At 68.4% G+C, this 110237-nt stretch carries 117 protein-coding genes, 1 tRNA gene, 1 pseudogene and 1 riboswitch (1 of these 120 running past the window's edge); of the genes and pseudogenes, 48 read left to right on the top strand and 71 right to left on the bottom strand.

Features of this window, described 5'->3' with window-relative positions; genetic code table 11:
• Together SPHME3_RS0106860 and SPHME3_RS0106855 are read left to right on the top strand one after the other, a co-directional pair.
• Positions 1–506, top strand: the 3' end of a protein-coding gene (locus SPHME3_RS0106860; protein WP_018250638.1) for an aldose epimerase family protein. 643 nt of this gene lie to the left of the window's left edge; only the last 506 of its 1149 coding nucleotides appear in the window; the start codon falls outside the window, past its left edge; the stop codon is at positions 504–506.
• An 11-nt stretch (positions 507–517) separates the two neighbouring features.
• Positions 518–2323, top strand: a complete 1806-nt coding sequence (locus tag SPHME3_RS0106855; protein WP_017979962.1) for an IlvD/Edd family dehydratase — start codon at positions 518–520, stop codon at positions 2321–2323.
• A gap of 525 nt (positions 2324–2848) precedes the next feature.
• Here SPHME3_RS0106855 and SPHME3_RS0106850 read toward each other — a convergent pair.
• The gene (locus tag SPHME3_RS0106850; protein WP_017979963.1) at positions 2849–3556 is read right to left on the bottom strand and encodes a FadR/GntR family transcriptional regulator; all 708 of its coding nucleotides are present in this window, start codon (positions 3554–3556) and stop codon (positions 2849–2851) included.
• A 67-nt stretch (positions 3557–3623) separates the two neighbouring features.
• Entirely contained in the window at positions 3624–4244 is a 621-nt protein-coding gene (locus tag SPHME3_RS0106845) for a flavin reductase family protein (RefSeq protein WP_017979964.1), read from the bottom strand.
• 26 nt (positions 4245–4270) lie between these two features.
• On the opposite strand from SPHME3_RS0106845, the gene SPHME3_RS0106840 reads away from it, so the two are divergent.
• From SPHME3_RS0106840 to SPHME3_RS0106830, 3 genes are read left to right on the top strand one after another with little or no spacing between them, the layout of a single operon-like run.
• Positions 4271–4972 (top strand): cytochrome b/b6 domain-containing protein, encoded by a 702-nt coding sequence (locus tag SPHME3_RS0106840; RefSeq protein WP_017979965.1) that lies wholly within the window; start codon positions 4271–4273, stop codon positions 4970–4972.
• A complete protein-coding gene (locus tag SPHME3_RS0106835; RefSeq protein ID WP_017979966.1) occupies positions 4969–5727 on the top strand; it encodes a molybdopterin-dependent oxidoreductase in 759 nt (252 codons plus the stop codon). The genes SPHME3_RS0106840 and SPHME3_RS0106835 overlap by 4 nt, the downstream gene beginning before the upstream one ends.
• A 17-nt stretch (positions 5728–5744) precedes the next feature.
• Complete coding sequence (locus SPHME3_RS0106830) at positions 5745–6974, top strand: SAM-dependent methyltransferase (RefSeq protein WP_017979967.1); 1230 nt, start codon at positions 5745–5747, stop codon at positions 6972–6974.
• Positions 6975–7219: 245 nt separating this feature from the next.
• Here SPHME3_RS0106830 and SPHME3_RS0106825 read toward each other — a convergent pair whose 3' ends face one another.
• Positions 7220–7645 (bottom strand): EF-hand domain-containing protein, encoded by a 426-nt coding sequence (locus SPHME3_RS0106825; RefSeq protein ID WP_017979968.1) that lies wholly within the window; start codon positions 7643–7645, stop codon positions 7220–7222.
• 137 nt (positions 7646–7782) lie between these two features.
• On the opposite strand from SPHME3_RS0106825, the gene SPHME3_RS0106820 reads away from it, so the two are divergent.
• Positions 7783–9000: an argininosuccinate synthase gene (locus SPHME3_RS0106820; protein WP_017979969.1), complete on the top strand. Its 1218-nt coding sequence runs from the start codon at positions 7783–7785 to the stop codon at positions 8998–9000.
• A 420-nt stretch (positions 9001–9420) separates the two neighbouring features.
• Positions 9421–11040 carry a hypothetical protein gene (locus tag SPHME3_RS0106815; RefSeq protein WP_024310362.1) on the top strand — a complete coding sequence of 540 codons (1620 nt, stop codon included), beginning with the start codon at positions 9421–9423 and terminating at the stop codon, positions 11038–11040.
• On the opposite strand, the gene SPHME3_RS0106810 is transcribed toward SPHME3_RS0106815, so the two are convergent.
• A complete protein-coding gene (locus tag SPHME3_RS0106810; RefSeq protein ID WP_018250636.1) occupies positions 11021–12157 on the bottom strand; it encodes a GNAT family N-acetyltransferase in 1137 nt (378 codons plus the stop codon). The genes SPHME3_RS0106815 and SPHME3_RS0106810 overlap by 20 nt on opposite strands.
• Before the next feature lie 325 nt (positions 12158–12482).
• Between SPHME3_RS0106810 and SPHME3_RS0106805 the strand changes: the two genes are divergently transcribed.
• Positions 12483–14126: a glycosyltransferase family protein gene (locus tag SPHME3_RS0106805; RefSeq protein ID WP_017979972.1), complete on the top strand. Its 1644-nt coding sequence runs from the start codon at positions 12483–12485 to the stop codon at positions 14124–14126.
• A gap of 33 nt (positions 14127–14159) precedes the next feature.
• On the opposite strand, the gene SPHME3_RS0106800 is transcribed toward SPHME3_RS0106805, so the two are convergent.
• Positions 14160–15152, bottom strand: a complete 993-nt coding sequence (locus tag SPHME3_RS0106800) for an NADP-dependent oxidoreductase (protein WP_017979973.1) — start codon at positions 15150–15152, stop codon at positions 14160–14162.
• Between the two features lie 107 nt (positions 15153–15259).
• The gene (locus tag SPHME3_RS0106795; protein ID WP_231292052.1) at positions 15260–16441 is read right to left on the bottom strand and encodes a DUF2171 domain-containing protein; all 1182 of its coding nucleotides are present in this window, start codon (positions 16439–16441) and stop codon (positions 15260–15262) included.
• A 259-nt stretch (positions 16442–16700) separates the two neighbouring features.
• Between SPHME3_RS0106795 and SPHME3_RS0106790 the strand changes: the two genes are divergently transcribed.
• The 3 genes from SPHME3_RS0106790 to SPHME3_RS0106780 all read left to right on the top strand — a co-directional run bounded on the left by SPHME3_RS0106790 (position 16701) and on the right by SPHME3_RS0106780 (position 18327).
• Positions 16701–16776, top strand: a tRNA-Ala gene (locus SPHME3_RS0106790).
• Positions 16777–16843: 67 nt separating this feature from the next.
• Positions 16844–17590, top strand: coding sequence for an NUDIX hydrolase (locus tag SPHME3_RS0106785; RefSeq protein WP_017979975.1), 747 nt, complete (start codon positions 16844–16846; stop codon positions 17588–17590).
• Entirely contained in the window at positions 17587–18327 is a 741-nt protein-coding gene (locus SPHME3_RS0106780; protein WP_018250635.1) for an extensin-like domain-containing protein, read from the top strand. Before SPHME3_RS0106785 ends, SPHME3_RS0106780 begins: the two co-directional genes overlap by 4 nt.
• 15 nt (positions 18328–18342) lie before the next feature.
• Here SPHME3_RS0106780 and SPHME3_RS0106775 read toward each other — a convergent pair whose 3' ends face one another.
• From SPHME3_RS0106775 to SPHME3_RS0106760, 4 genes are all read right to left on the bottom strand, one after another.
• On the bottom strand, positions 18343–18894 hold the full coding sequence (locus SPHME3_RS0106775; RefSeq protein WP_017979977.1) for a hypothetical protein: 552 nt from the start codon (positions 18892–18894) through the stop codon (positions 18343–18345).
• A 400-nt stretch (positions 18895–19294) separates the two neighbouring features.
• On the bottom strand, positions 19295–19582 hold the full coding sequence (locus SPHME3_RS0106770) for a hypothetical protein (protein ID WP_017979978.1): 288 nt from the start codon (positions 19580–19582) through the stop codon (positions 19295–19297).
• Positions 19583–19649: 67 nt separating this feature from the next.
• Positions 19650–20429, bottom strand: a complete 780-nt coding sequence (locus SPHME3_RS0106765) for a transglutaminase-like domain-containing protein (RefSeq protein ID WP_017979979.1) — start codon at positions 20427–20429, stop codon at positions 19650–19652.
• 77 nt (positions 20430–20506) lie between these two features.
• Positions 20507–21259: a Bax inhibitor-1/YccA family protein gene (locus SPHME3_RS0106760; protein ID WP_017979980.1), complete on the bottom strand. Its 753-nt coding sequence runs from the start codon at positions 21257–21259 to the stop codon at positions 20507–20509.
• Positions 21260–21393: 134 nt separating this feature from the next.
• Between SPHME3_RS0106760 and thpR the strand changes: the two genes are divergently transcribed.
• Together thpR and SPHME3_RS0106750 are read left to right on the top strand one after the other, a co-directional pair.
• Positions 21394–21978, top strand: coding sequence for an RNA 2',3'-cyclic phosphodiesterase (gene thpR / locus SPHME3_RS0106755; protein WP_017979981.1), 585 nt, complete (start codon positions 21394–21396; stop codon positions 21976–21978).
• Between the two features lie 29 nt (positions 21979–22007).
• Positions 22008–22541, top strand: coding sequence for a superoxide dismutase family protein (locus tag SPHME3_RS0106750; protein ID WP_017979982.1), 534 nt, complete (start codon positions 22008–22010; stop codon positions 22539–22541).
• Between the two features lie 130 nt (positions 22542–22671).
• Here the strand turns inward: SPHME3_RS0106750 and SPHME3_RS0106745 are convergent, their stop codons facing one another.
• Complete coding sequence (locus SPHME3_RS0106745) at positions 22672–23430, bottom strand: hypothetical protein (protein WP_017979983.1); 759 nt, start codon at positions 23428–23430, stop codon at positions 22672–22674.
• Positions 23427–24398 carry a hypothetical protein gene (locus tag SPHME3_RS0106740; RefSeq protein WP_231372481.1) on the bottom strand — a complete coding sequence of 324 codons (972 nt, stop codon included), beginning with the start codon at positions 24396–24398 and terminating at the stop codon, positions 23427–23429. The genes SPHME3_RS0106745 and SPHME3_RS0106740 overlap by 4 nt, the downstream gene beginning before the upstream one ends.
• Here SPHME3_RS0106740 and lipB point away from each other — a divergent pair.
• The 3 genes from lipB to SPHME3_RS0106725 all read left to right on the top strand — a co-directional run bounded on the left by lipB (position 24376) and on the right by SPHME3_RS0106725 (position 26398).
• Positions 24376–25086 carry a lipoyl(octanoyl) transferase LipB gene (gene lipB / locus SPHME3_RS0106735; protein WP_172436180.1) on the top strand — a complete coding sequence of 237 codons (711 nt, stop codon included), beginning with the start codon at positions 24376–24378 and terminating at the stop codon, positions 25084–25086. The genes SPHME3_RS0106740 and lipB overlap by 23 nt on opposite strands.
• Positions 25087–25174: 88 nt before the next feature.
• Positions 25175–25441 (top strand): hypothetical protein, encoded by a 267-nt coding sequence (locus SPHME3_RS0106730; RefSeq protein ID WP_017979986.1) that lies wholly within the window; start codon positions 25175–25177, stop codon positions 25439–25441.
• A 228-nt stretch (positions 25442–25669) separates the two neighbouring features.
• A complete protein-coding gene (locus tag SPHME3_RS0106725; protein WP_024310360.1) occupies positions 25670–26398 on the top strand; it encodes a hypothetical protein in 729 nt (242 codons plus the stop codon).
• Positions 26399–26436: 38 nt separating this feature from the next.
• Here SPHME3_RS0106725 and SPHME3_RS0106720 read toward each other — a convergent pair whose 3' ends face one another.
• The 18 genes from SPHME3_RS0106720 to SPHME3_RS0106635 form a co-directional block, all read right to left on the bottom strand.
• Positions 26437–26922 carry a hypothetical protein gene (locus SPHME3_RS0106720; protein WP_017979988.1) on the bottom strand — a complete coding sequence of 162 codons (486 nt, stop codon included), beginning with the start codon at positions 26920–26922 and terminating at the stop codon, positions 26437–26439.
• Between the two features lie 59 nt (positions 26923–26981).
• Positions 26982–27614: a 7-carboxy-7-deazaguanine synthase gene (gene queE / locus SPHME3_RS0106715; RefSeq protein WP_017979989.1), complete on the bottom strand. Its 633-nt coding sequence runs from the start codon at positions 27612–27614 to the stop codon at positions 26982–26984.
• 4 nt (positions 27615–27618) lie between these two features.
• Positions 27619–28329 (bottom strand): 7-cyano-7-deazaguanine synthase QueC, encoded by a 711-nt coding sequence (gene queC / locus SPHME3_RS0106710; RefSeq protein ID WP_017979990.1) that lies wholly within the window; start codon positions 28327–28329, stop codon positions 27619–27621.
• Between the two features lie 176 nt (positions 28330–28505).
• Positions 28506–29417 carry an Hsp33 family molecular chaperone HslO gene (gene hslO / locus SPHME3_RS0106705; protein WP_018250633.1) on the bottom strand — a complete coding sequence of 304 codons (912 nt, stop codon included), beginning with the start codon at positions 29415–29417 and terminating at the stop codon, positions 28506–28508.
• A gap of 158 nt (positions 29418–29575) precedes the next feature.
• Positions 29576–30457 (bottom strand): GNAT family N-acetyltransferase, encoded by an 882-nt coding sequence (locus SPHME3_RS0106700; RefSeq protein WP_024310359.1) that lies wholly within the window; start codon positions 30455–30457, stop codon positions 29576–29578.
• Positions 30454–31404 carry a polysaccharide deacetylase family protein gene (locus SPHME3_RS0106695; RefSeq protein ID WP_017979993.1) on the bottom strand — a complete coding sequence of 317 codons (951 nt, stop codon included), beginning with the start codon at positions 31402–31404 and terminating at the stop codon, positions 30454–30456. Before SPHME3_RS0106695 ends, SPHME3_RS0106700 begins: the two co-directional genes overlap by 4 nt.
• Before the next feature lie 210 nt (positions 31405–31614).
• A complete protein-coding gene (locus SPHME3_RS0106690; protein ID WP_018250632.1) occupies positions 31615–34431 on the bottom strand; it encodes a DUF3857 domain-containing protein in 2817 nt (938 codons plus the stop codon).
• 370 nt (positions 34432–34801) lie between these two features.
• Positions 34802–36724 (bottom strand): excinuclease ABC subunit UvrC, encoded by a 1923-nt coding sequence (gene uvrC / locus SPHME3_RS0106685; RefSeq protein WP_020486601.1) that lies wholly within the window; start codon positions 36722–36724, stop codon positions 34802–34804.
• Between the two features lie 39 nt (positions 36725–36763).
• On the bottom strand, positions 36764–37270 hold the full coding sequence (locus SPHME3_RS0106680; RefSeq protein ID WP_017979996.1) for a hypothetical protein: 507 nt from the start codon (positions 37268–37270) through the stop codon (positions 36764–36766).
• Between the two features lie 189 nt (positions 37271–37459).
• Complete coding sequence (locus tag SPHME3_RS0106675) at positions 37460–37780, bottom strand: DMT family transporter (RefSeq protein WP_017979997.1); 321 nt, start codon at positions 37778–37780, stop codon at positions 37460–37462.
• Between the two features lie 289 nt (positions 37781–38069).
• On the bottom strand, positions 38070–38726 hold the full coding sequence (locus tag SPHME3_RS0106670) for a F0F1 ATP synthase subunit B family protein (protein ID WP_017979998.1): 657 nt from the start codon (positions 38724–38726) through the stop codon (positions 38070–38072).
• A complete protein-coding gene (locus SPHME3_RS0106665) occupies positions 38719–39213 on the bottom strand; it encodes a F0F1 ATP synthase subunit B family protein (protein WP_017979999.1) in 495 nt (164 codons plus the stop codon). Before SPHME3_RS0106665 ends, SPHME3_RS0106670 begins: the two co-directional genes overlap by 8 nt.
• Before the next feature lie 55 nt (positions 39214–39268).
• A complete protein-coding gene (locus tag SPHME3_RS0106660; RefSeq protein WP_017980000.1) occupies positions 39269–39499 on the bottom strand; it encodes a F0F1 ATP synthase subunit C in 231 nt (76 codons plus the stop codon).
• Between the two features lie 47 nt (positions 39500–39546).
• Positions 39547–40338, bottom strand: coding sequence for a F0F1 ATP synthase subunit A (locus SPHME3_RS0106655; protein ID WP_017980001.1), 792 nt, complete (start codon positions 40336–40338; stop codon positions 39547–39549).
• Between the two features lie 38 nt (positions 40339–40376).
• Positions 40377–40703, bottom strand: a complete 327-nt coding sequence (locus tag SPHME3_RS0106650; protein WP_017980002.1) for an AtpZ/AtpI family protein — start codon at positions 40701–40703, stop codon at positions 40377–40379.
• A gap of 395 nt (positions 40704–41098) precedes the next feature.
• Positions 41099–41473, bottom strand: a complete 375-nt coding sequence (locus SPHME3_RS0106645; protein WP_017980003.1) for a YdbL family protein — start codon at positions 41471–41473, stop codon at positions 41099–41101.
• Positions 41473–41676, bottom strand: coding sequence for a YnbE family lipoprotein (locus SPHME3_RS19990; RefSeq protein ID WP_017980004.1), 204 nt, complete (start codon positions 41674–41676; stop codon positions 41473–41475). Before SPHME3_RS19990 ends, SPHME3_RS0106645 begins: the two co-directional genes overlap by 1 nt.
• Positions 41677–41678: 2 nt before the next feature.
• A complete protein-coding gene (locus tag SPHME3_RS0106635) occupies positions 41679–44837 on the bottom strand; it encodes a YdbH domain-containing protein (RefSeq protein ID WP_231376745.1) in 3159 nt (1052 codons plus the stop codon).
• A 77-nt stretch (positions 44838–44914) separates the two neighbouring features.
• Between SPHME3_RS0106635 and radC the strand changes: the two genes are divergently transcribed.
• Positions 44915–45604, top strand: a complete 690-nt coding sequence (gene radC, locus SPHME3_RS0106630) for a RadC family protein (protein ID WP_017980006.1) — start codon at positions 44915–44917, stop codon at positions 45602–45604.
• Between the two features lie 137 nt (positions 45605–45741).
• Here radC and SPHME3_RS0106625 read toward each other — a convergent pair whose 3' ends face one another.
• The gene (locus SPHME3_RS0106625) at positions 45742–46203 is read right to left on the bottom strand and encodes a copper chaperone PCu(A)C (RefSeq protein ID WP_231292054.1); all 462 of its coding nucleotides are present in this window, start codon (positions 46201–46203) and stop codon (positions 45742–45744) included.
• Positions 46204–46386: 183 nt separating this feature from the next.
• On the opposite strand from SPHME3_RS0106625, the gene dnaK reads away from it, so the two are divergent.
• From dnaK to SPHME3_RS0106600, 5 genes are all read left to right on the top strand, one after another.
• Positions 46387–48291: a molecular chaperone DnaK gene (gene dnaK / locus SPHME3_RS0106620; RefSeq protein WP_020486602.1), complete on the top strand. Its 1905-nt coding sequence runs from the start codon at positions 46387–46389 to the stop codon at positions 48289–48291.
• Between the two features lie 290 nt (positions 48292–48581).
• On the top strand, positions 48582–49706 hold the full coding sequence (dnaJ, locus tag SPHME3_RS0106615; protein WP_017980009.1) for a molecular chaperone DnaJ: 1125 nt from the start codon (positions 48582–48584) through the stop codon (positions 49704–49706).
• 554 nt (positions 49707–50260) lie between these two features.
• A complete protein-coding gene (locus SPHME3_RS0106610) occupies positions 50261–50713 on the top strand; it encodes a hypothetical protein (protein ID WP_017980010.1) in 453 nt (150 codons plus the stop codon).
• Complete coding sequence (locus SPHME3_RS0106605; protein WP_017980011.1) at positions 50710–51012, top strand: transcriptional regulator; 303 nt, start codon at positions 50710–50712, stop codon at positions 51010–51012. Before SPHME3_RS0106610 ends, SPHME3_RS0106605 begins: the two co-directional genes overlap by 4 nt.
• A gap of 59 nt (positions 51013–51071) precedes the next feature.
• Positions 51072–51530: a TM2 domain-containing protein gene (locus SPHME3_RS0106600; RefSeq protein ID WP_018250630.1), complete on the top strand. Its 459-nt coding sequence runs from the start codon at positions 51072–51074 to the stop codon at positions 51528–51530.
• Here the strand turns inward: SPHME3_RS0106600 and SPHME3_RS0106595 are convergent.
• Complete coding sequence (locus SPHME3_RS0106595) at positions 51527–51721, bottom strand: hypothetical protein (protein ID WP_017980013.1); 195 nt, start codon at positions 51719–51721, stop codon at positions 51527–51529. The genes SPHME3_RS0106600 and SPHME3_RS0106595 overlap by 4 nt on opposite strands.
• 112 nt (positions 51722–51833) lie before the next feature.
• Positions 51834–52169, bottom strand: a complete 336-nt coding sequence (locus tag SPHME3_RS21010) for a hypothetical protein (RefSeq protein ID WP_145957880.1) — start codon at positions 52167–52169, stop codon at positions 51834–51836.
• On the opposite strand from SPHME3_RS21010, the gene SPHME3_RS0106585 reads away from it, so the two are divergent.
• Positions 52153–52665 (top strand): thioredoxin family protein, encoded by a 513-nt coding sequence (locus SPHME3_RS0106585; protein ID WP_024310356.1) that lies wholly within the window; start codon positions 52153–52155, stop codon positions 52663–52665. The two genes, SPHME3_RS21010 and SPHME3_RS0106585, sit on opposite strands and share 17 nt — an antisense overlap.
• A 159-nt stretch (positions 52666–52824) precedes the next feature.
• On the opposite strand, the gene purB is transcribed toward SPHME3_RS0106585, so the two are convergent.
• A complete protein-coding gene (purB, locus tag SPHME3_RS0106580; RefSeq protein WP_020486604.1) occupies positions 52825–54135 on the bottom strand; it encodes an adenylosuccinate lyase in 1311 nt (436 codons plus the stop codon).
• A 206-nt stretch (positions 54136–54341) separates the two neighbouring features.
• On the opposite strand from purB, the gene SPHME3_RS0106575 reads away from it, so the two are divergent.
• Both SPHME3_RS0106575 and SPHME3_RS0106570 read left to right on the top strand, forming a co-directional pair.
• A complete protein-coding gene (locus tag SPHME3_RS0106575; RefSeq protein WP_018250629.1) occupies positions 54342–54845 on the top strand; it encodes a hypothetical protein in 504 nt (167 codons plus the stop codon).
• A 437-nt stretch (positions 54846–55282) separates the two neighbouring features.
• Positions 55283–55741 (top strand): hypothetical protein, encoded by a 459-nt coding sequence (locus SPHME3_RS0106570; RefSeq protein ID WP_017980017.1) that lies wholly within the window; start codon positions 55283–55285, stop codon positions 55739–55741.
• Positions 55742–55832: 91 nt separating this feature from the next.
• Here SPHME3_RS0106570 and SPHME3_RS0106565 read toward each other — a convergent pair whose 3' ends face one another.
• The 4 genes from SPHME3_RS0106565 to hrcA are packed head-to-tail and all read right to left on the bottom strand — an operon-like array spanning position 55833 to position 58900.
• Positions 55833–57059, bottom strand: coding sequence for a threonine synthase (locus tag SPHME3_RS0106565; RefSeq protein WP_018250628.1), 1227 nt, complete (start codon positions 57057–57059; stop codon positions 55833–55835).
• Positions 57060–57078: 19 nt separating this feature from the next.
• The gene (locus SPHME3_RS0106560) at positions 57079–57291 is read right to left on the bottom strand and encodes a hypothetical protein (RefSeq protein ID WP_017980019.1); all 213 of its coding nucleotides are present in this window, start codon (positions 57289–57291) and stop codon (positions 57079–57081) included.
• A gap of 4 nt (positions 57292–57295) precedes the next feature.
• The gene (grpE, locus tag SPHME3_RS0106555) at positions 57296–57844 is read right to left on the bottom strand and encodes a nucleotide exchange factor GrpE (RefSeq protein WP_017980020.1); all 549 of its coding nucleotides are present in this window, start codon (positions 57842–57844) and stop codon (positions 57296–57298) included.
• A 15-nt stretch (positions 57845–57859) separates the two neighbouring features.
• Positions 57860–58900, bottom strand: a complete 1041-nt coding sequence (gene hrcA / locus SPHME3_RS0106550) for a heat-inducible transcriptional repressor HrcA (protein ID WP_017980021.1) — start codon at positions 58898–58900, stop codon at positions 57860–57862.
• 219 nt (positions 58901–59119) lie between these two features.
• Here hrcA and rph point away from each other — a divergent pair, with 219 nt between their 5' ends.
• The 3 genes from rph (at position 59120) to SPHME3_RS0106535 (ending at position 61299) form a co-directional block, all read left to right on the top strand.
• Positions 59120–59833 (top strand): ribonuclease PH, encoded by a 714-nt coding sequence (gene rph / locus SPHME3_RS0106545; protein ID WP_017980022.1) that lies wholly within the window; start codon positions 59120–59122, stop codon positions 59831–59833.
• Positions 59830–60456: an RdgB/HAM1 family non-canonical purine NTP pyrophosphatase gene (gene rdgB, locus SPHME3_RS0106540; protein WP_017980023.1), complete on the top strand. Its 627-nt coding sequence runs from the start codon at positions 59830–59832 to the stop codon at positions 60454–60456. Before rph ends, rdgB begins: the two co-directional genes overlap by 4 nt.
• A 210-nt stretch (positions 60457–60666) precedes the next feature.
• Positions 60667–61299, top strand: a complete 633-nt coding sequence (locus tag SPHME3_RS0106535) for a GNAT family N-acetyltransferase (protein ID WP_017980024.1) — start codon at positions 60667–60669, stop codon at positions 61297–61299.
• Between the two features lie 136 nt (positions 61300–61435).
• On the opposite strand, the gene SPHME3_RS0106530 is transcribed toward SPHME3_RS0106535, so the two are convergent.
• Positions 61436–62011 carry a CAP domain-containing protein gene (locus SPHME3_RS0106530; RefSeq protein ID WP_017980025.1) on the bottom strand — a complete coding sequence of 192 codons (576 nt, stop codon included), beginning with the start codon at positions 62009–62011 and terminating at the stop codon, positions 61436–61438.
• 12 nt (positions 62012–62023) lie between these two features.
• On the opposite strand from SPHME3_RS0106530, the gene hemW reads away from it, so the two are divergent.
• Positions 62024–63184 carry a radical SAM family heme chaperone HemW gene (hemW, locus tag SPHME3_RS0106525; protein ID WP_018250626.1) on the top strand — a complete coding sequence of 387 codons (1161 nt, stop codon included), beginning with the start codon at positions 62024–62026 and terminating at the stop codon, positions 63182–63184.
• 319 nt (positions 63185–63503) lie between these two features.
• Here the strand turns inward: hemW and SPHME3_RS0106520 are convergent, their stop codons facing one another.
• Positions 63504–64709, bottom strand: a complete 1206-nt coding sequence (locus SPHME3_RS0106520; RefSeq protein WP_017980027.1) for a penicillin-binding protein activator — start codon at positions 64707–64709, stop codon at positions 63504–63506.
• Between SPHME3_RS0106520 and rsmI the strand changes: the two genes are divergently transcribed.
• Entirely contained in the window at positions 64708–65568 is an 861-nt protein-coding gene (gene rsmI / locus SPHME3_RS0106515; RefSeq protein ID WP_017980028.1) for a 16S rRNA (cytidine(1402)-2'-O)-methyltransferase, read from the top strand. The genes SPHME3_RS0106520 and rsmI overlap by 2 nt on opposite strands.
• Positions 65569–65878: 310 nt before the next feature.
• On the opposite strand, the gene SPHME3_RS0106510 is transcribed toward rsmI, so the two are convergent.
• Entirely contained in the window at positions 65879–66118 is a 240-nt protein-coding gene (locus tag SPHME3_RS0106510; RefSeq protein ID WP_017980029.1) for a hypothetical protein, read from the bottom strand.
• 121 nt (positions 66119–66239) lie between these two features.
• Between SPHME3_RS0106510 and SPHME3_RS20670 the strand changes: the two are divergent.
• The 5 genes and pseudogenes from SPHME3_RS20670 to SPHME3_RS0106485 form a co-directional block, all read left to right on the top strand.
• Positions 66240–66431: pseudogene (locus tag SPHME3_RS20670) on the top strand (YraN family protein); the annotation flags it as partial.
• A gap of 65 nt (positions 66432–66496) precedes the next feature.
• A complete protein-coding gene (locus SPHME3_RS0106500; protein ID WP_017980031.1) occupies positions 66497–66940 on the top strand; it encodes a hypothetical protein in 444 nt (147 codons plus the stop codon).
• 3 nt (positions 66941–66943) lie between these two features.
• Positions 66944–67321 (top strand): YraN family protein, encoded by a 378-nt coding sequence (locus tag SPHME3_RS20665; RefSeq protein WP_026151849.1) that lies wholly within the window; start codon positions 66944–66946, stop codon positions 67319–67321.
• A 572-nt stretch (positions 67322–67893) separates the two neighbouring features.
• Positions 67894–68889 carry a glutathione synthase gene (gene gshB, locus SPHME3_RS0106490; RefSeq protein ID WP_017980033.1) on the top strand — a complete coding sequence of 332 codons (996 nt, stop codon included), beginning with the start codon at positions 67894–67896 and terminating at the stop codon, positions 68887–68889.
• A 22-nt stretch (positions 68890–68911) separates the two neighbouring features.
• The gene (locus SPHME3_RS0106485; RefSeq protein WP_017980034.1) at positions 68912–69514 is read left to right on the top strand and encodes a DedA family protein; all 603 of its coding nucleotides are present in this window, start codon (positions 68912–68914) and stop codon (positions 69512–69514) included.
• 200 nt (positions 69515–69714) lie between these two features.
• Here SPHME3_RS0106485 and SPHME3_RS0106480 read toward each other — a convergent pair whose 3' ends face one another.
• Entirely contained in the window at positions 69715–70584 is an 870-nt protein-coding gene (locus SPHME3_RS0106480; RefSeq protein WP_018250624.1) for a tyrosine recombinase XerC, read from the bottom strand.
• Positions 70585–70697: 113 nt separating this feature from the next.
• On the opposite strand from SPHME3_RS0106480, the gene SPHME3_RS0106475 reads away from it, so the two are divergent.
• Positions 70698–72155: a sensor domain-containing diguanylate cyclase gene (locus SPHME3_RS0106475; protein ID WP_017980036.1), complete on the top strand. Its 1458-nt coding sequence runs from the start codon at positions 70698–70700 to the stop codon at positions 72153–72155.
• Here the strand turns inward: SPHME3_RS0106475 and SPHME3_RS0106470 are convergent.
• The 6 genes from SPHME3_RS0106470 to SPHME3_RS0106445 all read right to left on the bottom strand — a co-directional run bounded on the left by SPHME3_RS0106470 (position 72152) and on the right by SPHME3_RS0106445 (position 78491).
• The gene (locus tag SPHME3_RS0106470; protein WP_017980037.1) at positions 72152–72655 is read right to left on the bottom strand and encodes a CcdC protein domain-containing protein; all 504 of its coding nucleotides are present in this window, start codon (positions 72653–72655) and stop codon (positions 72152–72154) included. The genes SPHME3_RS0106475 and SPHME3_RS0106470 overlap by 4 nt on opposite strands.
• A 67-nt stretch (positions 72656–72722) precedes the next feature.
• Positions 72723–74294, bottom strand: a complete 1572-nt coding sequence (gcvPB, locus tag SPHME3_RS0106465; RefSeq protein WP_017980038.1) for an aminomethyl-transferring glycine dehydrogenase subunit GcvPB — start codon at positions 74292–74294, stop codon at positions 72723–72725.
• Positions 74291–75649 carry an aminomethyl-transferring glycine dehydrogenase subunit GcvPA gene (gene gcvPA / locus SPHME3_RS0106460; protein ID WP_024310355.1) on the bottom strand — a complete coding sequence of 453 codons (1359 nt, stop codon included), beginning with the start codon at positions 75647–75649 and terminating at the stop codon, positions 74291–74293. Before gcvPA ends, gcvPB begins: the two co-directional genes overlap by 4 nt.
• A gap of 143 nt (positions 75650–75792) precedes the next feature.
• Positions 75793–76164 (bottom strand): glycine cleavage system protein GcvH, encoded by a 372-nt coding sequence (gene gcvH, locus SPHME3_RS0106455; protein WP_017980040.1) that lies wholly within the window; start codon positions 76162–76164, stop codon positions 75793–75795.
• Between the two features lie 20 nt (positions 76165–76184).
• On the bottom strand, positions 76185–77387 hold the full coding sequence (gcvT, locus tag SPHME3_RS0106450) for a glycine cleavage system aminomethyltransferase GcvT (protein WP_017980041.1): 1203 nt from the start codon (positions 77385–77387) through the stop codon (positions 76185–76187).
• A gap of 162 nt (positions 77388–77549) precedes the next feature.
• A riboswitch (glycine riboswitch) is annotated at positions 77550–77641 on the bottom strand.
• 250 nt (positions 77642–77891) lie between these two features.
• A complete protein-coding gene (locus SPHME3_RS0106445) occupies positions 77892–78491 on the bottom strand; it encodes a hypothetical protein (RefSeq protein ID WP_017980042.1) in 600 nt (199 codons plus the stop codon).
• A 152-nt stretch (positions 78492–78643) separates the two neighbouring features.
• On the opposite strand from SPHME3_RS0106445, the gene ispH reads away from it, so the two are divergent.
• The 3 genes from ispH to rnhA all read left to right on the top strand — a co-directional run bounded on the left by ispH (position 78644) and on the right by rnhA (position 81173).
• Entirely contained in the window at positions 78644–79621 is a 978-nt protein-coding gene (gene ispH / locus SPHME3_RS0106440) for a 4-hydroxy-3-methylbut-2-enyl diphosphate reductase (RefSeq protein WP_029720656.1), read from the top strand.
• Between the two features lie 146 nt (positions 79622–79767).
• A complete protein-coding gene (thrB, locus tag SPHME3_RS0106435; RefSeq protein ID WP_017980044.1) occupies positions 79768–80721 on the top strand; it encodes a homoserine kinase in 954 nt (317 codons plus the stop codon).
• The gene (gene rnhA / locus SPHME3_RS0106430) at positions 80718–81173 is read left to right on the top strand and encodes a ribonuclease HI (protein WP_017980045.1); all 456 of its coding nucleotides are present in this window, start codon (positions 80718–80720) and stop codon (positions 81171–81173) included. Before thrB ends, rnhA begins: the two co-directional genes overlap by 4 nt.
• 56 nt (positions 81174–81229) lie before the next feature.
• On the opposite strand, the gene SPHME3_RS20660 is transcribed toward rnhA, so the two are convergent.
• Genes SPHME3_RS20660 through SPHME3_RS0106415 form a run of 3 tightly spaced genes read right to left on the bottom strand, consistent with a single transcriptional unit; the run spans position 81230 to position 83492 of the window.
• Positions 81230–81403, bottom strand: coding sequence for a YegP family protein (locus SPHME3_RS20660; protein WP_017980046.1), 174 nt, complete (start codon positions 81401–81403; stop codon positions 81230–81232).
• Between the two features lie 53 nt (positions 81404–81456).
• A complete protein-coding gene (locus tag SPHME3_RS0106420; protein ID WP_017980047.1) occupies positions 81457–82536 on the bottom strand; it encodes an NAD(P)/FAD-dependent oxidoreductase in 1080 nt (359 codons plus the stop codon).
• Positions 82533–83492 carry an alpha/beta fold hydrolase gene (locus SPHME3_RS0106415; RefSeq protein WP_017980048.1) on the bottom strand — a complete coding sequence of 320 codons (960 nt, stop codon included), beginning with the start codon at positions 83490–83492 and terminating at the stop codon, positions 82533–82535. Before SPHME3_RS0106415 ends, SPHME3_RS0106420 begins: the two co-directional genes overlap by 4 nt.
• Positions 83493–83573: 81 nt before the next feature.
• On the opposite strand from SPHME3_RS0106415, the gene SPHME3_RS0106410 reads away from it, so the two are divergent.
• From SPHME3_RS0106410 to SPHME3_RS0106380, 7 genes are all read left to right on the top strand, one after another.
• Positions 83574–84083 (top strand): A24 family peptidase, encoded by a 510-nt coding sequence (locus SPHME3_RS0106410; protein ID WP_017980049.1) that lies wholly within the window; start codon positions 83574–83576, stop codon positions 84081–84083.
• 62 nt (positions 84084–84145) lie between these two features.
• Positions 84146–85192 carry a Flp pilus assembly protein CpaB gene (cpaB, locus tag SPHME3_RS0106405; RefSeq protein WP_017980050.1) on the top strand — a complete coding sequence of 349 codons (1047 nt, stop codon included), beginning with the start codon at positions 84146–84148 and terminating at the stop codon, positions 85190–85192.
• Position 85193: 1 nt separating this feature from the next.
• Positions 85194–86804, top strand: a complete 1611-nt coding sequence (locus SPHME3_RS0106400) for a type II and III secretion system protein family protein (RefSeq protein ID WP_017980051.1) — start codon at positions 85194–85196, stop codon at positions 86802–86804.
• Positions 86805–86821: 17 nt separating this feature from the next.
• A complete protein-coding gene (locus SPHME3_RS0106395) occupies positions 86822–87481 on the top strand; it encodes a CpaD family pilus assembly protein (protein WP_017980052.1) in 660 nt (219 codons plus the stop codon).
• A 1-nt stretch (position 87482) separates the two neighbouring features.
• Positions 87483–88760, top strand: coding sequence for a P-loop NTPase family protein (locus SPHME3_RS0106390; RefSeq protein ID WP_017980053.1), 1278 nt, complete (start codon positions 87483–87485; stop codon positions 88758–88760).
• A 20-nt stretch (positions 88761–88780) separates the two neighbouring features.
• Entirely contained in the window at positions 88781–89755 is a 975-nt protein-coding gene (locus SPHME3_RS0106385; protein ID WP_018250623.1) for a type II secretion system F family protein, read from the top strand.
• Positions 89756–89775: 20 nt separating this feature from the next.
• Positions 89776–90756 carry a type II secretion system F family protein gene (locus tag SPHME3_RS0106380; RefSeq protein ID WP_024310354.1) on the top strand — a complete coding sequence of 327 codons (981 nt, stop codon included), beginning with the start codon at positions 89776–89778 and terminating at the stop codon, positions 90754–90756.
• Positions 90757–90778: 22 nt separating this feature from the next.
• Here the strand turns inward: SPHME3_RS0106380 and pyrC are convergent, their stop codons facing one another.
• Positions 90779–91816, bottom strand: coding sequence for a dihydroorotase (gene pyrC, locus SPHME3_RS0106375; RefSeq protein WP_017980056.1), 1038 nt, complete (start codon positions 91814–91816; stop codon positions 90779–90781).
• A gap of 71 nt (positions 91817–91887) precedes the next feature.
• Between pyrC and ygfZ the strand changes: the two genes are divergently transcribed.
• Entirely contained in the window at positions 91888–92592 is a 705-nt protein-coding gene (gene ygfZ / locus SPHME3_RS0106370; RefSeq protein ID WP_017980057.1) for a CAF17-like 4Fe-4S cluster assembly/insertion protein YgfZ, read from the top strand.
• A 3-nt stretch (positions 92593–92595) separates the two neighbouring features.
• Here the strand turns inward: ygfZ and SPHME3_RS0106365 are convergent, their stop codons facing one another.
• From SPHME3_RS0106365 to SPHME3_RS0106280, 18 genes are all read right to left on the bottom strand, one after another.
• Entirely contained in the window at positions 92596–93897 is a 1302-nt protein-coding gene (locus tag SPHME3_RS0106365; RefSeq protein WP_017980058.1) for a UDP-glucose dehydrogenase family protein, read from the bottom strand.
• A 249-nt stretch (positions 93898–94146) separates the two neighbouring features.
• Complete coding sequence (locus SPHME3_RS0106360) at positions 94147–95268, bottom strand: OmpA family protein (RefSeq protein ID WP_017980059.1); 1122 nt, start codon at positions 95266–95268, stop codon at positions 94147–94149.
• Positions 95269–95377: 109 nt separating this feature from the next.
• Complete coding sequence (locus SPHME3_RS0106355; protein ID WP_017980060.1) at positions 95378–95884, bottom strand: DUF2793 domain-containing protein; 507 nt, start codon at positions 95882–95884, stop codon at positions 95378–95380.
• 3 nt (positions 95885–95887) lie between these two features.
• Complete coding sequence (locus tag SPHME3_RS0106350) at positions 95888–98020, bottom strand: phage tail protein (protein WP_017980061.1); 2133 nt, start codon at positions 98018–98020, stop codon at positions 95888–95890.
• 401 nt (positions 98021–98421) lie between these two features.
• The gene (locus SPHME3_RS0106345) at positions 98422–99219 is read right to left on the bottom strand and encodes a DUF2163 domain-containing protein (RefSeq protein WP_017980062.1); all 798 of its coding nucleotides are present in this window, start codon (positions 99217–99219) and stop codon (positions 98422–98424) included.
• The gene (locus tag SPHME3_RS0106340) at positions 99216–101480 is read right to left on the bottom strand and encodes a DUF2460 domain-containing protein (RefSeq protein WP_017980063.1); all 2265 of its coding nucleotides are present in this window, start codon (positions 101478–101480) and stop codon (positions 99216–99218) included. The genes SPHME3_RS0106345 and SPHME3_RS0106340 overlap by 4 nt, the downstream gene beginning before the upstream one ends.
• Before the next feature lie 183 nt (positions 101481–101663).
• Positions 101664–102206 (bottom strand): hypothetical protein, encoded by a 543-nt coding sequence (locus SPHME3_RS0106335; RefSeq protein WP_017980064.1) that lies wholly within the window; start codon positions 102204–102206, stop codon positions 101664–101666.
• Positions 102199–102387 carry a phage tail assembly chaperone gene (locus SPHME3_RS0106330; protein WP_017980065.1) on the bottom strand — a complete coding sequence of 63 codons (189 nt, stop codon included), beginning with the start codon at positions 102385–102387 and terminating at the stop codon, positions 102199–102201. The genes SPHME3_RS0106335 and SPHME3_RS0106330 overlap by 8 nt, the downstream gene beginning before the upstream one ends.
• 11 nt (positions 102388–102398) lie before the next feature.
• The gene (locus SPHME3_RS19980; RefSeq protein WP_026151854.1) at positions 102399–102728 is read right to left on the bottom strand and encodes a gene transfer agent family protein; all 330 of its coding nucleotides are present in this window, start codon (positions 102726–102728) and stop codon (positions 102399–102401) included.
• Complete coding sequence (locus tag SPHME3_RS0106320; RefSeq protein WP_017980067.1) at positions 102725–103132, bottom strand: phage major tail protein, TP901-1 family; 408 nt, start codon at positions 103130–103132, stop codon at positions 102725–102727. The genes SPHME3_RS19980 and SPHME3_RS0106320 overlap by 4 nt, the downstream gene beginning before the upstream one ends.
• A 13-nt stretch (positions 103133–103145) precedes the next feature.
• On the bottom strand, positions 103146–103526 hold the full coding sequence (gene gp17 / locus SPHME3_RS0106315) for a tail completion protein gp17 (protein ID WP_017980068.1): 381 nt from the start codon (positions 103524–103526) through the stop codon (positions 103146–103148).
• Entirely contained in the window at positions 103523–104002 is a 480-nt protein-coding gene (locus tag SPHME3_RS0106310) for a head-tail connector protein (protein ID WP_018250622.1), read from the bottom strand. Before SPHME3_RS0106310 ends, gp17 begins: the two co-directional genes overlap by 4 nt.
• A gap of 73 nt (positions 104003–104075) precedes the next feature.
• Positions 104076–105077: a phage major capsid protein gene (locus SPHME3_RS0106305; protein WP_017980070.1), complete on the bottom strand. Its 1002-nt coding sequence runs from the start codon at positions 105075–105077 to the stop codon at positions 104076–104078.
• 54 nt (positions 105078–105131) lie between these two features.
• A complete protein-coding gene (locus SPHME3_RS0106300; protein ID WP_017980071.1) occupies positions 105132–105494 on the bottom strand; it encodes an HK97 family phage prohead protease in 363 nt (120 codons plus the stop codon).
• The gene (locus tag SPHME3_RS0106295; RefSeq protein ID WP_017980072.1) at positions 105491–105811 is read right to left on the bottom strand and encodes a DUF6127 family protein; all 321 of its coding nucleotides are present in this window, start codon (positions 105809–105811) and stop codon (positions 105491–105493) included. The genes SPHME3_RS0106300 and SPHME3_RS0106295 overlap by 4 nt, the downstream gene beginning before the upstream one ends.
• Positions 105808–106923 (bottom strand): phage portal protein, encoded by a 1116-nt coding sequence (locus tag SPHME3_RS0106290; RefSeq protein WP_017980073.1) that lies wholly within the window; start codon positions 106921–106923, stop codon positions 105808–105810. Before SPHME3_RS0106290 ends, SPHME3_RS0106295 begins: the two co-directional genes overlap by 4 nt.
• 168 nt (positions 106924–107091) lie before the next feature.
• A complete protein-coding gene (locus SPHME3_RS0106285) occupies positions 107092–108417 on the bottom strand; it encodes a DNA-packaging protein (protein WP_018250621.1) in 1326 nt (441 codons plus the stop codon).
• Positions 108414–108905: a hypothetical protein gene (locus SPHME3_RS0106280; RefSeq protein ID WP_017980075.1), complete on the bottom strand. Its 492-nt coding sequence runs from the start codon at positions 108903–108905 to the stop codon at positions 108414–108416. The genes SPHME3_RS0106285 and SPHME3_RS0106280 overlap by 4 nt, the downstream gene beginning before the upstream one ends.
• Positions 108906–109176: 271 nt before the next feature.
• On the opposite strand from SPHME3_RS0106280, the gene SPHME3_RS0106275 reads away from it, so the two are divergent.
• Positions 109177–109884, top strand: coding sequence for a PAS domain-containing protein (locus tag SPHME3_RS0106275; protein ID WP_017980076.1), 708 nt, complete (start codon positions 109177–109179; stop codon positions 109882–109884).
• A gap of 9 nt (positions 109885–109893) precedes the next feature.
• On the opposite strand, the gene SPHME3_RS0106270 is transcribed toward SPHME3_RS0106275, so the two are convergent.
• The gene (locus SPHME3_RS0106270; protein ID WP_017980077.1) at positions 109894–110211 is read right to left on the bottom strand and encodes a hypothetical protein; all 318 of its coding nucleotides are present in this window, start codon (positions 110209–110211) and stop codon (positions 109894–109896) included.
• Between the last annotated feature and the right edge of the window lie 26 nt (positions 110212–110237).

Raw genomic sequence — 110237 nt, 5'->3', positions numbered from 1 at the left:
GATCGGCGGGCGGCATCTACGCCCAGCGGATGACGATCCCCGCCGCGCGCTACACACCGGTCAACGCGGCGCTGATCCCGACCGGCGAATTGAAACCGGTGGCGGGCAGCGTGTTCGACTTCACCAGGCCGCGCGCCATCGGCCAGAGCATCCGCGACGGCCGCGATCCGCAGATCGTGATCGGCCGCGGCTACGACCATAATTTCGTGCTCGATGCCGGCCGCACCGCGCAGCCCAAGCTCGCCGCGCGGGTCGAGGATCCGGTATCGGGCCGCGTGCTCGAAGTGCTGTCGACCGAGCCGGGCGTGCAATTCTATTCGGGCAACTTCCTCGACGGGACGTTCGTGGGGAAGCAGGGCCACGTCTATCGCATGGGCGATGGCTTCGCGCTGGAGCCGCAGAACTTCCCGGACACGCCCAACCAGCCCGCGTTCGGATCGGCGCGCGTCGATCCGGGCAAGCCGTACCACCATCAGATGATCTATCGCGTCTCCGTGGCGCGCTGACCGGAGCTTTTATGACCACCGACACGCCCAAACGCCCCAGCGCCCTGCGGTCCCGCGCCTGGTTCGACAATCCGGACAATATCGACATGACGGCGCTGTATCTGGAGCGCTATCTGAACTTCGGCCTCAGCCTGGACGAGCTGCGCTCGGGCAAGCCGATCATCGGCATCGCGCAGACGGGCAGCGACCTGTCCCCTTGCAACCGCCACCATCTGGTGCTGGCGGAGCGGGTGCGCGAGGGCGTGCGCGAGGCGGGCGGCATCGTGCTGGAATTCCCGGTCCATCCGATCCAGGAAACCGGCAAGCGCCCGACCGCGGGGCTGGACCGCAACCTCGCCTATCTCGGCCTGGTCGAAACGCTGTACGGCTATCCGCTCGACGGCGTGGTGCTGACGATCGGCTGCGACAAGACGACGCCCGCCATGCTGATGGGCGCGGCGACGGTGAACATCCCGGCGATCGCCTTGTCCGTGGGGCCGATGCTGAACGGCTGGCACAAGGGCGAGCGCACCGGATCGGGAACGATCGTGTGGAAGGCGCGGCAGATGCTGGCGGCGGGCGAGATCGACGATGCCGAGTTCATCCGCCTGGTCGCCAGCTCGGCGCCGTCGACCGGCTATTGCAACACGATGGGCACGGCGACGACGATGAATTCGCTGTGCGAGGCGCTGGGCATGAGCCTGCCCGGATCGGCGGCGATTCCCGCGCCGTATCGCGACCGGCAGGAGGTCGCGTACCTCACCGGCAAGCGTATCGTCGCAATGGTGGCGGAGGACCTCAAGCCGTCCGATATCCTGACGAAAGAGGCATTCCACAACGCGATCCGCGTCAATTCGGCGATCGGCGGATCGACCAACGCGCCGATCCACCTCGCGGCGATCGCGCGCCATATCGGCGTCGATTTGCCGATCAAGGATTGGGAGACGGAGGGCCACAAGGTGCCGCTGCTCGTCAACCTGCAGCCCGCGGGCGAATATCTGGGCGAGGATTATTACCGCGCCGGCGGCGTGCCCGCGGTGGTCAACCAATTGATCGGCCAGGGCCTGATCCATGAGGGCGCGCTGACCGTCAACGGCCGGACGATGGGCGACAATTGCCGCGGGGTCGCGATCGAGGACGAGAAGGTCATCCGCCCGTTCGACCAGCCGCTGGTGACGGATGCGGGCTTCATCGTGCTGTCGGGCAATTTGTTCGACGCGGCGGTGATGAAGACCAGCGTGATCTCGAAGGAATTCCGCGACCGCTATCTCTCCAACCCCGACGATCCCAATGCCTTCGAAGGGCCGGCGGTCGTCTTCGACGGGCCGGAGGATTACCACCACCGGATCGACGATCCCGCCACCGGCATCACGCCGGAGACACTGCTGTTCATGCGCGGCGCCGGGCCGATCGGCTATCCCGGCGCGGCCGAGGTCGTGAACATGCGCCCGCCGGCGTATCTGATCACCGAAGGCGTGCATGCGCTGCCGTGCATCGGCGACGGCCGCCAATCGGGGACGAGCGGATCGCCGTCGATCCTCAACGCCTCGCCCGAAGCGGCGGCGATGGGCGGCCTTGCGCTGCTCAAGACGGGCGACCGGGTGCGGATCGACCTCAACACCGGCAGCGCCAACGCGCTGATTTCGGACGCGGAACTGATGGAGCGTCGCGCCGCGCTGGAGGCGGCGGGGGGCTATGCCTATCCCGCGTCGCAAACGCCGTGGCAGGAGATCCAGCGCGCCGTCGTCGGTCAGATGAACACCGGTGCGATTCTGGAGGGCGCGGAGAAGTACCAACGCATCGCGCAAACGATGGGCCTGCCGCGCGACAACCATTGATGCGGGTGGGGGGCCCCTTTTTGATGCACGCGCTCCCACCCCGTCGTCATTCCCGCGAAGGCGGGAATCCATAACCGCTACCGCTGCTGATGGAGCCGAAACGGCAGCGCGTCTAGATTCCCGCCTCCGCGGGAATGACGATTGGGGGGGGTACAGACCGTGCGCCCTCTCCTCCAGTCATCCCGGCGGACGCCGGGATCCATGGACCCGCTCGGCTGATGGTTGTGCGCCTACGATAGCCCACCGCGTCCATGGATCCCGACGTTCGTCGGGATGACGAATGGGGTAGCGACCTCTCTTTCTCAGCGGCTGCGGGTCCGGCGTTAATGGTGCGGCGGCAGACCCGCACCCCGTCATTCCCGCGAAGGCGGGAATCCATAATCGCTACCGCTGGTGATGAAATCGAAACGGCAGCGCGTCTGGATTCCCGCCTGCGCGGGAATGACGGTTGAGGAAGGGTGCCCCGCTCCTCGTTCGTCATCCGACGTTCGTCATCCCGACGAACGAGGGGGAGGATAGCCCCCCCTATTCCAGCAGCGAGCGTTCCGTGTCTTCGTGCGCCTGTTCCAGCAGCACGAGCGTCGCGGCGCGGGCCGATACGGTGTCGCGGGCGCGGATCGCTTCGTACAGGCGGTGGTGCTGCGGCATCGAATCGCGCGGCTTGGTGCGGCGGCGGAACTTGAAGATCGTCGTCCAGCGCACCGCGGCGCCGATGCTGCCCGACAGGCTGACGAGCAGTTCGTTGTCGGTCGCCTCCAGGATCGTATTGTGGAAGCTCTGGTCGGCCGCCTGCCCCTCGGCGGTGCCCAGACCATGACGCCGCATCCCGTCGAGCGCCGCCGCCATCCGCGCGAGCTGTTCGTCGGTCCGGAAGGTCGCGGCCATTTCGGCGGCGGCGGGTTCGACGATCATGCGCAGCTGGAACAGGCTGCGCACGAAGCTGGCGGGCGGTTCGCCTTCGAACATCCAGGCGAGCAGGTCGGGATCGAGCAGGTTCCACTGCGCACGTTCGCGCACCCGCGTGCCGGCCTTGGGCCGGCTTTCGACGAGGCCCTTGGCCGACAGCATGCGCAGCGCCTCGCGCACGACGCTGCGCGAAATGCCGCGCTGCGCGGCGAGATCGACCTCGCCGGGGATGATGCCGCCGGGCGGATAGCGGCCGGTGACGATCGCGATGCCGAGGTCGCGGGCGATCAGCGTATGGGATGGCTCGCGCCGTTCGGTCTTGGTCAACTCGCGGCTCTCCCCTCTCGTCGTGCGTGCGTAAGCGGTGGCGGTGCGCTTGGGAAGAGCGTCGCTCCTAGCCCGGCCGGCGCATGGCGAAGCGATTGGCCTCGGTGATCTCGAAATAGTCCGCCGGGCCGCCGCCGCGCAGGATCGGACGCGCGCGGGCGGTCTGGTAGACGCCATCGTCGAGCAGCGCGGTATCGATGTGGATGCCGACCGCTTCACCGATCACCAGATACTGGTCGAGTTCGCGCCCCTCCTTGGTCTGCAGGCGGACGATCTGGGTGAGCTTGCATTCGAACGCGACCGGGCTGGCCACGACGCGCGGCGGGGCGACGAGGCGCGAAGGGGCGGTTTCCAGCCCGGCGAGGGCGTGTTCGTCGACGTCCGGTCCGACGCCGGCCGAGGTCGCATTCATCGCCTCGGCCAGGTCACGCGTCGCGAGGTTCCAGACGAACTCGCCCGTCGCGTCGATATTGGCGACGCTGTCCTTCCACCCCATCGACGAAAAGCCGATCAGCGGCGGCCGATAATTGAGCAGATTGAAGAAGCTGTACGGCGCGAGGTTGGGCACCCCGTCCGCCGACACGCTGCCGATCCAGCCGATCGGGCGTGGCGCGACGATCGCGTTGAGGGGGTCGTGGGCCAAGCCATGGCCGTTCGCGGGTTCGTAGAAATGCCAGCTAGTCGTCATGGTGCTGCCCCTGCTACACGGATGATATGGCTGCGCAAACGCCCGGAACGACGATCCTGCGCCACGCGCTCACGACGCGGATATGGCATTGGGTGAATGCGGTGTCCGTCTTCATCCTGCTGGGCAGCGGGCTCGGCATCTCCAACGCCCATCCGCGGCTGTATTGGGGACGCTACGGTGCCAACTTCGACCATGCCTGGGCGCAGCTGCCGCGCTTTCCGGCGTGGATCACGATTCCCGCGAATTACAATCTGGCGATCTCGCGGCGCTGGCACCTGTTCTTCGCCCTGGTGTTCGCCTTCGGCCTGCTGGCGTTCATGATCGTGAGCCTGCTCAACCGGCATTTCGCGCGGTTGAAGCTGACCCGCAAGGACGTGAGCGCCGCGCATCTGGCGGCGGACGTACGCGATCACTGGAACTTCCGCTTCCACGATGCGGACGATCCCAAGGCGTACAACAGCTTGCAGAAATGGAGCTACATCCTCGTCCTGTTCGTCGCGTTGCCGGTGATGATCTTTACCGGTCTCGCGCTGTCGCCGGGGATGGATGCGGCGTGGCCGTGGCTGCTCGATGTGTTCGGCGGGCGGCAGTCCGCGCGCTCGATCCACTTCATCGCGGCGAGCCTGATCGGCGGGTTCATCGTCGTCCATCTGGTGCTCGTCATCCTGGCGGGCGCGTGGAACGAGGTGCGATCGATGCTGACCGGCAAATGGCGGGTGCCCGAATGATCCCGAAACTGGATCTCGCACGGCGCAATCTGATCGTTGGATCGGCGGGGCTGCTGCTCGCCGGGTGCGACAAGGTCGTGGCGAACCCGCAGGCGCGCAAAATCCTGTTCGCGGGCGAGGACATGCACAAGGGGCTGCAGCGTGCGCTGATGAACCGGGGCGCGCTGGCGCCCGAGTTCACGCGCGAGCAGATGTCGCCGGTGTTCCGCGCCAACGGCACGCGCGATCCGGGGACGCCGGCCTATGCGGCAATGGTCGCGGACGGGTTCGCGAGTTATCGGTTGCAGGTCGGCGGATTGGTCGACCGGCCGCTGTCTTTGAGCCTCGCGCAACTCGCGTCGATGCCGTCACGCTCGCAGATCACGCGCCACGATTGCGTCGAGGGGTGGAGCGCGATCGGCCAGTGGCAGGGGCCGATGCTCGGCACGGTGCTGAAGGCGGCGGGGATGCGCCAGAGCGCGCGCTACGTCGTGTTCACCTGCGCCGATCTGTACAATGGCGAGCCTTATTACGAATCGATCGACACGATCGACGCCTTCCACCCCCAAACGATCCTGGCGCTGAAGATGAACGGCGCGCGGCTGACCGTGCCGCATGGCGCGCCGGTGCGGCTGCGCGTCGAGCGGCAGCTGGGCTATAAGCACGCCAAATACGTCACCGGAATCACCGCGGTCAGCGATCTCAAGAGCATAGGCAAAGGCAAAGGCGGCTATTGGGAGGACAATGTCGATTACGATTGGTATGCCGGCATCTAGGGCATAGTAGCTTCCTTATGGCGCTGATCGACATGTTCCTCAGCCGCGCCGTCAAGCGTGGCCAACTCACCCTCCATCGGCCCGGAAAGGCCCCCGCAACCTTCGGAACGCCCGACCCGGCGTTCGGGCACATCACCATCCGCTTCGCCGATTCGGGCGTCGCCGGCCGCATCATCCGCAACCCCGCGCTCGCCGCCGGCGAGATGTACATGGACGGGCGGCTGACCGTCGACGGCGACGACATCATGGGGCTGGTCAAGCTGATGACCGGCAATTCGCCCTGGGAGCGCGGGCAGAACGCCTTACAGCCCTCCGCCTTCGTGCGGGGTCTCGGCGCGGTGAAGCACCGGCTCGACCGGATCAACATGGAGCGCCGATCGAAGCAGAATGTCGCGCACCATTACGACCTGTCGGCGCGGCTGTACGACCTGTTCCTCGACGCCGACAAACAATATAGCTGCGCCTATTACACCGACCCTGACAACAGCCTGGAGCAGGCGCAGAGCGACAAATTGGCGCATATCGCCGCCAAGCTGGCGCTGCGGCCGGGCATGCGCGTGCTCGACATCGGCTGCGGCTGGGGCGGGATGGCGCTATACCTCAACCGGCATTTCGGCGTGGAGGTGCTGGGCGTCACCTTGTCCGAGGAACAGCTGAAGATCGCGCGGGAGCGGGCCGCAGCGGCCGGCGTCGCCGACAAGGTGAAGTTTGAGCTGATCGATTACCGCCGCGTCGAGGGGCGGTTCGACCGGATCGTGTCGGTCGGCATGTTCGAACATGTCGGGCCGCCGCAGTACAAGACGTACTTCCGCAAGTGCCGCGATCTGCTGACCGACGACGGCGTTGCGTTGGTCCACACGATCGGCCGGTTCGGGCCGCCGAGCATCACCGACGACTGGACGACCAAGTACATCTTCCCCGGCGGTTACAACCCGGCGCTGTCGGAAACGATCGCGGCGTTCGAGGGATTGTCGATGTTCCTCACCGACGTCGAGGTGCTGCGGCTGCACTACGCCTATACGCTGCACGAGTGGTATGCGCGGACGCTGAAGGCGCGCGATGCGATCGTCGCGCTGTACGACGAGCGTTTCTACCGGATGTGGACCTTCTACCTCGCCGGCGCCGCGATGGCGTTCGAGAATGGCGGGCTGTGCAATTTCCAGATCCAGTTCAGCCGCAGCCGGACGGAGCTACCGATCGTGCGGGACTATATGGTCGAGGGCGAGCGGGCGTTGCGCGGGCGGTAACGCCCTCCACGTTCGTCATTCCCGCGCAGGCGGGAATCCAGACGCGCTACCGTAGCGCCTCTTGCCGAGACGTCAGAGGTTATGGATTCCCGCCTTCGCGGGAATGACGGGTGTGGTGGTCATGCCCCCTTCCCGTCACCCCGGCCTTTGAGTCGGGGTCCCGTTTGATCCGGCGGCGAAGAAGAAGCGGGACCCCGACTCAAGGCCGGGGTGACGGATGGGATTTGGGCGACCGGAGCGCGCCCTCACCGCCCCTGCGGCAGCGCCTTGGCGGGGCCGCCCATCACCGCGGCGCGGGCGGCGGCGCGTTCGTCGAGGCTGATGACGCCGTCGTGGTTGAGGTCGTAGCGCGAGGCGATCGCGCGGAAGAGGCCCTGCATCTCGGCAGGCGAGACCTTGCCGTCATGGTTGGCATCGGCGGTGTTGAACCAGGCATCGGCCATCGCCTTCGCCTTGGCAGCGGGCATCTGCGTCTTGCCGACATCCATGCGCGCGACGCGGGCGTCGACCTCTGCGCGGCTGATGAAGCCATCATGGTTGGTATCGGTCTTGTCGAAATCCGCCTTGATGCGCGGATCGATCTTCGCCGCCGCCTTGGGATCGGCCTTGCCCGCGGCGAGCGCCGGCGTGGCGATGAGCAGCGGCAGGATGACGAGTGCGGTGCGGATCATGGGAACTCCGGAATACATGTTCGAAACGGGCCTGTAGGCCGCCGCGCCTAAACCCGCGGTGAACGCAGACGTTGCACCGCAGCGCTGTGGGCCGTAGGGGCGCGGCCATCCATTCCATGGTCCAAGGAACCCGTGCCGTGACCGATCAGATCAACCGCGTCGTCCTCGCCTATTCGGGCGGTCTGGATACGAGCGTGATCCTGAAATGGCTGCAGCAGACGTATAACTGCGAAGTCGTCACCTTCACCGCCGATCTGGGCCAGGGCGAGGAGCTGGAGCCGGCGCGCCAGAAGGCGCAGATGGCGGGCGTCAAGCCGGAACACATCTTCATCGACGATCTGCGCGAGGAATTCGTCCGCGATTACGTGTTCCCGATGATGCGCTCGAACGCACTGTACGAGGGGCTGTATCTGCTCGGCACGTCGATCGCACGCCCGCTGATCGCCAAGCGCCAGATCGAGATCGCGAAGATGGTCGGCGCCGACGCGGTCAGCCACGGCGCGACCGGCAAGGGGAACGACCAGGTCCGCTTCGAGCTGGGCTATTACGCGCTGAACCCCGACATCAAGGTGATCGCACCGTGGCGCGAATGGGACCTGACCAGCCGCACCAAGCTGATCGAGTTCGCCGAACAGCACCAGATCCCGGTCGCCAAGGACAAGCGCGGCGAATCGCCCTTCTCGACCGACGCGAACCTGCTGCACACCTCGTCCGAAGGGAAGGTGCTCGAGGATCCGTGGCAGGAGGTGCCCGATTACGTCTATTCGCGCACGGTGAACCCCGAGGACGCGCCCGACGCGCCTGAGTATATCACGATCGACTTCGAGCGCGGCGACGGCGTGGCGCTGAACGGCGAGGGCGTCAGCCCGGCGACGCTGCTGACCAAGCTCAACGAGCTGGGCCGTCGCCACGGCATCGGCCGGCTCGACCTGGTCGAAAACCGCTTCGTCGGCATGAAGAGCCGCGGCATGTACGAAACGCCGGGCGGCACCATCTATCACCTTGCCCACCGCGGCATCGAGCAGATCACGCTGGACCGCGGCGCCGCGCACCTGAAGGACGAACTGGCGCCGCGCTATGCCGAGCTGATCTACAACGGCTTCTGGTTCTCGCCGGAGCGCGAGATGCTGCAGGCGGCGATCGACCACAGCCAGGCGAAGGTCAGCGGCACCGTGCGGCTGAAGCTGTACAAGGGCGGCGTCTATATCGTCGGCCGCAAATCGCCCAATTCGCTCTATTCGGAAAAGGTCGTGACGTTCGAGGACGATCAGGGCGCTTACGACCAGCGCGATGCGGCCGGCTTCATCAAGCTGAACGCGTTGCGCCTGCGGCTGCTGGGGCGGCGGGACGCGTAAACCGTCGCTCGTCGTCATTCCCGCGCAGGCGGGAATGACGGTTGTTTGGGGGTGAGGCCTTCGCCACGCACCCCGCGTCACCCCGGACTCGTTCCGGGGTCCACCGCGCCGCGAGGGCGCGGCTGGAGCCTCTGCCCCCCCCACGCCGCGAAGTGGACCCCGGACCAAGTCCGGGGTGACGGTGTAACTGGGGCGAGGCGCATGCCCTCCCCCTCCCGTCACCCCGGGCTTGACCCGGGGTCCCGCTTTTTGGAGTTCGCCGGCGGAAAGAAGCGGGACCCCGGCTCGAGACCGGGGTGACGGAGGAAGGCCCGCGTCCCCCCAACGCAGATCAACAAAATCCTCGCTTCATCGCACGCGTGCGGGAACTTTTTGCGACAATGCTTGTCGTGGCCACCCCGTAGCCCCTAAGGCGGCGCGATGCAGGGGCCTAGGCTGCACTGGTGGCAAACGCGAACGTTCGTCGTGGCGGTGGTGATCGCGACGATGATCCCGCTCGTGTGGCCGACGATCCCGCCGCTGGTCGACCTGCCCGGCCATATGGGCCGCTATCGCGTGCAGCTGGACGATGGCGCGCATCGCTGGTTGTACGACTGGTACAACTTCCAGTGGTCGATGATCGGCAATCTGGGCGTCGATCTGCTCATCGAGCCGCTCGCGCCGATCTTCGGCCTCGAACTGGCGGTCAAGCTGATCGTGATGGCGATCCCGGCGCTCACCGTGTCGGGCCTGCTGTGGATCGCGCGCGAGGTGCATGGGCGCATCCCGGCGACCGCGCTGTTCGCCCTCCCCCTCGCCTATTGCTACCCCTTCCAGTTCGGCTTCGTGAATTTCGCGCTGTCGATGGCGCTGGCGCTCAACCTGTTCGCATTGTGGCTGCGCATGGGGCGGCTGGGCAAGGTGCGGCTGCGCGCGGTGCTGTTCGTGCCGCTGTCGTGCGCCTTGTGGATCTGCCACACCTTCGGCTGGGGCGTGCTCGGCATCCTCGCCTTCTCGGCCGAGATGATCCGCCAGCACGACCGGCGCAAGGACAGCCAGAGCGGCCATTGGCTGGAAAGCTGGGTGCGTGCGGGCATCGGCTGCCTGCCGCTCGCGCTGCCCTTCCTGATGATGGTGCTGTGGCGCTCGGGCGATCACGTCACCGGCAAGACGATGGACTGGTTCAACTGGCGCGCGAAGGTGGGCTGGGTGATCATGGCCCTGCGCGACCGCTGGATGGCGTTCGACCTCGCCTCCGTCACCGTGCTGTTCGTCATCCTGCTGAAGGGCGTGCGCGACGAGCGGATCGAATATTCGCGCAACCTGCTGCTGTCGGCGCTGTTCCTGTCCGTGATCTACGTCCTGCTGCCGCGGATCGTGTTCGGATCGGCCTATGCCGACATGCGGCTCGCGCCGTTCGTCCTCGCCATCCTGCTGATCGCGCTGCGGCCGAAGCGCGGCCTGTCGTTCCGCGGCGCCGCAACGCTGGCGGCGCTGGGCCTCGCCTTTTTCGGCGTGCGGCTGGCGGCGACGACGATCAGCTATTGGCAGTTCAGCAAGGAATACGACCGCACGCTGACCGCGCTGGACCATGTGCCCCAGGGCGCGCGGCTGCTGACCATGGTCGGGCGCACCTGCCACGACGAATGGCTCTATTCGCGCGAAGAGCATATCGCCGGCATCGCCCTGGAGCGGAAGCTCGCCTACGCCAACGACCAATGGTCGATGGCCGGCGGGCAGCTGCTGACCGTGCGCTACACGCCGGCCGGCGCCTTCGCGCACGATCCCTCGCAGCTCGTCACCGACCGGCGCTGCCGCGGCGAATGGTGGCGGCCGTTGAAGGTGTCGCTCGCCTTCCTGCCGCGACAGGCGTTCGATTACGTCTGGCTGGTCAACCCGCCGCCCGTCGGGCCCGAGTTCCTGACCGGCCTGACGCCGATCTGGCGCAGCGGCAAGGACGTGCTCTATCGGATCGACGATCGCACGCCGCCGGCCGTGACGCTGGACCCGGCGCTGCTGCCGCCGCGCCGCCGGGTGATGCTTACGCCCCGCCCTTCCTGAACGGGGCGAGCTCCACCAGATACGCCTGCTCTTCGGTGACAGCGGCCCGCTCGCGCACCAGGAAGCCGGCGACCGCACGGCGGAACCCCGCATCGGGCAGATAATGCGCCGACCAGGTCGGCACCGGCACATAGCCGCGCGCGAGCTTGTGCTCGCCCTGCGCCCCCGCCTCGACCGTCTTCAGCCCGCGTGCGATCGCGGCGTCGATCGCCTGATAATAGCAGAGTTCGAAATGGAGGAAGGGCACGTCCTCGGTGCACCCCCAATACCGGCCGTACAGCGTGTCGGCGCCGATCAGGTTGAGCGCGCCCGCGATGGGCTCGCCGTCGCGCATCGCGAGGATCAGCAGGACGCGGTCCCCCATCGCTTCGCCCAGCAAGGGGAAGAAGCTGCGCGTCAGATAGGGCCGACCCCATTTGCGGCTGCCGGTGTCCTGGTAGAAGGTCCAGAAGGCATCCCATTCCGCCTTGCCGATCTCCGCCCCGGTCAGGTGGCGGATGGTGAGGCCCTCGACCGCCGCCGCGCGCTCCTTGCGGATCGCCTTGCGCTTGCGGCTGGCGAGTTGCCCGAGGAAATCGTCGAAGCTGGCGTAGCCCTGATTCGCCCAGTGAAATTGCGTGCCTTCGCGGATCAGCCAGCCCGCCGCCTCGAACGCCGCCACCTGATCGGGCGCGACGAAGGTGGCGTGCGCGGAGGACAGGCCGTTCTGCTCGGTCACCGCCTCCAGCGCGCCGATCAGCGCGGGCGCGGCGGCGGGATCGCGCAGCAGCAGGCGCGGCCCCGGCACCGGGCTGAACGGCGCGGCGACTTGCAATTTGGGGTAATAGGCCCCGCCCGCCCGCTCCCATGCATCCGCCCAGGCATGGTCGAAGACATATTCGCCCTGGCTGTGGCTCTTGGCATAGGCCGGCGCGATCGCGACCGGCGCGCCGTCCGCCCCATCGACCACGATCGGCACAGGCTGCCAGCCGGAGCGCCCGCCGACGCTGCCCGATTCCTCCAGCGCGGCGAGGAACGCGTGGGACACGAAGGGATTGGCGATGCCGGCGCACGCATCCCATTGCGCGGCCGGGATGGCGCGCACGCCCTCCACCATGCGGGCGGTGAGCGCGGTCATGCGGCGACGGGACAGACAATCATCGCCGCCAATATAGGGCGCGACGGACGCTTGCCGAGGGGGTGGTGCGTGTCGCGGGACGATCGGATCCTCTGACAGACGCGAAAAATTGCACGTCGCACCGCGATCGATCGCTCGGCCATCGTCTTGCATTTCCTGTCGGTTAGCCGCCCGTGCGAGGCGCGACGTCCGGAACGATGCCCGATCGGCCCGTGGCAGGGGATGGACGCCGCGCGATAATCCGGCGACGGGGCGTCCGATGCTTTCCCGTTTGCTTGTACGCGCGGCATGGCCGGCGGCTGTCATAGCCGGCTACGCCCTGGCCATGACGCTGGTCTGTCGCACGATCCTGGCCAGCGGATTCGACCTGGGGTTCGGCGAGCGCGGCGATGCGATCATCGAGATCAGCATCCTCGAGCACTGGCGCAACGTGCTGACCGGCGTGTCGGCCTGGGACAGCACGCTGTATTTCCACCCTTATGGCGGCACGCTGGGCTATAACGACGGCTATCTGCTGTTCGGGATCGTCTATGCGTTCTGGCGGCTGTTCGCCGACCCCTTCGCCGCCGACACGCTGAACATCCTGACCTTCAAGACGATCGGATTTGCCGGGGCCTACCTGTTGGTCGCGCGGACGCTGCGATGGGGCCGCGCGCCCGCGCTGATCGTCGCGCTGTTGTGGACGGTATCGAGCAACATCTGGCTGCAGGCGGTGCATGCGCAGTTGCAGAGCGTGGGGCTGCTGCCGCTGGCGATGATCCTCGCGATCGGCGCGGCGCGTGCCGAGCGGGACGCCCGCCACGGCGGCGCACGTGTCCGCGCGATCCTGCTGGCGCTGCTGATGGCGGCGTGGTTGCTGACGTCCTATTACATGGCGTGGTTCACGCTGTTTTCCGCGTGTCTCTACGTTGCCTGCTGGGCCGGGCTCAGCGGCCATTGGCGGCCGGGCGCCATGCTGGGCCTGATGCGGCGACATGCGGGTACGCTGCTGATCGGCGGCGGCACCTTTGTTGTGGCCGTCATGCCGTTCCTGCTGCTCTACCTTCCCAAGATGCGCGAGACGGGTGGCGAGCCCTATGACGAGATGCTCGGCTATCTGGTGACGCCCCTGATCGACATGATCAACGTCGGCGCCGGCAACTATCTGTGGGGCTGGATCTTCGTGCCGCTGCTGGCGCTGGTCCATGCCGTCCTGCCCGACGATCCCGCATTGCCGGGCCGGGTGCTGGGCGGCGAGCATTCGGCGGGATTTCCGCTGCTCCTGTTCGGGCTGGTCGTGACCGCCTTATGGACGATGTGCGTCCGCCGCCGATCACCCGATGGCCGCGCTCCCACGATCGCGATACGGGCCTTCGCATTGGCGATGGCGATCGCGTGGCTGCTGACGCTGCAATTCTGGATCGCCTCGCCCTGGGGGGTCATCTTCCACCTCGTGCCGGGCGCAAAAGGCATGCGGGTCGTCTCGCGCTACCAATTGTGGCTGACGCTGCCGTTCCTGCTGATCGTCGTGGCCGCATGGCGAACCCATGCCGTACGGATGGCGCAGCGGCGGCCGTGGCTCGCCGCCGGTCTGATGACGCTGCTGGTTGCCGAAAATCTCAGCGCCGAAACGCCGACGCGCCTCAGCCGTACCGATCAACGCCGCGCGCTGCTATCGATCCCACGCCCGCCGGCGGGCTGCGCCAGCTTCTACGCCGTCGCCACGCGGCGCACCGAACCGCTGTACATCAACGACGAATTGCACGCGCTCTATCCGCATAACGTCGATGCGATGCTGCTCGCCGAACTGTGGCGCGTGCCGACGGTCAACGGCTTTTCGACCTTCAATCCGCCCGACTGGAACTTCTCGAGCCCGCTGACTCCCGATTATGACGCGCGCGTGCTGCGCTATGCCCGGGCGCACGGGCTGCGCGGCCTGTGCCGGCTCGACGTCCGCCACAGGAAGCCCTGGTCGCGACTGACCGGTTAGACCGGGCGGCTATACCGCCCGGTCCGCCCGTTCTTACACCCGCACCAGCATCTTGCCGGTGTTGCCGCCCGAGAACAGGCCGAGGAAGGCGTCGGGGGTCGACTCCAGACCGTCGAACACCGTCTCGTTGCGCTTGAGCTTGCCGTCCTTCAGCCAGCCGCCCATGTCGCGGTAGAATTCGCCCGCGCGGTCCATGTAATCGCTGACGATGAAGCCCTGGATGCGCATCCGCATGCCGATGAGGCGCGCAAGATAGCGCAGCTCGGTCGGCTTGGCGCTGTTGTACACGTCGATCATGCCGCAGATCGCGAAGCGGGCGTGCAGGTTGCCATGCGCCAAAGCGGCGTCGAGATGGTCGCCGCCGACATTGTCGAAATAGACGTCGATGCCGTTGCGCGCGACCTCGCCCAGCGCCTTCACCACCGGCGTGCCGCTCTTATAGTCGATCACCGCATCGGCGCCGAGCGACTGGACCCAGGCGCACTTGTCCGCGCCACCGGCCGACCCGATGACGTGGCAGCCCTTGGCCTTGGCGATCTGCACCACGGTGGACCCGACCGCGCCCGCCGCCGCCGAGACGAAGACGGTGTCGCCTTCTTTCGCGCCCGCGACCTCGAGCAGGCCGAAATAGGCGGTCATCCCGGGCATGCCGAGCTGGCCCAGGAACGCCTGCGGATCGACGTCGAGCTGGGGCAGCGCCTGCACCTGATCGGCGGGCAGGATCGCTTCGTCGCGCCAGCCGGCGAAATGCTGGACGGTGTCGCCCTGCTTGAACCGGTCGGACCGGCTTTCGACGACGGTGCCGATCGCGCCGCCCTGCATCGGCTGGTCGAGTTCGAACGGCGGCGTGTAGCTCTTCACGTCGTTCATCCGGCCGCGCATGTACGGGTCGACCGACAGCCACGTGTTGGCGATGCGTACCTCGCCATCATTCAGGTCGCGCGCGGGCAGATCCACCAGCGCGAAATTGTCCATCGTCGGCAGCCCCTGGGGGCGTGAGGTCAGCGTCCAGGCACGGGCCATCATGTCTCTCCTGCAAGAATCTCAGCATGATCTGGCGCAACAGGTTGCAATATGCAACGCAAAAAGGCCCGGGATCGCTCCCGGGCCTTTCCTGTCGTTACCGCTCGGGATCAATAGGTGCCCGAGAAGCTCCGGTTGAGCGTCTTGCCATCGGCATCGGCGGAACCGCTCGTTCCCGTCGTGCCGGTGGTCGTTGCGCTGGACGTCGTGGTGCTGGTCGAGCCGGTCGACTGGCCGCCGTACTGATTGGTCGTACGATTCTGGTCGCGGTCACGATCGTCACCGAACATGGCGCCGTTGCGCTCTTCATCGCGCCACGCGGCCTTCGCCTCGCTGGCGGTCTTGCGCAGCGTCACCTTGCCGTCGACCGAGTCGAGCCAGCTCGACGGGATCGAATGGTGGTGGCCGCCGGCGGCGGGATCATTCTTGGTCAGGATGATGCGATCGCCGCGCACCTTGTCGACCGTACCGACATGCTCACCATCCGAGCCGACGACGTCCATATGCTCGTCGACCTTGTTCAGCAGGTCGCGCTGGCCCTGACGGCTGGTGCGCCACGCGCTGAATTCATTGCTGAACTTCGTGCGGTTTTCCTGGCGATATTCGTGATAGTCGCGATCAAGGGCGTCGATCTGGCCACGGCGCCAGCTGTGGTAATCGTCGTCCTGCGCGCCATAGGAACGCTCGTCCAAGCGCGAATCATATTCGCGGCGACGCTCCGCCTCCTCGTCACCGAACCACGAGCGGACCTCGTCCCCGGCGCGCGCGAAGAAGCCGCGCTCTTCATAGTCATAGCCCTGCGGCTGACGGCCATAGCCCTGCTGCTGCGAGCGGCCATAGGCCTGCTGACCGCGATCGCCGCGGTCGCCACGATAGTCCCGGCTATAGCGGTCGCGATAATTGTCGTCGTCGGCATGCTTGGAGGCACCGAAATCCTCGAACCGGCGGCCACCCGAACCGTAGCTGCCGTGATATTCGCTGGAATAGCCGCGGTTCGCATCCGCGCCGTAGCGGCCACGCTCGCCGTAGCGATCGGTCTGCATGCCATAGCCGCCACCGCTGCGGCCGGTTTCGTAGCGCGACTGCTGATCGCGCTGGCCATAGCGCTGGTTGCCATAGTCGCGGCCGCCATAGGGACGATCATCGCTGGATTGGCGATCGCGGTTGCCCATCATGCCTGCGGATTCGTAATCGCGTGCGCTCGAATAGGTGTAGTCGCGGCCTGAGCCATAGTCCCGGGTGTAATCGTCACCACCGGAAAAACTGGCGCCGGGATAGCGGTCGTAGCCCATGATCGTCTCCTTGAAAGCAAACATCCTGCGGGGTGGGCACATCGTGTCGCGTGCGCCTGCTCCGGACCTAACAAGCATCAAGAGAGGGCTTCGTTCCTGTCATTAAACCTGCGGAACGACTTTGCGTCACGCCGGACGAACGGGCTGCCGCAGGCGGGATCGACCGCATTTTTTGTGGGGACACGTATCGCCGTTGTTGCATCGCCCGAATGGGGCGGCTAAGGGCAGCGCTCCCGGGCGCGACCCGGGCCCGGGGTGCGGGGCTGTAGCTCAGATGGGAGAGCGCTGCAATCGCACTGCAGAGGTCAGGGGTTCGATTCCCCTCAGCTCCACCACCACCCCGTATATTGCTTTCCCACGATCGCCGGCTCCCATCGCACGCATGACGCGTTAGGATGCGCGATGGCCGACACTCCCATTCCCGCCGCTACCCTGGTCCTGTTCCGCGAACGGGCGGAGGCGCCGCCTGAGGTGCTGATGACCGAACGCGCGCGGGCGATGGCCTTTGCCGGCGGCGCGATGGTGTTTCCGGGCGGGCGGATCGATCCGGGCGACCATGCGCTCGCGACGCTGATCGGCGGGGGCGCGGATGCCGCCGCGCGAATCGCCGCGATCCGCGAGACGATCGAGGAGGCGGGCGTCGCGGTGGGCGTCACGCCGGCGCCATCGGCCGAACGGCTCGCGGCGATGCGCGCGGGGCTTCACGCGGGCGAGGCGTTTGCCGACATATTGCATGCGGCCGGCCTGACGCTGGATCTCGAGGCGCTGGTGCCGTTCGCGCGCTGGCTGCCCGACCATCCCGGCATCCGCATTTTCGACACGCTCTTCTTCCTCGCCCGCGCGCCGGACGATGCCGCGCCGACGGTGGACGCCACCGAAACGGTGCGGCTGCTCTGGACGACCGCGGCGGACATGCTGGCAGCAGCAGACAGAGGGGAGGCCGCGATCATCTTCCCGACGCGTCGCAACCTCGAACGCCTGGCGCAATTCGACAGCTTCGATGCGGCCGTAGCGAATGCCCGCGCCTATCCGGTGCGGACGATCACGCCGCATATGGAAGTGCGCGACGGCGTGCCGCACCTCTGCCTGCCCGAGGATAGCGGCTATCCCGTCACCGCCGAACCGATCCAGGCGGTGCGGCGCGGGTGAGCGCCCAGCGCGCCCTTCGCCGCACGGTCGGCTGGATCGCCGCGGTTGCGGTGATCGGCACGGTGGCGCTGCTGCTTTGGGGCATGGCGCGCGGCCGACCGCAGGATCTGCCGTGGACGCCGCTCGACCTTGGGGCGCCGATCGGGATGTTCACGGGGGCGAAGCTCGCCGCGCTGGGGCGCGACTTCCCGCAGTGCCGCGCCAAGCTGGACGCAGCGGGCGTCCGCTACACCGCCCTGCCGCCGCGGCGCGACGGCGCGCAATGCGGTTATGACGATGGCGTGCGCTTTACCGCGGGCGGCGCGCGGCAGATCGGGTTTCGCCCGTCGGGCCTGGGCATCGCCTGCCCGGTCGCGGCGGCACTGTCGGTGTGGGAATGGCAGGTGGTGCAGCCCGCGGCACAACGGCATTTCGGCAGCCGGGTCACCGCCATCGACCATTTCGGCAGCTATTCCTGCCGCCGCATCTATGGGCGTGACGCGGGCACGTGGAGCGAACATGCCACTGCCGATGCGGTCGATATCGCGGGCTTCCGCCTCGCCGATGGCCGGCGGATCACCGTCGTCGGCGACTGGACAGGGTCCGGGGACAAGGCCGCCTTCCTGCGAGAGGTGCGCGACGGGGCGTGCCGGCTGTTCGCGACGACGCTATCCCCCGACTATAACGCCGCGCACCGCGATCACCTGCACCTGGACCAGGCGGACCGCGGCGCGATGGGCTGGCGTGCCTGCCGCTGAGGCCGTTACCGGCCCTCAGTGCGGCAGCGCGGCGGAGCCGTTGTCGACCTTTTCCACCCAATGCGGGAAGAACGCCGGTTGCCGGTTCGACCAGCCCGATGCGGTCGCCGCCGCCTCGCTGATCGACTGGAGCAGCTTGCGCCGCAATTCCGGATGGAGGTGCGGCAGCGCCGCCGCCGCGCAGAAGGCGCTGGGCAGCCACGGCCGCGCTTCGGCGCCGATCAGCCGCTCGTAGAGGAACCGAAACGCCGAGAAGCTGGTCAGCCGCCCCTGCCCCAGGTCGAACCCGGCCAGCGTGACCAGCGGCGCGAGGAACGGTTCGACGAGGGCAAGATCGGCATCGTCGGGCACCATCTGGCGCAGCGCCGGCAGGCCGCGGTACAACCGCGCCTGCGCGCGGATGCTCGCCGCCTCCACCACGTCGCGCGACCAGCGCGCCATGGCGTCGTCGCGATCCAGCCCGATGTCGAGACTGCGCCGGATGTAGCGCTGCGTCGCGGCCGGAAAGCTCGCGAATTCCTTCATTTCAGCCAGCGTCATCGCGCCTTCGGCTCTCTTGGCACCCATGATCCGTCTACCCCGCCCCATGCCTTACCAATCGCCCGACCTTGCCACAGGTTGGTTAACAACCCGATGAATGGCGGGGGTCGAAGCAGTCATAAAAGCATCATGAAACGCGCTGCATCGCAACATGCTTTGCGATGGGTGGAGTGCGGCTCGTCGCAAAAGCAGATTTGTGTCGCCGTGGCGTAATTATCGTGCGCGGCACTACCTTCCGTCACCCCGGACTCGTTCCGGGTTCCACCGGGCCACAGGGGGGAGGCAGGAGGCTCCAACCACCCCCCTCGCCGCAGAGTGGACCCCGGAACAAGTCCGGGGTGACGGAGTGGGTGGGGCTAGGGTTCGGCCCAAACAAGAACGGCGGCCCCTTCCGGGACCGCCGCTCCTTACACCAAAGCAAACCGCGTCACTTCTGCCGCGCGCGCTCCGCGTCTTCGTCATAGCCCGACGAGGGCGCCGGCTCCTGGCTGTGGACCGGCTGCGTCGACGACAGCGGATCGCTCGCGTCCATCGACTGGTCCAGCCCGGCGTCGAGCCGTGCGTCCTGGTCTTCCGGATTCTCTTCCAGACGCGCGTTGATGGCTTCGTCCTGCCCGGCATCCTGCCGCGGATTGCGTTCCTGGTTGCTTGCCTGTTCGCCGTCCGGCGCCACCGACAGGCTGTCGAGCGCGCGCTCATCGATCCCGTTCGTCATCCCATCCTCCTGTGAATACGGGGGAAGAACGATTGCCCGATCGTTTCCGTTCCTAGCCGGCGGACCGTCAGCCCTGCGTCACGCGCACGGCCTGCGCGACGAACTGCGCGGTGCCGAACACGGTCATGAAGGCGATATCGGTGGCGTCGCGCCCCGCGCACACGCGCGCGATCGTATCGGCCGTCGCCATGCCGGTCGCATCGACCAGCCGCCACGCGCCGTCCAGCCACAGCTCGGCGACCGCATGGAAATCGGGCGGATCGACCCCCGGCGCATAGGCGGCAACGCAGCGCGCCGGAATCTCCCCCGCCCGCGCCAATGCGACGAGCAGATGCGCATAATCGCGGCACACGCCCGACCGGCTGGCGAAGGTATCGAGCGCGGTCGTTTCGCCGCTGCTGGTGTTGCTGCGATACTCCAGTTCCGCCTGCACCCAGGCGGCGAGCGCGGCGGCGAGCGCCCCGCCCTCCAGCCCGGCGAAGCGGCGACGGACGAAGCCCTCCAACCGATCTGACTGGCAATAGCGGCTGGGCAGCAGATAGGGGACGAGCGCACCGGCGAGTTCGCGCACCGGAGTCGCGCGCAGCGGTGCGAGGTCGACCGGCGCCCGCTTCACGTCCACGGTCGCGCGATATTCCGCCTTCAGCCATTGCTCGGCGCGGATCCAGCAGCGCTGGCCGACGCCATCCTCGCCCGCCACCGCGGCGATGGGATGGTCGCTCCAGATCGTCAGCCGTTCGGCGACGATGCGCTGGTCGGGCGTTGCCGCCGCCTCGATCTGCAACAGCACGTCGGTCGGCGGGCCGATGATCGCATAATCGAGATCGACGGCGATAGTGAGCCGCATCGCTTGGCGTCCTTCACCCAAAAGAAAAGCCCGGCGGCAGCGCCACCGGGCTTGTATCCGTTACGCCGGACCGTCGATCAGTTGCGCTGCGAACCGAACAGGCGGAGGACGAAGAGGAACATGTTGATGAAGTCGAGGTACAGCGACAGCGCCGACATGATCACGGCCTTGCCGACCATGTCCGTACCGGCGACCTGGAAGTACAGGCTCTTCGTACGCTGCGTGTCGTAGGCGGTGAGGCCAGCGAAGATCAGCACGCCGACCGCGCTGATGACCAGGCTCATGACGCCCGACTGCAGGAACAGGTTGATCAGGCTGGCGACGATCAGGCCGACGAGGCCGACGATCAGGAACGTGCCGAACGCCGACAGGTCGCGCTTCGTGGTATAGCCGTAGAGGCTGAGGCCGGCGAAGCCCGCCGCGGTCGCGAAGAACGCACCGGCGATCGAGGTGCCACTGTAGACGAGGAAGATCGTCGAGAGCGACATGCCCATCAGCACCGCAAACGCCCAGAACAGCAGTTGCAGCGTCTGCGTCTTCATCCGGCCCTGGCCGAAGCTCATCGCGAACACGATGGCGAGCGGCGAGAAGGCGACGATGAAGCCCAGACCGTTGGTACGGCCGGTCGGGCCGATCAGCGCGTTCACCGCGCCGCTAGTGGCGAACAGCAGGGCGACGATGCCGGTCAGCAGCACGCCCGAAGCCATGTAGTTGTACACCGACAGCATGTACGAGCGCAGACCCGCGTCATATGCGCCGCTGCGCGCGGCATCGGCGCGTGAAGCCCCGAACGGCGCGGCGCTCTGCCGGGGGTCGGACCAGTTGGCCATGGTATCCAAAACTCCTTTGCCGGCGACACTGCCGGCTATCCGAAATATCGGCCCCGACCCGTCCCATTTCAAGCGAAACCGGCTAGGATCGATCGATACGGCAACAGAACATTACAAAGGGCTTTTCGTTCATCATGTTGCGTCTCTTCGTCGCGCTCCGCCCGCCCCGCGCCATCCGTGAATCGCTGATCGCCGCGATGGGCGGCGTGCCGCATGCGCGCTGGCAGGACGACGAGCAGTTGCATTGCACCCTGCGCTTCCTCGGCGAGGTCGACCGACCGCAGGCAGAAGACGTCGCGGCGGCGCTCGGCGGCATCCACGCGCCCGCGCCCGTGGCGCGGATCGCGGGCGTCGGGCGGTTCGAGCACAAGGGGCGGACGGACACCTTATGGGCCGGCCTCGCCCCGCACGAAGCGCTGCGCCATCTGGCGCGCAAGGTCGATCAGGCGTGCGTACGCGCCGGGCTGGCACCGGAACGCCGCGCCTATCTGCCGCACATCACGCTCGCCCGGCTGCCGCGTAGTGCGGGCATGGCGCCCGAGATCGAGGGCTGGCTGGCGGTGCATGCAGGCCTTACCAGCGCCGACTTCGCCTGCCCGCATATCGTGCTGTACCAGAGCCACCTGGGCCATGGCGGCGCAAGTTACGAACCCGTCGCCCGCTGGCCGCTGGTGACGGCGGCGGAACCGGCACTGTCGCTGCCGGGTTCGGCCGGGTAAGAACCGGACAACTTTCAGGGAGAATTTCGATGCGCGCGATGCTGATCCTCGGCCTGTCCACGGCGGCGCTGGCCGCCTGTGCCCCCAAGGACGAGGTGGCGGTGGGCAGCCCCGTAGTCGGCGGCGCGCGCGCCGTCGCGATGCTGAAGACTGCGACCGGCGCCGATGCCGGCCGCGCGACCGCGACCGAAGTGGCCGGCGGCATCCGCTATACGCTCGACGTGAAGGGCCTGCCCGCCGGCACGCATGGCGCGCATATCCACACGGTTGGCCGCTGCGACGCACCAGACTTCACCACGGCAGGCGGCCACTGGAATCCGACCGCGATGAAGCACGGCAGCATGAATCCGCAGGGGCCCCACGAAGGCGACCTGCCCAATCTGATCGTCGACAGCGCCGGCCGCGGCACGATCGGCATGACCGTGCCCGGCGCGACCATGGCGCAGATGCTGGATGCCGACGGCGCCGCGATCGTCGTCCACGCCGGCCCGGACGACCTGATGACCGATCCGTCGGGCAACAGCGGCGGCCGCATCGCGTGCGGCGTGTTTACCGCGGCATAAAACGCAAGCCCAGGGCCCCAGCCCTCACCCTTCCGCGGCTGCGCCGCCCCTTCCCTCTCCCGCCGGGAGAGGGAAGGGGCCCGCGACCGAGGGTCGTGGGAAGGGTGAGGGCGTGGCCGGTCAGGGCCAGTTAGTCAGCCACCGACACCCGCCGATACGCCGCGACCGCGATCAACACGCCCGCGATCTGCGCCAACGTCGCCACGCCCGCCGCGAACGCATGGACGATCGCGACGGCCAACGGATTGGCCCCGCCGCCCTCCGCCGCGGTGCCGCCCAGCCAGCGCGCGACCAGCATGAACGGCTGGCCTGCCAGGACCGCGCCCAGATAGACGGTGACGATCGCGCCGAGCAGCGAGAATTGCGCCTTGCGCGTCAGCCGCCACGATCGGCCGACCGCCGCCATCGCCCCCACCGGCGCTTCGGCGAACAGGATCGGGCCGGCCAGCATGAAGCGGCTCATCAGCCACAGACCGGGCAGCAGCAGCAGATACATGCCCGCCCCCGACGGGATCGACACGACCACCATCGCCAGCAGGTAGCGCGGAAACATCACCGCGGTCCGCTTCAGCGCCTCGCCCACCGTCGGCCGGTTTCGGTCGAGCAGCAGGCAATAGAGCAGCGCCGTACCGAAATAGGTGATCGCATAGGCGATGACCGACCCGAGACCGTAATCGCCGACCCATACGTCCAATTTGTCCATCCACGCCTGCGCGCGCGCCTGCGTGTCGGCGATGTCGGGATCGGGGAATGGCAGCGGCCCGACCAGCAGCAACAGCGCATAGGTCGGCACGAACAGGAACAGGCCGGCGGCGCGCACCAGCAGGTCGGCCTCCCGCCGGAACAGCGCCCAGGCATCGCTCAGCAAGGCGGCAAGCGTGATCCTCACGCCGCGGCCCGCGCCCGCAGCATCGCGTCGCGCGCAACGAACGCGACATAGGCCTGCGCCGAGAAGACGATCGCCACCAGCGTCAGCGCGGTCGATGCCGCCTGTGCCGCCACGGTGCCGACGAACCGCACCGTCGCCACGGCATCGCCGCCCAGCACCAGCGCGGTGACGAGGCCTGCGACCGCCTGCGCCGCCCAGCTCGCGATCATCACGACGATCATGAACAGCAGCACCGCGCCGACCAGCCGCCACGTATGCCGCCGCGTCAACCGCCACGCGCGGCCAATCGCGCCCAGCCCCAGCCGCTCGCGCAGCACCACCGCGTACAGCGGCAACAGGCGCGCGCCCACGAACAGCAGCACGACAAAGGCGACCAGCATATACAGGCCGGCGAGCAGCAGCGGCCCGGACGCCTCGGGGCTGGCCGGCGGCGTACCGTTCGCCATGGCGGCAAAATCCAAGTGCGACATCACCAGCAACACGATCGCCGGCAGGAAGGCGAAGGTGGCGACAATGCCGAGCACCAGCATCACACCCAGTGCGGGCAGCAGCCGTTCAGTCGCCTGCCGCTGCGCCGCGGGGCGCGTCGTCGCCGGATCGGTGGCGGCGGCGATGATCGCCAGCTGCCCCCAGATCGACGCGATCGTCACCGCGATCAGCAGCAACACGACGATCGCCGATCGCAGGGCGCCGGCCGGCGCATAGGACGTATAGGCCGCATTGATCACGCCCGGCACGAACACGGTCAGGATCGCGATGCCGGCCAGCACGCCGCCACGCCCACCCAGCACCTCGCTGGTCCGGTCCCACACGTCACCCATCTTGACCATCGGCTCGCCCCCTTCGCGGTTCGCGCGCCGGACTAGCCCAACGTCCGCGGCTTGGCCACTCGCAACCGGTCCCGCACGACTTGCCAGCGTGCCGCCGCTGCCACACATGGCGACGATGAGCGAGATCGACGTCGGCACGATGAATTCCAACGCTATAGACGGGGGCCGCATCGAATGGCGCGTGTCGCCCGGCCTCACCCCCTATGACGTGGCGCTGGCCGAAATGGAGGCGCGCGCCGCCGCCGTCCTGGCGGGCGAAGCGCGCGAGCTGATCTGGCTGCTCGAACACCCGCCGGTCTACACCGCCGGCACCAGCGCCGCGCCCGGCGACCTGATCGACGCACGCTTTCCCGTCGTCGCGACGGGCCGTGGCGGCAAATACACCTATCACGGGCCGGGTCAGCGCATCGTCTATATGGTGCTCGATCTCGGCCAGCGGGGGAAGGACGTGCGCTGCTTCGTCCATGGCGTCGAAGGCTGGGTGATTGCGGCGCTCGCGGAACTGGGCGTCTCTGCGTTCCGCGCGGAGGGGCGCGTCGGCATATGGACGACGGACGGCGGCCCCGAGGCGAAGATCGGCGCGATCGGCGTGCGCGTGCGCCGCTGGATCACGCTGCACGGCCTGGCAGTGAATGTTGCGCCCGACCTGTCCCATTTTGGGGGCATCGTTCCCTGCGGCCTGCCGGAATTCCCCGTCACCAGCCTTAAGGCCCTGGAACGCAACGCCGATCTCGCAACCTTTGACGCCGCCCTCGCGTTGACCGCCCCGGCCTTCCTGTCCTCCCTCGCCTGCCCCGCATCCCCCCGGGGAGAAAACGAGGCTTGAGGGCGGGCCGTTATGCGATTAATGTCTACCGTGATTTGGGAATTAAAGGGCCAGCAAGCCGTCCAAATCCTATTCTAGGGAGCTTCCAATGCGTGCAACCATCTCCAAGATCCTGACCGGCTCGCTGATCGCCGGCGCCGCTCTCGCCGTGTCGGCCTGCGGCCCGAAGACCGAGACGACCACCGAGAACACCATGGTCACCGACATGAACTCGACCGACGACATGGGCACCATGAGCGACAACATGACCGCCGTCGACGGCGCGTCGAACGGTGGCATGATGGCCAACGACACCATGATGGCGAACGACACCATGATGACGTCGAACACCACCACGACCACGAACGCGATGTAAATTCCCGCTTCGGGTTATTTCATTTGCGAAACGGCCGTCCGGGCAACCGGGCGGCCGTTTTCGTATCGGCGCGCCTGGCGGCAGCTTTGGCACAGACCCATGGCCGAACAGGGCAACGCTTTGGCGCATTCGCGACGAAATTTGGCGGAACATGCTTAATCAGGGATTGGGTCGCCCGCCAAAACCATCTAGAATTGCCCGATATTGCTTCGGCGAGGATGGGTTCAGATGAGTAAGTTGCGGATGGGGCTCGCGCTGGGATGCGCGGCGACCAGCCTGGTGGCGGCGGCGCCCGCGTCGGCGCAGTTCTTCCTGCGATCGCACGATTATCACGGCGAGGAAGTGACGGGGACGGAAGCCAATCTGGGCCAGGTTCTGCCCGGCGCCACACCCGTGGAGCTGCGCGCCGCGATGGCGTGGAACCTGCGTGCGGCGCTCAACGTCGCGGCGCTGCAATGCCAGTTCGAACCGACGCTGCTGACGCGCGAAAACTACAATGCGGTGCTCCTCGACCATAAGGATGAGCTCGCCGGCGTCTGGCAGACGCTGACGAAATATTTCACCCGCACGTCGAAGACCCCGCGCGACGGGCAGAACGCGCTCGACCAGTTCGGCACGCGCACCTATTCGAATTTCGCCACCGTCTCCGCCCAGCTCAACTTCTGCCAGACCGCCAGCGAGATCGGCCGCGATGCCGTCTTCGCGCCGCGTGGCGGCTTCGGCCCGCTGGCGCTGTCGCGCATCCGCGAATTGCGCAACAGCCTGACCCCCTACGGCGAACAGCATTTCCAGCGCTACCTGGGCCGCGATTACGCCTCCAAGCCGCGGTTCGACCCGATCTGCTGGAACAAGAAGGGCGAATGGGTCACCAAGAAGTGCGGCGCCTTCGCCTGGCCGCCCGCCGCCCCGACCACGGTCGCGGCCACCGCAAAGGGCACCGAGACGGCGCAGCGATGAATTGACCACCGGCGTCGATGTTGAGGGCGGCGCTGGTGTTATTCGCGCGCGATGACCGGCGCGCCGGCTTGGCATGCCGCCAGCGCCTGGCGGGCAAGGTCATCAAGATAGGCGTTGTCCGATGGCTCGGTCCACGGGCGGAGCAGGTCCACCAACGACGGAGCGGCGATCGTCGCCGCCGCTTCGAACACCGGTGCCGGGACACAATCACCCGACAATGCTTCAATAACAAAGGGTAGCGCGACCGACGGATCGCGCAGCGCCAAGCCGGCCAGCGCTTCGGCGCGCACGGCCGCATCCGGATCGGCAACAGCAGCCAGCAGCGCCTGCCGGACCTCCCACGTATCGGCATCGTCCTGCGCCAAAAGCATCGTCGCCCAGTCGCGGTTCGACAGATCGTCATCCTGCGTGAGCGCGATAAGCCGACGCATGTTGGCGTCCGCAAAAGGCGAACCGGACAGCGGAATGTCGTCGGCAATGACGGCTTTTAGAAAATCGGACGTGGGCTCATAACGCGTGGTCATGACTGCCTTCTAGCAGAGGCTGGGTCATGTCCGATATGCGGTGCCCCAGCCCCCCGCCCCTATCGCAACCCCAGCAGCTTGTGCGTCTGGAGCGACAGCCGCCAGTGCGGGCGCTCCATCACCAGCGCGATCGCAGCGTCGACGTTCGCCTGGCCGGCGGCATCGTCCATCGGCTGGAGCAAACGGTGCGCAAAGTCCCAGGTTTCGATCGCGTCGATGTCCGTGCCCGGCTGCGGCCAGACGAGCTTCAATTCGTCGCCCGATCGCTGCACCACCTCGCTCCCCGCCTTGGGGCTAATGCACACCCAGTCGATACCGGGGTGGACGGGCAGCGTGCCGTTGCTCTCGATCGCGATGCGAAAGCCCGCATCGTGCAACGCATCGACCAGCGCATCGTCGACCTGCAACATCGGCTCGCCGCCGGTCAGCACGACGAAGCGATGCGCCTGCCCCGCGCCCCAGAAGCCCGCGACCGCCGCGACCAGCGCGCCTGCGTCCGCGAACTTGCCGCCGCCGAGGCCATCGGTGCCGACGAAATCGGTGTCGCAGAAGCGGCAGATCGCGGAGGCGCGATCCTGCTCGCGCCCGCTCCACAAATTGCAGCCGGCAAAGCGCACGAACACCGCGCGCCGGCCGGCGTTGACGCCCTCGCCCTGGAGGGTGAGGAACATCTCCTTGACCGCATAGCTCATCGCATCACACCCGGACGGCGTAGACCGTGGGATCGGGAATCCCTGCGTCCTCGAACCCCTTGGACCGCAGGCGGCAGCTGTCGCAGGTTCCGCAATGCACGCCGCCCGGCGCGGGATCGTAGCACGACCAGCTCAGCCCCATGTCGACGCCCAGCCGCTGGCCCTCGCGCACGATATCGGCCTTGGTCATATGCTGGAGCGGCGCGTGGATCGCGAAGCGCTGGCCCTCGACGCCCGCCTTGGTGGCGATCTCCGCCAGCCCTTCGAACGCCGCGATGAACTCCGGCCGGCAATCGGGATAGCCCGAATAATCGAGCGCGTTGACGCCGATGAACAGGTCGCGCGCGCCCGCCGCCTCCGCCCAGCCGAGCGCGAGGCTGAGGAAGATCGTATTGCGCGCAGGGACATAGGTGACGGGAATGCCGCCGCCCTCCTCGGTGCCGACGCCGTCCTTGGGCACGGCGATATCGTCGGTCAGCGCCGATCCGCCGAAGGCCGACAGGTCGAGCGGCAGGATGATATGGCGTTCGGCGCCGAGCACATTGGCGACGCGGCGCGCGGCCGCCAGCTCGACACGGTGGCGCTGGTTATAATCCACCGACAGCGCGAGCACGCGATACCCCTGCTCGCGCGCGCTGGCGGCGGAGATCATCGAGTCGAGCCCGCCGGAGACGAGCACGACGGCCAACGGTGCGGCCTGGTTCTGGTTCATCATGATCCGCCGCCCGCTAGGCGAATCGCGGCCAAAAGAAAAGGCCCGCACGGGGGGCGCGGGCCTCAAAGGGAAGGGCGCAAGCGCCCTTTTAGGGAGAAAAGCGTGCCACGCTGAAGCATCCACACGCCTGTATTAGCGGGAAATCCTTACCATCCGGTGCAGATTCGCCCCATGGCTCACGCCACCGCGGCGGCATCCGCCGGAATGGGGAATTTGGTCGCGCAGAACGCGCAATCGACCTGGATCAGCCCATTCTCGTCCGCCATCTCGCGCCGTTCCTCGGGCGTGAATTTGGCGAGCACGCTGGCGATATAGTCGCCGGTGCAGCGGCAGCCGCGCGACAGCGGCGTCGAGGCGAGTGCGCGCACCTCTTCCTCCTCGTTGAACAGGCGCCAGACCAATGTTTCGAGCGGCAGCGCCGGATCGGCGAGTTCGTCGACGCCCATCGTCCGGCCCAGCGCCTCGACGTGCTCCCATTCGGGATGGTCGAGCCGCGTGTGCAACCGCTCGCGCCCCACCTCGCCCTCGGGCAGGTGTTGCAGGAACAGGCCGCCGGCGATCGTATGCCCATCGCCGTCGCGCGCGATGCCGACGCTGACCAGGCTCGGGATCTGCTCGGACTGGACGAAATAGCTTTCGGCCGCCTGCGCCAGCGTGTCGCCGTCCAGCGGCACGATGCCCTGATAGCGCTCGCCGGTGGTGGCAAGATCGAAGGTGATGGCGAGATAGCCCTGGCCGAACAGCGCGAACAGCGTCGGCTTTTCCGGCATTTCAGCGAACTTGTCCGCGTCGTAATCGATATAGCCGCGCACCTCGCCACCGCGATAGTCGCACACCAGCAGGCGGACGACGCCGTTTTCGGTGCGCGTCTGCATCGTCAGCTGGCCGCTCGGGTCCTTCAGCGTCGAGCCGATCAGCGCGGCAAGCGTCAGCGCCTCGGCGAGCAGCGCCTCGATCGCGGGGGGATAGGCGTGGGCGGCAAGCACGCTGTCGAGCGCCGGCCCAAGCCGCAAAACACGGCCGCGCGCCGAGCGGCTGGGGATCGCGAAGCCGAGCGCGCGATCGAGATCGGTAGTGGATTGTTGCATGCTCGCGAGATGGGGCGTGGCACGGCGAGGGTCAACCGGGGGGCCGTACCGACCCTCAACCTTCCGCGGCTTCGCCGCTCCCTCCCTCTCCCACCGGGAGAGGGAAGAGGCGCGCAGCGCCGAAGGGTGAGGGCGGGTGCGGAGCGGTGGTTACAGCCTTACCGCCGCACGGCCTTCGCCAGCGCCCGCAGCCGCGGATGCCCCATCGCCCGCTTCGCCACCGCCACCGCACCATCGAACCCCGCCAGCGCCGCCAGAGTCGCGCGATTGGCCAGCGTCGGCGTCAGCACCAGCAGATCAACGCATTCCACCCCGCCGGTCGCGAACAGCCGCTTGTGCTGCCCCTCCCCTTCGGTGAAATCGAATCGCGCGAACCGATCGTGGAACAGGTCCTCGAACGCCGCCGCCTGCAGCACCGTGCCCGGCGACAGATCGCCGAACGCCGGATCGTGGCCGACATAATCGTAGCGCAGCGCGTGCCCCTCGGCCGTGCAGCATAGATAGGCCGCCGGCGCTCCGCCGATCAGCAGCAGCCAGGCGCGCAGGCCATCCGCCGCCGCCAGCGCGCGCAGCCGTGCGACCGCCTCGGGCGCGGCGGGCAGGCCCGAATCGAGCAACCGCTCCTGATAGGTTCGTGCCGAAATACCGCGCGCGATCGGGTGAAAGGCATCGAAGTCCGCCGCGTCGCGATAGGCACGCACCGCCATCCCCGCCGCCGCCACCTTCTTGGCCTTGCGCCGCAGCGTCGCGCGCGCCGATCCCGACAGGCTCGCCAGCCACGCCGCATGCCCGATCGACAGGTCCGTGTAATAGCGCGTGTAGCGCTGGCGCACCCGCACGATCCGCCCGCTCGCGGGAAGCGTATCGGCGAGTGCCGCGGGCAGCGAGGTCACCAGATAGCCATCGCCCTGCGCCGGCGGCAACGTCGGCAGCGCTCCGGCCAGCACGTCATCCAGCGCCAGCGCCACGCGCACCAGATCGCGCCGCACAGTGGCGAGCGTCCGCGCACCCACCTGAAACCGTAAGGCAATCGCGCTCACCGGCGCCGTTCCGACACCCAGTTCGACCAGGCCTGCTCCGCCTGCCGCGCCCGGCGGCGCCACAAGGCCGGGCCCAGCGGCCGGTCGTCCGCATCCAGCGCCAATACGGGCCGGTCCGCGAAATGCCGCGTCGGCAGCTCCGCCGCGCGCTCGGCCAGCCGCCGGCACAGCGCATCGAAGCGCCGGACATGCACCGCATTGGCATGCGTGCCGGCGCGATTGGCGAGTTCGAAGCCATGGCTGACGATCGTCACCGCCTGATGCGCCTCGGCCATTGCATGATCCAGCGCCGCCGCCGCCTCATGCCGCGACAGCGCGCACAGCTGGAACGTGCGCAGCCGCCCGGGCAGTTCCTCGATCACCGTCACCGGCACCTCGACCAGCTGCCGCATCACCGGCGCGATCTGCGTCGGTGCCAGCCGGATGCGGCTGACCTGCGCCTCGCCGCCATTGTGGCTGCTGTCATAGACGAAGCCCAAGTCGGCAAGCGCACGCAGCGTGTCGTCGTTCGCGGAATAGCTGCCCGCGCGAAACGCGATCGGCGGCGGTGCGCCAGCCGCGACCAGCAGCTCGGTCGCAGTGACGAGCAAGTCGCGCTGCTCGTCGGCTCCATATTCGTGCAGCTGGAACCGGCCGTAACGGGTCTTGCGATCGCTCTCGTCGGCCCCGCGCCAATTGGGGTGGATGTGCAATTGCACCTCCTGCCCCGCCGCCAGGATCGTCTCCACCATCCGCCGCACGGGATCGATGCCGAATACCAGCGCCGGCATCGGATCGACGAAGAAGCACGCCTTCAGCCCGTGGCGGGCCAATTGTGCCAATTGAAAGGACAGCCCCACCCCCGCCGGCTCGATCGAACGGGCATAGATCGTATCGACGTCATATCCCGCGGCATAATGGCGCCACGCAAATTCGACATCGACGGTCAGGAAGACGGAGGTCGTCATCCCCTCCGCCCTACCCGTAGCCGATGAACAAATGCCTAGGCCGGGTCATATATCAGACCAAAATGGCCGTAACAAATTATGTCTCGGCCGCTCTTGCGCCGCCCCCCATCGGCTTGCCATGCACCGATCACGCAAAACCACCATCGTGGACCCGCTTGATCGCGTAGGGCGACCCGGCCCGGTCGCCCTCCCGCGTGGCGGCAAGAGCCATCACGGCTGGATGCCGTAGCGCTTGTAATCCTCGTCGATCCGCGGGTTGATCAGGCGCGCGGCGGCGAGATCCGCCTTGCCTTCGGCCTTGCCCTGCCGCCCCAGGATCAGCCCGCGCATGTACAGGCTCGCCGCCAGCCCCGGCGCATTGTCGAGCGCGGCGTTGAGGTCGGCGAGCGCATCGTCGAAGCGGTTCATGCGAAAGAACACCATCGCCCGGCTGTCCAACGCCGCTGTGGTCGAATCGCTGAGCTCGATCGAGCGCGTGCAATCCTTCAATGCGGTATCGAGCGCGACGTTCAGCGTGCCCTTGATCCAGCATCGGCTGTTGAGCAGCCGCGGATTGCCCGGCCCTGCCGCCACCGCCTGGTCGATCGCCGCAATCGCTCCGTCCTTGTCGCCGGTGCGTGCGAGCACGTCGGCCTTCAGCGCGATCATGCCCGGCTTGCTCTTGCCGCCCGCGTCGATCCGTTCCTGCACCAGCTCGATCGCCGCGTCCTTCTCGCCGCGATCGGCGCGCAGCGTCGCCAGCGCCTCGACGGTATCGTCGTCCGACGGGTCGATGCCGCGCGCGGCGGTCAGATCGGCGAACGCCTTGCTGAGGTCGCCGGTCTGCCGATACAGCGCGGCGCGCCGGGTATAGGTGCTGGCATCGGGCGTGATCGCGATCGCGCGCGTCAGATCGGCGATCGCCTTGGGCCGGTCGTACGTCTGCTCGTAGAACCAGGCGCGATTGGTATAGACTTCCGCCTTGTCGGGCTGGTCGGCGACGCCGCGATCGTACAGCGCGGCGAGCTTGGCGAACCCACCGGCGCGTTTCGTCGCCTCCACCCGGGCGGGCAGGTTGGGCAGATCGGCGGGCGCGACGACGCTCAGCAACCGGTTCTTGGCGGCGCTGATCGCGGCCCGGTTGGCGGCGATCTCGTTGGCGGGCACTTCGGCGCCCGACAGGACCGACCGGTCGTCGATCGTCACCACGCCATTCGCCTCCGCAACGGTCCGCGTCACCGTCACCCCCGCCATCGGCTTGGCGAAGCTGCGATCGCCCTCCAGCGTATAGCCCTTGCCGCTATCGGGCAGGCGGATGCGGGTGAGGCTGCGGTAATAGGCCGCGTCGCCCGTCGCAACCGGCATCGCCGCCCAGGCCGCGCGCGCACGATCGGGTTCGAACGTCATGCCCGCCACCGTCCGGTCGATCACGCTGCGATAGCGTTGGTCGACGCGATTCCAGTCGGGATAGGCGATGCCGGTGACGGTCACGGTGGCCAGGCCCGTCGCGGCGTCATATTTCAACGTGCGGTCGACCACGGTCGCGGAGCCAATGATCCCCTGCGTCATCTTGTCCGCCATCTTGCGGATATCCTCGCGGCTCGCCTGCGCCTGCGCCGCCTGCAGCATCTGGCCGATGCGACCGCGCAGGTTGACCGTCGCGGTCAGCACCGCCGGCAGGTCGACACCCGCACTCTCATCCAGATCGATCGTCGCCTCGATATGCGGCCGCGCCGGCGTGCGCATCGGCAGCGCGAGCAGCGGCGCTCCCGCCGCACGCACCGGCAGCGTCCAACGGAACGGCGGTGTATCGCGCAGGTCGGCCAGCCGGGCGCCGGCATCGGTGCCGTCCAGCCACAAGGTTTCGCCGTTCACGCTCGCGCGCACCAGGATATGATCGAACGCGCCAGGCGTCGGCAGGCGATCGGGCAACAGGTCGCCCAGCTTGCTGCTCGCCAGCACGGGCTCCGCCTCGATATCCAGCGCGCGCAGGATCGACAGCAGCAGCAAGGTCTTCGCCTTGCAGTCGCCATAGCGCAGCTGCCACGTCTGCGCCGGGCTCTGCGGCTTGTAATTGCCCTGGTCCATGCCGTTGAACAGATAGCGGACCTGTTCCTGCACCAGTTGCAGCGCCGCCGCCGTCCGCTGCATCGGGTCGCTGCTCGCCGCCTTGATCTTCGCGACCTCCGCGGACAGCGCCGGATCGGCGGCGATCAGCCCGTCGGTCGTATAGAGCGGCGCCATCACCTTCGACACCGCCGCCCAGTCGGCAAAGCTCGTCGCCTCCAGCAGCCCCAGACGCTGGAACCGCACCGGTACGTCATTGGGCAGGTCGGACTGCTTGGCCAGCGGCAGTGGCACGCTGATCTCGCGATAGCCGCCGACGACGCTCTCCACCGGCTTGGGCGCCTCGGCATAGAGTTTCCAGCGCACCTGATCCGTCGCCGGCCACAGCACGCGGGCCCGCGCATAGCCGATCTTCAGCGGCGCCGACGGCAGCGGCTGGAAGCCCTGCATCGCACCCTGCAACACCGCGTCCTTGCGCGTGATCGAGACGACGACATGCAGGATATCGCCGACGCGCAGCCCCTCCACCGCCATCGTCGCGGTCAGCATGCCGTCCAGCTGGCGCTGTTCCAGCTTCTGTTCGCGACGCAGCACGTCGAACCCCGCCTTAGCGCCAGCCGCGTTCGCCTTCAGCAGGTCGATACGCTCGGGCCCGCGGATGATCTCGGCGCGGTGGACGATCAGGTCGCCCGCCGCCGGCTGCCATTGCAGGCTGACCGTCCCCGCCTGCCCCAGCATTTCGGCCGTCGCGATCCGCGTCGCGGTATCGGTATATTGCCACACCGTGCCGCCCTCCAGCCGCTGCTGGTTGTCGAGCACCATCAGCACCGGCGAATCGGGCGTGACGCTGGCGGGATCGACCCCCGGCGCCGGCTTCACCCAGGCCGGCACCGGCTGGTACAGCACCTTGTCGGCCGCCTGCGCCGCCCAACTGGTCGACCCGAACAGCGCCACCAGCGCCAGTCGCCGCATCTTCATCATAATCCCCCCTGCCATCCCAAAAGCAGATGACGTCACACCACACGCCGTTCGTGCTGAGCCTGTCGAAGCACGCCCCTCCCCAAGCATGACGCTCGCGGCGACGGGCCCTTCGACAGGCTCAGGGCGAACGGTGCAAGCGATCACCCCCGGATGACCCCCGCCCCCGATATCGATCAGTCTAGCGACCCACGATGCAGCGGCAACGCAGAAAAGATGAGGATGCGGTGGAAGAACACTTATCGCTCTTCTTCGTCACCCCGGACTTGGTCCGGGATCCACTCCGCGGCGAGGGGGACGGCAGGAGGTTCTTGCCACCCCCTAGCGGCCCGGTGGACCCCGGACCGAGTCCGGGGTGACGGGGGGAGTTACATCACCGCGCGTGGTAGAAGTCGTACACCTGCTGCGCGACGCCCGCCGACACGCCCGGCGCCTTCTTCAAATCCTCCAGGCTCGCATTGCGTACCGCACGGCCGGTGCCGAAGTGCATCAGCAGCGCCTTCTTACGCGCCGGCCCGATGCCGGGCACCTCGTCCAGCGGGCTCGCGCCGATCGCCTTCGCGCGCTTGTCGCGATGCGCCCCGATCACGAAACGGTGGACCTCGTCGCGCAGCCGCTGGAGGTAGAACAGCACCGGCGCATTGACCGGCAACTGGAATTCGCGCCCGTCGAGCAGGTGGAACACCTCGCGCCCCTCACGGCCGTGGTGCGGCCCCTTGGCGATACCGACCAGGCACACGTCCTCAATCCCCAGATCCTCCAGCACCGCCTTGGCCGCGCCGAGCTGCGGCTTGCCGCCGTCGATCAGCACCAAGTCGGGCCAGGTCCCGTCATCGCGGTCGGGCGCTTCCTCCAGCTGGCGGGCGAAGCGGCGGCGGAAGACCTCGCGCATCATGCCGACGTCGCTGTCGGTCGCCGCCTCATTTCCCTTGATGTTCCACTTGCGATACTGGCCCTTGCGGAACCCCTCCGGCCCCGCGACGACCATCGCGCCCACGGCGTTGCTGCCCTGGATGTGGCTGTTGTCGTAGATTTCGATCCGGTCGGGCGGGTCGCCCAGGTCGAACAGCTCCGCCACCTCCCGCAGCAGCCTGGCCTGCGTCGTGCTCTCCGCCAGCCGCCGCTCCAGCGCCTCGATCGCATTGCGCTTGGCCTGGTCCATCAGCCGGCGCCGGTCGCCGCGCTGCGGCACCGACAGCGCGACCTTGTATCCCGCGCGCTCGCCCAGCGCCTCGCCCAGCAGCGCGCCCTCGCCCAGCTCGCGGTCGAGCAGGATCGTCTTGGGCGGTGGCACTTCCTCGTAGAATTGGGTGAGGAAGCTCGCCAGCACCTCATCCTCGGGCACGTCGTTGGTGTGCTGCGGGAAGAAGCTGCGATGCCCCCAATTCTGGCCACCGCGGATGAAGAAGGCCTGGATGCCGATCACCCCGTCTTTGCACGCCAGAGCGAAGACGTCGGCATCGCCCACGCCCTCCGCATTGATCGCCTGCGTGCCCTGCACGAACGTCAGCGCCTTCAACCGGTCGCGCAGCAGCGCGGCCAGTTCGAAGTCCATATTTTCCGCCGCCGCCTGCATCTGCGCGCCGAGCTTGGCCTGCACCTTGGTCGACTTGCCGGCCAGGAAGTCGCGGCAGTCGTCGACCAGTTCCTTGTACCCGTCCTTGTCGATCCGCCCGACGCACGGTGCCGAGCAGCGCTTGATCTGGTACAGCAGGCACGGCCGATCGCGCGTCTTGAAGAAGCCATCGGTGCAGCTGCGCAGCAGGAACAGCTTTTGCAGCGCATTCAGCGTGTTGTTGACGCTGCCCGCACTGGCGAACGGCCCATAGTAATTGCCCGGCGCCCGCCGCGCCCCGCGATGCTTCTGGACGCGCGGAAAATCATGGTCGCCGCGCAGCAGGATGAACGGGAACGACTTATCGTCGCGCAGCAGCACGTTGTACGCGGGGCGGTAGCGCTTGATGAGCTGCGCCTCGAGCAGCAGCGCCTCCGCCTCGTTGTTCGTCGTGACGATCGTCATCGACCGCGTCTGCGCGATCATCCGCTGGAGGCGCTTCGTCAGCCCCTTCACCTGCGTATAATTCGCCACCCGCTGCTTCAGCGAGCGCGCCTTGCCGACGTATAGCACGTCGCCCTTGGCATCGTGCATGCGATAAACGCCGGAGCGCGTCGGCAGCGTTTGCAACACGTTACGGATGGCGGCGACCCCCGCCTCGATATCGGGGGTATCCGATCCGCGGACGGCGTAGGTGGCGCGTTCTTCGTTGAATCGATCGGGCGGACCGTAGGACGACATGCCCGCCATGTAGGAGTCGGCCGGGGTCGGGGCTAGAGGTTAACGCCCGCTCGGCAATCCCTTGCGCGACACCGGTGGCGGCGCGCCTCCGCCCAGCGCGGCGAGATCATAGGCGAGCTTGCCCATCAGTTCCGCCGTCATCTGGCCGCCGCTCAATGGCGCGAGCCGGCGCAGCGACAGCGCCTGGAACTTGGACAGATTCTCGTCGTCGCTGAGCCCCGGCATATCCTTATCGAGTACCGCCTTCGCGCGGGGATCGGCGAGCAGGTCGACGATCGGCGTGTCGAGCGAGAAATGCGCGCGGGATGCCGGGGCGGCGGCTGCTGGACTTGGCGCTTCCGCCGGCGCGGGCGGCGATTCGGTCGCGGTATCCGGCTTCGCCTCGACCGGTTGCGCCTCGGGCTTCGGCGTCTCTTCGGTGGCGGCTTTGGGTTCGGCCGGGGCAGTGACCGTCTCGTCCGCCGGGATGTCGAGCGAGAATTTCCCCGCACGGTCCGCCGCTTGCGTCTGGGTTCCGATCAACAGCAACGACAGCAGGATCGACATGGCTACACCTCACCTCGCGCCGTGGCGCGTTGGGGACCTGTAGCACCGCCTGTCATTCCTCGTCACCCCGGACTTGGTCCGGGGTCCACCGGGCCGCGAGGGGTTGGCAAGAGGCTCAGGCGATCCCCTTGCCGCGAAGTGGACCCCGGACCAAGTCCGTGGCGACGGCGATGGTAAGGTCATCGCCCCTCACGCCTGCGCGAACAGCTTCGTCCCCACGATCCCCACCACGGTCACCGCCATGAAGCACGCCTGCACCAGACTCACCTTGTCGCCGAACAGCAGCACGCCGCCGATGATGACGCCCACCGCGCCGCAGCCGGTCCACACCGCATAAGCGGTGCCGGCGGGCAAGCCCCGCATCGCCAGCGCGAGCAGCCCCATGTTCACGAACGACAGCACGATCGGCACCGCCGACGCCTGCCACGTCGCGAGCGTCGCCGCCCATTTCAGGCTGAGCGCCCAGCAGATTTCGGTAAAGACGGCGATTGCGAGGATAAGCCACGACATCGGATTGCTCCTGTGCGGGCTCGGACAGATGGGACGGCGCCGGAAACCCGTGAAGAGACGCACGTCGGAAAAGAAAGTCCTCCCCCGCCAGGGAGGACCGGGTTGAGCATGCCCCGCATGCTCAAGGATCGTCCGGGGGACGATCAGACCCGGTCCTGGGGCCCGTTCGGCGCAAGCCGAATGGTGGAGGGGGAGGTAAGGAACGCACGCCGTTACGCAGCGCGCCGCTTACCTCCCCCTCCGTCACCGCTACGCGATGACACCTCCCCCTGGCGGGGGAGGACTATGGTCAGTTCGGCCGGCCCAATCCGGCGATCGAGCGATCGATCATCGCGCGATCGGCATCGGCGTCGAGCTTTTCGGCGATCACCAGCGCGGCCGCCTTGGACGCGGTCTCCGCCGCCAGCGCGCGGACTTCGGCGATCGCGGCGCGTTCGGCGGCGGCGATCTTGTCCTCGGCGCGCTTGGTGCGGCGGGCCATCAGCTCCTCCGCATCGTGCTTGGCCTTGGCGATGATCTGGTTCGCCTCGGCCTGGGCATGCGCCCGCATCGTCGCGGCGTCGGCCTCGGCGGCCTTGGCCTTCGCATCATATTCGCCCCGCAGCCGCTCGGCCTCGGCGCGCAGCGCCTTGGCTTCGTCGAGCTGGGCGCGCACGCCGGCGATCTGCTTGTCCAGGCTCGCAGCGATCTTCGCCGGCACCTTCACGATCAGCATGCCGATCAGCACGACCAGCGCGGCGATCCCGACCCAGCCGGTGGTGTTCAGGCCGAGCGCCTTCGGCTCCTCGACATGATGCGCCGCGGGTTCGGAGACGTTGGCGGTCAGCTGGCTGCCGTCACGCACGTTTTGCGGCTGCAAACCCTGTGCGTCGGCGGCATGGGCAAGATTGGCGGCGATGGCGGCGTCGCTGGGATCGCCAACCTGGGTCGGGGCGGGATTAGCCATGCGCGTTGCTCCTGCGCACCGCATCCGCGGCGGCATCGATGCCGACGGTCAGGCCCGACACCTTGGCCACCAGATCCTGCGTCACCTCGGCGGCGACCGCCTGCAGGTTCAGCATCGCCTGCGCCTTGGCATTGCCGACTGCGAGGTCGTGATGCGCGAGACGTTCGGCGAGTTCGACGTCGATCGACTTGATCTGGCTTTCGGTCGCCTTGACCGCCTGCGCCTTGGCAGCGGTGGTCTCGGCATGCGCCGCGGCGCGCGCCTCGTCCATCTTGGCGCGCCAGGCCGCTTCGACCTGGTCGGCGGCAAGGCGGGCTTGTTCGGCCGCGGCAAGGTCGCCCGCGATCTGGCCTTCACGCGCGTCCACGGTCGCCATGACCTTCGGGACCATCATCTTGCCGATCCCGAAATACAGGATGCCGAAGGTGATGAGCAGCCAGAAGATCTGCGAAGCGTAGGTGGCGGCGATCTGGGATATCTGGGGCATGCGCGTCCTCTAAGCGGTCGGCCGGGCGATCAGCCACCCGGCCGGTCACTCGCGATTAGTTGGCGACGAACAGCAGGATGATCATCGTCACGAAGGCGAGCAGGCCGAGCAGCTCGGCGCCCGCGAAACCGATGAACAGACGGCCCTGCTGGCTGTCCGCCGCACCCGGATTGCGCAGCGCGCCTTCGAGGAACTTGGCGAACACGTTGCCCACGCCCAGCGAGGCAAGGCCCATGCCAATCGCGGCCAGGCCGGCGCCGATCATCTTGGCGGCTTCTGCGTCCATGTCAAAACTCCCGTATCAAACAGTTGGGTTGAAACTAAAAACGAAACTCAGTGCAGGTTGACGGCGTCGTTCAGATACACGCTCGTCAGCAGCGCAAAGACATAGGCCTGAATCGCGGCGACCAGCAGCTCGAGCAGCGTGATGCCGATCATCAGCACGAAGCTGGGCAGCGACACGAGCAGGCCGTAACCGACGCCGAGGTTCATGCCGGTGATCACGAAGGCGGCCAGCACCTTCAGCAGGATGTGCCCCGCGGTCATCGCGACGAACAGTCGCAGACCCAGCGAGAAGGGGCGCACCAGGAAGCTCATCAGCTCGACGATGAAGATCAACGGGATCATCAGCGGCGGCGTGCCGTGCGGCACGAACAGGCTGAAGAAGTGGAAGCCGTGCTTGCCGAAGCCCACGATCAGCACGATCGAGAAGCTGATGATCGCCAGCACGCCGGTGACGGTCAGGTGGCTGGTGACGGTGAACGGATGCCAGCCCGGCACGACGCCGACCGGCGACAGGCCCCACAGGTTGGCGAACAGGATGAACATGAACAGCGAGAAGACGTAGGGCACGAAACGCTTGCCCGCCGGCCCGACGTTCGACGTCAGCATGTTCGACACGAAGCCGGTGAAGCCTTCGACCGCGGCCTGCCAGCGGCCGGGGACGAGCTCGCGCTTCATCCCGCCCAGCATGAACAGCCACAGGCTGACCAGCGTCACGACCATCCACAACGCGGAGTTGGTGAACGAGATGTCGTATCCCGCGACGACCCAATGCCGACCGAACAGGGGTTCGATCAGGAACTGGTGCATCGGATCGATTCTGCTGCCCGATTCTGCCGCCACGTGTGGCCTTTCGCTCCCTGATACGACAAACGCCCGGTTTACTCCGGGCGCTCGCCTGCAATCCGTAAGATCTGCCTGAACGCGACCGCGATTCCGAGGAACAGCATCACGATCAGCGCCCATGGGGTCGTGCCGAACCAGCGGTCGATACACCAGCCGATCAGGGCACTGCCGACGAGGCTTCCGATCAAGGCGGCGAGCACGCGATTGCCGAGCGAATATCCCGCATCGGCCGTCGGCGCCCCCTGCCCCGTCCGCAGCGCTTCGGCGTGCCGGGCTTCCCTCAACCGCTCGTCGAGCGCGGAAAGCCGCGGATCCTCCGCGCTGGTGAAGTCTCGTCCGGTATCGTCATCCGCCACGCGCATCCCCTCGCCTGTATCGTTCAACCGGGGGAGAAAGCGCGCAGGGCGACCGATCCCGCCAAGGCGTGGTCCGTTTAGGTGGGGGTGCCGAGGGTGTCAACCGGTGAGTAACCCACAAGCAATTCCTCCCCCGCCAGGGGGAGGGGCGTCCTCACACCACCGTTCGCCCTGAGCCTGTCGAAGGGCGCGTTGCCACGAGCGTCACGCTTGCGGAGAGCCGCCCTTCGACAGGCTCAGGGCGAACGGAACACAGATTCGTCCGCGCCTCCAGCGATCACTCGCACCGCCCTCACCCTTCCGCGCCTTCGGCGCTCCCTCCCTCTCCCGGCGGGAGAGGGAAGGGGCCCGCCCGGCGCAGCCGGGTGGGAAGGGTGAGGGTCGACAGCGGGTCTACCGCGTCACTTGCACCGCCCGTCCAGCTCCGGCGTGCCGGTGTTTTCCTTCCACTGGCCCGACGGCGTCTTGTACATCTCGCCCACCGGCACGCGCGCGACGAGGTTGCAGCCGGTGGTGAAGGCGAATTGCTCGACCGTCGAACCATTGGCCTGCGCGCTCTGCGTATAGGCCGCCTTGCGCTTGATGTTGATGTCGCGAACCAGCGCCTGGATCGCGGGGCCGCCCTTCACCACGCCGAGATAGCCATCGGGCTGTTCGCCGACTTCCTTCGCCTCGCGTGCCGCCGCATAGGCCGGGTCGCGCTGCGCGAACGCCGCGCCCGACAGGCCCGCCAGCGCCATGGCGGCGGCTCCGATCATCATCATGGTCTTGGTCATCAGAAAATCCCCGGTTGCTTGTCGATCAGCGCCTTCGCCTCGCCGTCCAGGCGGTACACCACCTGCTGCGTGACGCTGATGTTGAGGTTGATCTGGATCGGCTTTTCGGGCGCGGACACGTTGATGCAGCCGCCCAGCGTCGCCGCCATACCGATCCCGGCCATCCCCATCGCGATCCGCAATGTCGTGATTCGCTTCACCATCTTCAATCCTGTTTCGGTTGTGGCACGGGTGCGCTTGCGGGAGGCTGAATGACCGCCTTGCGCCGTTCGCGGTCGATCAGCTGGGGCAGCAGGCGACTCGGGTCGTAGAAGCTTTGCGCACTGTCCAGCAGCCCGCGGAACGGCGCCTTGATCGTGATGTTGAACACGAAGGGCAGCTTTTGCAGCCGGCGGACGATGAAATTGCTCTTCGCGCCTTCGCCCTGCGTCACTCCGGCAAAGCGCACCGCGGTCACCATCTCGCCCGCCAGGGGGCCGTTCATGGATATGGTGAGGTTGCGATAGCGCAGCGATTTGAGCGCCTGGAACGCGATATTGCCCCAGATGCCCAGATCCTTCTGCGTCAGGTCGCCGACATAGGCGATGCTGCCCCCGCCCGGCCGCACCGTCAGCCGCCCGCCTTCGATCCGCCCGCCGGTGTCGTCGAAGATCATCGGCAGCTCGCCATCGAAGATGCCGGTCGCATCGAGGTTCTTGAAGTCGAACTGCTGGAGAAACTGGTCCGCCGCCACCCCGTCCAGACGGAAGGTCAGCCGCCGCTGGCCCGCCTGCGCGAAATCGAGCGTCGTCGGCAGCAGCGTCATCGTGCCGCCCGCGAACGGCCAGACGCCGCTGTCGATCTGCACGCGCTGTTCGGGCAGCAATTGGTAGACGATCGTCCCGTCGGTCACGGCGATGCCGGGGTTGATCGTCTTCACCGTCGCCACCAGCCCCGGCGCGCTCGCCAGGCTGAGCAGGTCGCTGAAATGGATCGTTGTGCTCAGACCCGACACCGGGCCGAACGCCGCGGCCAGCGCCGCATCCTTGGTCGCGAAGGTGCCGGTCGAGGTGACGCCCTCGGGCGTCCAGCCGATATGCGCATTGCCGGTGACGGTCGCCCGCACCTCGGCGACGACGCCGAAGGTCAGGCGGGTCAGCAGGTCGGGCTGGACATCCTTGGTGAAGACGATGCCCGGCACCGTGAGATCGGCGGTGCCCGCCCCCGCCGACAGGCGATGGACGATACGCACGTCGGCGACCTTCACCGCCTTCGTCGGTTCGTACAGCGTGCCCCCCGCGGTGATCGTGCCATCGGCGAGGCGCAGCGTGACATCGCGCGCCGCCAGCGTCTTGAAGCGCGGATCGGCCGCGGCATCGTCCACCGTCATCGCGCCGGTCAGCGCCAGCACGCCGCCGCGCAGGTTCCAGTCGCCCGCCGCCGCGCCCAGCAGCAATGGCACGTTGCCGATCTGGCCCGATCCGCCCGCGAACTGACCGGCGACACCGCCACCCGCGATCCGGCCGGTCAATTGCCCCAGGTCGATCCGCGTCACCCGCTCCGGACTGCCCAGCCGCGCCGCGACGCCGCTCAGGGCGAACCCATTATCCTCCAGCCGCAACTCGCTGCCGCTTGCCGCCAGCGTCAGCGGCGTGCCGCCCAGCCGCCCGGTCAGCCGCGTCGCGGGCAGGCGCACGCCGCCGCCGATCCGCTCGCGTTCCACCGTCACCACCGCCGCCGCACCACTGCGCGGGCACACGCGCGTCCCCACCGGATCGAGCACCAGCCCCGCCACCGCGAGCCGTTGGATCGCGACGGCCACGCACCCCGGATCGACGCGCAGCCGCCCGCGCCCGTCCCAGTCGAGGTCGAGCGGCGCCTGCAACCCGTCGATCCGCCCGTCGCCGAGCGGCCCGCTGAGGTCGATCCGCGTCGTGATCCGCGTCACGCCGCCGCTGCCCGCGCTGAACGTCACGGGGGCCAGCGCCAGCCTTGCCCCACCCGCGGCATAAGGCGCGACGATCGCGCGTCCGCGGATCGGCGCGCCCGCGCGGGCCTGTGCCAGCTGCACGTCCGCCTGCGGCAGGCCACCGCCCGCGATCTGCACCGCGGTATCGATATGCACGCGCGCCTGCGGCCAGCCGTATGCGATGCCGCTGCCGCCCCCCAGCCGCAGCCGCGCGCCGCTCGCCGCCGCCAGCGCCGCGCGCGTCACGCGCAGCTGGCCGCTGCCACCCGCTTGCCGCACCGCCAGATCGGCGCTGCCGTCGATCGCCTGCCCCGCTTGGCGCAGCGCCAGGCTGAACTGCCGCACCAGCGGCGCGACCGGCGATCCCGCGCCCGTCCGGGCGTCGAGCACCGCCAGCATCCGCGGCGCGATCTGCCCGCCGGCCACCGTCACCGTACCCGCAAACAGCTGTTCCGCCCCGATTCGGTAGCGCCCCTGCACCGCCAATGTGTGCGCCGCGCCACCCGGCGCACGCACCGCCGATGCGGCAAGGTCCGCCTGCCCCTCGGTCGCCGTCGCATTGCCGTCGAACGTCGCCGATCCCGTCAGCCGCGCCGCACCCGCGCCGCCGCCCGCCACCGCCCCACTCGCCAGCCGAGCCGAACCGCGCCACGCATCGAACGCCGACGACAGCCGCGCGTCGATGTCGGCCGCCACATCCGCGATGCGGCTCGTTCCGCACGCGCCGCGCGCCAATCGCACCGGCCCGGCCACCGTCGGCGCGCCCTTGGCGACCGTCACGCGCAGCGCCGCCTGCACCCCGCGCGCGACGCAATCGTTCAGCCGCAGCGTATCGCCCACCAGCGCGACATTCCCCGCAAAGCCGTCGTCCAGCCGCCCACGCCCGCTGACCTTCAGCCCCAGCACGCCCGCCGGCGTCTCGACCCGCAGCCGCGCATCCTCTGCATCGACGAACAACGCCGGCAGCGCGAAGGGCGTCGCCTGGCCCGACGGCGCCGGCAGCAGCCGGTCGATCGCCCCGAACGACAGCTTGCCGCCCACCCAGCGCGCGCGCAGCCGGACATGCCCCGCCCGCACGCCGACCACCTTGGCGCCGTCCAGCCCGATCCGCGTCTCCGCCTCCAGCCAGTCGGCGACGAGGTCGGGGTCGGCTGGATCGCCGAGCACCACATTCTTAAGCCGCTGCCGCCCCGTCCCGAACGTGCCGATCGTATAGCGCGCCGGGACGCCCAGCTTCGCCAGTTCGCGGTCGATGACGCGCGCCGCGATCGGCCGCCGCACGCTCCACAGCGCGATCAGCGCCGCCAGCACCACCAGCGCCACGCCGAGCGCGATGCTGCGGCGCCGGCTGAACGCACCGAAGCCCCGTCGCCGGCGGGGCAGCGTCTCGCGCGGCGGGTGGGCGGCATCGTCCATCACCGCCTTCATAGGCTTGGGCCAAGCGCGGGCGCAATCGTTGCACCCGCTCCGGCCGCGTCATAGGATCGCAGGCCATGCCCCCCGCCCCGCCACCTGACGACACCGCCGGTCACCGCAAGCGCCTGCGCGGGCGGCTGCTCGCCGGGGGCGGCGACGCGCTGCTCGACCACGAGCTGATCGAATATCTGCTCACCCTCGCGCTGCCGCGCATCGACACCAAGCCGATCGCGAAAGCCCTGTTACGCGAATTCGGCGGGATCGGTGGGCTGTTGACCGCCGATCCGGAAGCGCTCGCCCGCGTGCCCGGCGTCGGCGACAGCGCTGCGGCGGCGATCAAGATCGCGCACGCCATCGCGATCCGGCTGCTGAAGGCGGAGGTCGCCGAGCGCCCCGTGCTCGGCAATTGGCAGGCCTTGCTCGACTATCTGCGCGCCGACATGGCGCATCACGTCATCGAACGCTTCCGCGTCCTCCACCTCAACACCCGCAACATGCTGATCCGCGACGAGGTGATGAGCGAAGGCTCGATCGATCAGGCCGCCGTCCACGTCCGCGAAGTGATCCGCCGCGCGATGGACCTGGGCTCGGCGGCGATCATCCTCGTCCACAATCACCCCTCGGGCGATCCCTCCCCCAGCCGCGCCGATGTGGCTATCACCCGCGCCATCGCCGACGCCGGCGCGCCGATGGGGATCGTCGTCCACGATCACATCATCATGGGGGTCAGCGGCCACGTCAGCCTGAAGGCGCAGGGGTTGATCTGACCCCCCTCGTCACCCCGGCGTGACCTTTACACTCCGTCACCCCGGCCTTGAGCCGGGGTCCCGCTTCTCCCGCCTCCGAAGGTTAGCTGGACCCCGGATCAAGTCCGGGGTGACGGAAGGAAAAGCCGCCCGCCCCCTCAAAAATCCGGCGCCGGATCGGCCGGCCCCACGATCGTCGCAGGCACGTACATCCGCCCGCCATTGGCGAAGTTCAGCGTCAGGTTGAAGATCTTGCCCGGCTTCGCCCGCGGGTTGATGTCGAACAGCATCACATGCTTGCCCCCCGGCGCGAACACCACCTTGGCCCCTGCCGGCACCGCCACGCTGGCCAGCGGCTTCATCCCCGCCATGCCGCCCGCGCCGCTCATGCTCTCGTGAATCTCGGCGCGCACCGCGACATCGGCGCTGACGTCGATCAGCGTCGCATCGCTGCGGCCGCCATGCAGCGTGAAATAGGCCGCCCCCGGCCGCCCCGGCGCGGCAGGCAGGCGGATCCACGCATCGTCCGCGGTCACGCGATCCGGTCCGCCACAGCCCGACAGACCCGCGGCCATCACGCCCGCCAGAACCATCGCCCGCAAAGCCTCGCGCCGTCGCATGTCCATATCCCTTCCCGAAACGGGATCGTTTCACCCGCAGTTCCTATGGCCCGCCCCGTCTTGCGGCAAGCGCAACCCCACCTATATCGCGCCCATCAACGGGCACCTTTCGTCGCCGTAACGGGGCAAAGGGTTCCCTTCTCGTTTGTATTTTTTTGTTCGTGAGGGGCTCAGCAAGCACACATGGCTAAAGTAATCGGTATCGATCTCGGCACCACCAACAGCTGCGTCGCAGTGATGGAAGGCGGCAAGCCCAAGGTGATCGAGAATGCGGAAGGCGCGCGTACCACGCCGTCGATCGTCGCCTTCGCCAAGGACGGCGAGCGTCTGGTCGGCCAGCCGGCGAAGCGCCAGGCCGTCACCAATGGCGACAACACCATCTTCGCGGTGAAGCGCCTGATCGGCCGTCGCTTCGACGATCCGATCACCAAGAAGGACACCGAGCTGGTTCCGTACAAGATCGCACGCGGCCCGAATGGCGACGCGTGGGTTTCGGCGGGCGGCAAGGATTACAGCCCGTCGCAGATTTCGGCCTTCACGCTGCAGAAGATGAAGGAAACCGCCGAATCGTATCTCGGCGAGACGGTCACGCAGGCGGTCATCACCGTGCCGGCCTACTTCAACGACGCGCAGCGCCAGGCGACCAAGGACGCCGGCCAGATCGCAGGGTTGGAAGTGCTGCGCATCATCAACGAGCCGACCGCGGCGGCGCTGGCCTATGGCCTCGAGAAGCAGGACGGCAAGACGATCGCGGTCTATGACCTCGGCGGCGGCACGTTCGACGTCTCGATCCTCGAGATCGGCGACGGCGTGTTCGAGGTGAAGGCGACCAACGGCGACACCTTCCTGGGCGGCGAAGACTTCGACAACAAGCTGGTCGATTATCTGGCCGAGGGCTTCAAGAAGGATGAGGGCATCGACCTCACCAAGGACAAGCTCGCGCTGCAGCGCCTGAAGGAAGCCGCGGAAAAGGCGAAGATCGAGCTGAGCTCGGCCGCGTCGACCGAGGTCAACCTGCCCTTCATCACCGCCGACCAGAACGGCCCGAAGCACCTCGTCAAGACGATCAGCCGCGCCGACCTCGAGCGTCTGGTCGACGACCTGATCAAGCGCACGATCGAGCCGATGAAGAAGGCGCTGGCCGATGCCGGCGTCAGCACCGGCGACATCAGCGAAGTCGTCCTCGTCGGCGGCATGACCCGCATGCCGAAGGTGCGCGAGGCGGTGAAGCAGTTCTTCGGCAAGGAGCCGCACACGGGCGTCAACCCGGATGAGGTCGTCGCGATGGGCGCCGCCATCCAGGCTGGCGTGCTGCAGGGCGACGTCAAGGACGTGCTGCTGCTCGACGTGACGCCGCTGTCGCTGGGCATCGAGACGCTGGGTGGCGTGTTCACCCGCATGATCGACCGCAACACGACGATCCCGACGAAGAAGTCGCAGACCTATTCGACCGCCGACGACAACCAGGGCGCGGTGACGATCCGCGTGTTCCAGGGCGAGCGCGAGATGGCGGCGGACAACAAGCTGCTCGGCCAGTTCGACCTGGTCGGCATCCCGCCGGCGCCGCGCGGCGTGCCGCAGATCGAGGTCACGTTCGACATCGACGCCAACGGCATCGTCAACGTGTCCGCCAAGGACAAGGGCACGGGCAAGGAACAGCAGATCCGCATCCAGGCCTCGGGTGGTTTGTCGGACGCCGACATCGACCAGATGGTCAAGGATGCCGAGCGCTTCGCCGAAGAGGACAAGAAGCGTCGTGCCGGCGCCGAGGCGAAGAACAACGCCGAATCGCTGATCCACACCACCGAGCGTCAGCTCGCGGACAATGGCGACAAGGTCGATGATTCGCTGAAGTCGGAAATCCAGTCGGCGATCGACGCGGCCAAGGCGGCGGTCGAGGGCGGCGATGCCGACCAGATGAACGAAAAGGCGCAGGCGCTCGCGCAGGTTGCCATGAAGCTCGGCCAGGCGATCTACGAAAAGTCGCAGGCGGCAGAGGCGTCGCCGCAGGGCGATGCCGGTACCGAAGCGCCCAAGGACGACGTGGTCGACGCCGAATTCTCGGAAGTCGACGACCACAAGGCGTAAAAGCCACACCGTCCCCCTGCCCGCACAACACATGCTTCGGCGTGACTTTTGTGACTTTCCGGCAGGGGGACAACGGGTGGAACGTGGGGTGACAGAGAGATGAGCAGCCACCCCATCCGGTCCGTGTTTCGAACACGCGGGCCGCATGTGGTATCGGCGTTATCCCCTCCCGTTCGCCCTGAGCCTGTCGAAGGGCAGGTGGGACCCACCGTGCTTCGACAAGCTCAGCACGAACGGCGGTTTGCGGATTGGATCGGGACCACCGGATCATCTCGCGCTAGAGGACGGGCATGAGCACCACAGTCGACTATTACGAGCTGCTCGAATGCGAGCGGAATGCCGACGGCGCGACGATCAAGTCGTCGTACCGCAAGCTCGCGATGAAATACCATCCGGACAAGAACGCCGGGTGCAAGGATAGCGAAGCGCGCTTCAAGGCGATCAGCGAGGCCTATGACGTCCTGAAGGACCCGCAGAAGCGCGCCGCCTATGATCGCTTCGGCCATGCCGCCTTCCAGAACGGCGGCGGCGGTGGCGGCGGGGCGCAGGACTTCGGCGGCTTCTCCGACATCTTCGAATCGGTCTTCGGCGAATTCATGAACGGCGGCCGCGGCGGCGGGCGTCAGCAGCAGCGTCGCGGTGCCGACCTGCGCTACGACATGGAAGTGACCCTCGAAGAGGCCTATCATGGTAAGGCGACCGAGATCACCGTCGACGTCTCGGCGCAGTGCGACACCTGCCACGGCTCGGGCGCCAAGCCCGGCACGCATGCCTCCACCTGCCGCCATTGTAATGGCCATGGCAAGGTGCGCGCGCAGCAGGGCTTCTTCGTCGTCGAACGCGCCTGCCCGGTCTGCCAAGGCTCGGGCGAGATCATCGCCGATCCCTGCCCCGATTGCCGCGGCGAGGGCCGGATCGAAAAGACCAAGACGCTCAGCGTCAACGTCCCCCCCGGCGTCGACGAAGGCACGCGCATCCGCCTCAGCGGCGAAGGCGAGGCCGGTCCGCGTGGCGCCCCTCCGGGCGACCTCTACATCTTCCTCCACGTCGCGCGGCATCCGATCTTCGAACGCGAGGGCACGACGCTGTTCGCGCGCGCGCCGATCAGCTTCACCACCGCGGCGCTGGGCGGCACCTTGTCGATCCCCGGCCTCGATGGCGCCCGGCACGACATTAAGATCCCCGCCGGCATCCAGTCGGGCAAGCAGCTGCGCCAGCGCGGCGCCGGCATGCCCGTGCTGCAAGGCCGCGGCCAGGGCGATCTCGTCATCCAGATCGAGGTCGAAACCCCGACCAAGCTCTCGACCCGCCAGCGCGAACTGCTCGAACTGTTCCGCGAAACAGAAACCGGCGACGAATGCCCCGAAAGCCAGGGCTTCTTCGCCAAACTGAAGAGCGTCTTCGCGGGCGAATAAGCCGGGATAGGGGGCGGCGGGGCGCATGCTCCCCCATCCCGTCACCCCGGACTTGATCCGGGGTCCCGCTTCTTCCCCTCAGCAGAAGAAGCGGGATCCCGGCTCAAGGCCGGGATGACGGTCAGGTGGTCGTATCGCACCGACCCCGATTCAGTCGCGACCGAAGCCACCCAGATTCCTCACGCCGATACCATCGCGAGAAAAGAATACCCCCGAAGTCCTCCCCCGCCAGGGGGAGGTGGCACCGCGCAGCGGTGACGGAGGGGGAGGTAAGCAACGCCCTCACGTCGGAACACCATCTCAGCGCCTTACAGACCAGCGGCGATAACCCACCGCACCCCCCGTCACCCCGGACTTGATCCGGGGTCCCGCTTCTCCCCCGCAGCAGAAGAAGAAGCGGGATCCCGGCTCAAGGCCGGGATGACGGAAAGAGGCAACAAGCGCGCCCCAGCCCCCCGCCAGCCACCGCAACATCACTTTCCAATCCGGAAAATTACCACTTGCCGAATCGGACAGTCGCTGCCACTCTCTTTCCAACTTGGAAAGGGAACGTCATGGACCATAACAGCGCGAACGCCGCAGAGGCGCTAGCCTTCATCGAACAGTCGCGCCTGCGCCTCGCCGCGGCATCGGACGTGCCGCCGATCCGCCATGCCGCCTTCGCCGCGCTGATGGGCGGGATGGTCGCGAGCACCGCCGTGCCGTTCCCGCTCCGCTTCGCGATGATCGCCGGCCTGTTCGCCGCCATCGCCTGGATCGTCCGCTGGGACCGGCGGCGGATGGGCATGTTCATCAACGGCTATCGCGCGGGCAAGACGCGGCGGGTCACCGCGGTGATGCTGCTCGTCATCCTGCCGATCCACATGCTCGGCGTCTGGCTCGCGGCCGATCGGGGCGTGACCTGGGCCCCGCTCCCCCTCGCACTCGTCGCCGCCGCCATCGCTTATGCCGGCAGCCTGTGGTGGTGCCGCGTCTTCCGCCGCGAACTGCTCGGCAGCCTCGCATGAGCGGCTTCGATCCGGTCATCCACCCACCCGCCCGCCTGCAGATCATGGCGGTGCTGACGGAGGTGCAGGATGCCGAATTCGCCCTGCTGCGCACGACCACGCAGGTCAGCGATTCGGTGCTGTCGAAACATCTGTCGGCGCTAGTCGACGCGGGCTACGTCAGCCTGCGCAAGGCGAGCAGCGACGGCCGCTCGCGCACCTGGGCCGCCGCCACACGCGCCGGGCGCAAGGCCTTCGCCGCGCATGTCGCCGCGCTCACCACGCTCGCCCGCCTGACCGAACGCCTCGCCGCCGAGTAGCCTCTTGCGCCCCGGCGCCTGATCGCCACAATACACCGCGAACGAGCCGGGGAGTGGGCATGCGCGGACAGGTGTTGGGTGTGGATACGCGGAGCGGCGAAGGGCTGGTCGCGGGCGACGACGGCAAGCGCTATCGCTTCACCCCCGAAGACTGGGCACAGCGCGGCGAGCCCAAGATCGGCGTGAAGGTCGATTTCGAAGCAGAGGGCGACCGCGCGCTCAGCGTCTTCCCGATGCCCGCCGAAGCGGGCAGCCGCCACGTCCTGGCACCCCCGCCGCCCCGCGCACCGGTGAACGATCGCAACAAATATGTCGCCGCGATCCTCGCCTTCCTGCTCGGCACGCTCGGCATCCATCGCTTCTACACGGGGCGGACGGGATCGGGGATCGTGATGCTGGTCCTCAGCATCACCGTCATCGGCCTGCTCGTCACCGCACCCTGGGCGTTCGTCGACATGATCCGCTATCTGATCATGTCCGACGACGAATTCGCCGCCCGTTACGAACGCAAGCGCTAGCGAAACAGCGCGCCGATCGCCTGGATCACCGTCGCGCCGCCGATCGGCGCGACCAACAGCAGCAGCACGTTGACGCCGATGATCGCCGCCAGCGCATTCTGCTGGCGCGGCGTCAGCTGCGGCCGCGGATCGGGCCGCTTGGGCGGCTGCCACGGCGGTGGCGGCGGCACATCGCGAAAGTCGACGAACATGGCGCCACGACGAGCAGGCGCAGCGCTGGTTCCGGCGGCAAACAGAAACCCCGCAGGCCCTAGCCGCCCCCTCGACGCCATCAGGCGAAAAGCGGGCGGACGGGCTGATGGGTTACAGGGCGGAAATGATCACCCCGACCACCAGCGCCTGGGCCGCGATCGCCAGCACCGAGCTGGCCGCGGTTTCGAACATGCACATGGAAGGTCTCCGTGCCGGCGGAATGGCCGGCACCCGCGATATGTAGATCGTTACACGATCGCGCAATATTGTTGCTTGCAATGACGGATGCGTTTCACGCAACTGTAACAATCCTACGACGCTGTGACGGTGATCGTCGAGAAAGCCGCGCTTTCCGCCGGTGGAGCACGCGCCACCTTGCCAACGCCAACGCCAGCGGCTGAGATCGGCCTTTCCCTTGTCGGAGGTGTCGATGTCCCGCCCGCTCATGCTCGCCCTTGCGCTCGTCGCTACCCTGCCGGCGGTTGCCGATGCCCGCGTCGCCGCGCCGCGCGTCGCCATCGCAACGTTCAACCAGCTGCCGCAGCCGCTGCCCCTGCCCTATGACGGCGCCGCCGACGCCAAGGCGCAGGTCGCCGCCGCCAAGGCGCGTGCGCTGAAGGGCCACAAGAAGCTGCTGATCGACATGGGCGGCAATTGGTGCCTCGACTGCCGCCTGCTCGCCGGCGTCATGGAGCTGACCGCGATGCGCGGCTTCATGGCGAAGCATTATGAGGTCGTGACGGTGGACATCGGCCGCTTCGACAAGAACCTCGACATCCCCGCGAGCTACGGCATCAAGGGGCGCCTCGCCGGCGTACCCGCGCTGCTGATCGTCGACCCAAAGACCAACCGCGTCGTCAACGCCGGCCGCGAAACCGCGCTCGCCGACGCCCGCTCGCTCTCCCCGCAAGGCCTCGCCGACTGGCTGGCGCAATGGGCGTAACCCAATTCCTCCCCCGCCAGGGGGAGGTGGCAGCGCACTAGCGCTGACGGAGGGGGAGGACAGGGTGCCCTCCATGTCGAAGCGCCTCGCTGACCGCCCCCTCCACCACTCGGCTGACGCCGAACGGTCCCCCTCCCCCTGGCGGGGGAGGACTGGGGATCACCCAAACACCCGCGCGAAAATCGTGTCGACGTGCTTCAGGTGATAGCCCAGGTCGAACTTGTCCTCGATCTCCGCCGGCGACAGCGCCGCCGTCACCTCGGCATCGCCCTTCAGCAGCTCGAGCAGCGACAGCTGCCCGTCCGATTCCCACACCTTCATCGCGTTGCGCTGCACCAGGCGGTAGGCGTCCTCGCGGCTCACCCCCGCCTGCGTCAGCGCGAGCAGCACGCGCTGCGAATGGACCAGCCCGCCCATCTTGTTGAGGTTCTTGTCCATCCGCTCCGGATAGACGAGCAGCTTCTCGATCACGCCCGTCAGCCGCGCCAGCGCGAAATCGAGCGTGATCGTCGCATCCGGCCCGATATACCGCTCGACCGACGAGTGGCTGATGTCCCGCTCATGCCACAGCGCGACATTCTCCAGCGCCGGCGTCACATAGCCACGCACCATGCGGGCGAGGCCGGTCAGGTTCTCGGTCAGTACCGGGTTGCGCTTGTGCGGCATCGCCGACGAGCCCTTCTGGCCGGGCGAGAAATATTCCTCCGCCTCCAGCACCTCGGTGCGCTGCAGGTGGCGCACCTCGGTCGCCAGCCGCTCGATCGAGCTGGCGATCACGCCCAGCGTGGCGAAGAACATCGCATGCCGGTCGCGCGGGATGACCTGCGTCGAGACGGGCTCGACCGACAGGCCCAGCTTGGCAGCGACATGCTCTTCGACCGACGGATCGATGTTGGCGAAGGTGCCGACCGCGCCGCTGATCGCGCAGGTCGCGATATCGGCGCGCGCCGCGATCAGCCGCGTGCGGCAGCGGTCGAATTCGGCATAGGCCTGCGCCAGCTTCAGCCCGAACGTCACCGGCTCGGCATGGATGCCGTGGCTGCGGCCGATCGTCGGCGTCATCTTATGCTCGATCGCGCGAGTCTTGAGCACGCCCAGCAACTTGTCGAGATCGGCGATCAGGATGTCCGCCGCCTGCGCCAGCTGCACCGCCAGCGCGGTGTCGAGCACGTCGGACGAGGTCATGCCCTGGTGCATGAAGCGCGCCTGATCACCGACATTGTCCGCGACCCAGGTCAGGAAGGCGATGACGTCGTGCTTGGTCACCGCCTCGATCGCGTCGATCGCCGCGACGTCGATCGCGGGGTTGGTGTTCCACCACGTCCACAGCGCCGCGGCGGCATCCTTGGGCACCACGCCCAGCTCGGCGAGCGCGTCGGTGGCGTGCGCCTCGATCTCGAACCAGATGCGGAACCGGTTCTCGGGCGTCCAGATCGCGGTCATTTCGGGGCGGGAATAGCGGGGGACCATGGTGTTCCTTCGTCCTGACGGCTGCACGGTTCGTCGTGGCCACATCGGCCGCGACTCGCGGATTTCCGCGGGTTCCTAGCAGCGGGGGTCGTAAGCCGTAAACCCGTCAGGCTTGCGTTCAGATCATAATTCCCCATTTTGAGACGACGCGGCGCACGGTGAAGTGATGCGCGCCGCTCGGTTTGAATAACGATGGGAGACCAGCAATGCTGAAATATGCTCTTCTCGCCGGAGTGATGACGATTGCTTCGCCGGCACTGGCGCAGCAAACGACCAATACTGCGCCGACCCAAGCCACGACGCAGAACGCACCACAAACTCAGGCCCCCGCCGGATCGCCGGCAACCGACGCCCAGCCCGCAGCCACGCCGATGGATTCGGCAACGGCAGCAGCAGCGCCCGCCGACGCGACGCAGACCGCGGCAGCGCAGCCGGCCACCACGCAGCCGGCGACCGGCGCGGATCAGGTGGCGAGCGTCGTCGAAACCGAGTTCCCGACCTATGACGCGAACAAGGACGGCAAGCTCGAAAAGGCCGAATTCGCCAGCTGGATGGTCAAGCTGAAGCAGGCGAGCGACCCCAAGGCGACCGCCACCGACGCCAAGACCAAGTCCTGGGTCAATTCGGCCTTCGCGCAGGCGGACAAGGACAAGAGCAAGTCGGTGTCCAAGCCCGAACTGATCGGCTTCCTGAGCCAGGGTCAGTCCTGATCCTGACCGGTCGATGAGAGGGGCCGCCGGAGCGATCCGGCGGCTCTTTTCGTATGAGCCCCCCGTGGAGGGCGAGAGCCTCCGCCCTCCCACTCCGTCATTCCCGCGAAGGCGGGAATCCAGACACGCTACCGTCGCCCCTCCAGCCGCAAGGCCAGAGGTTATGGATTCCCGCCTCCGCGGGAATGACGAATGGCAAGGGCGGTGCGCGAGAGAGCGCGCACTGAAACTGCCATAAGGATCGCCCACCCACCCCCGTCACCCCGGACTCGTTCCGGGGTCCACCGGGCCGCAAGGGGGTGGCAAGAGGCTCGAACGCCCCCCCCTCGCCGCAGAGTGGACCCCGGACCAAGTCCGGGGTGACGGACGGAAGGCGGCACCCACGCCCCACCCCAACCACTGGCACACCCCCACCCCGCCCCCTATCTCCGCCGACAATGCCGCACTCCACCCGTCCGCTCACCGACGGCGAACGCACCCTCGCCGCATCGGTCTTCCACGACACGATCGACTATGACCGGGTGACGTTATCCCGCAGCAAATGGGCCTTCTTCCAGCCACGCGACACGGTGATGGCGCCACGCGGCTGCATCCATTTCCACCCCAAGGGCCAGGGCTGGCGCGACGACTTCGCCGCCGCCGCACTGACCGACCAGGGGCTCTTCATCCATGAGATGGTGCATATCTGGCAGCACCAGCGGGGCATCTGCCTGCCGCTCGCCCGCCACCCCTTCTGCCGCTACGATTATGCGTTGAAGCCCGGCCAGCCGCTCCACCGCTACGGCATCGAACAGCAGGGCGAGATCGTCCGCCACGCCTTCCTGCTCCGCCACGGCGCCCGCATCCCCGGCGCGCCGCCCCTCGCCCAATACGAAACGCTGCTACCGTTCGGCTAAGTTCCCCGTCACCCCGGCCGAAGAGCCGGGGTCCCGCGTCTCCTCAACGTCCCAAAAAAGCGGCCCCCCAGCTCGTCGGCCGGGATGACGATCACAACGCGCCGAGGTCGATCGCCCCATGCCGATCGAGCCACGCCGGCGCCTCCGGCATCGGATATTTCAGCCCGGTCGCGCAGTTGAACAGCACGACGCGCTCGTCCTCGTCCACCTCGCCATCGCGCAGCGCCTGGCGATACGCCGCTAGCGTCGCGCCACCTTCGGGACACAGCAGTAACCCGTCCTTCTTCGCGCAATCGTCCACCGCCGCCAGGATCGCGGGGTCGCCGACGCCCACCGCCTTGCCGCCGCTCTCGCGCACCGCGCGCAGGATCAGGAAGTCGCCGACCGCGCGCGGCACGCGGATGCCCGCGGCGACGGTATGCGCGTCCTCCCATCGCTCGGCATGCTGCTCGCCCGCCTCGAACGCGCGCACGATCGGTGCGCAGCCCGACGCCTGCACCGCATACATGCGCGGCCGCTTGGGCCCGATCCAGCCCAGCCGCTCCAACTCGTCGAACGCCTTCCACATGCCAATCAGCCCGGTGCCGCCGCCGGTGGGATAGAAGATCGCATCGGGCAGTTCCCAGCCCATCTGCGCGGCCAGCTCCAGCCCCATCGTCTTCTTGCCCTCGATGCGATAGGGCTCCTTCAGCGTCGAGAAATCGAACCAGCGCCCCTCGGCGGCGCCCTTCCCCACGATCGCGCCGCAATCGTCGATCAGCCCGTTGACGCGATAGACGCGCGCGCCCTGCATCGCGATCTCGCGGACGTTCACCTCGGGCGTATCCTCGGGGCAGAAGACGATCGTCTCGATCCCCACCCGGCTGGCATAGGCCGCCAGCGCCGCGCCGGCATTGCCGTTGGTCGGCATCGCGATCCGCGTAACGCCCAGCTCCTTCGCCATCGCGACCGCCATCACCAGCCCGCGCGCCTTGAAGCTGCCCGTCGGCAACCGCCCCTCATCCTTGACGAGGACGTTGCCGCCGCCACCGCTCTTCACCAGCGGGATCAGCGGCGTCTCGATCTCGCCCAGGCTGACGACGTTCTCCGTGCGCCGGACGGGCAACAGCTCGCGCCACCGCCACAGATCGGTCGGCCGCGCCGCCAGCGCGTCCTTCGCCAACGCAGTCCGCACGCCATCGAGATCGTAGCGCACCAGCAACGGTCGTCCGGCGCGCGACAGGCCATGCAGCTGGTCCGCCTCGTAGCGCTCGCCGGTCAGCGAACATTCCAGGTGGGTGACGAACGTCTGGCGATCGGCGGTGAGATTGGAGTTCATGCCAATCTCTTAACCCGACCTAGTCGCCAAACTCCAGTGCCGCCGCGGCGCCGCCCGACTGGTCGAGCGGGCGGTTCGGTTCGACCGGGCAAGGCTCGCCACCCGGCTCGCCGCGCCGCCGCGGCGTGTGTCGCCGGCGGCGCGATGCCCATGATCGTGCGAACGTATCCAGCGCCTCGGCCAGCGACAGTTCGACGGGCCGGCCACTGGGCGGATCATGGCGCGGCCTCATCGGATCAATCCGGCTTCTTCGCCACGCCGACCAGCGCCGGGCGGAGCAGGCGGTCCTTGATCATATAGCCCGCCTGCATTTCCTGCACGATCGTGCCCGGCGCGGCGTCGCTCGGCACTTCCATCATCGCCTGGTGCTTGTTGGGATCGAGCGTCGCGCCCATCGCCTCGACCTTCACGATGCCGTTGCGCGCGAACACGCTGTCGAGTTCGCGGCCGGTGGCTTCCAGCCCGGTGACGAGGCCCTTCAGCTTCTCGTCCGCCCGCAGCTCGGCCGGAATTGCCGACAGCCCGCGCGCCAGATTGTCCGCCACCGACAGGATGTCGCGCGCGAACGACGTGGTCGAATAGGCGCGCGCATCGGCGATTTCCTTCTCGGCGCGACGGCGCACGTTCTGGATTTCGGCCTGCGCATACAGCACCTGCTGCTTCGCATCGGCCAGCTGGTTCTCCAGCTCGGCCACGCGGTCATGCTCCGCCACTTCGGGCGCCGCCGCCGCCGTATCCTGGCGCAGCGCCTCGGCGTCGGTCTTCGTCTCTTCGGTCATGTACATCCCTGTTTGTCGTCGTCAGCCCATCAAACGGGCAAGCGTTGCCGCCGTGAAATCCACCATGGGCACGACGCGCGCATAGTTCAACCGCGTGGGGCCGATCACGCCGACCACGCCGACCACCCGCCCGCCGGGTCCGCGGAACGGCCGCGCGATGACGGAGCTGCCCGACAGCGCGAACAATTTGTTCTCCGCGCCGATGAAGATGCGCGTCGCATCGCCCGCGCGCGCGCTGTCGAGCAGCTGCGCGATCTCCTGCTTGCCCTCCAGATCGTCGAGCAGGTCGCGCAGCCGTTCCAGGTCGGCGGCGGCGGCCGCGTCGATCAGCCGCCCCTGCCCGCGCACGATCAGCACCGGGCGGCGCGCATCGTCCTCGCTCCACACCACCAGCCCCGCCTCGACCAGCGCGCGCGCGGCACCGTCCAGCGCATGGCGGTCCGCCGCCAGCTGCCGCTCGATCCGCGCGCGCGCCTCGCCCAGCGTCAGCCCGGCGAGCGTCGCGGTCATGTAATTGCCCGCCTCGATCAGCGCGGACGGCGTCATCCCCGCGGGCAGTGCAATGACGCGATTCTCGACGCTGCCGTCCTCGCTGACGAGCACCGCCATCGCCTGCGTCGGCGACAGGCCGATGAAACCGATCGAGCGCAGCGGCACCTCGCGCTTGGGCACCATCACCAGGCCGGCACAGGCCGACAGGCCGGACAGCGCCGCCGTCGTCGCCGCCAGCGCTTCCTCGACCGGGCCATGATGCCCGGCACGCGCCTCGATCGCAGCCCGCTCCTCCGCACTCGGCTCCAGCGCTTGCATCATCCCGTCGACGAACAATCGCAGGCCGCGCTCGGTCGGGATGCGCCCCGCGCTGGTGTGCGGGCTGGCGAGCAGGCCCAGCTCCTCCAGCTCCTGCATCACGCCGCGGATCGACGCGGGCGACAGATTGAGCCCCGAGGCCGCGGCGATCGTCTTCGACCCCACCGGCATGCCGCTCTCGACATAACCATCGACGACGGCACGAAAGATATCGCGCGCGCGGTCGGTCAATTCGGTGACGGGCGGAGCCATGGGTGCAATCTAGGGCACTTTGCCGGGCGGGCAACCGCTTGCCCCTCCCCTCTTCGTCACCCCGGCCTTGAGCCGGGGTCCCGCTTTTTCCCTTCGTCCACGATAAAGCGGGACCCCGGATCACCTCCGGGGTGACGAAGGAAAAGGCACCAATAGCAACACCGCTGGCATCCCCCCGCCGTCCGGTCTATCGCCACGCCACATCCCAAGGAGACCTCCATGCGCCCCAGCGGCCGCGCGCCAGACCAGATGCGCGACATCACAATCACCCCGAACTTCACCCGCCACGCCGAAGGATCGGTGCTGGTCGCGTTCGGCGATACCAAGGTACTCGTCACCGCCAGCGTCGAAGAGCGCGTGCCGCCGTTCCTCCGCGGCAAAGGCGAAGGCTGGGTGACGGCCGAATATGGCATGCTCCCGCGCGCCACCCACACCCGCGGCAACCGCGAAGCCGCCAAGGGCAAGCAGTCGGGCCGCACTCAGGAAATCCAGCGCCTGATCGGTCGCAGCTTGCGCTCGGTGGTCGACATGAAGCTGCTCGGCGAACGCCAGATCACGCTCGACTGCGACGTGCTCCAGGCCGACGGCGGCACCCGCACCGCGGCGATCTCGGGCGCCTGGGTTGCGCTGCGCCTCGCGGTCAACACTTTGCTCGCCAGCGGCAAGCTGACGGCGGACCCGATTCTGCAGAAGGTCGCCGCGGTCAGCTGCGGCATCCATCAGGGCACGCCCGTCCTCGACCTCGACTATCTCGAGGACTCCGCGGCGGATGCGGACGGCAATTTCGTGCTGCTCGAAAACGGCAACATCGCCGAAGCGCAGGCGACTGCGGAACACGCGACCTATGACGAAGAGTCGCTGCTCCGCCTGCTCCGCCTCGCCCGCATCGGCTGCGCCGAGATCTTCGCCGCCCAAGACCGGGCCGTGAAGTGAGCGGCGAGGGCGACATCCCGCAGGCGATCCGCAAGCTGCGCCCCGGACAGCTGGTCATCGCCAGCCACAATCCCGGCAAGGTGCGCGAGATCGCCGAGCTGCTCGGCCCCTATGGCGTCGAGCCGATCTCGGCGGGCGAACTCGACCTGCCCGAACCCGAAGAGACGGGCACCACCTTCGTCGCCAATGCCGAGCTGAAGGCACGGATCGCCGCCGACCTCAGCGGCCTGCCCGCGCTCGCCGACGACAGCGGCCTGTGCGTCGATGCGCTGGGCGGCGATCCCGGCATCTTCTCGGCGCGCTGGGCCGGCGAATCGAAGGACTTCGACCTCGCGATGCGGCTGGTCGAGGACCGCCTGAACGAAGAGCCCGACATGGCGCGCTCGGCGCATTTCGTCTGCGCGCTCGCGCTCGCCTGGCCCGACGGCCATGTCGAATGGTTCGAAGGCCGCGTCGACGGCACGCTCGTCTGGCCGCCGCGCGGCGGCAACGGCTTCGGCTACGACGCGATGTTCCTGCCCGACAATGGCAGCGAGACGTTCGGCGAGATGGACGCGGCCGCCAAGCACGCGATCAGCCACCGCGCCGACGCCTTCCGCCAGCTCGTCGCCGCTGTGTTCTGAGGCACGGGTGGGGAGCGCACTCTCTCCACCCACACTTCGTCACCCCGGACTTGGGTTCCCATCAAAGTATTACTTTGATGGGTTCCCTGCTCCGGGGTCCACCGGGCCGCAGGGGAGTGGCCGGAGCCTCCAGCCTCCCCCCTCGCCGCAGAGTGGACCCCGGACCAAGTCCGGGGTGACGAAGTGGAGCAGGCAAGGCCACCCCACCCCATGACGCCCCACCCAGACCCCACCCTCGTCCGCGGCTGGCTCGCCGCCCGCTCCCTCGCCCGCGGCCTCCCCGCCCCCGTCGCAGACCACGGCGGCTGGCGCGTCGACACCGCCACCGAGCCCGAACGCCAGCGCTACGTCTTCGCCACAGCCGGCCCCGGCCTCGCCCATCTCGCTGCGACGATCACCGAACCCGCCATCTTCCTCAAACTCTGCGCCGACGCCGCCACGTTCCGCGCGCTGCTGCCGCCGCGCTGGACGATCACCGACGCCAACCGCATGATGGTGACCGACGGCCCGCCGCCGCCGCGCCGCCCGCTGCCTGCCGGCTACATCGCCACCACCACGCACACTGCGGGCGTCGCGCATGTCGCGATCACCGGCCCGGCCGGCGACCTCGCCGCCAGCGGCTATGCCGCCGAACTGGACGACGTCTTCGTCTACGACCGCATCGTCACCGCCGAAGCCCACCGCCGCCGCGGTCTCGGCCACGCGCTGATGACGACACTCGCCACCACCCGCCGCTCCCCCCGCGCGCAACAGATCCTCACCGCCACCGACATGGGCGCGGCGCTCTACGCGAGCCTCGGCTGGCGCGAATATTGCCCGTACACGAGCGCCGCGATCGTTTGAGTTCACGCGAAGACGCGAAGGCGCCAAGATGGCTCGAGCGCGGCAGCGCTCCCGCCCTGCCTGTCGCTTTCGATGAGAAGCCGCTGTCGCGGCGAGCAATCACATCTTTGCGTCTTCGCGTCTTCGCGCGATGATATCAGAACGCCACCTGCCCGAACACATTCCCCGGCGGCGCATAGCGGCACACCAGATAGTCGTCGCTCCGATTGCTCGCGATCGCGCACCCGACCGCGGTCGATCCCCGCCACACCATCTGCGTATAATGCCCCACGTCCTGCCACCGCCCGGTCCGGCTGAAGTTCGGCGTCGGCAGGTTCACGAAGTCGCGCTTCTCCGCGATCCAATGCCCCGCCATCTCGTCAAAGCGATACGCCCCCCGCGTGCCGGTCCACAGATTTTCGCCCTGCCGCCCCGGCCCCATCGGCTGCGCGGCATGTTCGAACCGCCCGGTCCGCGCCATCTCCTCGGCATAGCCGCGCGCCGAGCTGGCAAGCGTATCGCTCCACACCAACGGCGCCACGCCCACCTCGCCCCGCGCGCGATTGTGCGCGGCGAGCATCACCGACTTCAGCAACACCGACCCGCGCGGCGCGGCGGAGGCGCTCACCCGCGGCTCGATCACCCGCTCCGGCCCCTCGGGCGCCTGCGCACAGGCCAGTAACAAGAGCGGCAGCGCAAGCGCGCGGTAGCGTTTCGCGATCATCGCCGCCATATCGGCACCATCATGACCCCCGACAAGACGCCGGCAGCCCGGCCCCTGGCGCTCTACGTCCACTGGCCGTTCTGCGTCTCCAAATGCCCCTATTGCGACTTCAACAGTCACGTCCGCGAGAGCGTCGACCAACAGGCGTGGCGCGACGCGCTGCTCGCCGACCTCGCACACGAAGCCGCCGCCTTGCCCGGCCGCACGCTCGGATCGATCTTCTTCGGCGGCGGGACGCCGTCGCTGATGCCACCTTCGACCGTCGCGGCGATCCTCGACGCCGCGCAGACGCATTGGACGCCCGCCCCCGACATCGAGATCACGCTGGAGGCGAACCCCTCGTCGGTCGAGGCCGCGCGCTTCGCCGATCTCGCCGCCGCCGGCATCAACCGCGTCTCGCTCGGACTGCAGTCGCTCGACGATACCGCGCTCGCCTTTCTCGGCCGCGCGCACAGCGTCGCCGAAAGCCTGCGCGCGCTCGACACCGCGCAGGCGCATTTCGGCCGCGTCAGCGTCGACCTGATCTACGCTTTGCCCGACCAGAGCCTCGCCGCGTGGGAACACGAACTCACCCGCGCGCTCGGCTTCGGCACCGAACATCTGTCGCTCTACCAATTGACGATCGAACCCGGCACGCGCTTCGCCACCGAAGCCGCGCAGGGCCGCCTGACGATCCCCGACGGCGACACGGCCGCCGATTTGTTCGAGATGACTCGCGCGATGACCGCCGCCGCGGGCCTGCCCGCCTACGAAACCTCGAACCACGCGCGTCTCGGCGCGGAGAGCCGCCACAACCTCACCTATTGGCGCTACGGCGATTATGCCGGCGTCGGCCCCGGCGCGCACGGGCGCCGCGACGGCCTCGCCACGCAGCGCCGCCGCAAGCCCGAAAACTGGCTATCCGCCGTCGCGCGCAACGGCCACGGCCTCGAGGTGGAAGATCCGCTCGCCCCCCACGACCGCGCCAGCGAAGCGCTCGTCATGGGCCTGCGCCTGCGCGAAGGCGTCGACCTGGACCATGTCGCCGCCCTGGCCGGCGGCACCGCCCCGATCGACTGGCCCGCGGTCGAGCGCCTGTCACACCAGGGCATGATCGCCCACGAAGACCACCGCCTCCGCGTCACCGAAGCCGGCGCACTCCTCCTCGATTCGATCCTGCCGCTGGTCGTCGCCGACGCCTAATCCAGTCCTCCCCCGCCAGGGGGAGGTGGCGCGGCGAAGCCGTGACGGAGGGGCAGGACACGGAGCGGGCGTTTCCTATCCGCCCCCTCCGTCAGCCTGACGGCTGCCACCTCCCCCTGGCGGGGGAGGACTGGAGTCACGCGGAGACGCGGACGTGTAGCGCTTGCTGCCGCAGGCCATCTCTCTTCCCATCCTCGCCGCCTTTCGCGACCGAGCTTTAGAAAGCCGGCTTCGCCGCGGGCGCGACACCTCCGCGTCTCCGCGTCTCCGCGTGAACCAAACTCTTCTTAGCGTCTTCGCGACTTCGCGCGAAAACCCCTTACTTCCCAAACCCCGAAGGCGCCGGCGACACCGTCACCAGCCCGCCCGCCTGAATTTCCTGCACCTCCAGCGCCCGCTCCGCCACGCCGTCGCGACCGAAGCGGAACGCGCCGTCGATGCCCGCAAAGCCGTCGCCATCGCGCAGCTTGCTTTCGGGGAACGCACGCCCCACCGGCCAGTCGCGCGCGATCCGCACCGTCAGCAGCACCGCGTCATAGCCCAGGCTCGACAGCCGGTACGGTCCGGCGTTGTATCGCGCGCGATACTTGGCCGCATATTGCCGGTACAGCGTGTTGGACACGCTCGCGAACCACGCCCCGCTGAGCGCCGGCTTGGCCGCCAACCCGTTCTCCGAATTCCACAATTCAGTGCCCAGGATGCGCGTCGACGCGCCGCTGCCGCGCTTGATCAGCGGCGCTGCCACCGCCGCGGTCGTGCCCGCATCGGCGACCAGCACCGCGTCATACGGCGCCTTGGCATTCAGCCGCGTCACCGCGCCCGTCACGCCGCCCGCGGTCCGGCCATAGGTCTGCAGCGACACCACCGATCCGCCCGCGCCCTCCACCGATCGCAGGAACGCGGTCGACGCGCGCTCGCCGTACAGGCCGTTGGGGATCAGGCCGGCAAAGGTCGAAACCCCGCGGCTGCGCGCATATTGCACGACGCGGTCGATCGACTGGCCGGGCACATAGCCCATCAGATACACGCCATTGCCCGCCACCGACACGTCGTTGGAAAAGCTCAGCACGGGCACGCCCGCCGCCTTGGCGATCGGCGCGACGGCGCGCACGTCGTCGGCCAGCAGCGGCCCCAGGATCAGCTGGGCGCCCTCGGCGATCGCACGCTGGGCCGCGGCCCCCGCGCCGGTCGCGGTATCGTAATTGGTGATACGCACCTTGTCGGTGCCGGTGTCGAGCACCGCCAGCATCGTCGCATTGGCGATCGATCGGCCGACGCCCGAATTGGCGCCCGACAGCGGCACCAGCAGCGCCACGCGGTTGCGCTGCGTGTCGCGCGGCAGCCCGGCCTCGATCGGCGCGTCGGGCCGCTGCGCCTGCGGGCGGCCCGGCCGCGTCGGCGCCTCCACCGGTCCGCGCGGCACCACGGTGGAACAGGCCGCGAGCAGCCCCGCCCCCAGGATCGCCAGACAGCGCTTGATGCCGCCGCCCTTCGCAGGCTGTCCAACCGCGCTCGCCTCTGTCATGACGTTCCCCGTGACCATCGTCGAAAATCCCCTACAGCCCGGTCTTTATATCGTTGCGACCCCGATCGGCAATCTTGCTGACCTATCGCCCCGCGCCGCCGACATCCTGTCGCGCGCCGACGTCGTAGCGGTCGAGGACAGCCGAGTCACCGCCGGCCTGCTCCGCCATATCGGTGCAAAGCGCCCGATGGTTCCCTATCACGACCATAATGCCGAGGGCGTCCGCCCCGGCCTGATCGCGCGCATGGGCACCGAAGCGATCGCACTCGTCTCCGACGCGGGCACGCCGTTGATCTCCGATCCCGGCTACAAGCTCGTCCGCGATGCCCGCGCCGCCGGCCATACGGTGGTGACCATCCCCGGCCCCTGCGCCGCGATCGCCGCGCTGACGCTGGCGGGCCTGCCGACCGATCGCTTCCTGTTCGCCGGCTTCCTGCCGAGCAAGGCCAAGGCCCGCGCCGACGCCATCGCCGAAATCGCCCCGATCCGCGCGACGCTCGTCCTCTACGAATCCGGCCCGCGCCTCTCCGCCTGCCTCACCGCCCTGGCAGACGGCCTCGGCGACCGCGAGGCCGCCGTGACGCGCGAGATCACCAAACGCTTCGAGGAAGCGGTAACGGGCACGCTGTCGACCCTCGCCACCCGCTACGCCGATGCACCGCCCAAGGGCGAGATCGCCATCGTCATCGCCCCGCCCGGCGAAGCCCCGCCCGCCGCGATCGAAGACGCCGACGCTGCTCTGGCCGACGCCCTCACCCGCCTACCGGTCGCCAAAGCCGCCGGCGAAGTCGCCAAGGCCTTCGGCCTGGACCGCAAAGAACTGTACGCGCGCGCGCTGGCGATGAAGGGGGAAGGTTAGACTTCAGAACGGCCGAAGGCGCGCCGGCAAATCGCATGCCTCACTGACCAGCACGTCGTTCGCCCATCCCTGCGGCGATCAACAGCAGGGCACCACCCGCTACGCCCAAGCCCCACGCCACCCAATGCATCCGATCCGAATGCCGGAAAAAGGGTGCGGCAGCGATCACCACGGGCAACGGTGCCGCCCGTCGCATCCACGTCCAGCCACCCGTGCGATCCAAGACCTGACCCAAGTATCCAACCCTGTGGCCGGCCGACGCCGACGCATTGCACTGTCCCACGAAGCGCGAATGTCGGAAAATGGGGGGTTAGCTGCCATTGCCGGTAGCGATGCGGTCAGCTTCGTCTGCCAGTGCTAAAAGCTCGCGCTGCCCGTCCGCGTCCACTGGAAGGTCCACGCCGCTCGCCCGCAACCGGATGCTATCGACCAGCGGGTCGCGAAGGGAGCATGAAGTGAAATCGTCCCAATCGTATGGACCACATGTCTCGTCCAAGAAGGTGCGGATAACGCCAGCGGCGTAAGCTGCCTTGTCCTGCTGAGTCTTCATCTGGCGAGCTTACCAGCCGGGCTTCATGTCCGCTATTGGGCGTAAGCCGCCCGTCGGCTTCTGGACGACACGGCCTACCCAATGCCTTGCGACCGTCGGCACACTGCACCACCCTCCCCCCATGCCTCGTCCGCCCCGTCGCCGCACCACCCAGGGGCGCCAGTCCGCCGAAGCCGCTGGCCGACGGGCTGAACGGATCGCAGGCTGGTGGTTGCGACTGAAGGGCTGGCGCATCCTTGATCGCCGCGTGCGTACGCCGGCGGGTGAGGTGGACATCATCGCCCGCCGCGGTGCGCTGATCGCCTTCGTGAAGGCGTGAATTACACCCCGCGGCGCTATCAACTTGCGGCATGGCGTTGAAGATGAGATTCAATTTATATGACGCCATCCGCTGCCGAGATCGCCCAAGACTTTTTGTTGGCCGTGTGGGACAATGAAACGCCTTCTATCGAGGCGCTTAGCCAATCACTCGATAGGCTACTCGCTCGTTCTCACGATATTCCTTTCGCCGATTGCTCCGATGAGGATCGGGATCCTCCTAAGATCGATTTCCCTGCCCTCTACCAAGAGGTTGCCGTGCGATTCCTTGACCTCGGCTTGTATCCTGTAGCCGATCCGCTCGCCCCGCTCGATGATGAGAAAATGATGGCAGATGCCATTGATGACATTGCCGATATCACAAGGGATTTGCGCGAGGTGATATGGAGAGAGGCGCATCTCGGAGCCAGCGATGCGAACTGGTATTTCAGGATTATGTTCTTCCATTGGGGTCGTCACGCGCGGGAGCTTTCCCTTTATCTCCACGCCCGACAATTCAACTGAGCGATGGAACGAATACCCATCAGAAGTCGCCGGCAGCGACGCGAAGCCGAAGCAGCGGGTCGGCGTGGCGAACGCCTTGCGGCATGGTGGCTGAGACTCAAGGGCTGGCGAATACTTGACCGTCGTGTCCGCACTCCGGCGGGCGAAGTCGACTTGATTGCCCGAAAGGGGAACTTGATATCCTTCGTCGAGGTGAAGACCCGCGCCACCGCCGCCGAGCTCGACTTCGCGATCGACGAACGCCGCCTCGCCCGCGTCGCCGCGGCGGCGGAGGTGTTGATGCCGCGCTATGCCGGGCCGGGCGACGACATCCGCGTCGACGTCATCCTGCTCGCCCCCGGCACACGGCCGCGGCATATCGAGAATGCCTGGATCGGCTGAGCGTGTTGGATCGCCCGCACCGCAAGTGACGGATCGGGCGACGGAAAACGGGAGACGCTGTCCTACGCGCCCCGGCGCCGATAGCCTCCATCCATGCCCGTCCCGTCGCCCCGCCCCTTATCGCGTCCCGTCCAAGACACACAATCCCCCCCCTGCCCCATCGTCATCACAGCGCAGGCTGGGATCTCCCAATTATCGCGCGCAGAAAGCGCCGCGAGAGACCCCAGCCTGCGCTGGGGTGACGGTTGGGGGCGATCGCACCACAGGTCGGAAGGCAGGACGATGCTCGCGCAGAGGCGCGGAGACCGCAGAGGAGTCGCATCCGCCGTACCGGTGCGATCCGTCACCCCCGTCGGATATCAAGCGGAGCGCTGCGTCGCACGACACACCTCCGCGCCCTCTGCGCCTCTGCGCGAAACCCCCTCGTCTCCCTCACAAGAAAGACGTTCCGCCCCCCGCCTCCCGGCAACGACGTATCGTCCACTTCGTCCACTTCCGCGCGCGCTCCGGGTGACATTCCACCGCCCGCCCCCTAAGTCCCACCCCGAACCAACCCACTCGCGAGTGTGCCCATGACCCTCACCGTCGCCGTCCAGATGGACCCGCTCGATCAGATCAACATCGCCGGCGATTCGAGCTTCGCGCTGATGCTGGCAGGCCAGGCGCGCGGGCACCGGCTGTTCCATTACCTCGCCGAGGACCTGAATTACGCCGACGGCCGCGTCTGGGCGAAGGCGCATCCGGTGACGGTACAGCGCCCGGCGGCACCGGGCGCGGGCGACCATTTCCGCTTCGACGCGCCCGTCAGCCTCGATCTCGGCGAGCAGGCCGATGTCGTGCTGATGCGGCAGGACCCGCCTTTCGACCTCGGCTATATCACCGCGACGCATTTGCTCGAACGCATCGCCGATCGGACGCTCGTGGTGAACGATCCGCACAGCGTCCGCAACGCGCCCGAAAAGGTGTTCGTGCTCGACTATGCGCAGTTCATGCCGCCGACGCTCATCACCCGCAGCCTCGACGAAGCACGCGCCTTCCTCGCGCAACATGGCGAGATCGTCGTCAAGCCGCTGCATGGCAACGGCGGCAAGGCGATCTTCCGCGTCGGCAGCGACGGCGCGAACCTCTCCGCGCTGATCGAGGTGTTCAACCAGACCTGGCGCGAACCGCATATGATCCAGGCGTTCCTGCCCGCGGTGGCGAAGGGCGACAAGCGCATCGTCCTGATCGACGGCGAGGTCGCCGGCGCGATCAACCGCCTGCCCGGCGAAGGCGAAATCCGATCGAACCTCGCGGTCGGCGGCTCGGCGGTGAAGACCGAACTGACGGAGCGCGAGCGCGAGATCTGCGCCGTGCTCGGGCCGGAATTGAAGCGCCGCGGGCTGCTGTTCGTCGGTATCGACGTGATCGGCGGCGAATGGCTGACCGAAATCAACGTCACCAGCCCGACCGGCATCGTCGCGATCCAGACCTTCGACGGCACCGACGTCGCCGGCCTGATCTGGGATGCCATCGAGCGCCGCGTCGCGCAGCGCGCATCGGATGGCGCCGCAGCGGAACGCGGCTGACCCCGCGCCGTTACCTTGGGCCATGACCGAGTTCATCCTCAACGCCATCGCCCAGGGCGGCTATATCGGCATCTTCCTGCTGATGGCGCTGGAGAATGTCGTCCCGCCCATCCCGTCGGAGGTGATCATGGGCCTCGGCGGCATGGCGGTGGCGCGCGGCGACATGGCGATCGTGCCGCTAGTCCTGTGGGGCACCGCCGGCACCACCGCGGGCAATTACTTCTGGTATTTCATCGGCCGCCACATCGGCTACCAGCGCTTCCGCCCCTTCATCGAACGTCACGGCCGCTGGCTGACGATGGAGTGGGAGGATGTCGAAAAGCTCCACCGCTTCTTCTGCAAGCGCGGCGGCGGCGTGGTGTTCGTGTTCCGCTTCATGCCCACCTTCCGCACGCTCGTGTCGCTGCCCGCGGGCATGACCTGCATGCCGCTGTGGCGCTTCCTGGTCTGGACCTTCGCCGGCAGCCTGATCTGGAACAGCATGCTCGCCGCCGCCGGTGTCTATCTCGGGTCGAATTTCGAGGCGATCGACCGCTATGTCGGCCCCGCCGCCGTCGCGCTCAGCGTCGCGATCGTCCTGGCCTACCTCTATCGCGTCGTCACCTGGAAACCGCGCGCACGATAGGATCGGGGCACCGGTAAGGGCTTGAATGCGAGCGCAAACTCGAGACCCGCTGTCCTACATCCACCCAATCCGCTAACGCCAGTCATCCGGCATTCCCGCGTCATTGCGACGGAACAGTTCTTTCAATGGGTGCGACAATGGAAACGATCACCCCCGATCGTTTCGCCCAAGGTGTTCCCGTTGCCCATTTTCGCCGGCCATCACGCCCGCGGGTGCGCATTCCGATAGACGTCCAGCAGATGCGCCGCATCGACGGCGGTGTAGATTTGCGTCGAACTGAGGCTCGCATGCCCCAACAGCTCCTGCAACGCGCGCAGGTCGGCGCCGCGGCCCAGCAGATGCGTCGCGAAGCTGTGGCGCAGCGCATGCGGCGTCGTCCGCTCGCCAAGCCCCAGCCGGGCCCGCGCCGCGCGCACCGATCGCCGGATCATCCCCGGCGACAGCGGCCCGCCCTTCACGCCGCGGAACAGCGGCTCGTCCGGCGCGGGCGCCCAGGGCATCTGCGCCGCATAGGCCTCCACCGCGGTGCGCACCTGCGGCAGCAGTGGCACGATCCGCGTCTTGTCGCGCTTGCCCGTCACCGTCAGCGTCTCCCCCAGCGGCAGCACGCGCGCCGGCAGCGCGATCGCCTCGCCGATGCGCAGCCCTGCGCCATACAGCAGCAGCAGCACCGCCCAATCGCGCGCCCCCACCCAGGGTTCCGCCGCCTCGTCCGCCACCTCGCCGGCCAGCGCCATCACCTCGTCCGGCGCGATCGGCCGCGGCACGCCGGATTTGACGCGGGGGCCGCGCAGCCGCGGCATCGCCGCATCGGGCGCCACGAACGCCAGGAACCCCCGCACCGCCGACAGTTCGCGCGCGGCAGAGGCGTTGCCCAGCCCTTCGCCACGCCGCGCCGCCAAAAAGGCGCGCAGGTCCGCCGCGCTTACCCGTGCCAGCGCCGCCGCCGTCGGCCGCTCGCCCCAATGCGCCTGCAGGAACGCGACCAGCCGCTCCGCACTGGCGCGATAGGCGCGCACGGTATGCGCCGACCGACGCCGGTCGCGCGCCAGATGCGCCGCCCATTGCATCGTTAGGGGCATCGTTTCGTAAGGATCGGTCTCGCTCATTCCGTCGCGGTTGTGGCTCGGACCGCCCCGTGGGGGAAGGACATTTTAAGACCTTGGATGCCATGGGAAATGCCATGAACGATGCTGTCCTTCCCCCACAGGCGGCCTATGACGAAGCCGGTCGCCTGGCGGCGCTGCACGCGCTCAACCTGCTCGACAGCGAGCCCGAACGCGAATTCGATGCGGTGGTCGCACTGGCCGCAGACCTGCTCGGCTGTCCCACCGCGCTGATCAGCCTCGTCGATCGCGAGCGAATCTGGGTCAAGGCGATGAACGCGCCGGGTCCGAACGAACTTGGGCGCAACGTCGCGATGTGCGACCGCACCGTGCGACAGAATGAGCTGATGGTTATCACCGACATGACGCTGGATGCGCACTATCGCACCAGCCCGGTCGTGACGGACGCGGGCAACCGCTTCTACGCCGGCGTGCCGATCCATGTCGTCGATGGCCAGGGCGTGACGCAGCCGATCGGGACGTTGTGCGTGCTCGATGTCACGCCGCGCTCGCTTAACGCCGCTGGCGAAGCGGCGCTGCGCCACCTCGGAACGCTGGCCGAAGTGCTCATCGCCGCACGGCGGAATGCGATGGAGGCGATCCGCATCGCGACGACCGGCGAACAGCTGGTCCGCGACCTCGCGCGGCAGGACAAGATCTTCCGCCAGGCCGAACGCATCGCGCGGATCGGATCGTGGCGCCTGTCGCTCGGCGATTCGCAGCTCGAATGGTCGGAAAACGTCTTTCGCATCCACGGCGTGCCGACCGGCGACCAACCCCCGCTCAGCAAGGCGCTGGAATTTTACCCGCCGTATATGCGCGATCAGATTTCGGAAACGATCAGCCGCACGGTGCGGACCGGCGAGCCCTTCGACTTCGAATCTGCGCTGCACACCGCTGACGGGCGGCTGTTGCAGGTCCGCGCGGCGGGTGAGGCGGAACGGGGCGAGGACGGCAGCGTCCAGGCGCTGGTCGGCGTGTTCCAGGACATCACCGAACGCCATCGCCTCGAAACGCAGCTGCGCCGCTCGGCCGATACCGACGCGCTGACCGGCATCGCCAACCGCGCCGCCTTCGACCGCGAACTGGATGCCGCGATGACCCGCGCCCGCACCGACGGCAGTCCGCTGATGCTGATGCTGATCGATCTCGACGGGTTCAAGGCGATCAACGATGCGCTCGGCCATGATGCGGGCGACGACGTGCTGCGGCTGACCGGTGCGGCGCTGACCCAGCCGTGGCTGCGCGACTGTTTCGCGGCGCGGATCGGCGGCGACGAATTCGCCCTGATCGTCACCGCACCCGCGCTGATCGCCGATCCGGAACGGCTGTGCCGCGGCCTGGAAGCCGCGCTGCGCGTCCCCGTCACCGCCGGCGGCATCACGATGACGAGCGCGGGGTCGATCGGCCATGCGATGTTCGATACCGACTGCCACTCGCTGCGCGACTTCGCCCGCCGCGCCGACGCGATGCTCTACGCCGAAAAGCGCAAGCGCATCGGCCGCACGCCCACGGCACAACGGCGCGCGGGTTAGCGCGCCGCCTCCAGCATGCGCCTGCCGCGCAGGTACATCTCCAGCCGCTGCGCCGCGAACAGGCCCAGCGCCAGCGCCATCAGCACGTCGGTCGCTGCCATCGGATCGAACGCGCCGCCGCTGTAGCTCATTGCCCCCCGCGCCCCGCTGCGCACGACGATGAGGACGACGATGAACAGCAATGCGGCGGGCGACGATGTCTGGTTCAGCGTATGCGTTTCGGGATCGAACATGATCCGCATCATCTTGCCCCGCTGCCAGCCCAGCGCCGCGCCAAGCCCCAGCGCCAGCAGGCAGAAAAGCCACGCCAGCCCCTTGGGCGGGTGCATCGCAAAGGCGAAGACGACGAGTGCGGCATAGGCGGCGGGCAGCATCCACAGCCGCTCCAGCTTCAGCGGCGTCACCCGGCTCATTCGCTTCCACCGGATCGCCACGACGATCGCGATGACGACGAACGGGATCGCATAGCTGATCCAGCCGCCCGCCTGATGTACCTGCATTCGCTACCCCTGCCCTGTTCGGACGCAGGGTAGCGAGGGCAGGGACCCGACGGAAGGGGAGACGCCGTTACTCCGCCGCCGCGGCCAGCGGCTGCTCCTTCCACACCAGCACCGGCTTGCGCGCCGCCAGCGTTTCGTCGAGCCGGGCCCGGGGGGCGAAGTGCGGTGCGGTCTTCAGGCTGGCATCGCCGGCCTTCGCCCGCTCCGCCACGCTGCGCAGCGCGCCGATGAACTGGTCGAGCGCTGCCTTCGATTCGGTCTCGGTCGGCTCCACCAGCATCGCGCCATGGACGACGAGCGGGAAGTAGACCGTCATCGGGTGGAAGCCCTCGTCGATCAGCCCCTTGGCGACGTCGAGCGTCGAGAAGCCCTCGGCAAGGTTGGCGTCGCTGAAGATCGCCTCGTGCATGCACGGCCCCGCCTTCGCGAAGGGCGCGTCGAGCGTGCCTTCCAGGCTGCGCAGCACGTAATTGGCGTTGAGCACCGCATCCTCGGCGACTTGGCGCAGGCCGTCGGCGCCATGACTGAGGATATAGGTCAGCGCCCGGGTGAACATACCCATCTGGCCGTGGAACGCGGTCATCCGGCCGAACGTGTCGGGATGGTCGTCGCCCGCCGTCTCTTCCTCGATCAGCTGGATATGACCGTCCGCCATCCGCGCGGTGAACGGCAGCGGCCCGAACGGCGCCAGCGCTTCGGACAGCACCACCGGCCCAGACCCCGGCCCGCCGCCGCCGTGCGGCGTCGAGAAGGTCTTGTGCAGGTTGATGTGCATCGCATCGACGCCCAGATCGCCCGGACGCACCCGCCCGACGATGGCGTTGAAGTTCGCGCCGTCGCAATAGACGTAGCCGCCCGCCGCATGCACCGCATCCGAAATGCGCTTCAGATCGCGTTCGAACAGACCGCAGGTGTTGGGGTTGGTGATCATCACCGCCGCCACGTCCGGCCCCAGCCGCGCTTCCAATGCCGCGGTGTCGATACGGCCGTCGGGCGTGGCGGGGATATCCTCGACGGTGAAGCCCGCGAAGGCGGCGGTCGCCGGGTTGGTGCCGTGCGCCGATTCCGGCACCAGCACGACCTTGCGATGGCCCTCGCCACGCTTCTCCAGCGCCGCCTTGATGCACAGGATACCGCACAGCTCGCCATGCGCGCCCGCCTTGGGGCTCATCGCGACGCCGTACATGCCGGTCAGCTTGATCAGCCACACCGCCAGTTCGTTGATGACGCCCAGCGCGCCTTGCACGGTATCGACCGGCTGCAAGGGATGGACGTCGGCAAAGCCCGGCATCCGCGCAACGCGTTCGTTGAGGCGCGGATTGTGCTTCATCGTGCACGAGCCGAGCGGGAACAGCCCCAGGTCGATCGCGTAATTCTGCCGGCTGAGCCGCGTATAATGGCGGATCGTTTCCGGCTCGGCGAGGCCCGGCAGGCCGATCGGCTGCTTGCGCGTCAGGTCGCCCAACCGCGATCCCGCGACGTCGCCGTCCGGAAAGTCGACGCCGGTCGTCTCGGTCGAACCGATCTCGAAGATCAACGGCTCTTCCAGCATCAGCGCGCGATTACCGGTGAAGGTCTGGCCCGCCGCACCGTCACGTGCGGTCATCTCGGGGCGCCAGCCGCTCTGGTTGATGCTCATGCCAAAACCTCCTCGAGTGCGGCGGCAAGGGTTTCGACGTCCTCCGTGGTCGTCGTTTCGGTGACCGCGACGATCAGCCCGTTGGCGAGGGCATCCTCGCCCGGATACAGCCGGCCGAGCGACACGCCCGCCAGAATATCGCGATCCGCCAGCGTGCGGACGACGGGACGCGCTTCGTTGGGCAGCTTCAGCGTAAATTCGTTGAAGAAGCTCTGCGTCACCAGCTCGACGCCCGGCACCTTGCTCAGCCGATCTGCCGCACGGCACGCGCCGGCGTGGTTGATCGCGGCGAGCCGGCGCAGGCCAGCCTCACCGAGCAGCGTCATGTGGATCGAGAAGGCGAGCGCACACAGGCCCGAATTGGTGCAGATGTTGCTCGTCGCCTTTTCGCGACGGATATGCTGTTCGCGCGTCGACAGCGTCAGCACGAAGCCGCGCTTGCCGTCGGCGTCCACCGTCTCGCCGCAGAAGCGGCCCGGCATCTGGCGGATATACTTTTCCTTGCAACCCATCAGCCCGACGTACGGGCCACCGAACTGCAGGCCGACGCCCAGCGACTGGCCTTCGCCGACGACGATATCGGCGTCCATTTCGCCTGGGCTACGGATCGCGCCCATCGCCACCGGCTCGGTAACGACCGCGATCAGCAGCGCCTTGTTCTTGTGGCAGGCGTCGGCCAGCGGCGTCAGGTCGGCGATGCGGCCGAGGATGTCCGGATATTGCACGACGACGCACGACGTATCGCCGTCGATCTTTTCGATCAGCCGATCAATGTCCATCTCGCCGGTCAGCCAGGGCGTCGTCGTGTCCAGCGTATCACCGGTATATTTCGCCATCGTCTTGGCGACGCTGACATAATGCGGATGCAGGCCAGCCGACAGGATCGCCTTGCCGCGCTTGGTGATGCGCCGCGCCATGCCGATCGCTTCCCAGCATGCGGTCGAACCGTCGTACATCGACGCGTTCGCGACGTCGGTGCCGAGCAGGCGCGCGACCTGCGTCTGGAACTCGAACAGCATCTGCAGCGTGCCCTGTGCGATCTCGGGCTGATACGGCGTATAGGCGGTCAGGAACTCGCCGCGCTGGATCAGGTGATCGACCGTCGCGGGCACATGATGCCGATACGCGCCCGCACCGAGGAAGAAGGGCACTTCGCCCGCGACCGTGTTCGCCCGCGCGAGCTTGGCCATATGCCGCTCGACCGCGAGTTCGGTGGCGTGATTGGGCAGGCCATGGACGGGGCCGTCGAGCCGGGCAGCCTCGGGCACGTCGACGAACAGGTCGTCGATGCTGGCGGCGCCGATGACGGACAGCATCGCCTCACGGTCGGTTTGGGTAAGCGGCAGATAGCGCATCATAGGCTCCTCCCCTCCCGGGAAGGGAGGGGTCGGGGGTGGGTAGCGTCCTGGTGGTACGGCAAGGCTTGCCCGGCGCAGCGGCCGTACAGCAAGCACTCCACCCACCCCCAGCCCCTCCCTTCCCGGGAGGGGAGCAGGTCTTACAGCTTCGCGACGAACGCTTCGTAGGCGGTCTCGTCCATCAGCGTTTCCAGCTCGGACGGATCGCTCAGCGTGATCTTGAAGAACCAGCCCTCGCCCTCGGCGTCCGAGTTGACGAGGCTGGGATCGTCGGCAAGCTGGCTGTTGCCTTCCAGCACGTTGCCCGACACCGGCGAATAGACGTCCGACGCCGCCTTCACCGATTCGACCACCGCCGCCTCGTCGCCCTTCGACAGCGCCTTGCCGTCTTCGGGGACGTCGACGAACACGATGTCGCCCAGCTGGCTCTGCGCATATTCCGAGATGCCGACCGTGCCGATGTCACCATCGACATCGACCCATTCGTGATCTTCGGTGAAGTAACGGCTCATCTTGACTGGCTCCAGAAAGCCTACGCCTTGCGGACGTAGCGGTGGGGAACGAAAGGCATCGGGGTGACGATGCCCTCATGGATCTTGCCGCGCTGGACGAGGCGGACGGCGGTGCCGGCGCTCGCCAGATCGGCGGGGATATAGGCCATTGCGATCGGCGCGCCGACGCTGGGGGCAAAGCCGCCGCTGGTCACGCGGCCGATCACCGCGCCGTCCGCGTCGACGACGCTCGCGCCCTCGCGCACCGGCTGGCGCCCGGCAACCGACAGGCCCACGCGCTTCACCGCCGCGCCGCTCTCGCGCTCGGCGAGGATGCGGCCGGCACCGGCGAAGTCGGCCGCCTCGCGGCGGCGCTTCGACAGGGCGAAGCCCAGGTCCGCCATCACCGGCGTCGTTTCGGGATCGAGGTCGTGACCGTACAGCGGCAACCCGGCCTCGAGCCGCAGCGAATCGCGCGCGCCCAGGCCGATCGGCTTCACCTCGGGCTGCTCGCACAGCGCATCGGCGAAGGCTGCGGCTGCCTCGGCCGGGATCGAAATCTCGACGCCATCTTCCCCGGTATAGCCCGAGCGGCTGATCCACAGCGCATGGCCGTTCCATTCGAACGCACCCGCCGTCATGAACACGAGGCTCTCGACACCCGGCACCAGCCGCGCGACCGCTTCGACCGCCTTCGGCCCCTGCACCGCGAGCAGCGCCTGCTCGTCCATCAGGTTCAGCGTCACATCGTCGGGCAGCACGTCGAGCAGATAGGCGAGATCGTCATATTTGGTCGCGCCGTTGACGACGACATAATAGCTCGCCTCGCCGAACGGATGCGCGCCGTCTGCCGGCAGCGTCGTCACCATCAGATCGTCGAGGATGCCGCCCTCGTCGTTCAGCAGCAGCGAATAGCGGATCTTGGTCGGCGCCAGGCCGGCGATGTCGCCCGGCAGCACCGCTTCCAGCGCCTTCGCGATCGCCGCCGCATCCAGGCCGTCCCCGGTCAGCGTCACCTGCCCCATGTGGCTGACGTCGAACAGCCCGACCGAGTCGCGCACCCACAGATGCTCGGCCATGATGCCTTCATACTGGACGGGCATTTCGTAGCCGGCAAACGGCACCATGCGGCCGCCACGGGCGCGGTGCCAGGCGTCGAGCGGCAGGTGCAGGATGGCGGGTTCGTCGCCCTCGTCGATCCCATCGAGCGGGTCGGGCAGGGTTTCCGTCAACGTCTCGCTCATCAACCGTCTCCAGATCAAGGCCACGCGACCGGTCCCGCGGGGGCATACCCGCCGTCACGATCCGTCGAACCCCCTCTGTCACGGGAACCTGAGAGCTTTCGCCGGCACCGCCGGCTTACCCCTTCGGTGGCCCCTAGAAGGGGCGCTTTCCAGAGTATCGATAAGGCCTGCGCGGTCCGTTTGCCTGAGAGATTCCGGGGTGGTTGCTCCTTCGGCGGCCCCTTTCGTGAGGGGCTCTCTCCCGCGCATGCCCATGACGGTTCGCACCGCCATCGACAAGCGCCGCTCTGGCGAGCGAGGCCGGTTTAGTCAATTGAGAAAGCGGCCGATCGGGCCAAGTTGGGTAAACGAGACGACCGCCCCATCTCCCCCGTCACCCCGGACGTGTTCCGGGGTCCACCGGGCCGCGGGGGTAGCGCCTGTGCCTCCAGCCGTCCCCCTCGCCGCGGAGTGGAGCCCGGAACACGTCCGGGGTGACGACGGGAAGGCGGTGACCGACCGCCCTTACCGCTGCGCGTTATACTTCAGCTGGTCGTCGGTCAGCTGGAAGCCGACGAGCGCTTCGAACGTCGCGCGCAGCACGGCGCTCCGCACCTCGGGCTTGGTCAGCGGATCGACCGCGGCATCCTCGTCGCCGGCCTTGCGCTTCTTGGTCAGTTCCTCGCGCACCGACTCCGGCAGCGTCGCCGCGGCTCGGCCGATCGTGGTCGATGCCGTGCCGCTCGCCTGCGCGCGGGTCTGGCCGGCATCGAAATGCACCGTCACCGTTCCCTTGCGCTTCGCGGTCACCGCCGTGCCGCCGCGCACGATCGCGATATAATAGGGGAGCGTCACGTCGCGCGCCGCATCGGCGCGGTTGCGACGGGCGAGCACGTCGAAGGTGATCGTCGTCGTGATGTCGTCGCCCACGTCGGCGCAGGTGCCGCGGACGTGCGTCATGTTCGCGACCACGTCGATCGCATTCTCGTCGCGGCTGGTCGCCGGATCGAACAGCGTGATGTCGCCGGTGCCCGCCGCGACGCCCACCGTCGGGCAGGCCGAACGCACGGCGGTGATGCCGCCTTCCACGATCTCGCCCTTGCCCGCGCAACCGGACAGGATCAACGCGAGGGCGCAAAGGCCGATTGCCGGGGTTTTCACGAGGACGCGTACCTTTGTCGAACGAGCAGGACCAGCGCCGGCGCGGGGCCGGCGTTGCGGCGCGCACCATAGGAACCGCCTTTCGCGCGCGCAAGCAATCGCGTAAGCGGCAGGACATGGCCTCCATCTCCGCAGACGCCGCCGCCGGCACCTCCCGGCTTCCGCTCGACCTGCTGATCGCCGCGCCGCGCGGCTTTTGCGCCGGGGTCGACCGCGCGATCCGCATCGTCGAACTCGCGATCGAAAAGCACGGTGCGCCCGTCTATGTCCGGCACGAGATCGTCCACAACAAGTTCGTCGTCGATACGCTGAAGGCGAAGGGCGCGATCTTCGTCGAAGAGCTGGACCAGGTCCCCGACGGCGTGCCCGTCGTCTTTTCCGCGCATGGCGTGCCCAAATCGGTGCCCGCCGCCGCCGAGGATCGCGGCCTGTCCTATCTCGACGCGACCTGCCCGCTGGTGTCCAAGGTGCATCGCCAGGCCGAACGGTTGGTCGACGCCGGCCGCCATATCATCTTCATCGGCCACGCCGGCCATCCGGAGGTCATCGGCACGTTTGGCCAGGTGCCCGAAGGCGCGATGTCGCTGATCGAGACGGTCGAAGACGCCGAGGCCTTCACGCCCCCCGATCCCGCCAACCTCGCCTTCCTGACGCAGACGACGCTGTCGGTCGACGATACCGCAGCCGTCGTCGCCACGCTGCAGCGCCGCTTCCCGCTGATGCAGGCGCCGCGCGGCGAGGACATCTGCTATGCGACGTCGAACCGGCAGGCCGCGGTCAAGGCGATCGCCGGCCAGTGCGATGCGATGCTGGTGATCGGCGCGCCCAATTCGTCCAACTCGGTGCGCCTCGTCGAGGTGGCAGAGCGCGAGGGCATCCCCGCGCGGCTGATCCAGCGCGCCGCCGATCTCGACTGGTCGTTCCTCCACGGCGTCGGCACGCTCGGCATCACCGCCGGCGCATCGGCGCCCGAACAGCTGGTGCGCGAACTCGTCGACCTGCTCGCCACCCGCTACGACGTCACCGAGCGCGAGGAAGAGACGACGCGCGAAACGATCGCCTTCAAGCTGCCGCGCGGGCTGGAAGCGGCATAGGCGCTTCTCCCCTCCCTCACAGGGAGGGAACGGGGGTGGGTGGCGTCCAGGCGAAACGGCCACCAGGCGCCCGACGCCGCCGCACCACCAGCACGCCACCCACCCCCAGCCCCTCCCTGAGAGGGAGGGGAGAAAGAGAGACCGTCATGGCCGTCTACACGCAGGTGTCCGCCGAATCCCTCGACGCCTTCCTGCGCCGCTACGACGATGTCGGCGATCTCGTCTCGGCCAAGGGCATCGCCGAAGGGGTGGAGAACAGCAATTACCTCGTCGATACGACCACCTCGCGCTTCATCCTGACGCTGTACGAAAAGCGCGTGGATGCGGGCGACCTGCCCTTCTTCCTCGCCCTGCTCGATCATCTCGCCGCGCGCGGTTTGCCGGTGCCGCCGGCACTCGCCGATCGCGAAGGCGTCGCGATCCAGACGCTGGAAGGGCGTCCCGCCTGCCTGATCCGCTTCCTGACTGGTATCTCGCTCTCGCGTCCCACGCCGCAGCAAGCGGTCACCGCAGGCGCCGCGCTCGGCCGCATGCACGGCGCGGTCGCCGACTTCGCCGGGCAGCGGCCCAACACGCTGGGGGTGGCCGACTGGCGCCCCCTGCTCGACCGCTGCGGTCACGACCTCGATGGCATCGCACCCGGCCTCTACGGCCGCATGGACGCCGCGCTGGCCGCGGTCGAGGCCGCTTGGCCGCGCGATCTCGCCACCAGCGTCATCCACGCCGATCTGTTTCCCGACAATGTCCTGATGCTGGGCGACCAGGTGACCGGACTCATCGATTTCTACTTCGCCTGCAACGACATCCGCGCCTATGACGTCGCGGTGATGCACACCTCCTGGGCCTTCGATGCCGTCGGCGCGCCGCTCGATGGCGTCGGCTCCGCGGTGCTCGCCGGTTACGACGCGGCGTTCGGCTTGTCTGCCGAGGAGCGCACGGCGCTGCCCGTGCTGGCCAAGGGCGCGTGCATCCGGTTCCTGCTGACCCGCGCGTGGGATTGGCTCAATACCCCGGCCGATGCGCTGGTGACGCGCAAGGACCCACTCGCCTATCTGCGCCGCCTCGACTGGTATGACGCGCATCCGGAGGCTTTCGCATGACCGAACCGCAACTCGTCGAAATCGCCACCGACGGCGCGTGCAAAGGCAATCCGGGCCCCGGCGGCTGGGGCGCGCTGCTGCGCTTCGGCACCCACGAAAAGGAATTGTCGGGCGGCGAGACGCTCACCACCAACAACCGCATGGAACTGACCGCCGCGATCGAGGCGTTGCGCGTCCTCACTCGCCCGTGCCGCATCCGCCTGTCGACCGACAGCAAATATGTGATGGACGGGCTGACCCGCTGGATTCACGGCTGGCGCAAGAACGGCTGGCGCACCGCCGACAAGAAGCCGGTGAAGAATGCCGAACTATGGCAGGCGCTATTCGCCGAAACGCAGAAGCACGAGATCGAGTGGGTCTGGGTGAAGGGCCATGCCGGCCACCCCGACAACGAACGCGTCGACAAGCTCGCCAGCGATGCGGCGCTGGCAGCAAGCCGCCCGGCGAGCTGACGCATCCCGCCCGCTACCCCCGCCGCGGAGCCGGGGCGGCGGCAACAGGCTGCCCCTCAGTCCTCCTGCACCTCGGCGGTCGGCCCATTCTTCAGGATCGAAGCGATCGCGTTACGCGCCGAGGCACGGCTCTCATAGCCCTCGGTCCACCAGATCAATTCGTTGTTGAACTTGAACTTGGCGACGAACTCGCCCGCCTTGTTCTTCTCGATCACGAACCTGTGCGCCATGACGACACTCCCGCTGATACGATGTGCAACGTCATAGCAAAGAAACGGACGCGCTAGAAGCGCGTCGGCGCGTACCGCTCGGTGTCCACGCCCACCAGCCAGTCGGGCAGGCTGCGCCCCAGCAACAGGCTCGCCGCCAGCGCGGCCGCGGCGGGGGCGGTCTGGATGCCGAAGCCCCCCTGGCCGGCGCACCAGAACAAGCCCGGGACGTCGCGGTCGAAGCCGTACACGGGCAAACGGTCCGGCGCGAAGCTGCGCAGCCCCGCCCAGCGCCGCTCGACCGCATCGACGCGCCAGTCGACGACCCCCTCGAACCGTTCGATCGCGATGGCGACGTCCATCTCGTCGGCAGCAGCGTCGCCTGCGTCGGTCGGCGTCTCGTCATGCGGGGTCAGCCACAGCCGCCCGCCCGCCTCCGGCTTGAAGTAGAAGCGCCCGCCGATGTCCTTGACGTGCGGCATCGCCGGCGGTGCGGCGGGATCGGTACGCAGCTGCACCATCGTCCGCCGATAGGGGGCGATGCCGAGCGGCCGGGCGCCCGCGCGCACCGCCACCGTATCCGCCCACGCCCCCGCCGCATTCACCAAGATGCGGGCCCTATAAGCGCCGGCCGCCGTCTCGATCGTCCATACGCCGTCGGCGTGCTGGGCCGCGATCAATCCGGCCCGCGTCACGATCTCGCCGCCCATCCGCCGGACGATGCCGAGGTAAGCGAGGTGCAAAGCGGCGACGTCGATATAGGCGCAACTCGGCTCGATCACGCCCAGCGTCCAGTCGGCACGCAGTCCCGGTACGTAGTCGCGTGGATCGACCCGCGCCAGCGCGACCGGCGTATCGGCGAAGGCGGCGAGCAGCGCGTCGATCGCGCCCGCATCCTCGGCGCGCCCGATATGCAAGGATCCGAGCGGCGTCAGCACGTCATGCGCGCGCAAGCCCGCCTCCGACGCGCTGGTCAGCGGCTGGATGCCCGGCCCGCCATAGGTTTCCGACCAGAACGCCGCCGACCGCCCCGTCGCATGGTATCCAGGCTGATCCTCCGCCTCGAGCAGCAGCACGCGGGCATCGCGTCCGATCGCCGCGGCCAGGCTCGCGCCGGCGATCCCTGCGCCGATGATGGCGATGTCATGGATCATGCCGCCAGCCGCTTGGCGAGGAAGGCATCGATCAGCCGATAGGCCCGCAGCCGCACCCCATCCGCCTCGCGGAGGATTTCATGCGCCGATTCGGGCCCGAACCGCACCAGCTCGACATCGGGCAACCGCCCGGCGAGCCGCACCGCAGCGGCGGGATCGACCAGACCATCTTCGTCGGCGACCAGCATCAGGATCGGCGTCGTCAGCGCGGCGAGCCGCGGATCGGCCTGCAACCGTGCGCCCGACGCGAACGCCTCGGCCACCCATCCCCAGCTTGGCGGTCCCAGCCGCAGCGCCGGATCGCGCGCGTACCAATAGGCTTCGTCCGCATAGCGTGCGTGCGAATGCGTCAGCAGCCGCTCGCGATGCCCGGCGGAGGCCGCATCGCCGCGGACCTTCCACGCTGCCCGCGTCGGATCGAGCCGCGCCAGCACCCGCGCCAGCAGCGCGCCCAGCCGGTTGCCGATCGGCGAGCGGATGCCGACCATCGGCGCGACCAGCACCGCAGCATCGGGATCGACCCGCCCCTCGATCAGCGCCCGCAGCACCAGATGCCCGCCCATCGAATGGCCGAGCAGCGCCACCGGCGTGTCCGCCTCCGCCCGCCACGCGCGCCAGAAATGGCCGAGGTCCTCGACCCATGGCGCAAAGCTCGCCGCATGGCCGACGTGGGGATCGGCGCACAGCCGGCCCGACCCGCCCTGCCCGCGCCAGTCGAACGCGGTCACCGACCAGCCGTGATCGTGCAGCCACCCCATCGTCTCGACGAATTTCTCGATGATGTCGGCGCGCCCGCCCTGCACCAGGATGCGCCCGCGCGGGGCGGGATGCGTCCAGTCGAACCGGCGATGGCGCCAGCCGTCGGGCGCCACCCATTCGGACAGGCGCGACCCCGCAGGCCAGTCGCGGCGCAGCGCGTCGGGATCGGCGGATACGGTCGTGCTGGCGGCGGTCATGGCGATGGAGTCATGCAAATCAGGGTCATCGCCATCATGGTTACGGTTTGGCAAGCCATGCCGTCTACCAGTGATCGCGTGATGGGATGGAACGCTTTCGCGATCGTCGGACTCGCCGTGGTCCTGGCCGCCCTGCTGCTGGCGGCGGGGATCGAGGATGCGCGCACCCGCGAGATCGCCAATGCCAAGAATGCGGCGATCGCGCTGCTCGCGCCACTATGGTGGTGGGCCCTGGGCTTGGGGTGGACCGACGTCGGCGTGCAACTGCTCGTCGCCGCGATCGTCTTCGGGGTCTTCGTCGGCGCCTTTGCCGCCGGCTGGATGGGCGGCGGCGACGTCAAGATGATCGCCGCCATCTCGCTGTGGCTGCCGCTCGGCAGCCTCGTCGACATGCTGATGGTGATGGCGGTGCTGGGCGGCGCGATCACCGTGCTGATGATGATCGACCAGCGCCGCCGCCGCGCCTTCGGCACGATCGAGGTGCCCTATGGCGTCGCCATCGCGGCCGCCGCGCTGCTGGTGCTGCCGGCGATCCTGCCGATCGACGGTCCTGTGCCGGCTGCGGCCCAAGTGGCGCAAACCCGATCTTAACCACTCCGCTGCAATGATTACCGTCGGATCAACCACCGGCGACCTGAAAGGCCCGATGAGACATGGATAGTCGCAAGATCGTTTTGCTGGTGGGCGCGCTGTTCGTGGCCGGCATTACGGCATTCTTCGCTCGCACGCTCATCGCCGGGTCCGCCGCACCGCAGGCGGCTGCCATGGGCACGCCGCCGCCACCGCCGCCCGTCACTGGCCCCGAAGTACTGGTCGCGACGCGGGCGCTGCCCGTCGGCACCATCCTGGATGCGACCGCGCTGAAGTTTCAGCCCTGGCCCAAGGAACTGGTCGACGGCGCTTATTATCTGAAGCCGACGACGGACATCACCAAGCTGCAGGGCACGGTGGTGCGCAACGCGATCACCGCAGGCCAGCCGCTCACCAAGGGCGCGCTCGTTTCGCCGGGGGATCGCGGCTTCCTGGCCGCGGCGCTCGGCCCGGGCATGCGCGCGGTCACCGTCGCCGTGTCGAATCAGGCCGCGGTGGCGGGCTTCGTCTTTCCGGGCGACCGGATCGACCTGGTCCTGACGCAGACGGTTGCCGGCGGTGGCGACGGTCCGCCGCTGAAGGTGTCCGAAACGATCATGCGCAACGTCCGCGTGCTCGCCACCGACCAGCGCACCGACAATGTCGTGGGCGAGGACGGCAAGACCAAGGTCAGCACCTATTCCACCGTCACGCTGGAGGCGACGCCCAAGATGGCCGAACAGGTCGCCGTCGCGCGCACGATCGGCGAGCTGTCGCTGTCGCTGCGTGCGCTGGCCGACAATCCCAGCGAACTCGAAGAAGCGATCGCCAATGGCGCGGTGAAGGTGCCGGGCGATGCCAAGGGCGAAAAGGCGATGATGCTGCGCGTCGCCGCCCAACCGCAAAGCGGCAGCTCCAGCTTCGCCACCGGCGCCGACGTGTCGCGCTACCAGCGCAGCACGGTGCCGACCGGCAAGGGCAATGGCCCCGCCTCGGTCCAGGGCGTGCCCCTGCCGGGTGCGGGTACGCCGGGTGCGGCAGCGGGAAGCACCGCCGTCGCCATGGGACCCGTCGTGCGCGTCGCGCGCGGCAACAACGTGACCGTCGTTCCGGTCGGGGGGAAGAATTAAGATGCGCACCATCGTATCTGCCGACACACGCCGGCGCACCGCGCCGCCGCGCACGGCATCGCTCGGACTGGCGCTGGGCCTCGTGCTCGCAGCCGGCACGCTCGGCGGCAGCGCCGATGCGCGCCTGCCCGCCGGCGGCGCCAGCGTGGCGGGATCGTCGATCGTGCAGGTCAACACCGGCCGCGGCCGGCTGGTGACGCTGCCGCGCGCGATGAGCGACGTGTTCGTCGCCGACGAAACCATCGCCGACGTGCAGGTCCGCTCGCCGACCCAGCTCTATATCTACGGCAAGAAGACCGGCGAGACGACGATCTCCGCCACCGCAAAGGGCGGCGCGGTCGTCTATGCGACCACGGTCCGCGTCGGCCAAAACCTCGATTCGATCAGCACGATGCTGCGGCTGGCGATGCCCGATGCGCAGCTCACCGCGACGCCGATGAACGGCCTGGTCCTGCTCACCGGCACGGTGGCCGGGCCGGGCGATGCGGCGGAAGCCGAGCGCCTGGTCCAGGCCTATGTCGGAGATACCACCAAGGTCCTCTCGCGCCTGCGCACCGCGACGCCGCTGCAGATCAACCTGCAGGTCCGCGTGGCGGAGGTCAGCCGCAACTTCATCAAGAACGTCGGCGTCAACTGGCAGACCAACGACGCCACCAGCGGCTTCAAGTTCGGTCTGGCGCAGGGCCGCGGCGCCAGCACCAATTTCACACCCGGCGGGCAGCTGGGCACGGGCTTCACCACCCCCGCCACCGGCAGCAGCATCATCACCCAGGCCGCGAACAGCGCGACTTTGGGCCTCGCCAGCAAGCTGTTCGGCGTCGACGTGATCGGCGCACTCGACCTGGGCGAGACGACCGGTCAGGTGACGACGCTCGCCAACCCCAATCTCACCGCTTTGTCGGGTGAGACCGCCACCTTCCTCGCCGGCGGTGAAGTGCCGGTGCCGATTGCGGGCGGCTTCGGCACGACCTCGGTCGAATACAAGCAATATGGCGTCAGCCTGGCCTATACGCCGACGGTGCTGTCGGACGGGCGCATCTCTCTGCGCGTCCGCCCGGAAGTGTCGCAGCTCGATTACGCCAATGCCGTCCAGCTCAACGGCACGCGCGTGCCCGGCCTCACCACCCGCCGCGTCGAAACGACGCTGGAACTGGGATCGGGCCAGAGCATGATGATCGGCGGCCTGCTGCAGAACGGCCACAACAACACGATCCAGAAAACGCCGTTCCTCGGCGACCTGCCGATCATCGGCTCGCTGTTCCGCTCGAACGGCTTTCAGCGCAACGAGACGGAACTGGTCATCATCATCACCCCGTATCTGGTGAAGCCGGTGAACAGCCTGTCGCAGATCGCGATGCCGACCGATGGCTATCGGGCACCGACCGACGCCGAACGCCTGCTGCTCGGGCAAATATCCGGCACGCCGGGTGGCCCGCGACCGGGACCGGTGATGGTGCCGGGTTCGCCGATGGCGGTGTCGCCGACGATTGGAGCCGCCGCCGCGGTGCCCGTCGGCCGCGCGCCCGTCCCCGCCTCGCCGCGCACCAGCGCCGATCCGCGCGCGACCGTGCGCCGGGCCGGAGCGGCGCCCGTCCCCGGCTTTTCCAACTGATGGCTTGCTCCAAGGACATGGCTGCGATGACCAAGCGTTCGATCCTTCCTGCCACGCTGCGTGCGACGCTGGCTACGCCGGCCTTGTTGCTCGGCGGCTGCATGGGCACGCAGAATCCGGGGATCACCTCGGTGCATCAGCCCGTCGTCTCCCGTCAGGACTATGCGCTCGACGTCGCCACCGCCGGCGGGCGGCTCGCCCCCAGCGAAGCGCGCCGCCTGTCGGACTGGATGAACACTATGCATCTGGGCTTCGGCGATCGCGTCGGCGTCGATGCCGGCGGCCCGATCCCGGTTGCGGCGCGCGACGAGGTCGCCGCCGTGGTCGCCAGCTATGGCCTGCTGCTGTCGGACGATCACCCGGTCACCGCTGCCCCGGTGACGCCGGGCACGGTCCGCGTCGTGGTCAGCCGCATGCACGCCCGCGTTCCCGGCTGCCCCGACTGGAGCCGCGACGCCTCGCACGAATTCGACGCCAATACCTCGTCGAACTTCGGCTGTGCGGTGAACACCAATCTGGCCGCCATGGTCGCTCGTCCGGGCGATCTGGTGCGCGGCGTCGATCACGATCCGATCAGCGATCCGGTGCTTACCGCCAAGGCGATCGACGCCTATCGCAAGAAACCGGCGACCGGCGCAGGCGCGCTGGAACAGGTCAGCGCCAAGGGGGGCCGTTGATATGAACGCGCCGTGGAAACCGGCCGGCATCGTCAGCCGCGATCCCTTCGCCGCCTATGTCTGCGACGAGGCCAGCGCCGAAGCGCTGCGCCCGATCGCCGGCGACATGGGCTGGTCGATCGACAAGGTCTACAAGGGTGGCCTGCGCAACGCGGTGCAGTCGCTGTCGGTCTCGGCAAGCCCGCAGATCCTGTTCGTCGATCTCGCCGAATCGGGCGATCCGCTCAACGATATCAACGCGCTGGCCGAAGTGTGCGAGCCGGGCACGGTGGTGATCGCCGCCGGTCAGGTGAATGACGTGCGCCTGTATCGCGACCTCATCGCGAGCGGCATCCAGGACTATCTGCTCAAGCCCTTGCAGCCCGACGCGCTGCGCGAATCGCTGGGCCACGCGCATGCGATGCTCAACGCGCCCAAGCCGATCGAGGCCAGCCTCGACCGGCCGCATAGCGCGATTGCCGTGATCGGCACGCGCGGCGGCGTCGGCGCATCGACGATCGCGACCTCGCTCGCCTGGCTGGTCAGCGACAAGGAAAAGCGCACGACCGCGCTGCTCGACCTCGACGTGCATTTCGGCACCGGCGCGCTGACGCTCGACCTGGAGCCCGGCCGCGGCCTCACCGACGCGATCGAAAATCCCAGCCGCATCGACGGCCTGTTCATCGAACGCGCGATGGTGAAGGCCAGCGAAAAGCTCGCCGTCCTCTCCGCCGAAGCGCCGATCAACACGCCGCTGATGACCGACGGCACCGCCTTCCTCCAATTGCAGGAAGAGATGCGCGCCGCGTTCGAAGCGACCGTGGTCGATCTGCCGCGCAGCATGCTGATCCTCTACCCGCACCTCATCCGCGACACGCAGTCGATGGTCGTGGTGACCGAGCTGACGCTCGCCGCCGCGCGCGACACGATCCGGCTGCTGTCCTGGCTGAAGGCCAATGCGCCGCAGACGCAGGTGACCGTCGTCGCCAATCGCGTCCACGCCGCCGGTCAGCTCGAAATCAGCCGCAAGGATTTCGAAGGGTCGATTGAACGCAAGATCGATTTCCTGATCCCCTTCGACCAGAAACTCGCGGCGCAGGCGGCCAAGCTCGGCAAGCCGCTGGCCGAGGCCGGCAAGAATTCGCGCACCATCGCGCCGATCATCGCGCTGACCCGCCATGTGCTCAACGCCGCCGACGACATGGTCGTGGGCGACGATGACGGCGGCACCGGCAAGCCCAAGAGCAAGTCCCTGCTCGGCGGCATGTCGGCGATGCTGTCGAAGCGCAGCAAGAAATAACGTCGGGCAAGGGCGCCGCGATGGATCTGTTCTCCCTTCTGATGCTGGGTCTCGGCGCGACGATCTCGCTGGGCATGGTGCTGTTCGTGTTCGCCGGCCCCTCGCCGCAGCGCGCACAGACGCGGCGCATCGCCGCGATGCGCGAACGGCACGGCGACAGCGGCGTCGTCGCCGATGCGCAGATGCGGCGGATCGCGGCGGGGCGCGAACAGACGCGGTCCGACATCGCCTTCGGCCGCCTGCTGCCCAACCCCGAACAGCTCGCCAAGCGACTGGCGATGACCGGTTACGACTGGACGGTCGGCCAATATGGCATGGTCAGCGCCGGACTGGTCGCCGTCATGACCGGCCTGCTGTGGCTGAAGGGCGCGCCACTGCTGCTCGCACTCCTGTTCGGCCTCGCGGTCGGCGCCGGCATACCGCATTGGCTCGTCGGCCAGTTCATCAAGCGCCGAATCGCCAAATTCACCGCCAAATTCCCTGACGCGATCGAATTGCTCGTCCGCGGCCTACGCTCCGGCCTGCCCGTCAGCGAGACGATCCAGGTCGTCGGCAACGAAGTGGAAGGCCCCGTCGGCGAGGAATTCCGCATGGTCGCGGACAAGATGAAGATCGGCAAGTCGATGGACGCGGCGTTGCAGGACACCGCCGATCGGCTTGGCACGCCTGAATTCCAATTCTTCGTCATCACCATCGCGATTCAGCGCGAAACCGGCGGCAACCTTGCCGAAACGCTCGCCAACCTCGCGACGGTGCTGCGCCAGCGCGGCCAGATGAAGCTCAAGATCCGGGCGATGTCGTCGGAATCGAAGGCGTCGGCCTATATCGTCGGTTCGCTGCCCTTCATCGTCTTCACGATGATCTGGTTCATCAACACCAGTTACATGCAGAACTTCTTCGTCGACCCGCGCCTCATCATCACCGGCCTCGGCGGGCTGCTGTGGATGGGGATCGGCGTCTTCATCATGGCCAAGATGGTCAGCTTCGAAATCTGACGGCGGGAACGGATAGAGACATGCAGGCTTCCGGTCCGACACTGATGGGTATCGACGTGCTGTGGGTCGCGACGATCCTGTCGGGCGTCGCCGCCTTTGCGGTGATGATCGCGATCTACGCGGCGACGACGGTCAGCGACCCGATGAGCAAGCGCGTCAAGTCATTGAACGACCGGCGCGAACAGCTGAAGGCCGGCATTACCGCCTCGACCAAGCGGCGCGCCAAGCTGATCCAGCGCAACGACACCACCGACCTGATGCGCACGATGCTGTCGTCGCTGAAGGTGCTGCAGGACAGCCAGGTCAAGGAAGCGCAGCTCAAGCTGATGCGCGCCGGCATCCGGTCGAAGGATTGGGCCGTCGGCGTCATCTTCGGGCGGATGGTGCTGCCGATCGTGTTCGGCGGGATCATGGCGTTCATCGTCTACGGCACCTCGACCTTCGACGATTGGTCCGCGTTGAAGCGCTATGCGCTGGTCGCGGGCACGCTGGTGCTATCGTACAAGGCGCCCGACATCTATCTCAAGAACGCCATCACCAAGCGCACCGATGCGATCCGCAAGGGGCTGCCCGATGCGCTCGACCTGCTGGTGATCTGCGCCGAAGCCGGCCTGACGGTCGACGCCGCCTTCCATCGCGTCGCGAAGGAACTGGGCCGCGCCTATCCTGAGTTGGGCGACGAATTCACGCTAACCGCGATCGAGCTGGGCTTCCTCACCGAACGGCGTCAGGCGTTTGAGAATCTCGCCACGCGCGTCGAGCTCGATGCCATCAAGGGCGTGGTCACGACGATGATCCAGACCGAAAAATACGGCACGCCGCTCGCCTCGGCCTTGCGCGTCCTGTCGGCGGAGTTTCGCAACGAACGCATGATGCGCGCCGAGGAAAAGGCCGCGCGTCTGCCCGCGATCATGACGATCCCGCTGATCCTGTTCATCCTGCCGACGCTGTTCATCGTCATCCTCGGCCCGGCGGCCTGTTCGATCAACGACGCCTTCTGACGGATGGGTGGGGTTCGGGGACTTACCCCTCGAACCGCCATCCCACCGTATCGCCGGCCAGGAACGGCACGACCGACGTCTCGCCCTCGCCGATCCGCTCGGGCACCGTCACCGTCTCGCGCACCAGCGTCACCGTGCCCTCGTTCAGCGGCAGGCCGTAGAAGCGCGGGCCATGTTCCGACGCGAAGCCCTCGAACCGGTCGATTGCCCCATCCTCGTCAAAGGCTTGCAGATACGCCTCGAGCGCAAAGGGTGCGTTGAAGATCCCCGCGCAACCGCAGCTCGACTCTTTTGCGCCGACGACGTGGGGGGCGCTGTCAGTCCCAAGGAAGAATCGCGGACTGCCCGACGTCGCCGCGCGCCGCACGGCCAGCCGATGCGCCTCGCGCTTTAGCACCGGCAGGCAATAGGCATGGGGCCGCAGACCGCCATCGAACATCGCGTTGCGGTTGATCAGGATATGCTGCGGCGTGATCGTCGCCGCGATCGGATGATCGACCTCACCGACGAAGGCAGCCGCTTCCGCGGTCGTGATATGCTCCAGCACGATCTTCAGCGCCGGATAGTCGCGGATCAGCGGCATCAGTACGCGCTCGATGAATACCGCCTCGCGATCGAAGATATCGACCGACTTGTCCGTCACCTCGCCATGGATCAGCAGCGGCATACCGATCCGCTGCATCGTCTCCAGCACATCGGTCAGCGCGCGGATATCGGTGACACCATGCGCCGAATTGGTCGTCGCATGGGCCGGGTATAATTTGCAGGCGGTGAAGACGCCGGCAGCATGCCCCGCCGCGATCTCCGCGGCATCGATACCGTCGGTCAGATAGCAGGTCATCAGCGGCGTGAAGCCGCCACCGTCGCCGACCGCTGCCAGGATCCGCTGCCGATAGGCCTCCGCTGCCGCGACGCTCGTCACCGGCGGGGTCAGGTTCGGCATCACGATCGCCCGTCCGAACTGCCGCGCGGTATGCCGTGCGACTTGCGTCAGCATCGCGCCATCGCGCAGGTGAACGTGCCAGTCGTCGGGGCGGCGGATGGTCAGGCGATCGGTCATGCGCCCTCCTATCGTCGTCGGCGCCGTGTCGCCACCTTGGAAAATGACGGCGACAGCCTAGGTGCAGTGGCATGAACGCCACCACGCTCACCGATCGCGCCGTCATCCGCCTATCCGGAGAGGATGTGCGCGGCTTCCTGCAGGGCCTCGTCACCAACGACGTCGCCGGCGCCTTGCCGGTCTGGGCGGCGCTGCTGACGCCGCAGGGCAAGGCGCTGTTCGATTTTCTCGTCTGGCCCGATGGCGACGACCTGCTCCTCGACGTCGAAGCGTCCCAGGCGGAGGCGCTCGCCCGACGGCTGACGCTCTATCGCCTGCGCCGGCCGATTCGGATTGCGATCGACAAGGGGCTCGCGGTGCATTGGTCGCGCGATGGGACGGAAGGGGTCGCCGATCCCCGCCTGCCCGCGCTCGGTCAGCGCTGGATCGCGCCCCCCTCGCAACCCGTCGACGGGTGGCAGGCCCACCGCCTGTCGCTCGGCGTGACCGAAGGGGTCGGCGAACTCGGCAATGGCGAAACGCTCTGGCTCGAATGCAATGCACGCGAACTCAACGGCGTCAGCTTCACCAAGGGCTGCTATATCGGCCAGGAAAACACCGCGCGCATGCACCATCGCGCCAAGGTCAACCGCCGCCTGGTCGTCGCGCCGTTGGCGGAGCCGGGCGATCGTACGCGGGCGACCTATCCCGACCTCGGCCTCATGATCGAACACCGCCGGGTCGAAGCCCTCGGCGATGCGCTGATCCCCGACTGGCTCGCCCCGGCGCTCGCCTGACGCTCAGCGTCCGACGGCGGTATAGGCGAAGCCGGCGGCTTCCACCTCTTCGCGGCGGTAGACGTTGCGTAGGTCGACCAGCACCGGCGCGGTCATCAGCGTTTTGAGCCGCGTCAGGTCGAGCGCGCGGAAGGCGTCCCATTCGGTGACGATCACCACCGCATCGGCACCCTCGGCCGCATCATAAGCGTCGTTGCAATAGGTGAGGTCGGGCATCATCCGCCGCGCCGGCTCGACGCCTTCGGGATCATAGGCCCGCACCGTCACGCCCTCGTCGAGCAGCGCCTGCGCGATCGCGATCGACGGCGCATCGCGCATGTCGTCGGTGTTGGGCTTGAAGGTGAGGCCGAGCAGCGCGACCGTCTTGCCCTTGGGCGCATCGCCCAGCACGTGCAGCACCTTGCGGCCCATCGCCCGCTTGCGGCTGTCGTTCACCTTCACCACCGCCTCGACGATGTGGATCGGGCTTTCGAAATCCTCGGCGGTCTTCAGCAGCGCCAACGTGTCCTTGGGGAAGCACGATCCGCCATAGCCCGGGCCGGCATGCAGGAATTTCTTGCCGATGCGGTTGTCGAGCCCGATACCGCGGCTGACATCCTGCACGTCGGCCCCCACCGCCTCGCACAGATCGGCGATCTCGTTGATGAAGGTGATCTTGGTCGCGAGGAAGGCGTTCGCGGCGTATTTGATCAGCTCGCTGGTGCGGCGGCTGACGAACAGGATCGGCGATTCGTTGAGGTAGAGCGGGCGATACACGCCGCGCATCACCCGCTGTGCGCCCTCGTCATCGGTGCCGATGACGATACGGTCGGGGCGCTTGAAGTCGCCGATCGCGGCACCTTCGCGCAGGAATTCGGGGTTGGAGACGACCTGGACATCGACCTCGGGGCGCTTCTCCCGCAGGATCGCCTCTACCTTGTCCCCGGTGCCGACGGGGACGGTCGACTTGGTGACGACGACAGTCGGGCCGGTCACCGCCGCGGCAATCTCCTCGGTCGCGGCGAAGACGTAGCTAAGGTCGGCATGGCCATCGCCGCGGCGCGAGGGCGTGCCGACCGCGATAAAGATCGCATCGGCGCCCGCCACGGACGAAGCCAGATCGGTGGTGAAGGTCAGTCGGCCTGCCGCCACGTTGCTCGCGACCAGCGTATCGAGACCCGGCTCGTAGATCGGCATCCGCCCCGCCTTCAGCGCGGCGATCTTGCCCTCGTCCTTGTCGACGCAGATCACCTCATGCCCGAAATCGGCAAAGCAGGCACCCGATACCAGGCCGACATAGCCCGAACCGATCATCGTAATGCGCATCGATACCTCGTCGTGGAGGGGTGATCCCCGGTCACGCGCTCTCTAGCGAAACAGGGCGCGATTGCCACCCTCCCAACCGGAAGGGCAGGGAACGCTTCACGGTCAGCACATTACGACACATGAGCGGACCGCGCAAAGCGAACATCGCGACCGATCTGCATGCGCTTGACGGGGATTACCGACCGCAAACGAAAAGGGAGGCCGGCTTTCGCCGACCTCCCCAATCGTATCCCAACGGTGGGACTGGTCTTACTGACCAGCGCCCGGGCCGTAGGTGATCTCGACGCGACGGTTCTGCACTTCGCGAACGCCGTCGGCGGTCTGAACGCGCAGACGGGTTTCGCCGAACGCTTCGGTCGAAATCTGCGTGGCCGGGACGGCGTGCGAGGTCATGTACGCCTTGACCGAGTCGGCGCGACGCTGCGACAGACCCAGGTTGTACTTCGGCGTACCCGACGTGTCGGTGTAACCCGCAACCATGACCTGCGCGTTGTTGCAGTTCTGGTACTGGCTGACCGCGTTGTCGAGGATCGACGCTGCTTCCGGCGTGATGTCCGACTTGTTCCATTCGAAGAACACGATGAACGGACCAGGCGAGCAGACCGGCGCTTCGACCGGCGGCGGCGGCGGAGCAGGAGTCGGCTCCGGAGCAGGCGGCGGCGGCGGCGGCGGCGGCGGGGTCGGCGAACCGAAGTTGTAGGTGATGCCGCCCAGGATGCTGTGCGAACGGAAGCGACCGTCGAACGTGCGGTTGGTCACGTCGACCAGCTTGACGTTGTCGGCGTTGAAGAAGCGATACTTCAGCGTCGCGTCGATGTGGTCAGTCAGCGGAGCGCGAACGCCCGCCAGGCCCTGCCATGCGAACACGGTGTCCGAGTCATCGACAAAGTTGCCGCGGGTGTTGAGCTGGTAGTTCGCCTTCACGCGAGCGACACCGACACCGCCGCCGACGAAGCCCTGGATGCCGTCATCGTCACCGAAGTCGAGCAGGCCGTTCAGCATGAAGCTGAGCGCCGAGGTGCGGCCGCCAGCATAGCTGTACGAACCGGCCGGAACGTTCACGAGAGCGCCCGTCGACGTGTACGCCGGGGTGGTCAGCGTCGAGGTGTAGCCATCGACGGTCGCGCTGCGATAGCCGACTTCGGTTTCGACGCGGAACCCGCCGAAATCGTAGCCGATCACGCCATCGACGTCATAGCCATAGTTGTGATCGACGGTGGCCGCATTGCGCGACGCGCCGATGTCATAGTTGATGTCTTCGACGATCATCGCACCGCCTTCGACGCCGACGTACCACGACTTGTCGCGGGCGAGGGCGGGAGTGGCGAGTGCGGTGGAGGCCAGTGCCAGAACGACGGCAAGCTTCCGCATAGAAGTCCCCTTTCTTGAGTGTCACTACGGACAGCGCAAACTCACTATCGGAGGGTTGGTTTCCACGCAAGCCGACAAAAGGTTGGAACTGTTGCGCCAATGTCACAGGTCAGCTGGTGCCGATCAGACCGTGGCCGCGCAACGCGGCAAGGATCGCAACCAGGGTGGAGCGCGCGATGTCGTCGATCGTGCCTCCGCCCTGCGGGTCGGCGATCGCGCCCTTGCGGCTGCCGACGACCTGCTGCCCGCCCACCGTCAGGCGCGCGCCGCGGACGTCACTTTCTTGCCACAGCCCACCCCGATAAGCGATTGGTATCGCTTGCGAAACATCCCACACGACGAGAGCCTCCCGCGGGTCGACGAAGCGCCATCCCCCCTCGCTCCAGCCCGCCAGTCGATTGGCTTGGCCCGCCCACGCGCCGGTCGGATTGGCCCCGACGACCCAGCATTGCCCGACGCCGGGCGTCGTCGGCGGAACCGACAGGCCGACCGCCTGCACGACCGGGTGCAACAGCATATCGATTCGCGTCAGCGCCTCATTATGCGTCAGCTCCTTGTCCGCCTGTCCCGCCGCCAACAGCGGCAGCACGAATCGCGTCGTCGTCAGACTGTTCATCGATCAAACTCCCAGATTGAAGAGCGTCAGGTGCGCCGGCGGCGAGATCGCGAGCATTCCCTGCTGCACCACGGTGACGGCGGCATCGGCATCGCCCGCCTCGATCGACAGCGTCGGCGCAATAGTCTCGACGCTGCGCACGCCGCCATCCGGCCGCGCGATCGTCACGCGATAGCGTTCGCTCTCTTCCCCCACGGCCGCGTCGAGCCCATCGCGCCAGGTCCATCCCGCGCGACTGCGCCGGATCCAGCCCAGCCGCCGCCCGCCGTCCGCATCGCGCTGCAGCCCCAGATGCACCGGCGATGGCGGCGCCACGGACGCGCCGGTCACGATCACCGCGGCAGTGGCGGGCGCGGCGGCATCGCCCACCCCGCTGGCCATCAACCGCACGCGTCGCCCGATCGCCGTTACCGGCAGATCGATCGACGCCACCGCATCGCGTTCGATCAGCGCGAAGCGATCGCCCGGCCGCTGCGTACCGATCGCCGCCTCGGTTCCCCGCACGCCCCGTCGCAGCCCGGTCAACGCCCAGCGCCCCGCACCCAGCGGCTCGGCAACCGCGAACCGGATCAATTCGTCGCCGACCAGCGCCAGATTACCGCCCTGCGCCAGCCGCGTCGCGTCGGCATCGCCGAGCACCATGTCCGCCCGCATCAGCCGCACGATCAGCCGGCTGCGCGAGTCGATCAGCCAGGGAGACGCCATGTCCGGCGCGCCCTCGATCACCCCGATCGTCGCTGGCGCCGCCGTCCCGCCCGCGCCCGTCCAGCTGGCGCCATCGTCGAGGCTGTAGAGCAGCGCCGCCTGTCGCCACCCCGCCCCCTCACCACAAGCCAAAACCGACACCCGCGGCTGGCTTAGCGGCGTATCCTCCAGCCCCGGCCATTCCGCCGCCACCAACAGCGTCCGCCCGATGCACACATCCGGCGCCGCCGCGACCGTCCCGCTGCTCGCCCGCACCGGCAGCGCAGCCGGCGCCAGCGGCACCAGGTCCAGCGTCGTCGCCAGCCCCACCATAGCGGCCTGCGCCACGCGCCACCGCCCCGCCTCACCGGCGATCGTCACGATCGCACCCGGCGCGATCCCCAGCCCCTCGCGCCCCAGCGTCACCCGCCGCCGCGTGCGCTCGCTCTCGCCGCGGGCCAGCAGCGCCGCCGCCACGCGCTTCGCCTCACTCGCGTCTAGCACCGCCGGCAGATCGACGCGATCGACCGCCTGGCCCGCCCCCGGCCGCCGCACGCGCTGCACACCGATCTGATAGTCCCGCGCCGGGTCATGATGCGCCACCGCCACCTCGCGCACGGTTCCGCCCGCCGCCGCGACGCTGCGCCTGCGCTCCTTGCCGGTATCGGCGATCGTCACCACCGCCCCACCGGCATCGGATCGCACCAGCGTCGCGCCCTCGGCCCGCCACCAGCCGCCATCGATCGTCGTCAGCGTCTCCAGCACGCCGCGCACGCTCGCGCCCGAGGCGGCAAAGCCGCCCAGCATCACCCCGCCGCCGCCGCGCACCTCCGGCGCCAGGGCGACGGCGACCGCCCCGCTCGCCACCGGCGCCGCATCGGCCTCCACCTCGAAGGTCAGCGACGGGATGCGGTTGCCGTAATCGGCCAGCTGCATCCCCTCGAACACCGCATAGGCGATGCCGCGATACGCCGGCACCGCCCCCAGGGCCGAAGCGATCAGCGGATCGACCGCCTGATCCTCGCCGCCCGTATGCAGCCGGAACCCCGTCACGCTCTTCCAGTCGCCCGCCGCCCCGCGCAGCAGCTTGCCCTCCGCCCAGATGCGCCGCACGCTGCGGATCGGCCGCGCCGACAACGCGACGGCGAAGGACACGCTATAACTATAGGTATTGGTCCCCGGCTGCCCCTTGCCGCCGCGGCTGGTCGTGCGCGTCTCGATCAGGTCGGTCGACCAGATCACCGTCCCCGCCACCCGGATCGTCCCGAACAATTTCGGGATCGGCGTGCCATAGCTCGACGTCTGCACCGACAGGTCGCTCAGCCGCGGCCCCTCGCGCGCTGCCCCGCGGAACAGTCGCCCGTCGATCGCCTGCCCCGCCAGCGCACCCAGCGCACCCCCGATCGGTCCGCCGATCGCCCGCCCGACCGTCGTCAGCACCAGCGTCGCCATCCGCCCCTCCCCTGATATAGCGCCACGCCCCGATCGGCGGCCACTCCGCCGCCCCCGGTCGCTCGACCACGCGGCGCAATCCTGCATCGGCATGGACGAAACCCGCCGCCGTCTTCACCGCGCCATGAATCTGTCCCGGCCCCACCGCGAACAGCAGCACATCGCCCGCTCGCCGTCCGTCGCCCCGCACCAGCACCGCATCGAAGCCCGCCGCCACCACCGCCGGATCGCCGCCACGCAGGGGATAGCCGCTCGGCACCTCCCCCACCCAGCCGGCACCCCGCAACGCCGCCGCAATTACCCCGATGCAATCGAGCCCATGAAGCGCATCCCGCCCGTGCAACCGGAACCTGGTGCCGACCAACGCCAGCGCTGCTGCCGCAACCGCATCCGCCGCGTCCTCATCCACCGGGATAGCGCGTCAGCAGGTCGATCCCCGGCAGATGCGGCTCGCCGCGAAAGTTCACGCCATTGCCGAACCGCGCCACACAGGTGGCGAAGCTCTTGTCGCACCCCTCGCTCATCTCGACCAAGGTGCCCGCCGCTACCGCAAAAGCGGGCGCCGCGCGCAGCGTCACCGTCGCGCCGTCCGACGCATCGATGCCCTGCGACAGCCCCGCATTGCCGCCGCCGAACCAGCGTAGCAGGCCGCCTGCATAGGCCCCCGCCACCGGCTCACCCGCGTCCAGCGTCACCACCCGCTCGACCGCCGACACCACCCGCGCGAACCGCCGCCGCCCCGTCATCGCGACGCGGCAGCGCGCATCGCCCAGATCGGCGCGGCATTCGGCAGACGTTTCCTCCACCACCGCACGCGCCAGCGCCGCGCTGACGCCCGCCAGTTCCGCGGTAAAGCCATGGTCGGTCAGCTCGACCGCGCCGATCCGCCCCTCGCCCAGTTCGGCCAGCCGATCGCCCGTCTCCCAATCGACCGCAAACACCCGCACCCGCGCCCCGTCCCAGCGCCCCGCGAGCAGATCCGCCTCGCCGATCGCCGCGCTGGTCAGCGCCCCGCCGATATCCATCGTATCCGCCTCCAGCCCGTCGGAGCGCTCGATCGCCGACGGCACCATGCCCGGCGCCGCACGGTGGATGAGGCCGTCGATGGTCACATCGCGATCATGCGTCGTCAGCCCGATTGCGACCCCGTCGCGTCGCTCCACCCGCCAACACAGCGCGATGCACGACAGCGCGCTCACCCGCGCACCTCGATCAGCGGCACCGACACTGCCTCCCCCGCAAGGAACGTCGATCGCGCCACCCGCAGCCGATCCTCGGCAAAGCGCACCATCACGTCGAAGGTGAAGCTCGCCCGCACCACCGCACCCTTGGCCGGCGCCGTGTCGAGCACCACCACGCCATCGGCCTCGACGCTGAAGCCCTGCGTCGCAACGCCATCCACGCCAATCCGCACGCTGCCCGCCACCGGCCGCACGATCCGCCGCGTCGCCGCGCCGTAATGGCGGACCAGCTCGAACCGCCGCACCGCACCGTCACCCGTCCCGATCACCTCGTCCACGCCGCTCGCATCGAACGGGTCGCGCAGCCGGAACGCCCGCGCCGGCCCCATCCGCGCGCGGAAGAAGGCGAGCAACGTCGCGATATCCGCCTCCGACCGTATGCCCGGTCCGACGTCATAGCTCGTCCGCGCCTCCGCCCAACCCGCGCTGCGCTGCTCCGCGCCGCCCGCCGCGGTCAGGATCGCGGTGGAAAAGGCCGGCGCCATCTCCGCCTCGCGCCCCAGCGCCAGCGGGAACAGCACATCCTCATAATCCTGCATGTCGTCTTCCCCCTCGAAGCGGACGAAGCCGTCGCGCATCACCTGCGGCAGCGCCCACAGCACCACCGATGCGACGCCGCGCGCCCGCGCCACCTGTCCCGCCGTCTCGATCAGCGCCCATTGCGCCGCCTGGTCGGGGCGCAGCACGAAGCCCGACAGATAATGCTGCCGGTCGCGCGGATAGCCCAATCGCGCCTCCGCCGCCGCGACGCCCCGCGCGGTCGCCGCGGCATCGCCTTCCGTTACCCAGTCGTAATCCTCCAGCTGCAGCACATCGAAGGCGGGATACGCCCAACCCAGCGGCATATTGGCGCGCTTCAATTCCGGCGCCGCGCGGTCGAGCACCGTCGGCAGATAGGTGAGGAGCAACGTCTGCGTCCCCGGAAACGCCGCCGTCACCCATCCCGCCAGCGCCGCGGTCGAGGCCGCCAGCGCCGCCCCCGCCCGATCCATCGTCGCGCGCTGGCTGGCGTCCATGCTCCCGCGCACGCTCGGGATCGCCACCGGCGCCAGCGCCGCCACGGCCGCGGCGTCGTACAGGCATGGCCGCCCGTCCGGCATCGTCCACCACCATGGCTCGCCGATCTGGAACTTCGGCCGCAATCCCGCCGCGACCCCAATCCCGACGAACGCCGCCGCCACCTGCCGCAGATAGGCCATCGCGTTCGTCTGGCACGGCGACAGCAGAGTCGACGGCGGCTCCCACCCGGTCAGCGCCGGCGCGCCATCGGCCGCGCGCTGCTTCCAGTCGTTCCAACAATGCGCGTCGAACAGCTCGTAGCTCAGCGACCAGATGACGTCATAACCCAACGCCTTCGCGCGGGCCGCAAAGTCGCGATGCCACGCCGCGCACGCCACGTTCAGCACGCCGCCGGTCAGCCCGACGTAGAAGCCGCCGTACAGCGCATCGAGCCGGAAATAATGGCTCATCCCGACATAATGCGTGATCGCCCCGCGATAGCCGAGGTGCAGCGCATTGCGCAGCAGCCGCGCCGGCGTCAGGTTATAGCTGTCGTCATAGCCGCTCGCGATCTGGAAACCGTGCTCGGGCAGCACCGCCTCGCCGATGCCGATCACCGCCCCCGGCCCGTCGCACGCGATGCCCGTCAGCTCGACCCATCCCTCCTGCGCTGCGGCCAGCGGCACGTCGGTCTCGTCGAACTCGGGCGCGACCAGCGACACGAACATCCGGTCGACATCGCCCGCCCACACCGGGTCCGCCTCGCCCGGCAGCGCAAAGCCGCCCACCACGCTCGCAAAGTCGATCACGACACTGGCATCTTCCGGGTTGCCGGTCGCATAATTCCACAGCCGCACATGCCACACGCGCGCCTTGCCCGCGGCATCGCGCCCCTCGATCGTCAGCGTCGGCCCGCGGATCGCATCCAGCGGCTTCACCCCCGCCGACCGCCAGCGGAACCGCAACCGGCACCCCCGGAAATCCCGCGCCGTCTCGTACCGCAACAGCGGATGGTCGAACCGATCCTCCGCCTCCCAGATCAGCCCGGCCAGATCGCTCCGCCGATAGAAGACCGCATCCACCCGCAGCGCATCCGGCGCCGGATTGGTCACCGCCGCCATCATCGGCCGCGGGAAATTGACCGTCCAGAACCGCGGGTCGAATCGGCTGAGCACACCCGCCTCCTGCTCCACCCGCTGCGAACACAGCCAATGCGCCATGATGATGTCTCCATAATTGGGGACGGCCGGCGAGGTTCGGAACCGCTCCCCACCCATCCCGTCACCCCGGACTCGTTCCGGGGTCCACTCCGCGGCGAGGGGGATCGCCAGAGGCTCCACCATCCCCCGTGGCCCAGTGGACCCCGGAACGAGTCCGGGGTGACGAAGCGACACTGGCCGCCCCTACCCCTCCAACGCCGCCCGCACCGCGCGCGCCACCTGCCGGCTCGACCGCTGCAACGCCGCCGGCGCGTCCCCCGCCCCCGCCTGCACATGGATCGTCACCCGCACGTCGCGCGCCGCTGCCGGAACCGCCGCTTCCACCCGCCCGGCCGCCGTCGGCACGAACAGCTCCGGCCCACGCTCGCCGACGACATAACCGCGCCCCGGCGTCACCGGCCCGCCCGTCGCCCGCCCCGGCAGCCCACCCAGCAATCCGGCCAGCACGCCGCCCAGCGACCCCCCGCCCGACGCCGCCTGCACCCCGCCACGCACCGCCGCGCGCGCGATCTCCGCCAGCACCCCCAGCGCGGTCGCCTTCAGGTCGTCGAAGCCGAACTGCCCGGTCCGCGCCGCGCGCAGCAGCGCCCGCTCGATCGACCGCCCCGCCTGCTCGGCGCCCGCGCCCAGCTCGCCCTCCAGCGTCGCGCGCATCGTTTCCACCTCGCGCGCGAAGCCCGCGGTGTCGGCGCGCACGCCCACCGCCATCCGCTCCACCTCATCCATCGGGATCGGCCCTCCGCATCGCGGCGATCGTCGTGGCATCGGGCGGCGTCACCGCCGCCGCACCGCCACCACTCGCCGCCGTCACTACCGCCGCCAGTTCGGCCGGCGTCGCCCGCCAGAAGGCATCGGGCGTCCAGCCCAATGCCGCGCCGGCAAAGCCCGCCAGCCGCACCGCATTCATCCGGAAATCGCTCACCGCCCGGCCAGGATCTGGCCGAGCAGCACGCGCAGCACCGGCGTCAGCCGGGCAAGCCCCAGCGCCGCCAGCGCCTCGCCCAGCACCTCGCGCGTCACCTCCTCCGGCACCTCGCGCAGGCAGTGCCAGAACAGCGCAACCAGCTCGCCGAACCCCAGCTTCCCCGCCGCCGCGCGCTCGACCAGTTCGAACAACGGCCCCAGCTCCGCCTCCGCCGCGACCAAAGCCTGAAAGCTCGGCCTGAGCACCAGGTCACACCCGTTGACCCGCACCGCACATTCCCCCCTGGCCTCATTGGCAGGGCGCGCCTCTTTCGCCGCGCTCATGCCGCCACCACCGGGCCAGAGCTTTCCAGTGCGATCGTGTACGACCGCTCGCCATTGAAATCGCCGGCATAATCCAGCCGCGTGACCAGGAACCGGCCGGTCATGCTCTCGCCACTCTCGAAGCTCAGCCGATAATCGTCGATAATACCGCCGAGCGCGCTCGCCTTGATCCGCGTTTCCGCCGCCGATCCGGTGAAGACGCCCGCGCCGCTCACGCTGACGCTGCGCACGCCCGCGCCCGACAGCAGCTGCCGCCAGCCGCCCGAATCCTTCGTCGTCACCACCACCGCTTCGCCGTTGACGCTCAATTGCGTCGTGCGCAGCCCCGCCACCGTCGCGAAGGCGGGCGTCGCCGCCCCATCGCCGACCTTCAGCAGGAACGCACTGCCCCGTTCCACCGCCATCTCTATTCTCCTGTTATTGAATTCGGTACATCCGCACCGCGAATTCGCTCGACGCGACCCAGCGGTCGCCCTTGCCGCGCTGGATCCGGCTCCTGGTCAGCCGCAGCCCGGTGAGCTGCCACCCTTCGCCCAGGCTTCGCGGCACCCCCGCCGCCGCCGCCTCGACCGCGCCGACCAGCGCGCGCAGCCGCGCCGGGCTTTCGCCCGTATCGACATAGTCGACCGCGATCGTGCCGGTCCGCCCACTCACCCCAGTGGCATCGCTGGCGCCCAGCACCGCCTCGCCCAGCACCGCGACCGGCATCGCCGCCCGCGCCGTCGGCGCGTCGAACACGCGGCACGTCGCTTTCAGGTGCGCCAGCACCGCCGCGTGCAGCACCACGCCGGCGCTCATGGCCGCGCCTCCACGCCCAGCCGCATCCGCCGATACGGCCGCCACAGCGCCGCCACCGCCGCGGGCGGCATGGCATCGCCGTCGCGCCGCTCGAACAGATGCGCCGCCAGCAGCACGACGCCCTGCATCACCGCCTCGGGCAGCGCCTCCCACGCCGCCGCGAGTCCCGCCGAATAGCGCACCACGATCTCGCCGCCGTCGACCCTCACCCAGCCGACCCCGCCCGCATCGATATCGATCCCCAGCCCGCTGCCGCCGGTGATCCCGCGCACCGGCATCGCCGCCAGCCGCTGCCACCCGGCGCGCGGTTGCAACCGCTCCTCGCAGTCGCGCGCCACCAGCATCTGCCCGCAGAACGCCTCCGCCAGCCCCAGCGCCGTGCCGCTCGCGCGCAGCAGCACCGCATCGGGCGCCTCGCCGATCCGCAAATAGGTCGCCGTCGCAGCCGCCGCGTTCGCGACCGCCGCGGCCGGCATCGCCGCCGCTCCCATCCCGCTCTCCCCGCAAAAGAAAGCGGCCCCCGTCCATCCAGACGGAGGCCGCACGCCATCAGGCGGTGGCGATCTTCATCAGCTTGATCGCCGCGCTGTCCGCGACGCAGCCGCCGACGCGCTTGGTCGCGTAGAAGCTGACGAACGGCTTGTTGCTGTACGGATCGCGCAGGATCGCCGTCTCGCCGCGTTCGGCGATCAGATAGCCCGCCTGGAAATTGCCGAAGGCGATGCTCAGCGCATTGGCGGCAATGTCGGGCATGTCCTCCGCCTCGACCACCGGATAGCCGAGCAGCGTCGCCGGCTGCCCCGCCGCCAGGCTCGGCTGCCACAGCGGCATGCCGTCCGCGGTCTTGAACTTACGGATGCGCGCCAGCGTGTTGGCGTTCATGACGAAGCTCGCGCCCTGGCGGTACGGCGCCCGCAAGCTATGCACCAGATCGAGCAGCCGCTCGTCCGGCGCCGCGCCGAAATCCTCCGCCGCACCCGACGGCAGATATTGCAGCGTCCCCAGCGCCCGTGTCGTATCCTTGGCGGTGGAGACCGGCGCGGTCAGGAACCCCTTGGGGCGGTTGACGCCATTGCCGCCGACGAACGCCGCTCCTTCGGCGCGCGCGAACTCGGTCGCGATCTCGCCCGCCAGCCACGCCTCGACGTCGAACGCCGCATCGTCCAGCATTGCTTGGCTGGCGGAGGGGTTGGCGTACAGCTCGCCCATCGGCGGCACCAATTCGGCGAACACCGGGCTCGCCGTCTCCGGCCGCGCCGCCGTCTCCGCCGCCCAGCCCGACGGCGTACCGCCGGTGGTGATCAGCTTGCGATAGCCTGCCGACCCCACCGTCACGACATTGGCGATCGCGCGGATCGGCGAGATGCCCTTCAGCACCCGCGCGATCTCGCCGTCCACCTCGCGCGGCACGGCATAGCCGCCCGCATCGCCGGTGACGCCGGTGAAGGCCTTCATCTCCAGCACCGTCCCCGTCCGCACGAAGCCTGCGAACGCCCCGTCCGCCTGCTCCACGCGCGCGCCATCCAGCGCCGGCCTTTCGACCACGTCCATACGTCTTCTCCTCGTTGAAACATTCTGAGGGCGGTGCCCGCCCGCCGACCGAGATCAGCCGATCTGCGTGATCCGTGCGAGCGGCTGCATCGGCACCGCCACCACACTCACCTCGGCCAGCGCCACGCGCAGCAGTTCGCGCCGCGCACCCTGCCGCACCACCATGGGGCGATAGCCGACCGACAGGCCATCCAGCGCCCGGCAGCTCACCATCCGCGCAACCTCCGCATCGTCGATCACCCCCGCGACCAGCAGCCCGCGCGCGTCTTCGGCCAAAACGTCGATCCGCCCCACCGCGCGCCCACGATGCTGCCACAGCAACGGCACGGGTCCGGCGCCCGCAAAGGCCCCTGCCCGCACCACATCCCCTGCCCGATCGACGCGATCGAACACCGCGGCGTATCCGGCGAATCTCACTCCAGCCACCCGCCGAACCCCAGCTTCACTGCCAGCCCCGTCAGCAGCAGCGCGCCCGCCAGCCGCACGCACCATCCCGCCGCCGCCTTCCACGCCGATCGTTTGGCATCGCGCCACGCCCCCAGCAGCTCGCGCAGTTCGGCCAGGTCCCCCCGCGCCGCCTCGTTGCTGAGGCCCAGCCGGGTTAGCGCACGCATCGCCGACAGCTCGCCCGCCTCCTCGGCGATGCCGCGCATCGTCGCCAGGTCCGCGCCCTCGCGCGCCGCCTGCGCCATCAATTGCGCGAGCACCCCCGTATCCTGTGCCGGCCCGCTCATGCCCCCACTCCCAGCATCTGCCGCTTCTCCTCGACGCTCAGGAAGTCGGCGCCCGACACGCTGCGCCACAGCCGCTCGCGATCCTCCGCCAGCGCCGGCACGTGATCCAGATCGACCGACAGCGCCGCCCCCTCGAACCATCCTCCCAGCCCTTGCGCCAACGCGGTCAGGATCGTCCCCGCCAGCGGCAACACCGTCAGCCGCCACAGCGCCCGGTTCGCCTCGCGATAATTGGCGTAGGTCGCGTCCCCCGGCAGGCCGAGCAGCATCGGCGGCACCCCGAACGCCAGCGCGATCTCGCGCGCCGCCGCCGCCTTCAGCCCGACGAAATCCATGTCGGCGGGGCTGAGCGACAGCGCCTGCCACTTCAGCCCCCCTTCCAGTAGCATCGGCCGCCCGGCGTTGGTCGCGCCCGCGAACCCCGCCTCCATCTCCGCCTTCAACCGCTCGAACTGTTCCGCCGACAGCGCCGCGCCATCGCCCGGATCGTAGACCAGCGCACCCGACGGCCGCGCCGCATTGTCGAGCAGCGCCTTGTTCCACTTGCCCGCCGCATTGTGGACCGCGACCGCCCCGGCGGCAGCACCCAGGCACCCCATGCCGTAATGATCGTCGATCGGATTGAAGCTGCGGATATGGATCACATCCGGCCGCGGCCCCTCCGCATCCAGCCGCACCCGCCGCTCGCCCACCGCATAGCGATAGGCGGTCGGCCAGCCGCCCGCGTCCACCTCGACGCTCACCCGCTCGGGCCGCAGCGCATACAGCGCACCGACCTGTCCCTCGGCCCCCTCGCCCGCACCACGCAGCACCTGGACATAGGCATTGCCGTGCAACAGCAGCTGCGCCGCCACCGCCTCCAGCAGTACCTGCCCGCCCGATCGCGCCGCCAGCAACGCCATCATGTCGGGCACGCTCGCCACCACAGGCGCACCCGCCACGCTTTCCGCGACCAGCTTCACCGCCCGCTGCGCGATCGCATTGCCCGCATAGGCCTCGCGCACCTGCGCCTCATAGCTGCGCGGCCATTCCCCCAAGGCCACGCCCGCACCCCCACGCGACAACGCCGGCCGCGCGCCCTCGCGCAGCCCCTTCCGCCCGAACAACCACATGTCGAATCTCCCGTAATGTCACGGTGACGAGGCCCCCCTTCGTCATCCCGGCGCACGCCGGGATCCATGGGTGCGGCGGGGCTAATGGATACGCGCCGACGCCAGCGTCGCGTGTCCATGGATCCCGGCGTTCGCCGGGATGACGAAGGGAAACGCCAACGGCCCGCCCTACAGCCCCCGCACGCCGGCCTTCCCCTGCGACCGCAGCATCAGCGCGCTCACCGCCCACACCAGCGCATCCGCACGATCCGGCGACCGCCCCGGCCCCTGATAGCCGCCCCCGGCCACCAGCCCGCACATCTCGTCCTCCAGCGCAACGAACCGCCCGCAATGCCGCACCCGCCCGCGCGCATAGAGCGTCGCCACCGGCTCGGCCCGCGCCACCTTCCCCCGGCTCGCCCGCACCAGCGTCAGCGGCAGCGTCACGTCTGCGGCCATCAGCACCGATCGCACCATCGCGCCGCCCTGATTGGCCTCCGCCACCACCCGGTCGGCGCGATGTTGCGCGGCGCAACCCGCCACCGCCCGCGCCCAGCCCTCGGGCGACGCGGCGGAGACGCTCGCATCGTCCAGCACATGCGCGACGCCATCGCCGTCCAGCCCGACCGCGACGATCCCGCAGTCATCGCCCGTCGCGCCGTCCTCCAGTCCCCCCGCCGGTGGATCGACGCCGACCACGACGCGCACCAGATCGTCGGGCACACCGCCCCGGCACGTTTCGAGCAGCGCGCGCGACCACAAGGCGCCGGTCAGATCCTCGATCATCTCGCCGTCCAGCTCCTGCCGGCCCAGCGCCGTGCCGGCATAGGCCTCTTCGATATGATCGACAAACACCTGCGGCAGGAACGGATTGTCGCGCGTCGTCCCGCGCGTCTCGACCAGCCCCTTCGATCGCAGCACGCGCTTCATCAGGTTCGTCGGTCGCGGCGTCGTCGTCACCAGCACGCGCGGGTCAGCGCCGCGCCTGAGGCCCATCATCAGATTGTCCCAGGCCGCATCGCCGCGCCGCCACTTGGCCAGCTCGTCGCACCACGCCGCGCTATGCTCCGGCCCGCGCAGCTGCTCGGGCGCATCGGCCGAATAGACATAGGCGACCGCCCCATTGGGCCAGCGCACCTCGCCCTTGTGGATCGTATAGCGCGGGATCCGCCCCGTCTTGGCGACCGCGCGCAGCCCGCTCGGCCCGTCGATCATCACCCGCCGCACGTCCGCCTCGGTCGCGCCGACCAGCGCGATTGCGGCATCCTTGTCCGCCGCCAGCGTCGTCACCCATTCCGCGCCCGCGCGTGTCTTGCCGAAGCCGCGCCCGGCGCGGATCAGCCAGATGCGCCAGTCCCCCTCCGGCGGCGCCTGCCCCGACCGCGCCCACCCGCCGATCCAGCGTTCCGACAGCTCGCGCCGCACGCCAAGGGGCAATCCCCGGATGAACTGTCCGCGCTCTACCTGGGTCATCGCGGCCAGCCTGGCGATCAAGTCGATCGAACCGTCTGTCACGCGCCCTCCCCAAGGCGCTTCGCCTTCGCCGCGATATTCGACAGGCGTCGCAGGATGATCGCGTCGCTTTCCTCGCGGGTGGCGACCGTCCGGGCCGGGCCGCCACGCCATGGCTTGCCTGCGGCACGGCTGGCGCGCTGCGCCATCAGGCGCAGCGCCTTGTCCCAATCGAACGGCCGGCCCTTCGTCGATTGATCGGCGCCGACGTCGGGGTCGGACGACAGGATTTGTCCGATCATGCTGATCTCGACCGACTGATACCCCGCCTCGATCGCGGCCGCCCACCCCTCGCCAAAGCGGGCGTTGGTGCGCAGCCGATAATAGACCTGCGACGGATGCAGATTGATCGTGCGGGCTGCGGCTTGGATATCGCCCGTCGCTGCGAGATGATCGAGGAACAGGCCCTCCAGGGCGATGGTCCATCGCACCCGCCTACCCCGCACCGGCAGGCGCACCACCATGACCTCGGTCGTTTCGCCGCTGTCCATGCCCCATCTCCCCCTCATTCGCCCCGGCCCCGAAACGCAAGCGGCCGAGCGTAACGGGACTTGATCCCCGCCACCCCGGCCCGACTCGGAATTCTTCAGCGTTCCCGTTATGTACCGAATGAGCGTGACGATGTCAACCTTTTTGTACCATATAGGTTATATTCGCCCATCCTACCGCCTGATCGCCACGGCCGGGCACAAGATATGCTACTAAGGTACAATAGTCGGACAACGGGTTTCATTTTGCCACGAAAGGCCGCTATCGTACGCCATGCCGTATCGATCAGGACATATCGGCCATGCGCTGATCAACCGCCGCAGGGACATCGTCGATATCGACGACGGCTATGAAGCGCTCGTCGGCATCGGGCGCGATGCGGTGATCGGACGTCCGGCGAGCGAATTCGCCCATCCGACCGAACGGCTGATCGCGGACGCGTTCCTGCAGACCGCATGGCACGATTCCGGCCAGAAGACGCATCGCGGCACGCTGCGCTGCATGCAGGCCGATGGCGGCGTCGTCTGGATCAACGTCTCCGTCTCGCGGCTGGGCCAGGGTGACGCCGCCGTGCTCGTCCTCAGCGCCCGCCTGCTCTGCCGCCATGCCGAAACCGAATCGGTCCATAGCTATTGGCGGATGGCGCGGATGTTCCTGCAGGCGGTCAGTGGCAGCAAGCGCGCGTTCGGCCCGGCGCTGGCCGGCAATCCCGCCTGCGAGATCCTGCTGATCGCCTATCTGGCAGAGGCGGAGGCGAGCTCGGTCACGGCCGCGGAACTCGCCAAGCGTATCAGCACGTCACAGGCGCTCGCCAACCGCTGGATCCTGGCGCTGATCGACGCGGGTTTCGCCGAAATGGAGGCGCCGGGCGCGCTCGGCCCTCAGACGCCCATCCGCCTGTCGCCGCTCGCGCTGTCGCAGATCGAGGCGCTGTTCAGCTCGCTCGGATCGGAATTGAAAGGCATGCGCGTTCCCGCCTGAGCGGCACGCTCAACCCCGCGCCTCGCGCAACCGGCGCAAGGCGAGCCGCGCCCGCGCCAGCCATCCGGCCGGCGGCGGGGGCGCCAGCGGCCGCAGCAGAGGTTCGAATTCGTGCGGTTCGAACGGCACGCGCGACAGATCGAGCATCAGCCCGGTGACGTCGCGGCTCAGCGTCGCATGATTGTCGGCATCGAAGGTTGCGCGCAACGCGACCGCCACCGGGTATAACTTACCCTCCGGGCCGTCATCGGCCGGCGTGCCCGTCCATACTTCCGTATCGCCCGGACCATGCCCACCGGGCGTCGGGTCTTGCGCCTCGTCCGCCATTCCTACCTCGCTCCCCTGCAACGCAT

Source organism: Sphingomonas melonis DAPP-PG 224, assembly GCF_000379045.1.
GTDB lineage: Bacteria > Pseudomonadota > Alphaproteobacteria > Sphingomonadales > Sphingomonadaceae > Sphingomonas > Sphingomonas aquatilis.
The sequence above is the reverse complement of the archived record's forward strand: the minus strand, read 5'-3'. Positions and strand labels throughout refer to the sequence as shown.

Excerpts from the sequence above, each read along its gene's own strand:
- SPHME3_RS0106410 (WP_017980049.1), top strand. The coding sequence starts at position 83,574 with ATGGGATGGAACGCTTTCGCGATCGTCGGACTCGCCGTGGTCCTGGCC.
- SPHME3_RS0106650 (WP_017980002.1), bottom strand. The coding sequence starts at position 40,703 with ATGCGCGTGGCGGATGACGATACCGGACGAGACTTCACCAGCGCGGAG.
- SPHME3_RS0106420 (WP_017980047.1), bottom strand. The coding sequence starts at position 82,536 with ATGATCCATGACATCGCCATCATCGGCGCAGGGATCGCCGGCGCGAGC.
- SPHME3_RS0106680 (WP_017979996.1), bottom strand. The coding sequence starts at position 37,270 with ATGTCGATCCTGCTGTCGTTGCTGTTGATCGGAACCCAGACGCAAGCG.
- SPHME3_RS0106625 (WP_231292054.1), bottom strand. The coding sequence starts at position 46,203 with ATGCGACGGCGCGAGGCTTTGCGGGCGATGGTTCTGGCGGGCGTGATG.
- SPHME3_RS0106760 (WP_017979980.1), bottom strand. The coding sequence starts at position 21,259 with ATGGCCAACTGGTCCGACCCCCGGCAGAGCGCCGCGCCGTTCGGGGCT.
- gcvH (WP_017980040.1), bottom strand. The coding sequence starts at position 76,164 with ATGAGCCGTTACTTCACCGAAGATCACGAATGGGTCGATGTCGATGGT.
- SPHME3_RS0106830 (WP_017979967.1), top strand. The coding sequence starts at position 5,745 with ATGGCGCTGATCGACATGTTCCTCAGCCGCGCCGTCAAGCGTGGCCAA.
- queE (WP_017979989.1), bottom strand. The coding sequence starts at position 27,614 with ATGAGCTATGCGGTCAAGGAGATGTTCCTCACCCTCCAGGGCGAGGGC.
- hslO (WP_018250633.1), bottom strand. The coding sequence starts at position 29,417 with ATGCAACAATCCACTACCGATCTCGATCGCGCGCTCGGCTTCGCGATC.
- SPHME3_RS0106480 (WP_018250624.1), bottom strand. The coding sequence starts at position 70,584 with ATGCAATGGGCGGCGCATCTGGCGCGCGACCGGCGTCGGTCGGCGCAT.
- SPHME3_RS0106330 (WP_017980065.1), bottom strand. The coding sequence starts at position 102,387 with ATGAATGCGGTGCGGCTGGCGGGCTTTGCCGGCGCGGCATTGGGCTGG.
- SPHME3_RS0106395 (WP_017980052.1), top strand. The coding sequence starts at position 86,822 with ATGGCTGCGATGACCAAGCGTTCGATCCTTCCTGCCACGCTGCGTGCG.
- SPHME3_RS0106520 (WP_017980027.1), bottom strand. The coding sequence starts at position 64,709 with ATGACAGAGGCGAGCGCGGTTGGACAGCCTGCGAAGGGCGGCGGCATC.
- SPHME3_RS0106390 (WP_017980053.1), top strand. The coding sequence starts at position 87,483 with ATGAACGCGCCGTGGAAACCGGCCGGCATCGTCAGCCGCGATCCCTTC.
- SPHME3_RS0106360 (WP_017980059.1), bottom strand. The coding sequence starts at position 95,268 with ATGCGGAAGCTTGCCGTCGTTCTGGCACTGGCCTCCACCGCACTCGCC.
- SPHME3_RS0106695 (WP_017979993.1), bottom strand. The coding sequence starts at position 31,404 with ATGACGACCTCCGTCTTCCTGACCGTCGATGTCGAATTTGCGTGGCGC.
- SPHME3_RS0106765 (WP_017979979.1), bottom strand. The coding sequence starts at position 20,429 with ATGCGGCTCACTATCGCCGTCGATCTCGATTATGCGATCATCGGCCCG.
- queC (WP_017979990.1), bottom strand. The coding sequence starts at position 28,329 with ATGATGAACCAGAACCAGGCCGCACCGTTGGCCGTCGTGCTCGTCTCC.
- SPHME3_RS0106795 (WP_231292052.1), bottom strand. The coding sequence starts at position 16,441 with ATGGGCTACGACCGCTATCCCGGCGCCAGTTTTTCCGGTGGTGACGAT.
- SPHME3_RS0106365 (WP_017980058.1), bottom strand. The coding sequence starts at position 93,897 with ATGCGCATTACGATGATCGGTTCGGGCTATGTCGGCCTGGTATCGGGT.
- SPHME3_RS0106815 (WP_024310362.1), top strand. The coding sequence starts at position 9,421 with ATGCAGGGGCCTAGGCTGCACTGGTGGCAAACGCGAACGTTCGTCGTG.
- SPHME3_RS20660 (WP_017980046.1), bottom strand. The coding sequence starts at position 81,403 with ATGGCGCACAGGTTCGTGATCGAGAAGAACAAGGCGGGCGAGTTCGTC.
- SPHME3_RS0106485 (WP_017980034.1), top strand. The coding sequence starts at position 68,912 with ATGACCGAGTTCATCCTCAACGCCATCGCCCAGGGCGGCTATATCGGC.
- gp17 (WP_017980068.1), bottom strand. The coding sequence starts at position 103,526 with ATGAGCGCCGGCGTGGTGCTGCACGCGGCGGTGCTGGCGCACCTGAAA.
- SPHME3_RS19980 (WP_026151854.1), bottom strand. The coding sequence starts at position 102,728 with ATGAGCGCGGCGAAAGAGGCGCGCCCTGCCAATGAGGCCAGGGGGGAA.
- thrB (WP_017980044.1), top strand. The coding sequence starts at position 79,768 with ATGGCCGTCTACACGCAGGTGTCCGCCGAATCCCTCGACGCCTTCCTG.
- uvrC (WP_020486601.1), bottom strand. The coding sequence starts at position 36,724 with ATGTCGTCCTACGGTCCGCCCGATCGATTCAACGAAGAACGCGCCACC.
- SPHME3_RS0106805 (WP_017979972.1), top strand. The coding sequence starts at position 12,483 with ATGACGCTGGTCTGTCGCACGATCCTGGCCAGCGGATTCGACCTGGGG.
- SPHME3_RS0106310 (WP_018250622.1), bottom strand. The coding sequence starts at position 104,002 with ATGCCGGCCGCGGCGGTCGCGAACGCGGCGGCTGCGACGGCGACCTAT.
- purB (WP_020486604.1), bottom strand. The coding sequence starts at position 54,135 with ATGGTCCCCCGCTATTCCCGCCCCGAAATGACCGCGATCTGGACGCCC.
- SPHME3_RS0106675 (WP_017979997.1), bottom strand. The coding sequence starts at position 37,780 with ATGTCGTGGCTTATCCTCGCAATCGCCGTCTTTACCGAAATCTGCTGG.
- SPHME3_RS0106350 (WP_017980061.1), bottom strand. The coding sequence starts at position 98,020 with ATGGCGACGCTGGTGCTGACGACGGTCGGGCGGGCGATCGGCGGACCG.
- SPHME3_RS0106825 (WP_017979968.1), bottom strand. The coding sequence starts at position 7,645 with ATGATCCGCACCGCACTCGTCATCCTGCCGCTGCTCATCGCCACGCCG.
- hemW (WP_018250626.1), top strand. The coding sequence starts at position 62,024 with ATGACCCCCGACAAGACGCCGGCAGCCCGGCCCCTGGCGCTCTACGTC.
- ispH (WP_029720656.1), top strand. The coding sequence starts at position 78,644 with ATGGCCTCCATCTCCGCAGACGCCGCCGCCGGCACCTCCCGGCTTCCG.
- SPHME3_RS0106535 (WP_017980024.1), top strand. The coding sequence starts at position 60,667 with ATGACGCCCCACCCAGACCCCACCCTCGTCCGCGGCTGGCTCGCCGCC.
- SPHME3_RS0106320 (WP_017980067.1), bottom strand. The coding sequence starts at position 103,132 with ATGGCGGTGGAACGGGGCAGTGCGTTCCTGCTGAAGGTCGGCGATGGG.
- gshB (WP_017980033.1), top strand. The coding sequence starts at position 67,894 with ATGACCCTCACCGTCGCCGTCCAGATGGACCCGCTCGATCAGATCAAC.
- SPHME3_RS0106510 (WP_017980029.1), bottom strand. The coding sequence starts at position 66,118 with ATGAAGACTCAGCAGGACAAGGCAGCTTACGCCGCTGGCGTTATCCGC.
- SPHME3_RS0106670 (WP_017979998.1), bottom strand. The coding sequence starts at position 38,726 with ATGGCTAATCCCGCCCCGACCCAGGTTGGCGATCCCAGCGACGCCGCC.
- SPHME3_RS0106835 (WP_017979966.1), top strand. The coding sequence starts at position 4,969 with ATGATCCCGAAACTGGATCTCGCACGGCGCAATCTGATCGTTGGATCG.
- thpR (WP_017979981.1), top strand. The coding sequence starts at position 21,394 with ATGTTGCGTCTCTTCGTCGCGCTCCGCCCGCCCCGCGCCATCCGTGAA.
- SPHME3_RS0106645 (WP_017980003.1), bottom strand. The coding sequence starts at position 41,473 with ATGACCAAGACCATGATGATGATCGGAGCCGCCGCCATGGCGCTGGCG.
- hrcA (WP_017980021.1), bottom strand. The coding sequence starts at position 58,900 with ATGGCTCCGCCCGTCACCGAATTGACCGACCGCGCGCGCGATATCTTT.
- SPHME3_RS0106565 (WP_018250628.1), bottom strand. The coding sequence starts at position 57,059 with ATGAACTCCAATCTCACCGCCGATCGCCAGACGTTCGTCACCCACCTG.
- SPHME3_RS0106840 (WP_017979965.1), top strand. The coding sequence starts at position 4,271 with ATGGCTGCGCAAACGCCCGGAACGACGATCCTGCGCCACGCGCTCACG.
- SPHME3_RS0106400 (WP_017980051.1), top strand. The coding sequence starts at position 85,194 with ATGCGCACCATCGTATCTGCCGACACACGCCGGCGCACCGCGCCGCCG.
- gcvPA (WP_024310355.1), bottom strand. The coding sequence starts at position 75,649 with ATGCGCTATCTGCCGCTTACCCAAACCGACCGTGAGGCGATGCTGTCC.
- rph (WP_017980022.1), top strand. The coding sequence starts at position 59,120 with ATGCGCCCCAGCGGCCGCGCGCCAGACCAGATGCGCGACATCACAATC.
- SPHME3_RS0106380 (WP_024310354.1), top strand. The coding sequence starts at position 89,776 with ATGCAGGCTTCCGGTCCGACACTGATGGGTATCGACGTGCTGTGGGTC.
- SPHME3_RS0106610 (WP_017980010.1), top strand. The coding sequence starts at position 50,261 with ATGGACCATAACAGCGCGAACGCCGCAGAGGCGCTAGCCTTCATCGAA.
- rnhA (WP_017980045.1), top strand. The coding sequence starts at position 80,718 with ATGACCGAACCGCAACTCGTCGAAATCGCCACCGACGGCGCGTGCAAA.
- SPHME3_RS0106385 (WP_018250623.1), top strand. The coding sequence starts at position 88,781 with ATGGATCTGTTCTCCCTTCTGATGCTGGGTCTCGGCGCGACGATCTCG.
- SPHME3_RS0106275 (WP_017980076.1), top strand. The coding sequence starts at position 109,177 with ATGCCGTATCGATCAGGACATATCGGCCATGCGCTGATCAACCGCCGC.
- gcvPB (WP_017980038.1), bottom strand. The coding sequence starts at position 74,294 with ATGAGCATCAACCAGAGCGGCTGGCGCCCCGAGATGACCGCACGTGAC.
- SPHME3_RS0106270 (WP_017980077.1), bottom strand. The coding sequence starts at position 110,211 with ATGGCGGACGAGGCGCAAGACCCGACGCCCGGTGGGCATGGTCCGGGC.
- SPHME3_RS0106600 (WP_018250630.1), top strand. The coding sequence starts at position 51,072 with ATGCGCGGACAGGTGTTGGGTGTGGATACGCGGAGCGGCGAAGGGCTG.
- SPHME3_RS0106415 (WP_017980048.1), bottom strand. The coding sequence starts at position 83,492 with ATGACCGCCGCCAGCACGACCGTATCCGCCGATCCCGACGCGCTGCGC.
- SPHME3_RS21010 (WP_145957880.1), bottom strand. The coding sequence starts at position 52,169 with ATGAGCGGGCGGGACATCGACACCTCCGACAAGGGAAAGGCCGATCTC.
- SPHME3_RS0106475 (WP_017980036.1), top strand. The coding sequence starts at position 70,698 with ATGAACGATGCTGTCCTTCCCCCACAGGCGGCCTATGACGAAGCCGGT.
- SPHME3_RS0106290 (WP_017980073.1), bottom strand. The coding sequence starts at position 106,923 with ATGTGGTTGTTCGGGCGGAAGGGGCTGCGCGAGGGCGCGCGGCCGGCG.
- lipB (WP_172436180.1), top strand. The coding sequence starts at position 24,376 with ATGAGCGAGATCGACGTCGGCACGATGAATTCCAACGCTATAGACGGG.
- SPHME3_RS19990 (WP_017980004.1), bottom strand. The coding sequence starts at position 41,676 with ATGGTGAAGCGAATCACGACATTGCGGATCGCGATGGGGATGGCCGGG.
- pyrC (WP_017980056.1), bottom strand. The coding sequence starts at position 91,816 with ATGACCGATCGCCTGACCATCCGCCGCCCCGACGACTGGCACGTTCAC.
- SPHME3_RS0106560 (WP_017980019.1), bottom strand. The coding sequence starts at position 57,291 with ATGAGGCCGCGCCATGATCCGCCCAGTGGCCGGCCCGTCGAACTGTCG.
- SPHME3_RS0106725 (WP_024310360.1), top strand. The coding sequence starts at position 25,670 with ATGAGTAAGTTGCGGATGGGGCTCGCGCTGGGATGCGCGGCGACCAGC.
- SPHME3_RS0106845 (WP_017979964.1), bottom strand. The coding sequence starts at position 4,244 with ATGACGACTAGCTGGCATTTCTACGAACCCGCGAACGGCCATGGCTTG.
- SPHME3_RS0106340 (WP_017980063.1), bottom strand. The coding sequence starts at position 101,480 with ATGGCGCATTGGCTGTGTTCGCAGCGGGTGGAGCAGGAGGCGGGTGTG.
- SPHME3_RS0106305 (WP_017980070.1), bottom strand. The coding sequence starts at position 105,077 with ATGGACGTGGTCGAAAGGCCGGCGCTGGATGGCGCGCGCGTGGAGCAG.
- SPHME3_RS0106335 (WP_017980064.1), bottom strand. The coding sequence starts at position 102,206 with ATGGATGAGGTGGAGCGGATGGCGGTGGGCGTGCGCGCCGACACCGCG.
- SPHME3_RS0106280 (WP_017980075.1), bottom strand. The coding sequence starts at position 108,905 with ATGGACAGCGGCGAAACGACCGAGGTCATGGTGGTGCGCCTGCCGGTG.
- SPHME3_RS0106530 (WP_017980025.1), bottom strand. The coding sequence starts at position 62,011 with ATGGCGGCGATGATCGCGAAACGCTACCGCGCGCTTGCGCTGCCGCTC.
- SPHME3_RS0106855 (WP_017979962.1), top strand. The coding sequence starts at position 518 with ATGACCACCGACACGCCCAAACGCCCCAGCGCCCTGCGGTCCCGCGCC.
- cpaB (WP_017980050.1), top strand. The coding sequence starts at position 84,146 with ATGGATAGTCGCAAGATCGTTTTGCTGGTGGGCGCGCTGTTCGTGGCC.
- SPHME3_RS0106690 (WP_018250632.1), bottom strand. The coding sequence starts at position 34,431 with ATGATGAAGATGCGGCGACTGGCGCTGGTGGCGCTGTTCGGGTCGACC.
- SPHME3_RS0106635 (WP_231376745.1), bottom strand. The coding sequence starts at position 44,837 with ATGGACGATGCCGCCCACCCGCCGCGCGAGACGCTGCCCCGCCGGCGA.
- SPHME3_RS0106800 (WP_017979973.1), bottom strand. The coding sequence starts at position 15,152 with ATGATGGCCCGTGCCTGGACGCTGACCTCACGCCCCCAGGGGCTGCCG.
- SPHME3_RS0106355 (WP_017980060.1), bottom strand. The coding sequence starts at position 95,884 with ATGAACAGTCTGACGACGACGCGATTCGTGCTGCCGCTGTTGGCGGCG.
- dnaK (WP_020486602.1), top strand. The coding sequence starts at position 46,387 with ATGGCTAAAGTAATCGGTATCGATCTCGGCACCACCAACAGCTGCGTC.
- grpE (WP_017980020.1), bottom strand. The coding sequence starts at position 57,844 with ATGTACATGACCGAAGAGACGAAGACCGACGCCGAGGCGCTGCGCCAG.
- SPHME3_RS0106770 (WP_017979978.1), bottom strand. The coding sequence starts at position 19,582 with ATGACGAACGGGATCGATGAGCGCGCGCTCGACAGCCTGTCGGTGGCG.
- SPHME3_RS0106585 (WP_024310356.1), top strand. The coding sequence starts at position 52,153 with ATGTCCCGCCCGCTCATGCTCGCCCTTGCGCTCGTCGCTACCCTGCCG.
- SPHME3_RS0106775 (WP_017979977.1), bottom strand. The coding sequence starts at position 18,894 with ATGGGTGCCAAGAGAGCCGAAGGCGCGATGACGCTGGCTGAAATGAAG.
- SPHME3_RS0106500 (WP_017980031.1), top strand. The coding sequence starts at position 66,497 with ATGACGCCATCCGCTGCCGAGATCGCCCAAGACTTTTTGTTGGCCGTG.
- SPHME3_RS0106720 (WP_017979988.1), bottom strand. The coding sequence starts at position 26,922 with ATGACCACGCGTTATGAGCCCACGTCCGATTTTCTAAAAGCCGTCATT.
- SPHME3_RS0106785 (WP_017979975.1), top strand. The coding sequence starts at position 16,844 with ATGGCCGACACTCCCATTCCCGCCGCTACCCTGGTCCTGTTCCGCGAA.
- SPHME3_RS20665 (WP_026151849.1), top strand. The coding sequence starts at position 66,944 with ATGGAACGAATACCCATCAGAAGTCGCCGGCAGCGACGCGAAGCCGAA.
- SPHME3_RS0106570 (WP_017980017.1), top strand. The coding sequence starts at position 55,283 with ATGCCGCACTCCACCCGTCCGCTCACCGACGGCGAACGCACCCTCGCC.
- rsmI (WP_017980028.1), top strand. The coding sequence starts at position 64,708 with ATGACGTTCCCCGTGACCATCGTCGAAAATCCCCTACAGCCCGGTCTT.
- SPHME3_RS0106595 (WP_017980013.1), bottom strand. The coding sequence starts at position 51,721 with ATGTTCGTCGACTTTCGCGATGTGCCGCCGCCACCGCCGTGGCAGCCG.
- ygfZ (WP_017980057.1), top strand. The coding sequence starts at position 91,888 with ATGAACGCCACCACGCTCACCGATCGCGCCGTCATCCGCCTATCCGGA.
- radC (WP_017980006.1), top strand. The coding sequence starts at position 44,915 with ATGCCCCCCGCCCCGCCACCTGACGACACCGCCGGTCACCGCAAGCGC.
- dnaJ (WP_017980009.1), top strand. The coding sequence starts at position 48,582 with ATGAGCACCACAGTCGACTATTACGAGCTGCTCGAATGCGAGCGGAAT.
- SPHME3_RS0106730 (WP_017979986.1), top strand. The coding sequence starts at position 25,175 with ATGCGTGCAACCATCTCCAAGATCCTGACCGGCTCGCTGATCGCCGGC.
- SPHME3_RS0106665 (WP_017979999.1), bottom strand. The coding sequence starts at position 39,213 with ATGCCCCAGATATCCCAGATCGCCGCCACCTACGCTTCGCAGATCTTC.
- SPHME3_RS0106750 (WP_017979982.1), top strand. The coding sequence starts at position 22,008 with ATGCGCGCGATGCTGATCCTCGGCCTGTCCACGGCGGCGCTGGCCGCC.
- SPHME3_RS0106470 (WP_017980037.1), bottom strand. The coding sequence starts at position 72,655 with ATGCAGGTACATCAGGCGGGCGGCTGGATCAGCTATGCGATCCCGTTC.
- SPHME3_RS0106575 (WP_018250629.1), top strand. The coding sequence starts at position 54,342 with ATGCTGAAATATGCTCTTCTCGCCGGAGTGATGACGATTGCTTCGCCG.
- SPHME3_RS0106605 (WP_017980011.1), top strand. The coding sequence starts at position 50,710 with ATGAGCGGCTTCGATCCGGTCATCCACCCACCCGCCCGCCTGCAGATC.
- gcvT (WP_017980041.1), bottom strand. The coding sequence starts at position 77,387 with ATGAGCGAGACGTTGACGGAAACCCTGCCCGACCCGCTCGATGGGATC.
- SPHME3_RS0106295 (WP_017980072.1), bottom strand. The coding sequence starts at position 105,811 with ATGAGCGGGCCGGCACAGGATACGGGGGTGCTCGCGCAATTGATGGCG.
- SPHME3_RS0106810 (WP_018250636.1), bottom strand. The coding sequence starts at position 12,157 with ATGACCGCGCTCACCGCCCGCATGGTGGAGGGCGTGCGCGCCATCCCG.
- SPHME3_RS0106660 (WP_017980000.1), bottom strand. The coding sequence starts at position 39,499 with ATGGACGCAGAAGCCGCCAAGATGATCGGCGCCGGCCTGGCCGCGATT.